Here is a 110,887-nt window from a genome sequence, read left to right on the forward strand (position 1 = left end):
CATTCCGGGCGGGAGCAAGGTGGTCGAAATTCCGGTCACGCTGGCCGAGACCGAGCGCAGCCTTACCGTCCAGCGCAACGGTCAGAACCTGCCGCTCAATCCGCTGATCCAGATGCAATTCCCCCATCAGAAAGGGCCGGTCCATCAGCAGTTTGATGCAGAATATCTCGGCCCCTGCCTGATCCGCACCGGTGGCGCTATAAGCGACGCCGCTAGTGGCACCGTGCTGGGCATTCAGAATTTTCTGCACATGATCACGCCTGCATCGCCGACCCGGCTGCACTATTTCGTCAATACCGCACGTAATTTCGGCCTCGACAATCCAGCCCTGGCCACGATGAACCTGGGAATGGGTACGCGCATACAGCCCGAAGACATCGATGCCATCGAAACAATCGAAGCCGTGCTGCAATCGGGTGCAACGCTGCCGACCGAGATCAGCGCGCGAATTGACAATGGCGCGCTGAAAGTTCGCCGTCGATTGGAAGCACAGATTTTCGCTGAGACGGGCTGCGCTTGATTGGAAAGATGTCTCGACCACGCTTGAACCGCAAGCTGCCTGAACATCTCGAATATCGGCGCTAAAAGGACTGAAATAGCGTCAATCGAATGTTTGGCGTGCTCAATCAATAGCGTTGTATCGCTACCCGCTATAACAAGACTGCTCTCTCGTTCGAGAGCGTCCACAACCTCTCTGCCGTACACCAGTGGATCAAGTGTTTCGTCAAAATGACATATTTTTTTCGTCCGTCATATATTTATATTATTATATAGAATGTTGAAAATTTAACCAAAAATATTCATAATTATTATTATTTAGATGAATTATTATTAATTCTATTCATCATAGTAGACCATCGGCGATCAAAGGCATCATACTCTTCTGCCCTTCCGCTAGAAATAAACTCAATTTCGGCGAGAACCTGATGCATTTCTCCGCGTTGCTGTTCGAGCGCATGGTTTGCCTGCTGAACATCATGTTCAAGAGCGGAACATCTTTCCAAGGCTGCCTGCATTTTAGCCGCAACGGATATGCGGCCCTGTTCGCTCTCCGCATATCGGCGTTCAAGCGCGCCATAATAGGCCCGGCTTTGCGCCAACTCTTGCTCCAGCGTTTCAATCCGCCCCATGGCCTGTGCCAATTGACCGGTCAGCGACTGATGGTGCGCCTGCTTATCAGCCTCTGCCGCATCGAGCTGGTCGCTGAGCGCCCGCGCTCTATTCGCTGCCTGCTGAACATCATGTTCGAGGGCAGCGCATTTTTCCTGGGCTGCCTGCATTTCTGCCGCGACGGATATGCGGCCCTGTTCGCTCTCCGCATATCGGCGATCAAGCTCGCCATAATACGCCCGGCTCTGCGCCAACTCTTGCTCCAGCGTTTCAATCCGCCCCATGGCCTGTGCCAATTGATCGGTCAGCGATTGATGGAGCGGACGCTCTGCCTGCAAATCCCGTTCTGCTTCTTGTAGGCGCAAGACACTATTTTCCAGATCGTCTGATGCGGTCTTTATCCGCGCCGCCAATTCCTCCGCTTGTCGGTTGGCGGCGGACTGAGTCTCATTCAGTTCATCGGTAACGGCATTAAAACGCTCCTGCAAATGCCTGTGAGCAACGTCACCCATTTCCAGTTGAAGATGCGCTGATCCCGCTATGCGACAATATTGCTCATACCCTTCCCGAAAGGCTGCAAGTTCGCTATCTACGGCAAGGCGAAGCATATCGTCATTGGTGCCATCGATACCTTGCGCAAACAGTGAGCGCACCATGCTAACGACGCGATCTATGTCCTCGATCAATCTTTGCGGTGCTGAAATGATATCGCTGTAGTCAGACAGATCGACGCTTAAAGATGTATGATCCATGATCATACGCTCAGCTATGTCTAAATCAGATTTTGATGGGGACTTGCTGAAGTCAATTTTTATATCAAAATGATCTTTATATCTAAAGTTCATGTAAATATGAATACATAAAAAACCGATAAGTAGGATATCATGATCGTCTTTTGAATAAACTTCACCGGAAATATTTTCCGCCAAAAAACTTTTGATTTTTAATATAAAATCTTTCTGATTTTTTGAATTTACTGTTTTCAAAATTGTTTTAAAAAAATATGGATTGCAATTTTGTGATTGATTTGAGTAAGAAAACCATTGGTTAAGAAGGCTTCTCTTGATAAAAATGTGTGTGCCGCCAATTTGGCTCTTTATCATATCAACGCGTGCGATGCTTCGCGTACAAGATAGAACGGGCACTCGGCGATTCTGCTGTGCCAGATTCACAAGAGAAGCAAGATAGGCGCTTGTTTTATTAACTCGGTCACGGTCGCCATTTAATTCCAGAAAAAAATCTGAAAACGCCATTTCTTGGTCAAAGCCCTCTATGCCTTTGACTTTCTTGAGAAGTGGGCTGAATTCTGAAAAATAGGGCGCACCTGCTGGGTGGTGGGAATTCCAAGTCGAAGGAGATTGAAGAATATTCTTGAAATTTATATCTTCAAGAATTTCGTTGAATATTTCATAGTAGCAATAACATTTGGGATTTTCTCTGAACTTAGACCAAAGCCAAGTGCTTCCAGTTCGGAATGATGAATGTAAGAATATCGGCTTGAAAATTTCATCATTATGTTTGCGAACTGTCATTGATTTTCCTGATAATCAATTAGCAGATAGAAATATTTATATACTAATATCAATTAAACGATTTTATCGGATGAAAAATAAAATAATGCAGAAATGCATAATTCGTAAACAGATATATTTTTAACAAACCCGTCGAGTGCGATGTGAATTATCATCTACGGCACTGCTAAAAAGCCATGTGGGAATAGGGCTGCCGCATCTGGCGCAGCAATCCATTTCTGTTACCAGTGCAAACCCCTATACAGCACTAATGAATCCTATTACGGTGGATGACCTGTCACACGGCGCAATCAATGATGACTACGATCCTGGAGAATCTGCTAGATATTTGAGTATCTGCTAGATATTTTGAAGGCGTGATTACCTTCACTAGCGACAGCCTAGTGCGACAGATCTACCGTCAGGGTCACCGTACTATATGTTTTCCTGCAAATTCTTCGCTTTCGATTATTTGCGCAATCATCTCAATACGGGATGTCCCGATATTCAATTGATGCGCGATTGCATCCTCACTCTCAGGCTCGCGACCGAGAAAAATTTTGTAGATCCAAATCACATCTTCACGGCTCATGGCCATATCACTGCCCTCATATTTATAACTATATTTGCCTTTTTGGCGGTAGATTTTATACCCGCAGAAATCTAATTTGAGGCATGGCCATCAGAGCTATCGACGTCGCCTGAATTTGCCTCTTTTATAATATTGATTGTCATTTCTATATATTTTTGGCGCATGACTTCGGCCTTATCTCTGGAGTCGATCAACTCGCTTTGCAGACGCTCATTCTCCTGCTGCATCATAGCAAGGCGCATTTCACTTTCATCCAAAGCAGCGATCAGGCGGGCACGTTCATTCTCTCGTTCCGCCAAGGCTGCACTGGTCTCGATTGACAAGGTCGCGAGCACTTCACGCAAATCACGCAATCTACCATTTTCATTCAAAGCGGCCGCCAATTTATCCTGAAACGCCGCCGCCGATGCCTTGTAACGATCCCGTTCAAACCGCATGTCCTCGGCGTTCAGCCGCATCTTGCGCTGATCTACCTGGAGGTTGCAAATTGCTTCGCCAAGCTTAAGCAACTCGAACGCTTCCCGACTGCGTGTGTCTACTCCCACCTGTTTGACTTTCGAGATAGTCGGGCTTTTATCTGACGTATCGCTGCGCACGGTCACGCCTTTACGTTCGCCTTCATCCATAATTTCATTGTTCCCATCGTTCAATCGACCTGTGCCGTTAGTCATCTGTCTTACAATCCCAGCTCTTGCAAACGACGCTCTTGGGCGCGGATCACCGCTTCAGTTCCATGGTTGGCAATGATTTTGGCTCGTGCGCGTTCCAACATCTCATCATTGTCGTTCGCGTCATCTACGGCCTTCCTCATCTGCCAGGCAGCGTGGGAGATGTCCGGGTCTGCCCATACCTGGCCTGCCGCGAACGGATAATCGCCGGCCTTTAGTTCTTTGAGCTTATATTCGACCGGATAGCCGGTGTCGGTTGTCACTAGGTCGGTCGTGGCCGAGTAGTCCGTCGCGATGACGGGCGTGCCAAGTGCCATAGCTTCGGCAATAAGCAGCCCCAACCCTTCGCTGCGGTGCAGGGACACAACGCAATCGGCAGCCTGCACCAATCCGAGCATCTCGGCGCGGGTTAGTTCCGCTTCCAGGATATGCACGTCTAGGCTATTGTCTATTGCATCGCGGATACGCTTCAATTCGTCCGGTACATGATGCGAGTTCACGCATTTTATGACCAGAGAAACATGGTCGCTATAATAAGTTCCTTTGAAGGCTGCACTGAAAGCAGCGATGACAGCTTCAGGATTTTTCCGACTTCTGAATGAAAGGAAGTCGAAGGAGAAAAGGAAAATGAAGCGTTCCTCCGGCAACCTCAAGGATTTACGATCAAAGATTTGGTCAGTCGTAAAATCAAGCGAGACAGGCATGTGGATCACCGGCTTATTTGTCTTCATGACAAGGCCCGATTGGATGAATCGGGAAGGAGCCCATATCTCGTCGACATGATCGAAAGAGCTAATCCAGGCATCGGGAAAGTCGGCAAGTTCCCAAAATGGCATTGCAACGCGATATGCGTCGTTCCCTAAGCGGTCGTTATAGCTGCTCTGCACCAACGGCAGTTGATCGGCATTGATATTAAATAGGTGCAAACGACCGCCCGGCTTATCGCTCAAGAAGGCCTCCACCTCCATGTTAGTGCGCGAAGAGGCGACATTCAGATCAATGTCCATGCCATCAACCCGACGACCGGAACCGGCAAGAGATTTAAGGGTCAGTCTTCCAACCTCACCCACCCCGGTGTTGGCCGTGAGGTAACCAATAACGGATATGTCAGTGTCTGAAGAGTGGGCTGCGGGAGGACGATTCTTCTGCTTCCACCTGCGTGCATTGCTGACCCGCTCTACGATTGCGTGCGTAAGGCGAGGATCAATGCCCGATTGGTGGCTATGCCGAACGAACCATTGAGAAAGGCCAGTTACGCCCGACGCCGTGGTGAGATCGTACGTGGCTCGCAGATAGTCTGATGTCTGCCAAAGGGCGTGCATGAGATTAGTACATACCAGCCCGTCGGGAGCCTCCGCCGTACCTAGCGAGGGCTGCTCCAAATAGCTTTGGAAATTTTCAAATGGATTTCCGTCCCATGTAAGATGCTGATTTCGAAAATAGTGGCGCACGAATGTCGGTATCTTCGCTCCACTTTTGAAACAATCGTAGACATAATTTGCCTTTGGAGTGGAATATAATCCATTTCTCTTCAGGTCATTCTTATAGTCATGCAACAGGCTTATTAACGCATCGCCATTATTTTCAGAAAACATTGTCGTATGCTTAGAAAGCTGTTGAGAATTCCGAGGATCATATCCACTAAAGTGGAAAAATATAAGTGGCTCTCCATCCATCAGCCAATCTTCGTCACCATCTTCTTCGAGATATCGTTGGAAGAGGTTCCAATAGGCAGCATTAAGCGTCGTATTACGCAAAATAGCGACATCAGGAAGGAAGCCAGGAACCAAATCCATGAACTTCTGGTCCACGAAGATGCCGTCATTTTGGGCATTGATGCACTGGTATCGCAGACGGCGCGCCCACCAGCGCAGTACCTCTTCGACGCCTTCGCTGCGGCGAAACGCGGCGAAGCCCAAATTGTAGATCCCGGCGCGCATAATGGTAATGTCATCAGGCGGCGTTGTTGTCTCGGCAGGTTCCGTCAGATGAGGCGTGAACACCGCCCGCGCTCCGGCATCGAGAGCGTCGAAAACAGGCGTGATTTCGCGATATACTTTGATATCTGGATCGAAATAGACAACCCGATCATAGTTCTGCTCAAACAGATGCAGAAACATATACGGCTTGGCCGCCGTGTTCATCTCCATAATATCGTACCGAAAAGCAAAACCGGGAAAATCCGGTATTCCTAACTCGGATGCTTCCAAAATCTGGCACTTCTCAGGGTAGAAGTCTTTTGCCCCTACCTTGGCATCGGCGAGGCAGAGAAAGTGATCAGCGTCAGGATGTGCCGCGACTGATGAATTTATCAGCGTGCGAGTATATGGCATGTAATTATTTGAGCTGATCGTGAAAATCGCTGTTCGATTATTATTTTCAACAGGCATTGTACCGCGCAACATCCCTATTCCTTAAATTGAGCGCTCGGTCGATCGCCTCGTGCTCCGCCGGGGGTAACGAAGCTCCTCGCGCAAAGCAACGGCGGAGCGCGCCTCGATCTAGATAGCGAGCGGAACCGGCCACCGCTGCGGCCTTAACGGCACCTTCTCGCTCATTATGCCCACTTCTCAAGATATTGCTATTCACTCAGGTCAGGGCTCGTTGATAAGAGCCAGAAGATCAAGATGCCTTGAGGCGTTTGTGGTGTGGTCGGGCGGTTCGGGGATCTTCGGCCAGGAATGCGTGGCTTGATGCCCTTTGACGCAAAGCATCATTGAACTCGTCGGCGTCATGGCCCCTGTCGGCAAGCAGCCATTGCGTCTGCAGATATCGATGCCGCGCTCGAAGATCAGGTCTTCTACGCACCGCAGGCTAAGCGGGTAGCGGACATACATCAGCACCTCCAGCCGGATCACTTTCTGTGACGAGTGGAAATCACCTCACTCCATCTGCAGCCTCCAGCTTCGCTTTGCTCAAGCTCCACCGATATGGCAGTGATGAGCGTAATATTCGCTACCAACTAGCCGGTCTGCTTGGTGGGGGCAGATCAGATGAGCGTTTCTTCTCGGCCACTGCGCCTTGTGGATCAGGCAGAAAATCTCTCCATGAGGTCATGTCTGATCCTGACCGGCCACCTCGCCTTGACACACATGCGCCCTTTCACATACTAACGATCGTTATCAAAAAAGAGTCGGCGATGACCGAAGGAACGAGGCGAGATGGATCCCAGGGGCAAGCTTGCGGTCATTACTGGAGGGGCGTCTGGATTAGGCGCGGCGCTGGCTGCGAAACTCCAGGCGGAGGGCGCGCGGACGGTCGTGATGGACGTTCACCCACCGGCCGATGCCGGTTCGCAATTTCTGGCCTGTGATATTACGGACGCGCAGGCTGTCGAAAAGGCGCTAGACGGCCTGGACGGCGCGATCGCCATTCTGGCTAATTGCGCCGGGATCGGCGGCCTCGGTCCGATTGCGACGCCGGATGCACCGGGCAATGCCGCCGATTTCCGTAGGGTGCTGGACGTCAACCTGATGGGGGCCATGCATGTGACGCGCGTGGTGGCGCACCGCATGATCGGCAACGCGCCTGACAGCGCGGACGGCGAGCGGGGCGTCATAGTGAACGCCTGCTCGATCGCGTCGTTCGAGGGGCAGGAGGCCATGGGCAGCTATACCGCGTCCAAGGCAGCGTTGGCGGCGCTCACGCTTGTCTGGTCGCGCGATCTTTCCCGGTACGCCATTCGGTGCGTCGGCGTTGCGCCCGGCTTTTTCGATACGCCGATGACGGCCCATTTGCCGCCCGATCTGGTGGAGGAACTGGTCGATGGTGCTGAATTCCCCAAGCGCGCCGGGCGCGCCGAAGAGTTTGCAGACGCGGCGCTGTTCCTGATCCGCAATCCTTACATCAATGCCGAGGTGCTGCGTCTCGATGGCGGGGCGCGGCCACCGGCGCGCACCCGCTGGACGGCTCCGGCCTGATTTGACCTGAAAGGCAGTTCCGACATGCAACCGCTCGACCCCGCCATAGCCGCCGCCGCACGCCAAGCCTTCGCTGCGATCGTCGGCGTGGACCATGTGTTTTTCAACGAGGAGGATCAGCTCTCCTATCAGGACAAGTTCGCGGTAGATGATGCCCTGCATCATCCCGCCGGTGCTGTCGCGCCAGCGACCGTCGAGGAAATCCAGGCGATCCTGAAGGTGGCAAGGGAGCGCAAATTGCCGCTCTGGCCGATCAGTCGCGGCAAAAATTTGGGCTATGGCGGCAGCGCGCCCTTGCTGGCGGGATCGGTCATTCTCGATCTCTCGCGCATGCGGAAGATCGACTATGACGAGGCCAATGGCACCGTTTTGCTGGAGCCGGGGGTCAGCTTCTACGATCTGTATGATTTCCTGAAATCGAAAGGCATGAAGCACTGGCTGTCGGTGCCGGGCAATAGCTGGGGGTCGGTGCTGGGCAATGCGCTGGATCGCGGCGTTGGCTACACGCCTTATGGCGAGCATACGACCAAGATTTGCGGCATCGAGGCGGTGATGGCCGATGGGATGGTTGTGCGCACCGGCATGGGCGCGCTCGATGGCGCGCCGACATGGCAGCTCTACAAATTCGGCTTTGGCCCATCATGGGACCAGATGTTCGTGCAGTCGAACTTCGGCATCGTGACCAAGATGGGCCTGTGGCTGATGCCCGCGCCGGAATCGCTGATGGGCATGGATATCGAATTTGAGCGGCCAGAGGATTTGGGTCCGCTGGTCGATGCGCTAGCGCCCTTGCGGCGTGAAGGCCTGCTCCAGCAATCGCCGACCATCGGCAACTGGCTGCGCGCGGCGGCAACCCTTACGACGCGTGGCGAGTGGACGGACAAGCCCGGTGCCCTGTCTGACGAGGTCATCGCGGCGATCCGCAAGAAGTTCAATGTCGGCTGGTGGGGCGTGAGCCTGCGCCTTTATGGCCGCGAGGATATGAACAAGGCGGCCTATGCGGTGCTGGAGCGGGAGATGGGCAAGCTCAAGCCGATGAGCCTGCGCCCCACGACCTGGAAAGCCGGAGAGCCGATCGAGGCGACCGGCTGGACCGGCACGCCGCTGACCTTTCCGATGCAGAATGCCAATTGGCATGGCGGGCGCGGCGGCCATATCGGCTTTTCGCCGATCCTGCCCCAATCAGGCAAGGCGGCACTGGCGCAGTTTCAGCGCACCTATGCCTGTTACAAGGAGTTTGGCATGGATTATCAGGCGAGCTTCGCCTTTGGCGAGCGCCACCTCATCAATGTGAACGCGGTGCTGCTGGACAAGGATGATCCGGCGATGATGAAGCGGGTCGATCCTTTCCTCAAGCGGCTGATCGCGGATGCCAAGGCGCAAGGCTATGGCGAGTATCGCACCCATCTCGATTATATGGATGCCGTCGCGGACACCTATGACTTCAATGGGGGCGCGCTCGCCAAGCTCAATCGCACGGTGAAGGATGCGCTCGATCCACAGGGCATCATCGCGCCGGGCAAGAGCGGCATCTGGCCCACGTCGATGATGGGAGCGAAGGCATGACCGGCATGGGCGTGGGCGCAATGCGGCGGGCAGGGATACTGATGCTGCTGGGGTTCAGCGCGTGCAGCAGCGGCGCGGACAACAAGGCTGTCGCGACCGAGCAGAGCAAGGGGCCACCACCCATGCCGGCGCCAGAGACGATATCATCCCGGCCCAACGCCGGGCCGGGTGAGCGGCTATATCTGGACAAATGCGCCATGTGTCATGGCCCCGCAGGCATGGGCACTGGCCTGCTGGCGCGGCGGACGGAGCAGCCACTGCTTGAAAAGCGCACGGACCTGACGTCCGAGTTCGTCATGCAAGCGGCGCGTATGGGCATCGGCAATATGCCCGCAATCTCGCGCGGTGAGGCGAGCGATGCGGAACTCAAGCAGATCGCCGATTATCTGTCGGCCGAAAAGGAGAGCGGGCAATGATGCCGGTGTCGAGGCGCGGCCTGGTTGCGGGTGCCGCCATTGCTGCGGCCGCCGCTGCGACGCTGCGTTCGCCCGTGCTGGCCCATGAAGGGCAGCCGGTGCTGCTCTATGATACGAGTCTCGCTGCAAGCGCGCGCTTTGCCGACCATGCCCGCAGGCTGGGCGGGTCGGCTCAGCCGATGGACGGTGACCGCGTGCGCCAGGTGCAGGCCTTGGTTCAAACCCGGCCAGCCGCCTTCTTCGGCGTATCCCGTCAGGCCGATGCGGTGATGGTGAGCGAGGTTGCACAGGAGGCGGGCTATCGCCGGATTTCGCTGATCCAGCATCGCGTCGCAGGCGATATGGTGCCGATCTGCGTGCCCGAAGCGACATCGCTTGCAACCTTGGCGCGGCTGGCTGGCGGGCGCTGGCCGGAGGCGTTTGCGGAATTGGCCATCGGTGGGATCGAGCGATGCGAGCCGCTATCCTATGCCAGTGCCGCCGAGCCGGCCTTCAGCTGGGTGCTGACGCTGCGATGAGCGCGGGGCAGTTCAGCTTCATCAAGCTGTACGTCGCCGATCTCGATTCCATGATCGCCTTCTACACGGCCGTTTTCGATATGGCGGTTCATATCCGCATCGATGAGGCCGATTTCGAGGAAGTCCTGCTGCGGCAGGAGGGCCATGGCTTCATGCTGGGCCTGCTGAACTGGAAGACCGGTGGAAATGGGGATGAGCGGCCAGCGGCGGGCGTCATCGGCTTCGTCACGCAGGATGCCGATGCTGCTGTCGCGCGGGCGATCAAGGCCGGGGCGAGGATCAAGCGCGCGCCTTTCAATATTCCGGGCACGCGCGTCGCGTTGATCGATGACCCGGAGGGGCATGAGATCGAATTGGTGCAGTTTCTCTAGCCCCGCCGCCTGACAGTCCCCGGCCAACAAAGAGAGCGCCCCGGCCAATGTGGACGGGGCGCTCTTCATTCGCCGAGCGGCGTGTCAGAATTTGCGCTTCACGCTGAAGATGATTTCGCGCGGACGACCCGGCTGTCCATAGGCATTGCCTGATTGGGCTAAGCGGTCATATTTGTTCACGAAGTAAAATTCGTCGGTGAGGTTGGTAGCAGCCAGCGCCGCTTCCCATGCATCGTCGGGCGTGCGGTAGGTCAGGCGCGCATTGAGCAGCCCGCGCGATTCCACGCGGCCGAATTCGAAGTTCGGGATATTGTTGGGGATCGTTGTTTCGAACTTCGATTGCCAGGTATAGTCGAGGCGCGGCGTGAGCGAGCCATGCTTGCCCAGCCCAACCTCATATTGCACGCCGGCCGCATATTTCCACTTCGAGACGAATGGTGCCTCCGTGGTTCCGGGGATGATGCCGCTGCCCAACGCCGCGCTTGTGAAGCGGAAATCGGTGTAGCTGACGGAGCCGTCGATCGAGAGGCCAGGCACGGGCCGCGCGTCGAATTCCAGTTCCAGACCGTCGATCTTGGCGTCGCCGATGTTCCGGGTGGCCGAACAGAAGGGGAAACCGGGCGGGCTGATGTCGGGGCAGCTCGACGTGAGCCCCTGATAATTTTTGTAGCTATTGTGATAATAGGCGCCGTTCAGGCGCAGTTTCCGATCAAGCCACATGCTCTTGAAGCCGGCTTCATAGCTGGTCGAGGTTTCCTGTTCGAACGGAACCAGCTGTTGCGCGAGATAGGGGCGCGGATTGACGCCGCCGCCCTTGAAGCCCGTCGCGACCTGCGCATAGAAGCGCACGTCCGGCGCGACCTCATAATCCACAGCGACGCGATAGTCCCAGCGTTTGCCGGCAAATTCACCGACAAGGCCATCCAGCGAGGCGACGCGAGGATCGGTCGGCAGGCCGGGGATGGGGCTCATGCGGCGGAATGTGTAGCTTTTGTCTTCGTCGGTATAGCGAATGCCGCCCGTGATGTTGAGCTGATCCGTGGCATGAAGGACGCCGTGCAGAAAGGCGGATTTGGACGTCTGTTCGAACGGGTCGTCATAGAAGAAATCGAGACCCGCGACGCCGACCTGGATGCGTCCGCTCTGGTTGCTGTCGCCCTTATAATAATAAACGCCGGTCGTGACTTCGAGCATATCGCCGAATTCGGCGGACAGGCGGAGTTCCTGCGTGAACTGTTCGTGCAGGAATCCGCTCGCATTGTTCGAGATATCTTCGGGCGAATTGTCCGCATCCCAGGAGCTGGCACCCTTGGCGTAGCGGTATGCCGTGATCGACTTTAACGAAAACATGTCGGACAGGGTGATATCGAGCGTGTTGGAAACGCCCCAACTGCGCAGATTGCTCTGACCCTTGTTCGTATATTGATTGGCTGTGCCGGGAAGACCGGTGTAATTGGCATAGCTTGTGTAGCTGTTTGGCGCGGTGAGATAATTGCGCCCATCGACGGGGGGCAGGAAGAGCGCCTTGCCCGGCGATGCTTCCGAACTGTCCTGCGTGAAATCGGCAATCAGGTTATTCTCGATCCGGTCGGATGCGATCCAACGCAAGGCGCCGCGCACGGCATAGATATTCTGGCCGCCCTCCGTGCCGATCACGCAATCATCGGCAGGCGAGGCGAAGGTGCCGCCGGGGGCCGCAACCCCGGTAACGCAGCCATAGTCCAGCCGCTTGAAGAAGCCGTCGACATGACGGGCCAGGCCGGAGATGCGCGCATAGAGCTTGTCTTGCGCCAGGGTGAAGTTCGTCGCGCCGCGCAGGCCCACGCGGTTGAAGGAGCCGTACAAGGCTTCGACATAGGCGTCGGAATCATCATCGGGACGGCGGGAGAAGAGTTTGATCGACCCGCCGATGGAGTTTTTGCCTGACAGCGTGCCTTGTGGCCCCCGCAAAATCTCGATGCGGTCCAGATCTACCAGATCGAACGCCGCACCCGAACTGATGCCATAATAGACGTCATCGATATAGATGCCGACGCCAGGTTCATTCGGGAACTGGAAATCGGTGGCACCGATACCCCGGATGTTGACGGCGGCGGTCTGCGCGCCGCCGCCCTGACCACCAGCGGAGAAGGTGACGCTCGGCGCGCGCTGCGCGACGGACTCGACGCTGGTCTGGCTGCGTGCTTCCATGAGCGATGCGTCCACGGCCGTAATGGCAAGCGGCGCTTCCTGCACGCTTTGATTGCGGAACTGTGCGGTGACGATGATATCGCTGATACCCTGATCATCGCGCGCGGATGCGGCCGCATTTGTTTCCTGCGCCAGGACAGGCGTGGCGATCGACCAGGCCATCGCACCAATGGCAACGCCGAACCGGACCGAGAGCAGCTGATTTTTAGACATATTTCCTCCCCAATGCCTCAAGGGAGTGCCTGCATTGCCGACTACCATCATGCCGCGAATCAGGGCTTATTGCCACCGTCAACGCTGCACGCGGGTAAGGTCGGACACCCTATAGCAGACCTCTCCTTCACTCGACTCTAGCCCGCGGAACCGCTTGCTAGTCGTGCAATAACCATAACGAACGTTATCAATATGAGCAAGAGCAAGAATGATAATAATATCGTTCGTTATTATTGATTGTATCGATTCTGTATGCGCGGTTCGCACTTCGAGACTGACGATGGTGATGGATGCGAGGGTCGGAATGCCCCACGGGGCAAAAGCTAACGCCCGATCTTATTGTCGTTGGGGTCGAGTTTCAGCATGTCCGCGCTCTTCATCGCGGGATCCCAATGTTCGACGATCCTGCCATTTTCGATGCGGAACAGATCGAACCAGCTGGTGTGATAGCTTTTGCCGTCACCGTCTTTCTCGGTGCGGACGAAGGTGAAGTTCACCATGTCCCGCTCGGCGATGATCGATACCAGCGGCAGTTCGATGTGCGGCAAAATCTCGCGCTGTGGGCGTGATCCGCGAATGAAGGCCTGCAAGGCTTCGACGCCGCTCACCACATTGGGATTATGCTGGATGTAGTGTGGGCCGATGAAATCCGGTGCGCGGTCGGCATGGCCTGCCTGCAGCACGGTGCGATACATATCGTAGCATAGCCGCTTGTTGGCGGCGAGAACGGGATCGTCGCTGTGCAGCAATTGCGCGTGATCGGCCGCGATGACGGGCGCGGTCTGGCCGTCGGCCGCATCGATGGCCGGCTTCAAACTCGTGATGCGTTCCCTCATGTCATGCTCCCCTGTTATGTTGCGATCACCAGGGCTTTGGCCATTTGCGGGTGTCGTCCCAATGTTCGACGATCATGCCATCTTCCAGCCGGAACATGTCGAAGGCATGGCCTGTATAGGTCGCGCCCGGAAGATTGGGATCGTCCTGCTCCTGCTCCCAGATCACCACCACATGATCGCCCTGTGCCACGGTGCGGACCAGTTCCTTGTGGCGGGGCGGATTGAAGTCGGCTGGCGTATCCTTGATGATGTCGACCAGCCGCAACAGATGCTCCCGGCCCGAAGGCATGTTGACATTATGCTGGATATAGCCGGGCGCGATGTAGCGCAGCACCGCTTCGCGGCTCCCTTCGCGGATCACCTTTTGCCACATGTCGATGACGATGCGGCTGTTGCGTTCTTCGAGCGTTTCCTCGGCGGTGGTCATGGCGATCTCCCGTCAGGTAAGCGCGTAGTAGCGCAACACATTGCCGTCGGCGCGGCGCTCGCCGACGCCCACGAATACATGCTTGGTCAGCCAATCATGCTTGCCGACCGAACATTCGAAACTGGGGTTGCCGCGCAGATAATAGTCCTGCTGCTGGACTGGCTCGCCCTCGCGAAAGGCCCAGTCGCGCAATTTTTCCATCGTGTCGGGCTTGCGGCCCCACAGGAAGCCCCGATTGTTGAGGAGGATCAGCGTGCCATCCTCCTCCTCCAGCATGTAGCGCGCATCGAACACCGCCACATCGTCGGGCCGGAAATAGGCATAGTCGCCGCCGGACCCCGGCACGGCCTTGCCGCGCAACCGTGGCCCCTCAAAGGTACCGCTTTCCACATAGACCGCGCTGCGCGTGCCGCCCCAGGGACTGTTCGCGATGGTCTGGACGCGCGGGAATTGCAGCCGCACTTCCATCGCAAATTCCAGCTTGGGGTTGTCGATCGTCGAAAAAATATTGTCCATTGCGCTATATCCCTCAACCCAGTTCGAGCGTGCCGCCATCGACGAACAGATTGGCGGCAGTGATGAAGCTTGCATCATCCGATGCGAAGAACAGTACGGCACGGGCAACCTCTTCGGGCCTGCCCATGCGGCGCATCGGTATGGCATCGATCATCTGTTCGCGCAGCCTGTCCACCGCGTCTCCGGTCAGGCCAGGGTTGCGATAGAGCAAGGGCGTTTCGATTGGGCCGGGGCTTACCAGATTGACGCGGATGCCCTCGCGCACCAGTTCGCCGGCGATCACCTTGAGCGCCGCCGCAAGGCCACCCTTGGCAGCGGCATAAGTGGTGTTGCCGGGCACGAAGGCATGGCCGCCGATCGACCCTGTGACCACGATGGATCCGCCAGCGCTCATCAACGGCAGCGCCTTCTGGATCGTGAAGATGCAGCCGCGTAGATTGACGGCGTGAACCGTGTCCCAATCCTGCGGCGTAATGTCGCGCACGGGCGCGAAACCGCCAACGCCCGCATTGGCGAAGAGGATATCGAGCCGCCCATGTCGCGCCTTGATGGCGGCGATCACCGGGTCCAGACTCGCCAGATCCGCAACATCCGCCCGGTAGCCCGTCGCGCCCGCGATGCTGGCGACGGCACTGTCGATCGTCGCCTGATCGCGCCCGGTGAGGTGGACGATGCCGCCCTCCGCCGCAAAGGCCTGGGCGCTGGCTAGCCCTATGCCGCTATTGCCGCCGACGACCAGTACGACCTTGTCGGTAAAGCGCATGGGTCTTCTCCTGTCCGGGGTCAGAATGGCGAGTGGGGGTTGGGGCTGTCCGCAGGCACATCCTGCATCACATCCCAATGTTCGACGATCTTGTCGCCCGCGATACGGAAGATATCCATGACGGCGAAACCGGCGTCGCCCGGCCAACGGCAGACATGATAATGGACGATCACATGATCGCCATCGGCAAAGCGCCGCTTGATGTCGTGGGTGGCGTTGGGGCTTTCGGCCCGCACCTTGCGCAGAAAGGCTTTGAGCGGTTCGATTCCGGTATCGACTAGCTGATTGTGCTGGATGTAATCGGCCGCGATGTAGCGATCGGCAGCGTCGGCATCGAAGGGGATCAGCACATGATCGAACATGTCCTGGACCAGCTTCAGGTTGCGCTCTTCCTGCAGCGTTCTGCTCATTGCACCATCCTCTCACGGCTCGTCTGTGCGGCCTCTTGCTTAAACGGTAACGATCGTTATTAAATCGCGCAAGATCAAAATGGGGTGAGGAGAGGGTGATGGAACGCGCAGAGTATGAGCGGTATGTGCAGGCATTCAATGATCGGGACTATGACAAAGTCCTGGATTTTTATGCGCCAGGCGCCCGGATCGGCTTCTTCGGCATCGATCTGAGCGACAGGGATGCTTTCAAGCGTTTCTACAGCTTCCTGCACAGCTATGTGAAGGAGAGCGTTGTCATAGAAAGGTTCGCCAGCAGCGACGAACTTGTCGCGCTGGAAGGGATCATCCGCGTCGAAGGCTTGCGCGACCTGACTGCCGATGTGCTAAAAGCGCAAGGGTTGGAGCAGTTCATGCCCATCGCCAAAGGCGAGGTTCAGAACATGCGGCAATATATTCACTATCATCTTGCGGATGGAAAATTCACCAGCGTCGGTTGTACGATGGCATGATGGCGGGTGGTTGACTCATGAACACCCAGATGTGTTAGGCGAGACATATGTCGAAGAATATTGGACGCAAAGCATCCGACGCCATGGATAAACCACCGACGCCGCAAGCGCGCGAAAGCGCTTCGGCCGACGCGCTGCATGGCGTGCTGAAGCTTGCCAACAAGTTGATGGCCCCCTTTTCGACCTATCTGGAACATCGGCACAAGATCAGCCTCAACGAGTTTCGCCTGCTGATGCTGATTGGCCGCTTCCCCCATTCTGCGAGCCATGAACTGGTCGAGTTGACGGGCGTGAACCCCATGAGCGTTTCGCGTGCGGTAGCGGCGTTGCAGAAGCATGGCCGCATCATGGTGGACAGGGACGAGACGAACCGACGCCGCAAGACGTTGAGCCTGACGGCGGAGGGCGAGCGGCTGTACAAGGCCATGCGGCCGCAAACCGATTCCGTTGCCGACTATCTTGTGTCGGCTCTGAAACCGGCGGAAATCGCGAACTTCAACGCGATGCTCGGCAAGCTGATCGACACGCTGGAAGCGCGTGACGAAAATGGGGTTTCGCTGTTCCTGGAGCGGACCAGGCCGCCTGAGGAATAGACGTGTTCATTCCTGGCAGGGGCGCAGCACGGCCATTGCCGCCAGCACCAGCAGGAAGCCCCCCGCCAATATGCTGATAAGCGGGAGAATGGTGAAGGAGGGGAAGAGCGAGACCGCGCCACTCCCGGCTGCCGTAACCCCAAGCTGGAGCGTGCCGAGCAGGCCTGCGGCGGCACCGGCGCCTTGATCGGATGCATCGAGTGCGGAAATAGCGGCAGGCGTCAGCATCAGGCCTGATGCGGCGAAGATCAGCATCGAATAGCTTTGCACCATAGCGAGCGGTACGTCCCCGCTCGTAAGTGCCGCGAGCGCGATGGCCCCCGTCGCCATGGTTGCGATCAGCACGACGATCGTGACCAGCCGCCGCACGCCGAGCCGCCGCATGAGGCCGGGCGCAAACTGTGTCGCGATGATCGAGACGATAGCGTTCAGTGCCAGCAGCAGGCTGTATTGATGCGGTGTCAGCCCATAGCCCTGCGAGAAGAGGAAGGGCGCGGCAGTCACGAAGGCGAAGGGAATCGTCGTCGCCATGCCCGCGACGAAAGCCCAGGCGACGAAGGCACGCTTTGCCAACAGGTAAGCGCAGGCTTGCACGATCGATCGGGAAGCGACGCGGCGGGCGGGCGGCAATGTCTCAGGCAGGAACAGCGCCACGCAGAGCAGCGCGACCGATCCGGCGCTCGCCAGAATGACGAACAGTCCCTGCCAGGAAGTCGCCCGGAGCAGGTAGCTGCCAGCAAGCGGCGCAAGCACGGGCGATATGCCGATGATGAGGAAGGTGAAGGCCATCAGCCGCGCGGCGTGGTGGCCACTATGCTGATCGCGGATCATCGCCCGCACGCTGGAGGTGCCTGCGCAGGCACCCATGCCTTGCAGAAAGCGCAGCGCGATCAACTGGTCGATGTCGTTTGCCAGAGCGCAGCCCAGGGAGGCCGCCGCGAAGAGGGCAAGGCCACAGATCAAAGGCCTGCGCCGACCGAAGCGATCACCGAGCCAGCCGAGCGGGATTTGGGCGATGGCCAGCCCCAGAAAGAAGGCGGAGAGGGAGCGCTGCACCGCGCCGCTATCGGCGGCCATCGCCTGCGCCATGTCGGGCATGGCGGGCAGATAGAGATCGATCGCGAACGGGCCGAGCGCGGAGAGCAATCCAAATGCCAGTCCCATGAGCAAGGAGGGTCCGGCTGCGGCGCTAGATGCGCCGCCGCTCCTGATGATCGTCATCCTATATTCCCCGCCGTCTTATGTTGTTTGTCGTCGCTCGCTCAGCGCTTGATGATGAGCGAGTCGGGGCGCTTGCGCGGCACCCATTGCCCACGACCGGGGAAATTCTTGAGGACTTCGCCATCCCACAGGCGCACGGTGCGCTGCTGGAAGCGCCACTGGCCGTCGGTGCCCCGCACAGCCAGATCATCATACCAGCCTGCAAAGCGCAGCAGATAAGGCGGCTCGCCGTTGCACTCTGTCACGAAGGCGAAGCTGCGCATTTTGCAACTGCCGTCCTCCTGCGGCCTATATTGCACCTGCGTCACATGATGCTGGCGACCGGGAAAGCCAGCGGCGTTGCGATAATGTTCGGCGATGCCGCGAATGCCATCATGGCCTTCCCACACATCGGGTTCGTCGAACACTTCCTCGCTCATGCGCGCGTCCGGCATGAAGCAGGCGACCAGCCCCTCCACATCGCCCGTATCGAGCGCCCAGCTATAGGCGGCGATCAGATCCTGCAGGGCAATGCGGTCCTCGATTGCTAGCGATGGCAATTTTCTTTCCTCTCCACTTCAGCACATGTTGACGCGATACTAACAATCGTTACTATCAAATGCAACGACATTGCAAAAGTCAGTGAGGGGATGGCCATGGGCAAGATCATCATAACCGGAGCGTCCGGCTCCTTTGGCGGCGCTGCGGCAGAGCTATTACTGGCGGCCTGTGCGCCGGAAGACCTCATATTGCTCTCCCGCACACCGGCCAAGCTCGCGCATTTTGTGCAGCGTGGTGCAGATGTGCGCCATGCGGATTTCGATGATCCTGCGACGCTTGCCGCCGCGATGCGGGGCGGCGAGCGGATGCTGCTGATCAGTACCGCGCGCGTGGGATCGCGCGTTGGCCAACATCGCAATGCGGTAGAGGCAGCCGTCGCGCAGGGCGTGCGGCATATCGTCTACACCTCGCTCATTTCGGCGGACCAGCCGCACAATCCAGCGATCGTGAAGAATGATCATCGCGCGACGGAAGAGATTATCGAGGCATCGGGCGCGCAATGGACGCATCTGCGCGATAGCCAATATGCGGAGGCGGTGGCGACGGCGATGGCCATTCCCGCGTTGCTGGCCGGGCACAAGCCGGACAATTGCGGCGACGGCAAGGTGGGCTTCGTCAGCCGGGATGATTGCGTGGCAACGGCTGCGGGCGTGCTGACGCAGGATGGGCATGGCAATTGCGCCTATGACATCACTGGGCCGGACCTGATCTCGATCCCCGAAGCGATGGCGATGGTAACCGAACTATCCGGCAAGCCCATCACCGTCGAGCAAGTCGATGACGAAGCGATGTTCACCTATTTCGATTCGCTCGGCGTGCCGCGCCATGCCTCCGACATCATGCCGGAGGGGCCGATCCCCTGGTCGAGCGATGATATGGTGACATTCGGCCGGTCGATCCGCGAGGGCTATTTCGGCCGACTGAGCGACACGGTCGAGCGCATCACGGGTCGCAAGCCCAAATCCCTGCGCGAGGTGATGATCGCGCATCAGGCAGCGTGGCCCGTCTGATGCTTGCGATCGTCAAGTCGCTGCGTGGCTTGTCCGCGCTGGTGGGGGTTGCGCTGGTGTCGGCCTGTGCGGGCGGTGCTTCGTCGGAATATGGCGCGGGCGATGACTGGGCTTTCCCCGGCGGCGATGTGCATGACAGCCATTTTTCGCGCCTGACCGACATCGAGCCTGGCAATGTCGCCAAGCTGGGCCTGGCCTGGAACTATGACCTTGGCACCAACCGCGTGCAGGAGGCGACGCCCGTCGTGATCGATGGGGTGATGTATACCAGCGGCAATCTGGGCCGGGTCTATGCGCTGGATGCTGCCACCGGCAAACCGCTCTGGACCTTCGAACCAGAGGTGGACATGCAGGTCAATCGCGCCGCTTGCTGCGATCAGGCCAATCGCGGCGTCGCTGTGGCAGGCGGCAAGGTTTTCGTCGGGTCGCTTGATGGCAAGCTGTATGCGCTCGACGCCAAAACCGGCAAGACGCTCTGGTCGGTCGATACCATTATCGATCATGACCGTGGCTACACCATCACCGGCGCGCCCGATGTGGCGGGCGATGTGGTGGTGATCGGCAATGCCGGTGCGGAATATGATGTGCGCGGCTATGTGACGGCCTATCGCGTAAGCGATGGGACGCAGGCCTGGCGCTTCTTCACCGTGCCGCGCGACCCCGAAAGCGGGCCGCAGGAAAATCCTGAACTGGAAGACGCGCTCAAGACTTGGGATCCGAAGAGCCGCTGGGACATTGGCGGCGGCGGCACGGTTTGGGATGCGATCAATTATGATCCCCAATTCGACACCGTCTATATCGGCGTGGGCAATGGCGGCCCCTATGCGATCAGCCGTCGCTCGCCCGCAGGCGGCACCAATCTCTACCTGTCATCCATCGTCGCACTGGACCGCAAGACGGGCCGGGTGAAATGGCATTATCAGGAAACGCCCGGCGATAGCTGGGACTATACCGCGACCCAGCCGATGGTGCTGACTGACATGGAGATTGACGGCAAGGTCCGTCCGGTCATCCTGCATGCGCCCAAAAATGGCTATCTGTTCGTGCTGGACCGGGAGACTGGCAAGCCGCTGCGGATCAACGCGCTGGTGCGCACCAATTGGGCGAAGGGCTTTGACCTCAAGACCGGCAAGCCCAACCTGACCCCGGACGAGTCCGAATATTGGAAGGGGCCGAAGATCATCTTCCCGGCGTCGGCAGGCGCGCGCAATTGGTATCCGCCTGCTTATGATCCGGCGCGAAAGCTCTATTTCGCGGCCGTGCTGGATATGGGCAATCTGATGTTCACGGTTCCGCCGGACAAAGCGAACGACCCCCGACGCCCGCGTGCGCTGAATGTCGGCACCAGCCTGATCTTCACGCCGCAATTGCAGGATGTGTTGCCAACGCTGCCGCCGCCACTGCGCGCGCAGGTCGAGGCGCTGCCTGCCTGGAAATGGGTGAAGGAAAAGCCCTTCTCGTCCGAGCTGCGCGCGATCGATCCGCTGACGGGCAAGTCCCGCTGGGCGGTGCAGATGGAGGGATGGCAGGATCGCTCCGGCGTGTTGTCGACAGCCTCCGGCCTGATCTTTCACGGCACGATTGGCGGCAAGTTGATGGTGCGCGATGCCGACAGCGGCAAGCTGTTGAAGGAAATCCAGACCGGCAGCTCGATCATGGCGGCGCCGATGACCTATCGGGTGAAAGGCGTGCAATATGTCGCGGTGGCGACCGGCTTTGGCGGCGGTGGCTGGTCCTATGTGCCGAATTATTCAGCCGCTTATCGCAATGGCAATGCCAATCGCATTCTGGTCTTCCGCATCGATGGCGGCCCGGTGCCGCAACCTGAGCCGCTGCCACCCACGGAGGTTGCTTCGCAGCCGCCTGCGCAGGCGGCGGGCGTCACGCCTGCGGTGTTGGCACGCGGGCAGGGGCTGTTCTTCGAGAATTGCGCGATCTGCCATTCCAACCAACTGCGCGCCAATGTGCCGGACCTGCGCCGGATGCAGCCGGGCGTGCATGATGCCTTCCAGCAGATCGTGGGGGAAGGGCTGCTGCTGCCCAATGGCATGCCACGGTGGGACGATATTCTTACCGCCCAGGACACAGCGGCCATCCATGCCTGGCTGATCGCCGAGCAGGGCAAGACGCGCGCGGCCGAGTTGAAACTCAAGGCGGCAGGCAAACCGCTCGACGCGCCCAGTGCGGCGATCATGTCCAGCTTTTAAGGGAATGAAGGCCGTATGATGCAAGAACCGGACATCATCGTCGTGGGCGGCGGATCGGGCGGTGCTGCGATGGCCGGGCGGCTTGCCGATGGCGGCCTGACGGTGACGCTGGTCGAGGCCGGGCGCACCGATCGACATTATCGCTCGCGCATTCCTGCGCTGACCAGCGCGGTGGTGCAGAACCCGGAGTTCGACTGGTGCTATCAGGTGGAGCCTGATCCGACCCTGGGCGGCCGCGCCGACATCTGGCCCGCGGGCAAGCTGCTTGGTGGCGGCAGCGCGCTCAACGGGATGATGTTCATTCGCGGCCATCGCTGGGATTATGACGAATGGGCGCGGGAGGGGGCGCTGGGCTGGGATTATGCCTCCGTCCTCCCCTATTTCCGCCGGTTGGAAGATAATGAGCGTGGCGCAGATGCCTGGCGCGGCACTGGCGGGCCGATTGCGGTGTCGGAAGGGCGGGCGCGCTATCCCATTACCGATGCGTGGATCGCGGCGGCGCAGCAGGCCGGTATCGCGCGCTCGACCGATCTGAATGGCGAGCAGGCTGAGGGCGTGGATTATGTGCAGGTGTCGCAGCGCGGCGGTACGCGCTGCTCGGCTGCGCGCGGCTATCTGCATGAGCGCAAGGGCGGCAATGCCCCGCACATTCTGCTTGAGGCGCAAGTGCTGCGCATCATCGTGGAGGATAAGCGGGCGACCGGTATCGTCTATTTGCAGGATGGACAGGAGAAGCGCTTGACGGCGCGGCATGGCGTGGTGCTGAGCGCGGGCGCGATGAACACGCCGCGCCTGCTGATGCTCTCCGGCATCGGCCCCGCCGATCATCTGCGCGCGATGGGCATCGATGTGGTTTGCGACCGGGTAGGGGTGGGGAGCAATCTGCAGGATCATGTCGGCACGCATATCGTGAATGATGTCGATGCGGTCACGCTCAACAGTGATGCAAAGGGACTGCGCGGGGCATGGCAGGTGATGAAGTTCGCGCTGGCCCGCAAGGGCGCGCTGACCACGGCGATCGGCCATGCGCAGGCGTTCGTGAAGAGCCGGGCGGATTTGCCCGCGCCCAATCTCCAGATTTCCTTTGCGGCCTTCGCATTTGATTTTGACGAACAGGGCCGGCTGATGCTGCGCCCGAACCCGTCAATCTCGACGCTGGTCGGCCTGATGCGGCCCAGGAACCGGGGGCGGATCACGCTGCGCTCTGCTGATCCGCTGGCGCCGCCGGTCATCGCGCACCAGCAGTTGAGCAGCAAGGATGATATCGATCAGATCGTCGAGGGCATCGCTATTGCGCGGGATATTTTGCGGCAGCCCGCTGTGGCGCCCTTCATCAAGGGCGAGTTGCGGCCAGGCGCGGCGATGACCGACCCGGCGCAGTTGCGCGATTATGTGCGGATGGCTTCGATCCCGCTCTATCATCCCGTCGGCACGGCAAAGATGGGGCGCCGCGACGATCCGATGGCGGTGGTCGATAGCGACCTCAAGCTGATCGGCGTGGAGGGGCTTTGGGTTGCCGACGCGTCGATCATGCCGACGCTACCGCAGGGCAACACCAATGCGACCGCGATCATGATTGGCGACAAGGGTTCGGATCATGTGATCCGCACGCTGCGCAAGAACGAACATATAGGAGGATGACAGTGGCGAACTTCCCAAAAACCATCCACTTCACGGGATTGAATACACCGGTCGGCATCGAATGGTCGGCGCGCAATCTCGATGTGATCGGGGACATTCCCGCCGAGGTGGATGGCGCGTTTTTCCGCGCGGTGCCCGATCCTGCCGTGCCGCCCATGTATGCGGATGATATCGTGTTGTCGGGCGATGGCATGGTTGCCCGCTTCGCCATAAGCGGCGGCAAGGTCGATTATGCGATCCGCTATGTCGAGACCGAGCGTTACAAGCTGGAGCGCGAGGCGCGGCGCGCGCTGTTTGGCCAATATCGCAATCCGTTCACGGATGATCCCGCCGCCCAGGACAAGGACCGCACCGTCGCCAATACCACGCCGGTCTGGCACGCGGGGCGGCTGTTCATGACCAAGGAAGATGGGCTTGGTTATGAGATTAATCCGCATACGCTGGAGACGATCGGCCGCTGGGATTATTATGGCGCGCTGCGCTCGCAAACTTTCACGGCGCATCCGCGCATCGATCCGCAGACCGGCGAAATGTTCTTCTTCGGCTATGAGGCGGGCGGCCTGTGTACCAAGGATGTGGCCTATTGCATCGCGGACAAGGACGGCAATCTGACGAGCGAGCAATGGTTTGAGCAGCCCTATTGCTCAACCATTCACGACTTCGCGATCAGTGAAAAATACGCGATCTTCCCGATCTTCCCGACAATCGCCGATCTTGAGAGGCTCAAGGCTGGCGGCGCGCATTGGGCGCATCAGCAGGAGTTGGAGAGCTGGGTCGGTATCATGCCGCGCTATGGCAAGGTGGAGGAGATGCGCTGGTTCCGCGGACGCCCCGGCATCTCCGCTTTTCATCTGGTCAACGCCTTTGACGATGGCGATCTGGTCCATCTCGACCTGTGCCTTTCGGACACCAATGCGTTCGGCTTCATGCGCGAGGCGGGTGGCATCCAGCGCGATCAGCGCGAGATTGGCGGCGGGCTTACGCGCTGGACCTTTGACATGAGCAAGGATGGCGAAAGCTATGCGGAGCGGGTGATGGGGCCGCCCGGTGACATGCCGCGCCTGCGCGATGTCGATCAGGGCCGCCCCTATCGCGCGGCCTGGTATATGAGCATGAATCCCCAGGGCGGCCCGCCGCTGCCGGGTGGTCCCGTGGGCGCGGCCTTCAACGCGATGTTGCGCATCGAGCCGGGTAATGGCCGGATCGACATGATGCCGCTGGATTTCGGCATGGCGATCAGCGAGCCGGTCCACGTCCCCTCGGCTACGCCCGATCATGATGGCTGGCTGCTCGCGGTAGTCGACCGTCAGAGTGGGGAGGATATGTTCCAGTCCGAACTGTGGATCGTCGAAGCCGAGGATATCGCCAAGGGGCCGATCGCCCGCGTGCCGATGCCATTGCCGATGCGGGCGCAGGTGCATGGCAGCTGGGTATCGCGCGCGCAGCTTGATGGCGCGCGGGTGCAACAGGCAGAGCGTGTGGCCTGAGCCATGCGGCTGGCGGGCAAGGTTGCGCTCGTCACGGGCGCGGGGCGCGGTTTAGGCCGGGCCTATGCGCGCGCGCTGGCGGCGGAAGGCGCGCAGGTCATCGTCAATGATCTGGGCGGCAACAGCCTCGGCGAGGGCGGCGATGATCGGCCTGCGCGGGCCGTCGTCGCGGAGATCATGGCGGCTGGGGGCGTGGCGTCCGCTGACATGAGCGACATATCCGACTGGTCGGCAGCGCAGGCTCTGGTGAGCGGCATCTGCGTCCAGCATGGCCGCCTCGATATCCTCGTGAACAATGCCGGGATCAGCCGTTCGGGGCTGCTGGGGGATTTGAGCGAAGCGGATTGGGACAGGCAGTTCGGCGTCAATGTGAAAGGGGCGACGGCGCTGATCGACGCCGCTGCGCGCCTGTGGCGCACGCAAACGCCCACGCCGCGCGCGATCGTCAATATTTCCTCGCCCGCCGGACCGCATCCGATCCCGCCCATCGGCCTTTATAGCGCGACCAAGGCGGCGATGGCGGCGCTGACGATGAGTGCAGCGCAGGAGTTGGCGCCGCTTGGCGTGCGGGTAAATGCCTTGTCGCCCATCGCAAGAACAAGGCTGATCGAGAAGGCACCGCAGGCCGTTCAGGAGATGATGGCGGCGCGCGAGGGCTATGATCTGTTCGCGCCTGACCATGCCGCGCGGCTGCTCTTATGCCTGTGCCTGCCTGATGCGCGCTTCACGGGGCGGTTGCTGGGATGTCGGGGCGATGAGGTCTATTTCTACCGGCCCTGGTCAGCGGATTATCGCATCGACAATGGCGGCGCACCGTGGACGATCAGTGCGCTGGAGCAGGCGCTTGGATTACTGCCGCAGCAAGACATGTGCTGGATGATGACAGCGGAGGGGCTGGTCGAACAGCCCTGGCCGCCAACCACGCTAGGCTGACGGCCAGGCTTCGCGCACCGCTGCAACCCGCGCCTCGAACTTGTCGCGATGGGTGGGATGGGTGATGATGTAGAGCCTTTTTTCGACGATGCCCTCCAGCACCATCTGGCCGACCTTGTCGGGGTCCATCCAGCTATCGGAAGCGATGCGTTCGCGATCTTCCGGCGTCGCCCTGCGCTCGGCCACGCTGCCGATGAAGCGCGTCGGTCGGTTGCCGTCGATATCGAGGATGTTGCTGCGGACGAGACCGGGGCACAACACGCTCACACCGATGCCAGCCGCAGAAAATTCCGGCGCGAGCGCCTCACTCAGCGCGACGATCGCGGTTTTGGTGGTGCCATAAATCGCCATTGCCGCGGGCACGGTTGCGAGCCCGGCAAGGGAGGCAGTGTTGACGATGTGACCGCCCGATGGATTGGCGCGCAGCAGCGGTTCGAACGTCATGATGCCGTTGATGACGCCGCCCAGATTGACCTGCAGCCCGAAATCCCAGTCGGCATAAGTCACCTGATCCCAACTACGCTGGATGCCGACGCCGGCGTTATTGACCAGAATATCGACCCGCCCGAACTGATCGACCACCCCCTGCGCTGCCTGTGCCATGGCCGCCCGGTCGCTGACGTCGGTCTGGATAAAAGCGAGGCGGCTTTCATGGTCGCAAAGCCCGGCTCGCGCCTGCGCAATATAATCGGCGCGAAGATCAAGCATGGCGACTTGCGCGCCCGCGCCGAGCAGTGCCCTCGTGATACCAAGGCCGATGCCGCTTGCCCCGCCGGTGACGACCGCGACTTTGCCATCGAACGGCGTCATTCAAAGGATCTTGTAATAGCGCACGACATTGCCATCCGTCAGCCGCGCTCCTGCGCCGATGAAGGCGTGGCGGGCGAGCCAATCATGCTTGCCCTTGGGCACGTCGAAGCTCGTCAAAGTGCGGAAATAATATTCGGATGGATCGACACGCTCATCGCTGGCGCCATTGGCGATGCGGCTGAAGCGCGGCATCACATCGGGCGTGCGACCCCAGATGAAGCCTCGGTTGTGGAGCATGATCGGCGTGCCATCGGCCTCTTGCAGCAGATAGCGCGCGTCGAGCTGCACGACGCCGTCGCTGCGGAAGGTGGCATAGTCCCCGCCACTTGCAGGCAGCACCGTGCCATTGAGGGTCGGCCCGCGAAATTCGCCCGCCGAGACGGTGACCATCCCCTTGTCGGGGCCGGTGGGCAGGTCTTTCAGGCGGGGCAGGGGATGAAAGCGCAGGCGCACTTCCAGCGCAAGTTCCATGCCCGGCATGTCGGGGACGGCCTCGATTTGATCGAAGAGGGACATGCTCTGCTCCGTCATGACAGGATATTATGCCGTGCGCGCTGCGCGGCTGGCACAAGCCAGGTTGCGGCGAGGCAGGCGGCGGGCGCTAGGGCCGCGAAGAGGAAGAAGCCGCCGACGCTGATGCCCGACGCGATCAGCCATCCGCCGACCATCGGCCCGCCGATCGCGCCAATGCGCGCCACCGCGACGCCAAAGCCGATGGCCGTCGCCATATAGCGGGCGGGGAAGAAATCGGTCGCGATCGCGATGAGGGCGAGGTGAACGCCCGCGATGGCCCCTGCGGACAGGAACAGCAATATGCCCCAGATCCAAGGGTCCGGCTTTACAAAGGAGAGGCCAAGAAATGCCAGAACGATGGTCGTATAGGCCGCGCTCAGCACGAAGGTCACCCGGCTCTTATCCACCAATTTGGCGATCAGCAGGCCAGCGACAAGGCCACCGAGATTGACGATCGACATGAAGCGGGCGGAGAGATCGACCGAGAAGCCGGCCTGGGGCAGCAGTGTTGGTATCCAACTGCTGGTCAGGTAGATGGCAAAGGCGTTGAGGCCGTAGATCAGCACGAAGATGGCGGTCGCGACGAGTAGCGGCGGGCGCAATATGTCCAGCAGCTGGCCACCCTTGCGCACGGGCCTGGCGGCTGCCGGTTCGTCCTGCCGTTCGGGTAACATGCCCTTGCGCGGGAACAGGAAGAACAGCGTTACCGCAAGCAGGACCGTGGCGATGCCGGGCAGCAAAAAGATGGCGCGCCAGCCGCCGAACGACACCAGCAGCGGCACGACAAGGCCGGATGTAATGCCGCCAATGGCGATGCCCAGCGATACGATCGTGATCGTGCTCGCTCGCTTGCCCTCCGGCGCCCAAAGCGCGACCTGTGCGGTGACGTTGGGGAGGCAGGCGCCGAGCATCAGTCCGGTCAGCAGCCGCCAGACCGAGAAGCCGGTCACGCTGGTCGCAGTGGCCGTGCCCATGGTTGCCAACCCGATCAGCGCGACGGTGACGATGATCGTCGGGCGACGACCATAGCGATCGCCAATGGGCGCGAGGAGAACCGCGCCAGTACCCAGCCCAACGAGGACGGCGGAGAGCGCGAAGCCGAAGCTGGCCGCCGGAATGCCCAGCTCGCGCACGATGTGTGGCAGCGCGAGCGGGAGAGCGGCCAGATCATAACCATCGACGAAGAGGATCATCGCGCTCAGGATGAGGCCGAGCAGCAGCCTTGCGCCAAAGACACGGGCTGGCTCGACCATGGGCAAGGCAGCGGCGCTTTTTGCGGTCATGCGCTTTGCACCTGTTCAGCGAGCATGGCGGGCAGATCCCAGTCGATATCGAGATAGCGGCCCGAAAGCGCATCGAAACGCCCTGACGCGAGATCGACAGCCAGCGATTGCAGCTTTTTGCGCGCGGCGGCGCTGTCTTGCGGCGTGATGCTCTCCAGCAGCGCGACAAGCGGCGCGGCATGCGCGCGGGCATTGGGCGAGGCGAGTGTCTGGCTCGACATCTCGGTCAGGATCGTGCCGGGCTGAATGGCAAAGGCGCGGATGGCCCGGCCTGCCTGCTCGGCATCCAGATGCTCGGTCAGGCGGATGAGGCTGGCCTTGGCGACGGCATAGGCTGAGGCGTTGGGCGCAACGAAGGTTCCGGCTTGAGAGGCAATATTGATGATGCGGCCATGATTTGCCGCCTCCATGCCCGGCAAGGCGCGCGTCGTGCAGAGCAGCGCGCCAAGAAGATGGACGCTCTGCGCGCTCCACCAGTCGGCAACATCGATATGACCGATCGGACCGATTGGACCCTGCACGCCGGCATTGTTTACAAGGATGCTGATGGGGCCAAGTTGCTGTTCTGCGCACGCGAAGGCTGCATCCACGCTGGCGCTATTGGTCACGTCGCAGGCGACTGCGATGGCGCGGCCGCCGCGCGCGTTCAGATCGGCCGCCACCTTGGCGATCTCCCGTTCCGACCGTGCGGCGACCGCCACGGCCGCGCCAGCACCAGCCAGCGCCTCGGCAATGGCTTGTCCGAGGCCGCGCCCTCCGCCGGTGATGAAGGCGACTTCACCCTGCAACCTTGGGGCCGTCATGGCCGATGGCCTGTGATGCCGTCCCACGGGGAGGGCATATGATAGGGGACGGTGATGAAATTGGCCTCGATCTGGCGGATGGCGTCTTCCTCAATGCGGAACAATTCTGACATGTAAAAACTGTGCGGACGGCGGATGTGGGATTCGATCTCGGTGCCGTCTGTCAGCTTGTAATAGGCGAGGCGGCCACAATGATCGATGAAGCCATGGGCGAAGACGAGGCCGCGCTCCTCGTCGATCAGCGGGAAGCGGCGGCCACGCAGGCGATCATCATAGCGATAATAGCCCATGCGGAACTGCTCTTCGCAGCCGAGATGGGCATTTACGAGCGGGAAATCGGGGTTGTTCGTGGTCAGCACGCCATTTTCGACACGCTCGCAATCGGGATGGAAGCGGGTGAAAAGCTGCCCGTCATTCTGTTCCAGCGTCGAAAAATAGCCGTCGGCGATCGCCCTCAGCCGCTCGCGCGTCATACGCTTGTCGATCGGGATTGCGCCGTCGAAGTCGGGCTTGGGTTCGAAGCGCGGGTTGGGGAAAACCAGCGCTTCATCGACCTGGCGGACGATCAGCATTTCCACTTCCGTAATTGCGTCTTGCCCGTTCACGCCGATGCGCAATGCCATCGCTGAATCATGCCGGGTTTCCTGCACGGTGGTGAAGAGGCCGACCTGGCCGGTCGTGCAGTCGGCAAAGCGAAGATCATAATCACCGCGCCCGGTGATCGTGCCCCACAGGCCGTCGCCGATCGCCAGTTCGACGTTATTCTCGGTGGCCCGCACCATCGGCGCCCAATCGACCTTTGCGGGATCGCGGGCCACAAGCGCGGCGAGATATTGATCCAGTACCGCGTAGAGGCGCTCGCGCGTCCAGGCCGCGATCAAGGCGTTTCGCATTATCCTCTCCCGATGGGATGTGCCGATGCCGCTCTTTGGGCGGTTAATGATAACGAATGATATTATTACGCCATGCCGTATCTCTACTGTCAAGCACCGAATGGCACGTCAATGCGGTTGAAATAATAATAACGTTCGTTATTGTTATGCGCAGAATCGAGGAGAGGACAGCAAGATGATACCCCACGACATCCGCATCGCGCACCCCGACAAGCTCTATATCGGCGGGCAATGGGTGGAGTCCGCAGGCGGAAAGTCGATCGAGATCGTCTCCCCCAATAGTGAGGATGTGATCGCCCGCGTGGCCGAGGCGGTCGAGGCGGATATGGACCGTGCGGTCGCCGCAGCGCGCAAGGCGTTCGATGAGGGGGCATGGCCAACGCTCAGCCCTGCCGAGCGCGGTGCGCTGGTGCGCCGAATGGGTGAGGAATTGCAAAAGCGGGAGCCGGAGCTGGCGCGCGCGTGGACGCTGCAGGTGGGCGGCCTGGCAAGCTTCGCGCCGATCATGACTGGCGGCGCGACCGCCAGCTTCATGCAGATTGCGGGCTATGCCGACAGCTTCACGTTCGTCGAGCGGCGCCCGTCCTTTCAGGTGGACACCGCCATCGTCGCCTATGAACCCACAGGCGTCGTGGCGGCGATCGCACCGTGGAATGCGCCCTATGGTATCATGGCGAGCAAAGTTGCTTATGCACTGGTGGCGGGCTGTACCGTGATCATGAAGCCGTCGCCGGAGACGCCGCTGGAAGCCTATATCATGGCTGAGGCGGCGCAGGCTGCTGGCATCCCGGCCGGCGTGGTGAACCTGGTTTGTGGCGGGCGCGATGCGTCCGACCATCTGGTCAATAATCCCGGCATCGACAAGGTGACCTTCACAGGCTCCACCGGTGCGGGAAAGCGCATCGGCGAGGTCTGTGCGAGCCGTATTGCGCGCTGCACGCTGGAACTGGGGGGCAAGTCTGCCGCGATCGTGCGCGACGATTTCCCAATCGAGGTCGCAGCCGCCATTTTGGGCAATACCATAACGATCATGAGCGGCCAGGTCTGTGCGATGCTGAGCCGCGCAATCGTCCCTAGGAAGCGCCATGACGAACTGGCCGATGCGATCAAGGCCGTGATGCAGGGCATCCGCATCGGCCATAGCGAGGATGTGGCAACGCAGCTTGGGCCACTCGCCATGAAGCGACAGTTGGAGCGCGTCGAAGACTATGTGGCGATCGGCAAGGGCAGTGCGGACCTCGTTACAGGGGGCGCCCGGCCTGCGCATATGAACAAGGGTTATTTCATGGAGCCGACCTTATTCGCCAATGTCGATAATCAGAGCCGCATTGCGCAGGAAGAGATTTTCGGGCCGGTGCTGTGCCTGATCCCGGCGGAAGATGAAGAAGATGCGATCCGCATCGCCAATGAAAGCAGCTATGGCCTCAATGGTTCGGTCCTGACCAATGATGTCGATGCGGCCTATCGCATTGCCCGGCGTGTTCGGGCAGGCGGCTTTGGCCAGAATGGCATGAAGCTGGAATTCGGCCTGCCTTTTGGCGGGTTCAAGCAGTCCGGCATTGGCCGAGAGGGTGGCGTCGAGGGGCTTGCAGCCTATCTGGAGAGCAAGACGATCTTGCTCGATGGTGCGCCGACGGCTCTATAAACCAGCGCTAGCGGGAAAATCTCCGGCTTGAATCGATGCAGCTGATGATCGGGCGCAACGTCCCGTCAGGCGTTCGCTAGGTCGGTTCAAGCAGGTAAACAGGAAGTTGCGTAGTGAGCCGACCCGGATTTGCCGGAGGCTTAAGCTTCTGAGTAAGTTTGGTGTGGCCCGACATTCCGCTCGACTTTGCGCTTATGCGCCAGCGCGGGCCGATGTCGGTGAGGATTTCCCACTTCGTGGGTATGTGGTGTGCGGGGGTTGCTGCCGTTCCTTGACGGCCAACTGGACCAAGGGACGCAACGGTAAATACCCTTACTACCTCTGTCGTCATCGCAGCTGCGAGATGTGGGGCAAGTCCGTTGCCCGGACGAAAATCGAAGAAGCTTATGAGGCGCTGCTTCGTGCCATCATTCCGACCGAGGAAATGTTCAACGCCCTCATGTTGCTGTTCAAGAAACGCTGGAGCGAGAGCGAATCCCGCACCAAGGAAGAACGCCCGTCTCTCAAGATACAAAGTAAGCGTGGCCTGCGGACCGCGGTTCAGGGTAAGTGCGGTTTGTAGGCCACATTCTGTCATTTTGGCAGAGAGTGTCTGAGTTTGAAAAATTTACGATGTCGCTCGATCGTTTCTATTCCTTTCGCTATTATGCGGTTGGATTAGGGAGAACATGAGTGACTAATGACGAGTTGAAGGTATTGGTCATCGAGGCCGGGGCGATTTTTGACCAGATCGATGATCTCCCGCTGAATGATGATGGAACCCGCGAATTGCCTCCTGGAATGCTGGATCGTGCCAGAGAAATTGCAGCTATAGCATTCAGTTTGCGGTCACCGACATGATCCTTGGCCGGAGTGGCGTAAGAATCTAGCTTTGGCATCTCCACTAGGCAGCTTGAGCAACGTCTTGGTCGGTCAAGCGCCAGTTCCATGGCATGAGTTCATCCCATTTGGCTGCGGGCCAGTTGCCAGCGATCCTGCCCATGACATCGGCGATATAGGCCTGCGGTTCGAGGCCATTGAGCTTTGCAGTCTCGATGATGGAGTAGATGGCGGCGGCCCGATCACCGCCTGCTTTTGAGCCTGCGAACAACCAGTTTTTGCGGCCAAGGGCCACGCAGCGCATGGCGCGCTCGGCTATGTTATTGTCAATCTCCAGTCGGCCATCGTCGAGGAAGCGCGTCAGCGCGATCCAGCGCTTGCGGCCATAAGCGATCGCCTTGGCCATCTCCGACTTGGGCGCAAGACGGCGCAGGGCATCGTCGAGCGCCTGGCGGAGATCGTCGATCAATGGCTTGGTGCGGTCCTGCCGGCTTCGTCGTCGGATATCGGGCTGATGGCCGCGAACCTCTGCTTCGATCTCATAGAGCTGACCGATACGTTCCAGCAGATCAGTGGTGAGCGGCGTCGGCTTGGTCGCATGAATGTCGAATATCTTGCGCCGGAAATGTGCCCAGCAGGCGACTTCGGTGACGCGGTTGGTGTTGTAGAGCTTGTCATAGCCAGCATAGCCATCGGCCTGCAGATAGCCGGTGAAACTGGCCAGCTGGCGTCGGGGATGCGCGCCGGTGCGGTCGGTGGTGAACTCATACCAGACCAGTGGCGGCGAGGTCGCACCAGAGGCGCGATCATCGACGGCGTAGGCCCAGAGCCTGCCAGTCGCTGTCTTGCCACGTCCTGGATCGAGCATAGGCACCGGCGTATCGTCGGTGTGGATCTTTGAGGCGGTCAGGCCGACCTCGCGGATACGATTGATGATTGGATCGAGCAGCACGGATGCTTGGCCGACCCAGCCTGCCAGCGTCGAGCGGTCGATCTCGATGCCCTGCGCGGCCATGATCTCGGCTTGGCGGTAAAGTGGCAGATGATGGTCGAACTTGGAGACGACGACATGGGCCAGGGTGCCGAAGGTCGCCTTGCCCCGCGCTATCGCCTTTACCGGCGCGGGCGCCTGCACGATCTTCTCGCAGGACCGGCAGCTATACTTGGGGCGGATGGTCCGAATGACGCGCCACTGCACGGGCACGGCATCGAGCATCTCGTCGCTATCCTGCCCCAGCGGCCGCAGCGCGCCGCCGCAGTCGGGACAGGTGCAGTTACCCTGATCGGGCTCGATCCGCTGTTCCTCGCGCGGCAGATGGGCGGGCAGCGCCCGAACCGGTGATGGCCGAATGACGGCTACCGGATCGCCTCGACGCACGGCGGCAACGATGGCCTCGCCTTCGAGTTCTTCAAGGGCCAGCTCAAGCTGGGCAATCTGGGTATCGAGCTTCTCGGACGACTTGCCGAACTGCATCCGCTTGAGGCGTGCAATCTGCACGCGCAGCGTATCAATCAGGATGTCGCGGGCGGAAATATCGGCATGGGCGGCGGCCAATGCGGCTTCGAGCTCGGCGATCCGAGCATCTTTATCAGGAGTGAAAAGGCCTGCGTCCGACACCGCGATTATATAGCAGATTGGTGGTGGCAATGCTAATAGAAGTGCCAGAAAATGGGCGTTTTACCCCGCCAATGAAGGGGTGAAAGTGCGTTCAGGTCGCCGCCAGTCGATGCCTTCCAATAGCATCGAAAGCTGGGCCGCGGTCATGATCACCGACCCCGTCTTGGTCGACGGCCACACGAAGCGCCCCCGGTCCATCCGCTTGGAAAACAGGCACATGCCCTGGCCGTCATACCAGAGCAGCTTCACCAAATCGCCGCGCTTCCCCTGGAAGGCGAACAGCGCACCGGAATGTGGGCTCTGCTCCAGGATCTGCTGCGTCATCACCGCCAGGCCGTCGAAACCCTTACGCATGTCGGTCGCACCGCAGGCCAGGAAGATCCGCGTCGATGGCGGCAGCGGGATCATCGTGTCAGCGCGCCGATCACCCGCGACAGGGCCTCGGCATCGACCGTGGCGTCCACACTCACTTTGATGCCCGACGGCAGCTCGATCCCGATCACGCCGTTGCTGCGCGCCGCAACCGTTGGGGCGGGCAAGGCCGGCTGCTCGCTGATCTGCACCTGCGCAAATACAGGCTCGATCGGCTTGCACACCCCGGTCAACTCGCCTGACATCGCCTGTTGCCGCCATGTGTAGATCGAGCCGCTGCCGACGTCGTGGCGCTCACAGGCTGTCCGCACGCAACCGTCGGGGCCGAATGCATCCCGTAATACGGCCAGCTTCTGTTCCACCGTCCAGCGCCGACGGCCCGACACCCGGCTAACGACCTCGATCCGACTACTCATACGATTACTCGTATGATTAATCGCCCGTTCGCTTGCTGAATCCTCGATCTCGTCCGACACCCGCCACCTCGCTCAAAGAGCGGCAATCATCCCGGCGAATGGGCATTACGCAAGGCGGCCCTCAGGCCCCGCTTACGATACAAATCGCTGCGACCGAGAAGAAGATCGGACATCTGCTGGAGCGGATTGTCGAGACCAGCAACGAGTCAGTGATCAGCGCCTACCAGCGCAAGGTCGAAGATCTAGAGCGGGAGAAGCTGGTTCTGATCGAAAAGACTGCGCGTTGCGGCACTGCTCTTGGCAGCTCCGACGCAACTTTTCGAACCGCGTTTGATTTTATCGCAAACCCTTGAAATATTTGAAAATTAGATGTTTGGCAGAGAAGAGAACAGTGCTGAATCTCACCTTGGCATCGCATCTGGTATGAGCCTGGAATTAAGGTGTTCGAACCGCCTAATTGTCCTTATATTTCAAGGTTTTACAGGACGAAAACGAGGCGAAAGTGATAATGGCGGAGCGGCAGGGATTCGAACCCTGGATACGCTTTTGGCGTATACTCACTTTCCAGGCGAGCGCCTTCGACCACTCGGCCACCGCTCCGCATTGCACTGGAAGTCGCGCTCCCTATCGCGGCGCGGGCGGCTAGGCAAGGGGATGCTTTACTTTCCTGTGCGGCCGCGCTCTGATTGCGGCATGATCCGTTTTTTCGCGCCCGCGCTGCTCGCTTCTCTCCTCGCCTCAACCGCCATCGCGGCTGATCCGCCGACAACGCCCGCGGCGCTCGTAGCGAGTGCGCCCGCTGATGCCTGGCGCGCGATTCCGCTCGAAGACCTGCTCGTCATGACGATCGAAGGCGGCAAGCGCGTCGTGATCCAGCTCGCCCCGGCCTTCGCGCCGCGCCATGTCGGCAATATCCGCACGCTGGCGCGCGCGCACTGGTGGGACGGGACCAGCATCAACCGGGTGCAGGACAATTATGTCACCCAATGGGGCGACGCGACCGAGAAGAAGCCGATGCCGCCCGGCCTCGCGCCCACCAGTGCGGCCGACTATGTCCGCTCGCTCGCCAATGTGCGGCTGGCGATCACGCCCTTGCCCCATCCCGATGCCTATGCGCCCGCGACCGGCTATGTCGATGGCTGGCCGATGGCGATGGATGGGGACGCGGCCTGGCTGCCCCATTGCTATGCTTCTGTCGGCGTCGGCCGCAACCTGTCGCCCGATGCGGGCACGGGGGCGGAACTCTACACCGTCATCGGCCAAGCCCCGCGCCAGCTGGATCGCAATATCGCGGTCGTCGGCCGGGTGATCGATGGCATGGCCCATCTGTCCAGCCTGCCGCGCGGCAGCGGTGAGCTTGGCTTCTACACCGCCACCGAACATAAAATCCCGATCCTCTCGGTCCGCCTCGCCAGCGACCTGGCACCCGCGGAACAGCCCCGGTTTGAGGCGATGGACGTCGCCTCGCCCAGCTTCGCCGCCTATCTGCGCCTGCGCGCCAATCGGAAGGATGATTTCTACGATCTGCCTGCGGGCGGGGTCGACATCTGCAATGCGCCGGTGCCGGTCCGTCCGGCTCCCTAAAGGGAACATTCGCGCCCGCCGCCGCGCTATGTCATCCTGTAGGAAAGCGGCCCCGCCACGCGCCGCGCCATCGGGAGGCATTGCATGATCGTCGGCACCGTCAGGGAAATCAAGAATCACGAATATCGCGTCGGGCTGACGCCTGAAAGCGTCCATGAACTCACCGCGCATGGCCATGCGGTGCTGGTCGAAAGCGGGGCAGGGGAGGGAATCGGCGCGCACGACGCCCTGTATGAAAAGGCGGGTGCGCAGATCGTCGCCACCGCCGCCGAGATCTTCGCCCGCGCCGACATGATCGTGAAGGTCAAGGAGCCGCAAGCCGCCGAGCGCGCGATGCTGCGGCCCGACCAAATCCTCTACACCTATCTCCACCTCGCCCCCGATCCCGATCAGACGCGCGACCTGATCGCCAGCGGCGCGATCGGCATCGCCTATGAAACCGTGACCGACGCGCAGGGCGGCCTGCCGCTGCTCAAGCCGATGAGCCAGGTTGCAGGCCGCATGGCGATCCAGGCCGGCGCGACCGCGCTCGAAAAGGCGCATGGCGGGCGCGGCGTCCTGCTGGGCGGTGTTCCCGGCGTCCTGCCCGCCAAGGTTGCGGTGATCGGCGGCGGTGTCGTCGGTTTCAACGCGGCGCAGATGGCGGCGGGGCTGGGCGCGGACGTTACCATCCTCGACCGCAGCCCCGAAGTGCTGGAAAAACTCGGCATGTATTTCGAGGCACGGGCCAAAACGCGCTTTTCGAACCGCGCCAACCTCGCGGACTGCGTGGCCGATGCGGACCTGGTGATCGGCGCGGTGCTGATCCCCGGCGCGGCCGCGCCCAAGCTGGTCAGTGCCGATATGCTCAAGACGATGAAGAAGGGCGCAGTGCTGGTCGATGTCGCGATCGACCAGGGCGGCTGTTTCGAAACCAGCCACGCCACCACCCATGCCGACCCCACCTATATCGTCGATGGCATCGTCCATTATTGCGTCGCCAACATGCCCGGCGCGGTCGCCCGCACCAGCACCTATGCGCTAAACAATGTGACTTTGCCCCATGCGCTGCGGATCGCAGACCTCGGCTGGAAAGGCGCGCTGCGCGCTGATCCGCATCTGCGCGCGGGCCTCAACGTGGCCCAGGGCAAACTCACCTATCGCGCCGTCGCCGACGCGCTCGACCTGCCCTATACTCCGGCCGAAGATCTGCTCGGCTGACCCGGCCCGTCCGCCAACCTTGTCCGACTTGTGTCGGACAAGGTGCGGATTTGTCGACCTTGTTCGTCTAGCCAGCCAAGGGACCTGTCCTGTCAGCCCCTTGCTCTGGTTCCGCCGAAGAGAGGCATGGTTTTACGACATGGTCGATCTAGTTTCATTCGCCGCCTTGTTTGTCCGGGGCACCGACAGCCTGGCCACCGGCCTCACGCCAGCCATGGGAGCGCGCTGATGAACGGCGATGTCATGACCTGGTTGGTGCCGCTGCTGTCGATGTTGGCCGCTGGCCTGTTCGCGGGTTTCGCGGCGGGGATTTTCGGCATTGGCGGCGGCTTCGTCGTCGTGCCTGCGCTGTTCGTCGTCCTGCCGCTATTGGGCGGCACACCCGAAGCGATCGCGCATGTTGCCATCGGCACGTCGGCCGCCACCATCATTGTCACCTCGATCCGTTCGCTCCTGTCCCATGCCAAGCGCGGCGCGGTGGAGTTTGAAATCCTCAAGACCTGGGCACCGTGGATCATCCTGGGTGATGGCGTCGGCGTGCTGCTGGCGGGCCATGTCGATGGCCATATCCTCACGATGATCTTTGCAGGCGGCGTGTTCCTGATGTCGCTCAACTTCCTGCTGCCCAAGGTCGGCGACAAGGTAATCAGCCAGGATATGCCATCGGGCATCGCCCGTGTCGGCATCGCGGGCGGGCTGGGCACTTTTTCCGCGTTGCTCGGCATTGGCGGGGGCACGATCGCGATCATGGTGATGACGCTCTGCGGCCGTTCCATCCACCGTGCCATCGCCACCGCATCGGGCGTCGGCACGCTGATCGCCATCCCCAGCGCGATCGGCTTCGCGCTCATCGGCCTCAAGGAAAGCGGGCTGCCCTGGGGATCGCTCGGCTATGTCAACGTGCCTGCCACGCTCGCCATCGCCTCCATGTCGGTGCTGACCGCGCCGCTCGGCGTGGCGGTCGCGCATGCGCTGCCCGCCAAGCCGCTCAAGAAGATATTCGGCGTCTATCTGATCGTCATCGCCTTCGTCATGTTCCGCAACGCCCTCAAAATCTGACCACCGCGCTTCATCTCGTCCCCATAACAGCCTTTGTAACTGGCGGCCTTTGCCGGTATTTGCGAGGCGGGGGACGATATGGCGCAACAGGAATCGATCAATGTGCTGGTGGTGGAGGATGACGCCGCAGCGCGCGCCAACATCGCCGCTATCCTCACCCAGGCAGGCATGGTCGTGGATCAGGCGGAGGATGGCCGCATCGGCCTGCACCGTGCGGGCAGCGGCGCGCACGACGTCATCATCCTCGACCGGATGCTCCCGCACCTGACCGGCATCGACATCGTTACCCGCCTGCGCGTCGCCGGGATCGGCGCGCCAGTGTTGATGCTCTCCGCGCTCGGCCGCAGCGAACATCGCGTCGAAGGCCTGGAAAGCGGCGTCGACGATTATCTCGCCAAACCATTCGAACCCGATGAGCTGGTCGCCCGCGTCCGCGCGCTGTGGCGCCGGGCCAGTCGCTCCACCCATGATCCGGTGCTGCTGTTCGGCGATCTCGAATGCCATGTGAAGGCGCGCACCGCCTTTCGCCAGGGTCGCCACCTCGCGCTCTCGCCCAAGGAGTTCGAGCTGTTCCGCTATCTGATGGACCATGCGGGCGAAGTGGTGACGCGCGAGATGCTGCTGCGCCATGTCTGGAAACTCAGCTTCGATCCGCAGACCAATGTGGTGGACGTCAATGTCGGACGCCTGCGCCGCAAGTTGGAGGAGGGGTTTGACGGCCCGGTCCTCGAAACCGTGTGGGGCACCGGCTATCGCCTGATCGCTGCCGGATCGCCGGGATCGCCGGGTGCCTAAACCCGACCTGTTCCGCTCGGTATTCGGCCGGGTGATGTTGTCCGCTTTGCTGGTCAGCCTCTTGTCCACGCTGGCCCTGTTCCTGGTGGTGCGCAATATCGTCGCGGCTGATGGCCGGGCGATGCTGGCGCGCGAGGTCGATACCGACCTCGCCGGACTGGCCGACATTCAGGTCAGCGGTGGCACCGCCGAACTGCGCGCGCGCATAGCCGATCGGATGGCGGTGGAGCGGGAGGATGGCGAGCGCGGATGGTATCTGCTCGTCGATGGGGCCGGGCGTCGTCTGGCGGGCAATCTCGACCGCTGGCCTGCCATCGCGCCTGAAGTGTCGGAGGCGCGCTTCGTGCCCTTGCCCGGCGGCGACACGATGTTCGCGCGCGCGACCCGGCTGGGCGGGGACACGCGGCTGCTGGTCGGGCGCAGCAATTATCGGGGGGAGGCGCTGCTGGCGCGGCTGGCCATGGCCTTTGCCGGGGCGGGCGCGGTCATCGCGCTGCTCAGCCTTGCCGCCGGGCATTTCGCGGCGCGCCGCCTGCGTCGCCGGGTCGAAACGGTCAACGCCGCCTTCGCCGCCGTACGCGCCGGGCGCATCACCGCGCGGGCGCCGGGCGCTGGCGAAAATGACGAGCTGGCCGAACTGGCCGCCAACACCAATGCGATGCTCGATCAGGTCGAACGGCTGATCGAGGCGCAGCGCGCCGTGTCGGACCAGACCGCGCATGAAATCCGCACCCCGCTCATGCATCTCGACACCCGCATCCTCAAAGCCATGCAGGGGACGCAGGACGAGGAATTGCTGCGCACGCTCGACCAGTCGCGCGGTGAAATACGCAATGTCGTGCGCCTGCTCGATTCGCTGCTCGACATTGCGGGGACGCAGGCGATGCGCGGCGACCTGCGCGGCCTGCTCGATACCAATCTCAGCGAGATTGCCGACAATCTGGCCGACCTCTACGGCGCGAGCGCGGAGGAATTGGGGATCGGCTTCCACGCCCGCATCGCGCCCGGCGTCATGCTGCGCGCTGACCCGATGCAGATGACGCGCCTGCTCTCCAACCTGCTCGACAATGCGTTCAAATATGTGCCGAGCGGCGGCAGCGTGTCGCTTACCCTGTCGGTGGGACCGCATATCGTCGTGCAGGATGACGGACCCGGCATCCCCGCCGCCGATCGCGATCGCGTGTTCGAACGCTATGTCCGGCTCGACGGCGCGCAGGGCGGGGGCCATGGCCTCGGCTTGTCGCTTGCCAGAGCGATCGCACAGCGGCATGACCTTTCCCTTCATGTGGAGGACGCCGTGCCCGGCGCGCGTTTCGTCGTCCAGCCGGAGGATGATTGATGATCAGGCTGTTGCCCGTCTTGCTGCTCGGCGCTGCACCTGCCGCGCCCGCGGCGGACATGCGACCTGCCGATCCGGTGCTGCGGACCTTGCTGGAGGGCGATGCCGCCCATGCCAGCGGCAACCACGCCGCCTTGCTTGACACCGTCCAGACCTTGAAGGCGCTTGGTGCAACCCCGGCCGAGGGGCAGGAGGATCTCGCCGACCGCTGGACGCATGAAGCGCAGGCGCATGGCGCGGCCCCCTCCACGCTCGCCTTTCGCGGCCGTGCGCTTGGCCCGGCCTATCGGCGCGGGTCGCTGGTGCCCGGTGGTAGCGTGACGATGCGCCAGCTGTTCCTCGGCGGCCAACGTGCGCAGATATCGGTCGCACCCGCAAATGGCAGCGCCGCGAACCTGTCGATCCGCGTCCATGGCGCGGATGGCGAAACGCTCTGCGCCAAGCCGGTCGGCGGGCCGCAGGCCGATTGCGCCTGGCTGCCGCTTTTTACCGATCGCTATGACATCGTGATCGAAAATGGCGGCAAGGCAGCCGTCGGCTTCTACCTCATCATGCGCTGAAAAAGCGCTCAGTCCGCGTCCGGGTTACGGAAATTGAGCCGCCGCGTGACGGTATAGTCCAACACCCCCACCAGCAGATAGCTGATCCATTGCTTGATCAGCGTCAGCGGCGTGCGGCTGGCGCGGTGGCTCTCCAGCGTGATCGTCCGGCTCAACGCCGCCTGCCGGTCGATCATCTGCCGCACCGCCGCCGCAAAGCCCGCATCCTCGATCCGCAGCATCACCTCCAGATTGACGAACAGGCTACGCATGTCGAAATTGGCCGACCCCACGAACACCGCATCGTCGATAACGAACAGCTTCATGTGCAATTTATGCGGCTGATATTCGTCAATCTCCACCCCGCGCTTAAGCAGCGGCCCGTATAAGAGCCTGGCCGCCGCGATCGTCGCACCATTGTCCGACTTGGCAGGCAGGATCAGGCGCGCGCCGTCCCGCTGCGCCGCCCGTGCGATGCGCTTGAGCATGCCCCGGCCCGGCGAAAAATAGGCCGCGACCATATCGACCCGCCGCGCCTGCTCCATGTCGTGCTTGACCACCTTCGCCCAGGGGCTCAGCCGCCGGGTGGGACCACCGACCAGCCAGCGAAAGGGATCGGCCTGTTGCGGATGCAGGCTCGGATTCCAACCCCGGACCATGCGTCGCAAGGTGCGGAACCGTTGCTTGCGCGTCGAGACCCAGCGCCACAACTGCCCGTACCAGCGGGTCATCACCTCGACCTGATCGCCCTCGATCATCAGCCCCAGGTCGCACCAGCAACCATCCGCCGGTATGCCGAAATAGCCATCCTCGATATTGAAACCGCCGATCATCAGCCGCTGGTCGTCGGCGATCGCCATCTTCTGATGATTGCGGATCAGGTAGCGGGTCGACCGCCGCGTCCCGAAACGCCCGAAATGCGCGCCCGCGTCGATGAGCGGGGCAAAGAAGCTGTCGGGCGTCTTGCCCGACCCGAAACCATCGACCATCAGCGTTACGGCGACACCGCGCCCCCGCGCCGCGACCAGCGCATCCCGCACCAGCACGCCGCTGCCATCATCGGCAAAGATATAATAATAGAGTTTTAGGCTATGGCGCGCGCCTTCGATCAGGCCGATCAGCGTGTCGCGCAACGCCACCCCTTGCGTGATGAGCCGCAGCCGGTTGCCCGCCAGCATGATGGTGATATCGTCCGCTTCGCTGTCCGCATCGGCCAGCGGCGGGGCTTGATCGTTGATCGCCATCTGCGCCTCATGCCCCTTTGCGCCATGATTTGCCAAGGCCTTATGCCCTTTTCATTGACTCCCATGGGTCATGCTGCTAGGCGACGAATTCGAAATTTCCCTTCGCTGTATTCAGGAGGCCCTGTTTGGCCCGCGTCACCGTCGAAGATTGCGTCGACAAAGTTACCAACCGTTTTGACCTCGTCCTTCTCGCCGCTCAGCGCGCGCGGGAAATTTCCGGCGGGGCCGAACTGACGGTCGATCGCGACCGCGACAAGAACCCCGTCGTCGCTCTGCGCGAAATCGCGGAAGAGACCGTTCTGCCGGACGAACTGCATCATTCGCTCGTCGCGTCGCTGCAGAAGGTGCAGATTGACGATGACGACACCCCCGATGAAATCGGCTCGATCGCCCAGTCGGCAGAGGCTCTTCGCCTCACCGCCGCCGCGCCGCCGCGCAACCAGAATATCGGCGGCGACTACGACGGCTGATCGCCTTATCCGTTTGGAGAGGGAAAGAGGCTCGGCCTGCGCAAGCAGGACCGGGCCTCAACCCTTTTTGGGCAAAAGATAGAACGCTTACCCCACCGGTCGCGCGATCCGCTTGCCCTTGGTCCGGCTGGTCAGGTGGAACAGCCCGCACCGGTCGCAGCGATAGGGCCGCAATATAATCGCGGCGCGCACCATCGCCTCCCGCGCTTCCTCTTCCGACCCATAGCGCCGCTTGCGCGCGCAGATGCTGAGCCGGGTGCGTTTCACAGCGGCGGCAGCGCCCAGTCGATGCCCCCACGTCCCTGCGCTTCCAGAAACGCATTGGCCTGTGAAAAAGGCCGTGATCCCAGAAAGCCATTATGCGCCGACAGCGGGGAAGGGTGGGCGGATTTCAGGATCAGATGGCGGCTCTGATCGACGAAGCCCGCCTTGCGCTGGGCATAGGCGCCCCATAGCAGGAACACGACCGGCTCCTCTTTCTGCGCCACCAGCCGCACGATCGCGTCGGTAAACAACTCCCAGCCCTTGCCCTGATGCGACGCCGCCCGGCCCATCTCGACCGTCAGCACGCTGTTGAGCAGCAGCACGCCTTGCCGCGCCCAATGTTCGAGAAAGCCATGCCCGGCCCGCGCAATCCCCAAGTCGCTCTCCATCTCCTTGTAGATATTGACGAGCGAAGGCGGCGTCCGCACGCCGGGCTGCGCCGAAAAGCACAGGCCATGCGCTTGCCCCTCGCCATGATAGGGGTCTTGCCCCAATATCACGACCTTGACCTGGGCGAGCGGGGTCAAGTCGAGCGCACGGAAATATTCGCTGCCCTTGGGGAAGATGCGTTTGCCTGCCGCCTTCTCCGCCTCCAGAAAGGCTTTCAGTCCCTGCATATGCGGGGCGGCGAACTGGTCGGCTAACGCCTCACGCCAGCTTTCGTGCAGCTTGATGGTTCCGCTCATGCCGCCTGATGGCCCGGCGCGTAAAGCCCTGTCAATCGCGTCCGACAGGGTAAATGCGCTTGCGCGGCATCGTCACATCCGCAAAACAGACGCCATGCGCTTCCATCGCCCGATCGCCCTTGCCGCCGCCTTCGACCTTTTCCTGGCCCCGCTGCCCAGCGCCGATGCCTTCGGTCCCGTCAAATCCGCTGTCCAGCAAACCGCCGAAACCCGCCTGATCGCCCAATTTCAGCGGTTTGCGACCCTCACCGACGGCACGGTCGGCATCACCGTGCGCGACCTTGCCAGCGGCGAAAGCCTCTCGCTCAACGGCGACACGCTCTTCCCGATGGCCAGCGCCTATAAGGTCGCGGTCGCGGGCAAGATCTTCGCCATGATCGACGCCGGACAATTGGCGCTGACCGACATCGTGCCGCGCGACGTCGCCACCATGGGGCCGGGCGCGGCGCTGCCGGTGGCGCAATTGCTCGACTTGATGCTGACGCAGAGCGATAACCATGCCACCGATATGCTGGTCGCGCGCGCCGGTGGCCCGACGGCGGTCAATGGCTGGGTTGCGGGGCTGGGGATCAAGGGGCTGCGCGTCGATAGCAACACCGCCGACCTGCTCTACCGCGCCATGGACCTCGCGCCGCGTCCGGGCAATTTCAACCGCAACGTCGCCGCCGCGCTGGCCGCCGATCCGGCGCTGCGCACCCGCGACAGTCGCGACCTCCCCAATATCGCCTTCGCCCGCGATCCGCGCGACAGCGCGACGCCGACCGCCATGACTGACCTGGTAGCCGCGATCCGCACTGGCCGGGCGCTTTCGCCCGCCAGCACCCATGCCTTCATCACCATCATGGAACGCTGCCGCACCGGCAAGACGCGCCTGCCCGGCATGTTGCCGCCCGGCACGACGATCGCGCACAAGACCGGCACGATCAACGGCACCGGCAACGATACGGGCGTCATCACCCTGCCCGATGGGCGGATGTTCGCCATCACCGTCTTCGTCATGCAGGATCATCGCGGCCGGGTGATGCGCGACCGGATCATGGCGGAGGCCGCCCGCGCCGCCTATGATTATTTCCTGTTCGCGCCCGATCGCGCCACGGCCTGACGCATAGGACTTAACAGCGATCCCGGAAGGCTTTAAAGTCTTTCATTGAGAGGATTGCCATGACCCGCCTGACCCGCTTCCGCGATTTCTGGCCCCATTATCTGCGCGAACATGCGCGCCCCGGTACGCGTGCGCTCCATTATGCGGGGACCAGCCTGGTGGTGCTGCTGGCGGCGGCCGCGCCGGTTGCTGGCCGTTGGTGGATGGCGGCGGCGCTGCCGGTCGTCGGCTATGGCTTCGCCTGGGTGGGCCATGGCCTGATCGAGCGCAACCGGCCCGCCACCTTCCGCTATCCGCTCTGGTCGCTGCGCGCCGATTTCGTGATGTGGCAGCGGTTCCTGACCGGCCATATCGGCCGCGATCTTGCCCGCGCCGGGGTGCGCCCCGATGGCACGGTCGATCCTGATCGGCGGACGACCGCATAGCCGCCGCTTGACCGCGCCGGGCGCTCTGCCACAAGGAGCGCGATGGCTCTTACCGCATCCTTTTCGCTGCCCGATCGCGCGGCGCTGGCAACCCGTTGGCAGGCGCTCGAGGCACGCGCCGACGCGTCCTTCTTCCTTGGCTGGACCTGGACCGGCGCCTGGCTCGACAGCTATGCCATCCGCCCCGAACTGCTTGCTGTCACCGATGCCGATGGCAAGGACATTGCCCTCGCGCTGGTCGGCCACGCGATGCAATCGCGCCTGCTGGGCGGCGTCGCCACGCTCAGCCTCAACCAGTCGGGTGATCCCGCCGCAGACCGCCCCTATGTCGAATATAATGGCCTGCTGGCAGAGGCAGGCCGGGAGGTAGAAGCCGCCGCCGTCGCCGTCAAAGCGCTCACCCGTCGCCGTGACTGGCGCGCTCTCCGCCTCAGCGGCATCGCGCCGGACTCGCCGCTGCTGAACCTGCCCGCCCGCCGCAAGACGCGCCGCGACGTGTCGCCCGTTTATCAGGTCGATCTCGCCGCCGTGCGCGCCGCGAATGGGGATTATCTGTCACTGCTCAGCGCCAACACCCGCAGCCAGATTCGGCGTGCGATGAAGGATCATGGCGGTCCTTTGCCAGACGTCGCCGTCGCTGGCCTCAACGACATAACCCCCTGGCTGGACGAGATGGCAGCGCTCAACAGCGGTCGCCACGCCGACAATGCGTGGGACGATGCGGGCTTCCGCGCTTTCGTCGCCACCATCGCCGCGCGCGGCTTGCCCGGCGGCTCGGTCGAACTGCTGCGCTTCACTGATTCAGGCGGGGTGGTCGGCCTGCTCGTCAACTTCGTCCATCGGGGCGTCGCGATGAACTATCAGTCCGCCTTTGCCGAACCGCGCACTGCCAAGGACAAACCCGGCCTGCTCTGCCATGCCGCCGCCGTCGCATATTATGCTGAGCGCGACCTGTCGCTCTACTCGCTGCTCGCGGGCAAAGATCGCTACAAGCAGAGCCTTTCCACCTGCGAGGAAAGCCTGGAATGGTGGATGATCGAACGGTTCAGCCCGCGCCTCGAAGCCGAAGCGCTGTTGCGCCGCCTGCTTAAACGCCCAGCTTCCGCATGATGCGATAGACGAGGCGGCGCAGCCCCTGCCGTTCCGGCCGGGCGCTGACCGTGCCGGTGGGCAGGCCGCGTTTGCGCAGCAGCGCGTTGAAACTGTGCAATTCGCCCTCCGCCACGCTGCGTTCCGACCGCCATGTCACCGACAGGCTTATCGATACGGCAGGGCCGTTCTCGACGAAATGGGGTGCTTTCACCGGCACATGGATCGCCTCGCCCGGCGCCAGCGGAAAAGCGGTGCCGCGCGCCTTGAACCCGTCCTGCCACACCAGATTGCGATGCCCGCCACCGTGGAAATCCTCGCTCTTCTGCGCCGGGACCAGCGCTTCGTCGCGCGCGGGAAAGACGGTCATCACCTTGTCGCCCATGATCTGGAGCAGGATATTATGCTCCGGGTCCATGTGGAACGGCGTTACGCTGCCCGGCGATGTCAGGAAGATGAAGGCCTCGCGATGCAGCATCGGCCCGGTCGCGGCATGGACGATCGGCTCCAGATCGGCGAGCGCCGCATCCAGCAGCGCGCCATAGGCCGGGTCGCGTTCGACATTCTTCAGCACCGCCCAACTGCCATTGGTCTCGATCGTGCGGATCGTCTCACCCAGCGTCAGCCCGTTGGACGGCGTATCCTCCGGCCGCACGCCGAGCGGCAGTTTGCCCAGATTATATTCCACCGACGATGCAGGCATCCGCTCCGCCAGCGTCGCCAACGCGTCGAGCGTCAGCAATGCGTGCCCGACCAGGTCGTGGCACAAACGGGCGGGCTGGCCGGGGTAAGCGGCGGCGAAGGTCGCGCGCGCAGTGTCGGGGAAGGTCGCGACCCTGGCGGCCGCGATCGGGCTATGGGCGGTCATCCCTGTCCTTTCAAAAGTCTGGCGGCACTCTCGACGCCATTGGCGATGGCAAAGGCCGCCGCCCGCTGAAACTGCGTCATGCCCTGGCCGTGGAGGGCGATACGATATTGGACGATTGTGCGCCGTTCGGCCCACAGGCTGTCGATCATCGGATGATCAGGCGCGGCGCAACTGTCCATCCAGCCGATCGCCGAATCATCCTGCACCGCATGCAGGTTGGCGATCTCGATCAGGACGCCGGGCGAAAAACGGCCATATTCCTCATCGATCGCTATCTTGAAGGAAAAGGCACCCGCGCCATGGCGAAAATTGACCAGCATCGCGATCGCCCGCTCGTCAAGGTCGAGCCGCAGCATATGCAGCCGCCCGGCATCGAACCCGGCAGCACAAGCCGCGCGGAAAAAGGCTGCGTCCGCAGGCTTGCAGCCCATCGCCGTTCCCTCGCGGCCCTTCCAGCCCGACGCTTCGAGCGCCAGAAATTCCCCGCACCAGCGCGCCACGTCGCTCCGATCGGTCAGCAACCGGCTTTCTACAACGCCCAGGTCCGCCAGCCGCTTTTGCAGCCGCCGCAATTCCTTGCGCTTCTTCGCCCGGACCTGGCTCTCCCAATAGGCGTCGGCGGTCAGGTCCGACCGCAGCATCGCCCGGTCATAGCGATGAATCTCGCGCCATCCGCGCCGCTGCTCGACGCACACCGCTTCGATGGCGGCGGCATTGGCCCCCGCCGCGTCGATCGCTTCGAGATGGAGGAAGCCGCGCGCCCAGGGGGCTTCGTCCAACTGCGCCAGAAAGCTGCGCCACGCCGCCGCCTCATGCCCCTGCCGGATTATCGGCGCGCCGAAAAAACAATGATCATGCACCCAATTGCCGACGCAGCCGATCGGCAGCCGCCCATGGCGCGATCGCACCGTGACGGGCAGCAGGCCGATCAGCCTGTCCCCCTCGCGCGCTTCGATCAGGCGGACGTCGCCATCCGCTGCCAGATGATCGATCGCCGCGGCCAGCATGTCGGGCGCATAAAAGGCATTGGCCTCCGCCGCATGGACGGCCAGTTCTTCCCAGCGCGCGCGCTGCGGCACACCCGCCGGATGGGAATAAGGGGGCAGGGGATGGGATGCCATGTCCATCTCTCCGCCTTTAGATCGGAAAGATTAGGGAAAGGCTAAATCCTCCGCGCTAGAGCGTTTTCCAAGCAGGTGGAATCACGTGCTGACTCGGAAAACGCGGCAAACCAAAACCCTAGAGCAGCCGAGCCGATGCAATCGGATCGGAAACTGCTCTAGGACGCGACCCGACGAGGCTTTACATATAAAGGCGGATCGTCGGACAGCAGGACCGACAGGCGTGGAGAAATGGGCATGACGATATTGGTCACGGGGGCTGCGGGTTTCATCGGCATGCATGTCGCCGATCGCCTGATGGCGCAGGGTCATGCCGTGGTCGGCATCGACAATCTCAACGATTATTACCCGGTGTCGCTCAAGCGCGCGCGACTCGACAGCCTGTCCGCCGCCCATGGCAAGCTGTTCACCTTCCACGAACTGGATTTCGCCGACATGGATGCGGTCAATGCGACGCTCCATGATCAGGTGATCGAATCGATCGTGCATCTGGGCGCGCAGGCCGGCGTGCGCTATTCGCTGATCAATCCCCATGCCTATGTCCGCTCCAACCTGGCGGGTCATGTCAACATGCTCGAACTCGCGCGCGAACGGCGGGTGCGGCATCTGGTCTATGCCTCCTCTTCCTCGGTCTATGGCGGCAATGACACGCTGCCCTTCCGCGTCGAGGATCGCGCCGACCATCCCGTTTCGCTCTATGCCGCGACCAAGCGCGCCGACGAACTGATGAGTGAGACCTACGCCCATCTTTTCCGTATCCCCATGACGGGCCTGCGCTTTTTCACTGTCTATGGTCCCTGGGGCCGCCCCGATATGGCGATGTGGATCTTCACGTCCAAGATCCTCGCGGGCCAGCCGATCCCGGTGTTCAACCATGGCCGGATGCAGCGCGACTTCACCTATATCGACGATATCGTGACCGGCATTTTGGGCTGTCTCGATCATCCCCCCGCCGACGATGGTGCGCTCAAGGCAGGCGGCAGCCGCGCGCCGCACCGGCTTTACAATATCGGCAACAACCGGCCCGAAGAATTGATGCACCTCATCGCCGTGCTGGAGGACGCGATAGGGATCAAGGCCCAGATCGACTTTCAGCCGATCCAGCCGGGCGATGTCCATGCGACCTTCGCCGACATCAGCGCGATCGCCCGCGACATCGGTTTCGCGCCATCGGTGGGCATCGAATCGGGTGTCCCCCGATTCGTCCAATGGTATCGTGATTATCACGGGGTCTCATAAGGTTGCCGGACGCCGCACGCCCGAAGCTGAAAATGGCTGCGCGGCTGGTCGCTCAAAGCCGTCGTTTCAGCGGATTTTGGGGCGCGGACAGGGCCGTCATTTTCCTGTAATGATTTTTTCGCAGTTGCAAAAAGGATTGCCATAAGTCCCTGAAACGGCGTAAACAGTCGCACCATGCCGGGCGGTATTTCCGTCCGGGGGTCGCGGAACAAGGGAGGACATCACGCCGAAATCGGCGGTTCGTCCACCGTCTCCGCCAGTGAGACAAGCTCGCGGCGGAGCGCGGAAAAAAGGGCAAACGCGTGTCAACATCAGCATCCAAAATCGTGCCTTTCGGCTCAGGTGGCCGTATCGTAGAGACGGCGTGCAGAAGCCTCTCCATCGCCGCGACCGGCCTTAACGAACTCGAATCCCGCTTTGGCCAGCGGGAATTTGCCGCCACCTTCCTGCGCCTTGTCGGCGTCTTGATGCAGGTCCGCGGTCGTGTCATCGTCACGGGCATCGGCAAGAGCGGCATCGTCGCGCGCAAGATGACCGCGACGCTCACCTCCACTGGTACGCCTGCCATCTTCCTGCATCCCGCCGATGCGGGGCATGGCGACCTTGGCATGGTGACGCCCGACGACGTCGTACTGATGCTGTCCCATTCGGGCGAATCGACCGAACTCGGCCCGATCATTCAATATTGCAAACGCTTCGCCATCCCGTTGCTGGCGATGACCGCGCAGGCGCAAAGCACCGTCGCGCAGGCCGCCGACATCTGCATCCTGATGCCAGAAGTGCAGGAAGCCTGCCCCAACGCGCTGGCCCCCACCACTTCGACCACGGTGCAGATGGCGTTCGGCGATGCCCTCGCGATTTCGCTGATGGAAATGCGCGGCTTTTCCGCCGACGATTTCCACAAATTCCATCCCAATGGCCGTCTCGGCGCGCAACTGCTCAAGGTGCGCGAACTGATGTCGAAGGGCGGCGACGTGCCGCAGGTGCGTCAGGACGCCTCGTTGCTGGACGCGACGATCGAAATGACCCGCGCGCGCCTCGGTGGTACGGCGATCACGGATAATGAAGGGCGGCTGATCGGTGCCTTCACCGATGGCGACCTGCGCCGCGCCGTCACGGCCAAGCAGAATCTGACCGAACCGGTAGGCCGTTTCATGACGGTCACGCCCCACGCCATCACCCCCGACGATCTCGCCCACGAAGCGCTGCATGTCATGCATGAGCATAATATCATGCTGCTGTTCGTCTGCGAAAAGGGCCGCCTGGTCGGGGCCGTCCATATGCACGACTTGCTGCACGCCGGGGTCGCCTGAACCACATTGTCGTCATTCCCGCGCGGGCGGGGTCTTCCCGTCTGCCGCGCAAGCCCCTGCGCCTCATCGCAGGGCGCACGCTGCTGCATCGCACGATCGCCATGGCGCGCGCGGCGATTGGCGACAGGGCAGGGGTGGCGCTGACCGTCGCCACCGATGACGCCGAAATTGCCGATCATGCCCGCGCCGTGGGCTGCGAGGCGGTGATGACCGACAGCGCCATCGCCACCGGATCAGGCCGCGCGCTCGCCGCCGCCCTGGCCCAGCCCACAGCACCCAACTTCGTCATCAACCTCCAGGGCGATTCGCCCTTCCAGCCCAAGGGCGCGCTCGGCGCCGTCATCGTTGCGCTGGAGGCGGGCGCACAGGTCGCCACCCCGGTCATCGCGCTCGACTGGCCCGCACTCGACGCCCTGCGCGATCACAAGACTCGCTCACCGTTCAGCGGCACCACCTGCGCCCGCGCGCCCGACGGCCATGCCTATTGGTTTTCCAAGGCGATCATCCCCGCCATCCGCAATGAAGACAGCCTGCGCGCCAGCCTGCCGCGCTCGCCGGTCTGGCGCCATGTCGGCCTCTATGGCTATGCGCTGAACGCGCTGCTTCGGTTCGAGGCCTGCCCGCCCACAACATTGGAAAATCTCGAAGGGCTGGAGCAACTCCGCCTCTTGCAACTCGGCATTCCGATCATGACCGTCCCCGTCGATCCGCCCTCCTTCGACAGTTCGGGCATCGATACCGAAGCCGATATCAGCCGCGTGGAAGCACTGATCGCCCAGCATGGCGACCCCACGCCTCCGCTCTGATGCGCCACATCTTCATCATCCGCCACGGCAACACTTTCGCCAGCAGCGCTGAGGCCTGCCGCATCGGATCGCGCACCGACATCCCGCTGGTCGACAGCGGTCACGCCCAGGCCGAGCGCCTCGGCACCTGGTTTGCGCAGCAATCATTCCCCATCCACCGCCTGTTCAGCAGCCCGCTCCTCCGCGCCCGTCAGACCGCCGCTGCGATCGCCGCCGCTACCGGCCATGCGCAAGATGACACGCGCGACTGGCTAGGCGAGATCGACCATGGCCCCGACGAAGGGCGCCCCGAAGCCGACGTGCTCGACCGCATCGGCGCGCAAGCGCTGGCGGACTGGGAAGAACGGGGCATCGCGCCCGATGGCTGGATCGTCGATGCCGAAACCCGCATCGCCGCCTGGCGCGCCTTCTTCGCGCAAGCCGGGGAGGGGGCCGACCTGCTCGTCACTTCCAACGGCGCGGCCCGCTTCGCGCTGCTGGCGCTCGGTCTGCCGCCGCGGAAGCTGCGCACCGGGGCGTTCGGCGAACTGGCCATCGCTCCCGATGGCGCGGTCACGCTGGTCCGCTGGGACGAGCGGCCTTAAGCGACCGCCGATTCCAGCAAGCGGATCGTCCCGGCGTCCGCATCCATCTCCGCCCGCACGCCCACCGGCAGGCTGAACTGGTTGGCGACATGGCCGAATTGTGCGCCTTGGAAGGCGGGGATGCCTAGGGAACCAAAATGCTGCTGCAACACTTCCGACAGGGTAAACCCACCATAGGACGGCCCGCTCGCCCCGCAATCGGTACATTGGCCGAACACCACGCCCGCCAGCCGCCTCAGGACGCCGCCTAGTGCCAACTGGGTCAGCATCCGGTCGATGCGATAGGGCGCTTCGCCAATATCTTCGATGAACAATATCGTGCCGCTGAAATCGGGTAGCCAGCCCGTTCCCATCAAGGCCGCCAGCACGGTCAGGTTGCCGCCCAGCAATCGCCCGCTCGCCTTGCCGGGGTGAAAGGTGCGGATGCGCCCGGCGCGCGGAACCAGCCGATCCTCATTGCTGACCGGATTGGCAAAGGTTGGCATCGCCCCGTCGAACGCGACCGCACGAAATCCATCCCAGGAAAAACGGCCCCAACTGCTCGACGCATTGGGTCCATGGATGGTGGTGAAACCCGCCCGTGCGGCAAAGGCCATGTGCAGCGCGGTGATGTCCGAGAAACCGATCAGCAGCTTGGGATTGGCCCTGATCGTCGCGAAATCGAGCAACGGCAGGATGCGCGCGCAACCCCATCCGCCGCGCACCGCGAACACGGCGCGCACCTGCGGATCGGCGAAAATAGCATTGACGTCGGCGGCGCGCTCCTTGTCGGTCCCGGCGAGATAGCCATGGCGCGCGGCCAGATGCGGCGCAGGTCGGGGCACCAGCCCCATCGCCACGATCGTTTCCTTGACCAGATCAAGGTCGAACATATCGTCGGTAAACCCCGCCGGTTCGATCAGCCCGACAACATCGCCGGGCCGCAGACGCGGCGGCTTCACCAATGTCGCAGGCAAAGGCGCAACCGGCGGTGCCTTGGCCGCCACCAACATCGCGCCCATGCCCGTCATCAGCGCGCGCCGATCCACCCACATCGTCAAAAGCCGCTCCCATCCTTGTGGCGATATTGACCGCTCGACCATCGCAGGTCGATGTCGGCATAATGGCGATCGCCGGTCGGTGGCCGCCCGAACGCCAGGAAAGTGCAATCGGCGTCGCTTTCATTGACCAGATGATGGCCATTCGGCTCGCCCTTGGGAAAGGCCGCCATGTCGCCCGCGCGCATCAGCGTGCGCCCATCCTCCTCGACCAGCATGGCTTCCCCCGCCAGCATCACGACGAACTCGTCCTCATCCTCATGCCAATGTCGGTGGGACGACGCCGCGCCGGGTTTCAGCACGACATGGCTCACGCCGAAATCGGAGAGATCGCTTGCCGGGCCAAGCCGCCTGACCCACCGCCCGGCGACGATGTCGGCATGGCGCGCGGGATAGCCGGTGGCATTGGTCTGCGCGATGGCATCCAGGTCGATCCGGGGCACGGCCTTGTCTCCTCCTGCTGGCCAAGCGGCCCGGCTTTCGCTAACGCCTGGGCATGACCAGCACCAGAGCCAATCATGATGTCGTGGCGCTTGCCGAGCAACTGCTTGCCTGCCCCTCCGTAACACCTGCAGCCGGCGCCGTCTTTACCGCGCTGCAGGCTATGTTGGAACCGCTGGGCTTTACCGTCGATCGTTTCGTCACCGGCGACGCGCCTGATGGCCCGGTCGAAAATCTCCTCGCCTGGCGCACCACGGGCGGCGGCAAGCATTTCGCCTTTGCCGGGCATCTCGACGTCGTGCCGCCGGGGCCGGGCTGGACCAGCGACCCGTTCGTTCCCGAACAGCGCGGTGATTTGCTCTACGGCCGCGGCGCGGTGGACATGAAGGGCTCTATCGCCGCCTTCGTCGCAGCGCTGCACGATCTGCCCGACGATCTGCCCGGCACGATCAGCCTGATCATCACCGGCGATGAGGAAGGCCCGGCCGTTCATGGCACGCTCGCGCTGATGGAGCGGATGGCCGCGCGCGAACTGCGCCCCGACCTCTGCCTCGTCGGCGAGCCGACCAGCTCGGCGCAACTGGGCGACGTGGTCAAGATCGGGCGCCGCGGTTCGGTCAATATGTGGATCAGCGTGGCGGGCAGTCAGGGCCATGTCGCCTATCCCCATCTCGCCGACAATCCGATCCCGAAGCTGGTGCGCATCCTGTCCGCCATCGAAGCCGAGACGCTGGACGAGGGCACCGACTGGTTCCAGCCCAGCAATATCGAAATCACCGACCTCGACGTCGGCAATCCCGCCCATAATGTCATTCCCGGCCTCGCGACCGCGCGCATCTCAATCCGCTTCAACGACCGGCATAGCGGCGCGTCGTTGATCGAGCGGATCACCGCCATCGCCGCCACCGAGGGCGGTACGGTCGAGGCGAAGATCAGCGGCGAGCCCTTCCTGACCCCGCCCGGTGCGTTCAGCGATCTGGTCAGCGGCGCGATCCGCGATGTCACCGGCCTTGCCACCGACCTGTCGACCACCGGCGGCACGTCGGACGCCCGCTTCCTCTCGCGCCTTTGCCCGGTGGTGGAATTCGGCCTCAACAATGCGACGATGCACAAGCTTGATGAAGCGGTCGCGGTGCAGGATTTGCGCGATTTGCAGCGTATCTACGCGCTGATCGTCGAGCGCGCGCTACAGGGCTGATCAGCCCCGGCGTGGCTCTGGCTGGCGCAGCAACAGGACGCGGTCCGGGCTTGCGGTCAGGGTGAAACGGTCGAGATAGGCTTGTTCCCCCGTCGGCCGGGCAAGATGATAGCCCTGAAACTGGGTGCAGCCGATGACGCGCAGCATGTCCATCTGCGCCTCGCTCTCGATCCCTTCGACCACCACTTCCAGGCCCAGTCCTTGGATAAGGCCCACAACCGCCGAACAGATGGTCCGCGCTTCGGCCGATGTCGCAATGTCGCGCACTAGGCTGCGGTCGATCTTCACGCGATCCACCGGCAATTCCTTCAACCGCGACAGGTTGGAATAGCCGGTACCGAAATCGTCGATCGCCACCCGCACCCCGTCGCGTCGCAGCGCCGCCAACTGATCCAGCACGCGCGGCTCCATCTCCATCGCCAGCGACTCGCTGATCTCCAGTTCCAGCATCGTCGTCGGCGTCTGGTGGGTGGCAATGGCGTGGCGCAGGCGCAGGAAGAAATCAGCCTGCCCCAGTTCGCGGGTGGAGATGTTGATGGCGATCCGTTGGCTTATGCCCGCCGCTGCCCAGCGCGCGGCGGTTTCGCACACCCTGTCCATCACCCAGTCGCCCAGCGCGACGATCACGCCGCTTTCCTCCGCGACAGTGACGAACGCGCCCGGCATGAGGATGTCGCGTTCGGGATGCGCCCAGCGCACCAGCGCCTCGGCGGCCACCGCGCTGCCGCTGCCAATGTCGATCTGCGCCTGAAATTCCAGAATGAACTCGTCACGCTGCAACGCCAGCATCAAATCGCGTTCCAGGTCGGCCCGGTCGGATGCCTCCAGCGCCAGTTCCGCGCTATACATTTCCGCACGGCCGCGTCCCTCATGCTTGGCATGATACATGGCGACATCGGCCGCGCGCAGCAAAGCCGTCAGCGTCTCGCCATGGTCGGGGTAGCAGGCGATGCCGATCGACGCGCCCAGGTCGACATGCTGACTGCCCAAATCAAATCGTTCGCCCAGCGCAAACTGGATGGCGCGGGCAATGCGCGCCGCCGCACTATGGCCGGGCAGGTTGGGGAAGAACATGGTGAACTCGTCACCCGCCAGCCGCCCGATCACGGCATCGCCCGACCCGGCAGCGACCTGCGCCATCACCACTTCGCGCAGCCGCCCGGCGACCCGCGCCAGCAGTTGGTCGCCCGCGGCATGGCCCAGCGTATCATTGACGCCCTTGAACCCGTCCAAATCGATGAAGAACAAAGCGGCCTTACGCTCCTCCACCCGCTCGGCGAGATGGCGTTCGACCTGACGGCAAAAGCTGGTGCGATTGGCGAGGCCAGTAATCTGGTCGAACAGCGCGAGCGTCTGGACATGGTCCAAATTGGTCCGCACCTGGCTGAACAGGCTTTCCATCGCCACGGAAAGATCGGGCATTTCGCGCGCGATATCGCCCGGCACCGGCGATTGCAGGTCGCCATGCGCGGCCGACACGAGCCGTTCGGTCGCCATGTCGATGGCGGTGGCGGTGGTCGCGACCGTTTGGCGCGCCGAAGCCCAGCTCATCGTCCCGCATAATATGGCGATGATCAGTGCGCGGCTGATCTGCCCGATGTCATCGGGCTGGCCGGGCGTATAGCCGAGGATGAGCGACAGGATGAAGACCAGCGCGCCTGCGGAGCAGGCGAACGCAGCAGCGCGGCTTTTTAACGTCACCCCCCGCATCATCTGTCCCTGTCCCGGCGCACGCTCCACGATGAAGCCTTAGGGGGCAAGGATATGAAGGACGGTGGTTAAGAAAGGGTCAGCGACTTTGCGATGACAACGCTATTTTCGGCGCCGCAATATCAAATAGAGCGCGCCGTCGCCGCCGTGGCGCGGATGGGCGACACGGACGCTGGCGATCCGGTCGGCATGGGCGCTGGTTTCCAGCCAATGGCCGATCTCGGCCCGGATGGCCCCGCGCCGCGCCGCGCTGTCCGACAGCGCGCCCTTGGGCGGCTTGCCCGTCACCACCAATATCACCCGCACCCCCTGCGCCAGCGCCACGCCGAGCGCCTGGTGCAACCGGGCGTGGGCCGCGGACAGGCTATGGCCATGCAGGTCGATGCTCATCTCCGGGCTGACCGCGCCATTGCGGATGCGCTTTTCCCAACCCGTGTCCAGTACGGCGGCAGGCGTGCGGACAGGCGCAGGCGGTGGGGTGGGGCGGGCAGGGGGCGGCACGACTCGCTTCTGGGCAGGCGGATCGATCATCGCCACGGGCAGCGCGACGGGAGCGCGATTTTGCGGGCGCAGCGGGCGCACCGTCCGGGCCAGCGCGCTCCACAGCGCCTGCTCATCGGTCGATAGATGCCGCCGCGCCATCGCCACCCGGTCAGGGTCGGGTGAGGCGGGCGACCGACCCGATCGGCAGCAGAATGAGCGCACTGCCCCGCGCCGACATGCCCCCTGCAATGCCGCGCGCCCGCGCGCCCGCACCCCAGAAGCTGTCGAAGCGATTGGCCCCCTTGATCGCGCCGCCCGTATCCTGCGCGATCCACATGCCATTGGGCTCAGCCCGGTCGAGCGAGAGCAGCACCGGCGCGCCCAGCGGCACATATTTGGGATCGGCAGCGACCGTCCCTTCGGCCGTCACCGGCACGCCCAACGCGCCGATCGGCCCCGCGCCTGTCAGTTCGCGGAAAAAGACGAAGCTCTTATTCTCGTTCATGATGGCCGCGCCTTCGACCGGATTGGCGCGCAGATATTGCATGATGTCCTGCATCGACCCGGCCTTGATCAGCCCGCGATCCTTCATCAGCTTGCCGATGCCGGTATAATCGCGGCCATTCTGCCCGTCATAGCCGATGCGCATGACGCCGCCGTCGGGCAGGTTCAGCCGCCCGCTGCCCTGCACCTGCAGAAAGAAGAATTCGACCGGATCGGCGGCATAGGCCAATTCCAGCCCGCGCCCCGCCAGTGCGCCGCTCACGATCTGCTTGCGCTCGTCATAGGGCACGAACTTGGTGCCCGCGACCTTGCCCCGGATCGTGCGGCCTTTCAGGCTCTCGCTGAACTGGCCCAGATCGACGTCAATCAGGTCGGTCGGGCGGCGATAGATGGGCACGTCATAGCCCGGCTGGCGCGTGCGCGACCCGGCGATTTCCGGCTCATAATAGCCGGTGACGAAGGCCGCGCCGTCGCCGACCTGGACTGCTTCGAAATAGCGGGAGAAAAATTCGCTGGCGCTGGTGTCCGGCCAGCTCGACGCCGCCGCGCAGGCATTGTTCCAGTCCGACCCCCTGGTCAGTCCGCTGGTATCGGTGCGCCGCATCAACGTGGGGCAGGAAATGCGAAACGCCTGCAAAGCCAGCCGCGATCGCTCGCCCGACGGGATCAGGCTGCCGACCTCTGGCCCGCGCGTCACGCCCAACGCGGCCGCGGTGCCCGGCACCAGGGCCGCATCGGTCGGCATTTCGACCGGAAGGGTGGGGCGCGGCGTGGCCGGGGTAGGGCGGATAGCGACTTCCCCAGATGACCCAGGCCGCGACGGCGCAGGGCCAGTCGCGGACGGCGGGATCATGCTGCCCGAACAAGCCGACAGCAGCAGGGCAGCGGCCAGCGCGCCCGCCCTCGAACGCAGCATCATGCGCCGATCACGCTTCGTCGGTTTCGCTGAGCTTCCAGTTGGGATCGGCACTGCGGACGTCGCGGGTAAAGGTCCAGATATCGTTGGTCCCGACCGCATCGGTCATCGACCCGGCGACCACATTGCCATCCTGATCGCGCGTAACCGCGGCGATGTCGGCCTCGAAGCACAGCGCGATCTGCGCGACGCCGCCATTGACGGAGGCTTCCATGATCTGCGCCTTTTCGATCCGCACCAGCCGGTTGTCGAGCACATGGCCCTCGGCCTCGCGCGCGGCGATCGCAGCTTCAAACGAAGCGCGCACATCCTCGTCGCACAACCAGGCCAGCTCGTCCCGGTCACCGCGCCAAAAGGCCTCCAGCACCATGCGATAGGCGCTCTTGGCCCCATCGACGAACTGCGGCACATCGAAGCTGCGATCGGCGGCGATCAAGGCGCGCACGCCATTTTCCGCCCCCGGTGCGATCAACCCGTCTGCCAGGCGCACCGAATCGCCCGCGCCCTCGGCCATCGGCCGGGGTTGCAGCACCGTCACCTTGGCACGGTCTTCGGCGGGACGGAGCGCAGGCTCCTGCTCGTGTCCGGTACGTTTGCCGAGCACGGAATAGAGCCGGAGCGCCAGAAAACCGGCTATCATGGCGAGGATGACGATCACATACACGGAAATCTATACCCTTTGCGCGGGGACAATGTTCCAACCAACATAGGCATGTTTGCACGCAACTTCAAATAGCCCCTTCGTGCCGGTGCCATTGCCCTGCTCCGCGCCCCCTGCTAAGCGCGCGGGTCACATCGCGGGGGGTTGCGGCCCGCCGGACATTATTGACCATATAAGGACGGACCATGGCCGACGAAGCCGACACCAACCCCTATATCAACAGCCAGGGCAACGGCGCCGACACCGCGCCGCAAATCGCGCTGATCAGCCAATATGTGAAGGACTTGTCCTTCGAAAATCCCAACGCGCCGGCCGTCTATCAGTGGCCCGACCAGCCGCAGATCGACGTCCAGTTCAACATCGGCGCAGACCGCGTCGGTGAAGAAGTGATGGAAATCTCGCTCAAGATTGACGTCAAGGCCACAGCGCCGCAGGGCACCGCCTTCGCCGTCGATCTGCTCTATGCCGCCATCTTCGGCATGCGCAACGTGCCCGAAGAGCAGATCCAGCCTTTCATGCTGGCTGAAGCGCCACGCCTCATTTTCCCCTTCGCCCGCCGCGTGCTGGCCGACGCAATCCGCGACGGCGGCTTCCCGCCTTTGCTGCTCGACCCCATCGATTTCGGCGCGCTCTACCTGCAACAGGCCCAGGCGCTGGAACAGACCGCAGGCGAACCGGCCGGCCACGCCTGACACGCAGGATGACCCCTGTCTCCGTTCGCCCTGAGCTTGTCGAAGGGCTGCACTTTTCTTTGAAAAGGAAGTGTGGGGCTTCGACAGGCTCAGCCCGAACGGGCACGGGGGTAATGCCATGAAACTTGTCCGCGCCCTGGGATCAGTCGGCGGGCTGACGCTCGTCAGCCGCATCCTGGCGCTGGTGCGCGATTCCCTCGCGGCCCGCTATGTCGGTGCGGGGTTCGCGTCGGACGCCTTCAACGGCGTCGCCTTCCGCCTCCCCAACATGTTCCGGGCCCTCTTTGCCGAAGGCGCCTTTTCCGCCGCCTTCATCCCGCTGTTCAACAAGAAGGCGGCGGGCGAGGGCGGGCTGCCTGCGGGCTATGACTTCGCCCAGCGCGCGCTCGCCGTGCTGCTGCCGGTCCTCATTCTCTTCACCCTGGCGCTGATTGCCGCCGCCTGGCCGATCACCTGGGCGCTGTCCGGCGGCTTTTCGCGGCAGAATCCGACTTCGGATCAGTTCGCCTTCGCGGTCACCCTGTCGCGCATCACCATTCCCTATCTGGCGCTCATCTCCATCGCCTCGCTGCTGGGCGGCATCCTCAATTCGCTCGACAAATTCTGGGTCAACGCCGCCGCCCCGATCCTGCTCAATGTCGCGATGATCAGCGGCCTGTGGTTCTTCCATGGCGCGGACGAATATGAAACCGCGCGGGTGCAGGCGATTTCGGTGACCGTGGGTGGCGCGCTGCAACTGCTCTGGCTGATCTGGGCCTGCCGCCGCGCAGGCGTTTCGCTTAAGCTCCAGCGCCCCCGCCTCGACAAGGATGTCCGCGAACTGCTCCGCCTCATCGTGCCCGCCGCGGCCGGGGCGGGGGCGCAGCAGGTCAATCTGCTCGTCTCGACCGCTTTGTCGGGCTGGCTGCTCGCCTCCGGCTCGATCACTTATATCTATTATGCCGACCGGCTGAACCAACTGCCTTTGGGCCTCATCGGCATCGGCCTTGGCACCATCCTGCTCCCCACCATCTCGCGGATGCTGTCGAAGGGCGAGGATGAGGCGGCGATGGAAACGCAGAACCGCGGCATCGAACTCGCCCTGTTCCTCACGCTGCCCGCCACCATCGCCTTTCTGACCGTCGCCGAACCGATCGTGCGCGGCCTGTTCCAATATGGCCGCTTCACCGCCGAAGACGCGATGCGCTGCGGCTGGGCGCTGTCCGCCTTCTCGATCGGCCTGCCTGCCTATGTCCTCGTCAAGGTATTGACGCCGGGCTATTATGCGCGTGGCGATACGCGGACGCCGGTGCGCTACGCCATGCTCTCGATCCTGATCAACATCGTCGGCAATGCCGCGCTCATTCCGACGCTGGGCCATATCGGCCCGCCGCTTGCCACCGCGCTCGCCTCCACCGTCAATGTGGCGATGCTCTATCGCACCCTCGTCAAGCGCGGCCATTTTGCCGCCGATGCCGGGCTGCGCCGTCGCCTGCCGCGCCTCGCGCTCGCCGCGCTCATCATGGGCGGCGCACTGATCGCGGGGGCCAGCCTGTTTGATCCCTGGCTCAGCGGAGCCATGGTCCAACGCTATATCGCGCTCGCTATACTTGTCGGCGCGGGCGTCACGCTCTACGGGCTGGCCTGCTTCGTCACCGGCGCTTACCGGCTGTCCGATATCAAGGCGCTGATGCGTCGGCGGAGCGCGACCACAACGCAATAGAACGGATCATCCCATGCGCGTCCTTTCCGGCATCCAGCCCACCGGCAATCTGCACCTTGGCAATTATCTCGGCGCGATCCGCAATTGGGTGAAGATGCAGGACGAGATGGATGCGGACTCGCAATGCTTCTTCTTCCTCGCCGACATGCATAGCATCACCGTGCATGAGGCGCGCGACCAGCGTATCCGCAATGTGCGCGACATGGCCGCTGCCCTGGTCGCCGCCGGGATCGACCCGGATCGCTCGGTGCTGTTCAACCAGGCCCGCGTCCCCGCCCATGCCGAACTCTGCTGGTTGCTGAACGGCACCGCGCGCATCGGCTGGCTCAATCGCATGACTCAGTTCAAGGACAAGGCGGGCAAGGACCGCGAAGGCGCGTCGGTTGGCCTGTTCGTCTATCCGGTGCTGCAGGCCGCCGACATCCTCGCCTATAACGCGACCCACGTCCCCGTGGGCGAGGATCAGAAACAGCATCTGGAACTGGCGCGCGACATCGCCGCCAAGTTCAACAGCGATTTCGGGGTCGACCTCTTCACCCTGCCTGACCCGATCATCCCCAAGGAATCGGCGCGCATCATGTCGCTGCGCGATGGCAGCGCAAAAATGTCCAAGTCCGACCCCTCGGACATGAGCCGCATCAACCTGACCGATGACGACGACGCGATCATGGCCAAGGTGAAGAAGGCCAAGAGCGACCAGGAAATGCTGCCCGAAACGGCGGCCGGCCTGGCGGGCCGACCAGAGGCGAGCAACCTCGTCGGCATCCTCGCCACGCTGACCGCGCGCACGCCTGATGCCGTCTGCGCCGAATTTGCGGGGAAGGGCTTCGGCGCGTTCAAGCCGGCGCTAGGCGAAGTGCTGGTCGAAACGCTGCGCCCGATTCGCCAGCGCTTCCTGGAACTGCGCACCGACGACGCCGCGCTCGACGCGATTCTCGACAAGGGCGCGGCCAAGGCGGCGGCGGCGGCCGAACCGACGTTGCGCGCGGCCTATGATGCGATGGGGCTGATGCGCTGACGGGCCTTACGGGTTATGGCCGGGCGTGGCGTCCTTGCGGTGACAGGACATGGTTTGCGCCCGTTCGGTTTTCTCGTGCGTTCAAATGATGTTCAGTTGCGGCTTGCTAGAACAGGCCCCAATGATGCAGATAGATTCATGCCTGATACAGGACGCAGAAAAATGACCCGTTTCAAAAAGTTCGGTCTGTTCGCAGCGCCTGCCCTAGCGCTGGTTGCGCTGTCGGGCTGCGCCACGCCGTTCAAGGCCGATGTCGCCCGTTTCCAGCAGCTCCCGGCCCCCGCGGGCCAGAGCTACACCATCGTCGCCGACAATCCGCAACTCGCGGGCGGCCTCGAATTTGCCCATTATGCCGACATGGTCGGGCAGCGCCTGGCGCAGACCGGCTATGTCCCGGCCAGCGACCCCGCACGCGCCGACCTCATCGTCCGCGTCGCCTATGATGTCGACAATGGCCGCGAAAAGGTCCGCTCGACCGGCTTTGGCGGCGGTTATGGCGGCTTTGGTCCGTGGGGCGGCGGCTTCGGCGGTCGTTGGGGTCGCCCCTGGGGCTATGGCTTCTATGATCCCTGGCTGTTCGGTGGCGGCGGTTTCAACGACGTGTCCAGCTACACCGTCTATACCAGCGACCTCAGCATGAAGATCGACCGCGCGGCCGACAATCGCCGCCTGTTCGAAGGCAAGGCGAGCGCCCAGTCGCTTTCGAACAAGCTGACCTATCTGGTCCCGAACCTGATCGACGCAATGTTCACCAACTTCCCTGGCCAGAATGGCGAGGATGTGAAGATCACCCTGCCGCCGGAAAAGAAGGGCTGACGCAGCACCCTATCGGGTCGGCTCCCAGCCATAGACCCTGATCCTGCCCGGTGCCTCGCAAGAGCGCCGGGCTTGTTTTTGTGCGGCCTACAGAACCTTCAGCCCCAGTTCGCCGAGCAACTGGCTCGCTTGCGCGCGCGAGATCGTCGCGCCGCGAAAGCGGCTGGCGTCGTTCAGCCGCAATCCTCCCAGATCCGCACCGCGCAAGTCCGCGCCATCGAACCGTGCATCGGCCAGATGCGCCTCGCGCAGGCTGCACTCCTCGAACCGGGCATCGCGAAAATCGCATTTGCGCAGGTCCGCCGCGCTGAAATCGACGCGCTGCAGCACCTGCTTGCGAAAGGAAAAGCCGGGCAATTTGGCGTTGATCAGCAGCGTCTCGTCAAAGCGCAGGTCGAACGCCTTGATCTCCGACAGGTCGGCCCCGGTCAGTTTGCACCGTTCGAACACAGCCGCACCCAACCGCGCCCCGCGCCACTGGCTGTTGTTGAGGTCGCAGGCGGCAAAGCGCGCCTCATTCAAATCCGCGCCCACGAAATTCGCGAACGGCCCGCGACAGGATCGCCACACCGTCCCCTCCAACCGCGCCCCGGTCCAATCCACGCGCCGCAACTGGCACGTCTCGAACGTCCAGCCGGGCAGGGCCAGCCCACTCAGGTCCGCCCCCTCCAGATCGCAATCGATAAGGTGCAGCGACGACGCCCCCGCCAGCAACGCCTCGACCTCTGCCCGACCCAGCACCCGGTCGCACACAGTCCGCTCGGCGGGCGTCAATTCTTCCGCTGCGGCACGGTGAAGGTGCCCGACACGCGCCCGCTCGGACTCGTCGTTGATCCCGCCGCGCCGCCCGAAGACCGCCCGTCCACGGTCGATCGCCCGCTATTGAGGTCCATCACCAGCCGCCCGCCGGTCAGCCGATTGCCGCCCTGCGTCAGCGCGACATTGCCCAGCATCGTGATCAGCTTGCTGTTGAGGTCGTAGATGGCGACATTGCCACGCGCCGTCTGGTCGCCCTTGGTCACCACGACATTGCCCGACGCGTCGATCCGGTCGATCTCCACGCCGCTCGTGCCGCTGCCCGGCTGGTTGCGATAGGCCACCGTCATGCGCGCGGCGTTCAGCGTCATGCCCGCCTGCGTCACTTCGACATTGCCAGACACGACGACGCGGTCGGCGCGGTCCTGCACCTCGATCCGGTCGGCGTTGAAATTGACGGGCGCATTGCTGTCGTGATTCTGCATCACCTGCGCCCCCGCGCCAGCGATCATCATCCCGGCGGCACCTACGGCACCGATCGTCAGCAAAAGGAAGGAGCGTGTCATCAGTTGCGCCCTTTGAGACCATTTTGTTCGATACGCAAGTTCGCCCGGCCATTCAACGTCACCGTCCGCGCGCCCAGGTCCGCTTCCAGATGGTCGGCGCTGAACGTGCCGATCGGGATGCGCCCGTCGACCCGGCCCGCGCTCTGCATCCGTCGCGACTTGAGGTCGATGCCGACATCGCGCGTCGTCAGCCTGTATCCGCCCGCCGCCTCGAACTGCACCGGCCCCTCGATGCCGACCCGCTCGCTGTCCATATCATAGCGGCCCTTCTGCGCGCTCAGCACGGCGGGACCATCGGACAGCAGGATGCGCGCCGACATGGCGTTCAAGTCCACGATCGGCTCGCGCGAACTTTTCTGCACGGCAGACCCCGCGCGCAACGAAAAGGGCTGCCCCTTGCTATCCTCGCCGCGATACAGCGCCTCGGTCACCCGCATCCGCTCCTTCGCCACATCGACCTTATTCTTGTCGAGAACGAAACTCACCTTGTCCCCGCCAGTGAAGGGCGCCGTCGCCAGCAGCGCGCTCAGCACGCCGACGGCCACGGGCAGCCAGTTTTTGAGCAGCTTGACCATGCGGTCATGGCTGCCCCCCGGCTGCGCCCATTGGCGGCGCACATCGCGTTGCTGATCGGCCTGGACGGACACGGGGCTTCGACTTCCTTACATATGCGCGAAAATGTCGATCTCTGGCCACCCGGCCAGGTCGAGCGCGGCGCGGTGCGGCAGGAAGTCGAAACAGGCCTGCGCCAATTCCATCCGCCCTTCGCGCACCAGCCTTTTGTCCAGTTCGGCGCGCAACGCATGCAAATAGCGCACGTCGGACGCCGCATAATCCTTCTGCGCATCGCTCAGCACGGGGTTGCCCCAGTCGCTCGATTGCTGCTGCTTGCTGATGTCCTGGCCCAGCAATTCGCGCACCAGTTCTTTCAGCCCATGACGGTCGGTATAGGTGCGGATCAGCCGCGACGCGATCTTGGTGCAATAGACGGGGGCTGCCACCACGCCCAGATAATGCTGGATCGCGGCGATATCGAACCGCCCGAAATGATAGAGTTTGAGCCGCTCCGGGTCGGCCAGCACGGCGCGCAGGCTCGGCGCGGCATAGTCGCTGCCCGGCTTGAACCGCACCAGATGCTCGTCGCCCTGGCCATCGCTTATCTGGACGACGCACAGACGGTCGCGCGGGGTGATCAACCCCATGGTTTCGGTATCGACGGCGATCGGGCCGGGGGCAAGCACGCCAGCGGGCAGATCTTCTTCATGGAAATGGACGGTCATATCCTCCCTCTATGGGTAAAGCGGGGATATCGCAATCGACGCTTTGCGGCGGCGGAAAGAAGGGGAATATTACCCGCAAAGCACAGTGGTTTGCGCAAAAGGAACGGAACGGGACCGCCCCTGTTAAAATCGTTCGCGCTCCCCTGAAAATTTGATATAGTGATTCCCAAACCCGCCTTTGCGGTGGATTTTGCATGTCATTCGCCCGACATGCGTGTCCGAATGGTCTTGGGGCGAAGCGAAAGTGACTAACAGGGCATGAGTTTTGACAGAGGTCGCCGCGGCGGGCGCGGCAAGGACAAGCGCGACGGTTTCGGCGACGACAATTTCTACGATCAGGGTGCCGGTGGCGGCGGCGGTGGTCGCGGCGGTTTTGGCGGCGGCTTCGGCGGCGGCGGTGACCGCTTCGGCGGCGGCGGCGGTTTCGGTGGTGATCGTGGCGGCTTCGGCGGTGGCGCTGGCGGTGGTGACCGCGGCGGCTTCGGCGGCGGCGCACCGCGTGGTGGCGGCTTCGGCGGCGGCGGCGGTGGTTTCGGCGGCGGTGGCGGTCGTGGCGGCATGCCCGCGCAGGTCGTTGGCGAAGGCAAGGGCGTCGTCAAATTCTTCAACGGGCAAAAGGGCTTCGGCTTCATCGTTCGTGACGATGGCGGCGAAGACGTGTTCGTCCACATCAGCGCCGTGGAACAGGCTGGCCTGACCGGCCTCGCCGAAGGGCAGCAGCTCGGCTTCACCCTGGTCGATCGTGGTGGCAAAGTGTCGGCGACCGATCTGGTCATCGACGGCGAACCGCTCCCCGTCACTGATCGCGGCCCGCCGCGCGAACCGCGCGAACCCCGCGCCGGTGGTTTCGGTGCAGCCCCCGGCGGCTTCGGCGGCGGTGCGGAACGTGGTGGCCCTCAGCGTCAGCTGACCGGCGAACGCTCCAGCGGCACTGTCAAATTCTTCAACGCGATGAAGGGCTTCGGCTTCATTCAGCGCGATGATGGCCAGCCCGACGCCTTCGTCCACATCAGCGCCGTCGAACGCGCCGGCATGGCCGCCCTCAACGAAGGCGACCGTCTCGACTTCGAACTGGAAGTAGACCGCCGCGGCAAATACGCCGCCGTCAATCTCCAGACGAAGGCCGACTAAACGGCCTCCTGACTGTCCCTGTTATGGGGAGAGGATAGAAAAAGGGTCGCCCCAAGGGGCGGCCCTTTTTTGTTGGCGTTCGCTGCCGGGGCTTCGTGATGAAACGGGCTGCCTCGCTTGCCACGACAAGATCGCCCTCTCGCCAAGCCGCTCTTTTGGAAATCGCAATTGCCACGTCTCCTTATCATTGGCATGGTAGCGATAACACTGACTAGGAGAGGCCAATGTCTGAGGCAATCAAGCCCGTAACGCGTAGAAGCTTGCTTAACAGCGTGGCTGGTATCGGTGTGATGCTGGCCAGTCCATTTGCCGCTGTGATGCCGACTGCCCTCGCAGCCACGACAGGCGATGGCCGCGCCTTTCATTTGATCGATAACACAATTCCGGCGACGATCCTCGTAGATGCGAAAGCAGATTCAGCCGTACTACGTGCTGCTGACAGCTTTGCCGGAGATCTCTATCGGGTCAGCGGCCGACAGCCTGTCCGCGCGGCCAATGTGGATAGGGTAAGCGGGCCGCTCGTTGTGATCGGGGTTCTGAACCAATGCCCCATCATTGATCAGTTAGTGGCTTCAGGCAAAATCGACGCCTCCGATCTGTCGGGGGAATGGGAAGCATTCCGCCAGATCGTCGTCGATCGGCCATTCGTTGGCGTATCGCAGGCGCTGATCATTGTCGGTGCTGACCGGCGAGGGGCAGTATTTGGCACCTATGACCTGTCCGAACGGATGGGTGTGTCGCCCTGGCATTGGTTCGCCGACGTCCCTGTTGCGCAGCGCAGGACGGTGCTGATTCCGGCAGGATCGCGACGCGACCAGCCCAAGGTTCGCTATCGGGGCTTCTTTATCAATGATGAGGACCCCAATTTCAGTGGGTGGGCCGTCAAAAAATTCGGTGGCATCAACGCTGCTATGTACGCGCATGTCTTTGAACTGTTGCTGCGGATGAAGGGTAATTATTTGTGGCCTGCCATGTGGTCGCCGAAGGCCTTTGCTGCGGACGATCCTGACAATATGATCTTGGCAGACGCAATGGGTGTGGTGATGGGCAGTTCGCATCATGAAGTGATGATGCGTGCGCAGGACGAGTGGCATCGGAACACGGAAAAAGGCGTGACCGGCGGCGCATGGAACTATGCCGACAATGCGCAGAATCTGCGGACCTTCTGGCGCGGCGGCATAGAACGTATGGTGTCAAAGGGGCGCGGCCAAAGCTATGAATCCGTTGTTACGATCGGAATGCGCGGTGATGGGGATGAAGCAATGGCGGAAGGCACCGCCACCGGCCTACTGGAACGCATCGTGACCGATCAGCGCGCCATCATCGCGCAAGTGACCGGAAAACCGGCGCAGGAAACGCCGCAAGTTTGGGCGCTCTACAAGGAGGTGCAGGATTATTACGATCACGGCATGAAAGTGCCCGACGATGTTACGCTGCTTTTTGCAGACGATAATTGGGGGCAAATTCGTCGCCTGCCTGCGCTTGGCTCACCTCAACGTAGTGGTGGAGCGGGTGTCTATTATCATTTCGACTATGTCGGGGTGCCGCGCAATTATAAGTGGCTGAACACCAACCAGATTGAAAAAATCTGGCAGCAAATGAATCTTGCCTATGAACGCGGCGCGCGGGCCATGTGGATTGCCAATGTCGGCGACATCAAACCGATGGAATATCCCTTGGGTTTTTTTCTTGCCATGGCTTGGAATCCCGATGCGATGACGCCTGCAATGCTTGCGGCTTACCCCGCGCATTGGGCGGCGGCCACGTTCGGCGATGATCACGCATCCGCAATCGGCGGGTTGGTCACCCGCTACAGCCAATATGCTGCCCGTCGGAAGCCAGAGTTGATTGATCAGGATAGCTTCTCGATCGGTGCCATTTTGCCCGAAGGACTGGACGGTGGCGAATTCGGGGCGATGGTGGCGGAATGGGATGCACTGGAATCACAGATGCTTGACGCGCGGGGCAAACTCCCGCCCAATCAATATGATGCCTATTATCAACTGGTTGAGTTCCCGATTTCGGCCGTCGCAAACCTCTATCGGCTCTATTATGCGACGGCCTGGAATCGCAAACTGGCGTCGCGCAACGACGCCCGTGCCAATATTTTTGCTGATCAGGTCGAAGCCGCCTTTGCGCGCGATGCAGCGCTGACCCGCCAATATCATGCTATCAATGGCGGCAAGTGGGACGGTATGATGACGCAGGTTCACATGAGCTATGTCATCTGGAATGACCCGACTCAGCAGACGATGCCCAGCATTACCCGTGTTGCTGGCGATACCCCCACCGACAAGCGCGGCAGCGGCGTTCACTTCATCAAGCGCGCTGCTGGACCAAAGGGCGTGATCGCAATCGAAGCGCCTGCGTTCGCTCGTTCCTATGATAGGAAAGGGCTAGGCTGGGCCACGATCCCGCATCTTGGCCGAACCGACGGCGCCGTTCTGGCGCTTCCTCAGGGTCGGCCTGCGACCGCCGCGAACGATGGTGTCCGACTGGAATATGACGTGCAGGTCACCGAGGCAGGTCCGGCATCCCTGACACTGATACTGGCCCCGACCCTCGATACCAGTGGGAGCGGCGGTGTGCGTATCGGTGTGTCGCTGGACGATGGGCCGGTACAAACGCTGGTGGCCGCCTTGGAAGCGACAGGCGGCGCGCAGGATACGCCCGGCAAGCAGCGATGGGCCAAAGCAGTCTGTGACAATGAAGTCCGGCTTTCGGCTGACATGGGACAATTGGCACCCGGCAAGCACGTCATCAAGGTCTGGCGTCTAGACGATAATGCGGTGTTGCAGAAACTCATTCTCGCCACCGTCGCTGTACCGGATTCCTATCTTGGCCCGGTTCCCGTTTAGCGGGGGAGGGGTGTTCCCGGTGGCGCGGCCTTAGGCCTCAAACCCGCCGAAACGGAAACGGCGCGACCGTTCGCTCATAACTGTGTAAATCCAGCGCCCGCGTCACCGGCGGCAAGGCCCGGTCCGCGCAGGCGCGCCGTTCGCACAGCGGGCAGGTCGGCCCCACTTCCGTCGCGCCGTCCTTGTCCAGGTCGATCCTGTCGGCATGGACGATCCGCCCCCCATGTTTCGCCTCGCACCCGATCGCGATCACCGATCGGCCGCGCGCGCCCGGTGCGCCCGCTATCCCCATCGCCAGCGTGACGAAGCGCCGCCCGTCCAGCGTCTCGATCAACTGGCACGCCACCGCGTCGCTCGACGCCGCGTCATAGGCGTCCCAGCGCGGACACGCCCCGCCATAGCGGGCAAAGGGCCAGGCCTCGCCATCGAACCGCTTGGACACCAGCCCCGCCCGGTCCATCTTGACCATGAAGAAGGGGATGCCCCGCGCCCCCGTGCGCCCCAGGCTGGTCAGCCGATGTGCCAGCTGTTCGGTCGACACCCCGAACCGGTCGCGCAGCAGGGCCAAGTCATGGCGGCTCTGCTCGCACGCCTGACGGAACCGGTCATAGGGCATGATCAGCGCCGCGGCGGCATAGTTGGTCAGCGCCATGGTGGCGATGCGGCGGCTATCCTCATCGGGCGGCGCGGCGCGCGCCACCTGCGCCGCGATCGCCTCGGCCAGTTCCTGCGCGCACAGATGATAGGCGATGGCGAACAGCCGCCCGGACGCGGGCAGCCGCTCGTTCAGCATCAAGCGCCGCCGGTGCATGTCATAATGGCGCAGCGTCCCCGCCAGCACATCGGCGCGCACCACCTGCACCGCCATGCCATGCCGGTCCTTCAACCGCGCGCGCAATTCCGCCTGCAACAGCGCTGGATCGTCGCTCATCGTCGCGGCCAGGCTCTCCGCCCCCGCATCGATCTCCGCAAAATGATTGCCCGCCCGCGCGATCATCTCGCGCAACCAGTCCACCGGCGCAACCAGCGGCGCCGGGCCGCGCGCCCCCGCGACCGCCTCGCCCGGCAAGCGCCGCAAATCGGTCAGCGCGCGATAGAATCGCGCCAAGGCTTCGGACACACCCGGATAATTTTCCGCGACCTCTAACACCTCGTCGCGCGCGATCCCAATGTCCCGCACCAGCGCATCGGACAAAATTTCACTGAGTTCGCCGGGACCACCCTCGGCCGGAGTCGCGGTAAAGTCCCGAATGTCGATGTCATAGGTATTGGCCAGCCGCAGCAGCATCTGCGCCGTCAAAGGCCGCTGGTTGCGCTCCAAATGGTTGAGATAGCTGGGAGAAACCCCCAATTCCTCGGCCATGCGCGTCTGGTTGAGGCCCAGCTCGCGGCGCAAAACGCGCAATTTGGGGCCAAGATAAAGTTTGCGATCGGTCAGTTCTGCCATATGGACATACTGTCATAGAATGACAATTATACCAAATCTAATCATGACACGCGGCCACTAACCGTCCTTCAAACGCGCAACCCTTGTCCGTATCGCTGTACGCAAGCCGATGAACGGCGCATCTGAAAGGACAAGGACATGACCACCGACACCACCGGCCATCCCCAGCCCGCCCGTCCGCGCGCGGTCTTCTCGCCCGAAGATTTCGGCCTGATCCGCACCGCCATCGCCCATTATCTGCGCGAGGTTCAGGACCAGCCCGAATCGGTCAAATATGCCAATCTCTACCACCGGCTTGGTCGGGTCGCCTGACGCCCGGCCGTCCAGGGGCGCAGGTTGACCCCACCTGTGCCCCTGGATACCCGCCTTACAGCGAAAAGCGCGCCGTCACCCGAATGTCGCGTCCGGCGAGCGGCGCGAAATCCTTGAGCACGCTGGCATGCCGCCGCGCCTCGACATCGAAGATATTGTTGGCCGACAGCATCAACGTCGTCCGGTCATTCCCCGCGAACGGCTTGAACGCCAGCGACGCATTGACCAGCGTATAGGCGTCGGTAGGCGTCTCATAATCGGCGATCCGTTCCTGCGCGAAAGCATGTTCGATCTCCGCCCGCGCCGACAGTCGGTCGCCACGCGCTTCCACCCCGCCCAGCAGCCGCAGCGGCGGAATGCGCGGCGCCGGGCCATTGCCCTTAATATGCGCGCGCACATAATCGGCCACGCCATCGACATTGATCGCATAGCCGCCGACCTGCGCCAGCTTGACCGACGCCTCTGCCTCAAACCCATAATAGCGCGCATCCGCCTGGGCATAGGCGAAACAGGGAAATTCCAGTTCCGCCCCGCCATTGGCCGCCTGGCACACGCTGTCATCGACGATCGCGTCATAGATATAGCCGTCGAACCAGTTGTGGAACGCGGCCAGGCTGATGCTGTAGCCTTCGCCCCCGCCGCGTAGCGTGCCTTCCACGCCCCAGCTGCGTTCCTTGCCGAAATCGGGATTGCCGAGTTCAAATGCCTGCGTCCCGGCATGATTGCCGCGCGCGAACAATTCCTCCGCCGACGGTGCCCGTTCGCTCCGCGACAGGTTCAGGCCTGCGCGCCAGCCGGGCATGATCGCCTGGCTGATGCCGAGCGATCCCGACAGCGCGTTGAAACTGCGCGTCCGCCCATCGACGAACAGATCGGCATCGGGATCGGCCTTCAGGTCGGTATGTTCATAGCGCGCACCCGCCTCCAGTCGCGTGTCGCCCAGATCGAGCGACTGGAGCGTGAAGACGCCGAGCTGGTTGGTCTCATTCTTGGGCAGGAACTTCTCTTCGCCATCTGCCTGGAACCGGCGGGTGAAGAATTGCGCGCCGAACGCCCCGTCCCAACCGCCGCGCTTGGCCTGGATGAATTCCAGGCGGCTTTCCATCGACTGATTCTTGAACGTCGTTCCGACTTCGCCCGTCGGCTCGATTTCCTGATGCTGATAATCCGCCCAGCCCGCGCGCAGGCGGATGCTGTCGAGGAACCCGCCCCCCGTCGCCACTTCCCCGCGCAGGTCGGCGCGGGTCTGGCGCATGGACAAGGTCACATCCTCATGGCTGTGGCCTTCTTCCTCTTCATGGCCATGCTCTTCGCCCTCATGGTCGTGATCATGCTCCTCCGTCACGTCGATACGCGACGGCACGCCATAGCGGTTCTCGGTGTGCGACACCGATACGCCCAGATTGCCGCCATCGCCGATATAGGCAAAGCCGCCCGCTACTTCCCAAGTCTCCGCCGCCGTATTGGGCAGCTTGCCCTTCCACATCCCGTCTTCGCGGATTTCGGCGTCGTCCGACTGCGCCGCCAGCGCGCGCTGCGGCTTGGACAGGATATAGCCGCCAGTGCGCAAGTCGTCGCTCTTGCTCCAGCTACCATCGAGATGGACGACGAAATTCTCGGCCAGTGGTGCTTCGATCTCGCCGCTCACCGTCCGCTCATTCGCCGCGCTGCCATAGGTCGCCAGGCCTTCGACATGCACCGGTTCGTCCGGCACGCGGCGGGGGATGCGGCTGTCGATCACATTGACCACGCCGCCGATCGCCGACGATCCGTAGAGCAGAGCGGCAGGGCCGCGCAGTATCTCGATCCGGTCGGCGGTCAGCGGGTTGATCGCCACCGCATGATCGACCGATGTATTCGACACGTCGAAACTGCCGATCCCATCGGTCAGGATGCGCACCCGCTCTCCCTGAAAGCCGCGCAGGATCGGGCGGGACGCATTGGGACCGAAGGAGGTCGCCGACACGCCCGGCTGCCGCGCCAGCGTTTCGCCGATGGTGGTGCGCAATTGCTGGGTCAGCTTGTCGCCGGTCAGGACGGTGGTGCCGGACAAGATGTCACCCTGCCGACGCGGGATCAGCGCGGTGACGACAATGTCGGCGCGATTGTCATGATAGGCCTGGTCCGGCGCTTGCGGGTCAGGCGCCTGCGCAAAAGCCGCGGGCGCGACACACAGGGCGGACAGGGCGCAACCAGCACGCAAAGAAAAGAGGCGGGACATCAACGATGGTCATCCTTGGCAACGGGAAGAATGAGACTCTGTAACCAATATGATATGGTATATCAATATCGGCTCGTCGCTTTTCCGTTGCAGCGCAGCATTCGCGCCACGATCTCCGGCAATTTACAGGAACAGAAAGTCCGCCAGCGCCTCGACCGCCGGAGTTTCCGCGGCATCGGGCCGCACCGCCTGGCGAATCTCGACTGCGGGCAGGGGCATGTCGAGCGCGATCCGCTTGATGCCCTCCATCCGGCCCAAGTCACGCGCCAGCGGACCGAAAGCCGCGAACAGGCCTACATCATCCCGCAAGGCCGTCATGATCGCTGCCATATTGTCGCTTTCCAACGCCAGCGGTCCCGACCGGACCTTGCCCTTGGCCAGCGCCGCCTCGATCACCGCGCGCATGGCGTTATCGCGCTCCATCGCCAGCATCGGCGCTGCGGCCAGATCGGCGCGCGATACGCTCTGCGACCGCGCAAATGGATGATCCGCCCCGGCATAGATATTGACCGGCTCCGACCAGCCATAGCGCGACGGAAAATCTTCCGGCGCTTCCAGAGCATAGAAATAGGCAATGTCGGCGCGCCCCCGCTTGAGCGCGGCGTCCGCCTCCGCGGCCGACTGGACATGCAGGTCGAGCGCGATCGCAATATCCTCGTTCGCCGCCTCGAACGCCGCCAAGGCATCCTGCAAATGGCCGAACACCGGCGCGGGCGCGGCCAGCATGATGGTGCGGCGCGGCGGCTCGGCGGCAATAGGGGCAGGGGGCGGCATCGGGGCAGCGGCCACGGCAGCGGGAGCCGGGCGGTCCCAATCATCCGCCTTATCCTGCGACAGCAACGTCATCGCCTTGGCCGTCTTGCGTCCGGCCGGGGTCAACCGCGCCGCGCCCTCCAGATCCTCGAACAAGCGATAGCCCAGCCGCATTTCCAACGATGCCAGGTCGCGCGCAATCTCTTCGGCCGACAGCCCCATGTCATTGGCACAACGCGTCAAATTCCCCGCCGCCACCATCTGCGCAAAAAGATCCAACTGGCGCAGGGATGGTGTGTCCATCCCCGCCTGATAGAGGAAATGCCAGGCCGGTGTAAGCGCGATCTTGACGAAGCCCGCCCAATGATGGCAGGGCGCTCTCCTGCTGGGCGGGTATAGCTCAATGGTAGAGCACTAGCCTTCCAAGCTTGTGATGCGGGTTCGATCCCCGCTACCCGCTCCAGCGTTTTCCCAGAGAAATCAGCCCGGCTTCGGCCCTGAACTTGCCCGTTCCATCAGCGTGAACAGAAATTCCGGCGCATCCTCCGGGCCGTTGGCGAGCGCGTCGATGACGGCGCGGCCCATATCCTCCAGCGGTTGGCGCACGGTCGTCAGCGGTGGCCAGGATGTCAGGCTGGCCGGGGTATCGTCGAAGCCGACCACCGAAAGATCTTCCGGCACCCGCAAACCGATCTGATGCGCCAGCGTCAGCACGCCCAGCGCCATATCGTCATTGGTGGCGAAGATCGCGCTTGGCGGCTCAGGCAGGGCCAGCAAGGCCTCGCCCGCCGCGATGCCTGATCCAAAAGTAAAGCCTCCGTCGACGAACAAACTCTCGTCGACGGGCACCGCCGCTGCGGTCAGCCCGTCGCGAAACCCTTCGACCCGGCGCAAGGCCGACCGGTGCGTGGCAGGCGGCGTGATGATGCCGATCCGGCGATGGCCATGGGCGATCAGATGGTCCGCGACCATGCGCCCGGCGGCGCGTTCGGGCGTGTGGATATTGAAGCCCGCTCCGACCACCGACCCAGCGATCCGCGCGCAGGGCAGGCGCAGCTCGGCGAGGCGGGCAAGCATCGCTGCATCATCGGACAGGGGCGGCACCAGCAAGACGCCATCGGGGCGCAAGGCCGCCACCAGTCGGTCGAGCACATCGAACCGCTCCTCGCCGCCCGGCGAAATGGGTTCCACGACCAGATGATAACCCAATTCGCGGCAACGCGCGGCGGCCCCCGACTGGATGCCGCTGATGTAACCGGGCGCGGGATTGCTGTAGAGATAGGCGATCATGAACGACCGCCCGCCCGCCAGCCGCCGCGCCGACTGGTTGGGCCGATAGCCCAGTTCGCGCACCGCCGCCTGCACCCGTTCGCGCAATTCGGCACTGACATTGGGGGCATCGTTGACGACGCGCGACACTGTCTTGATCGAAACTTGGGCGAGGGCGGCGACGTCGTGGATGCTGGTCATGGATATCTGGCTCGAAACAACGGAAACACCGCTCATGCGGGGGGAAGGCGGCGCTTGGCAAGGCGCGATCATGCGCCCTATGCTGCCCATCGCCAACATAGGGATGGGCAGTGATGGGTGACGTGATCAATCTGCGCCAGGCGCGCAAGGCCAAGGCGCGGGACGACAAAGCGCAGCAGGCCGAGGCCAACCGCGCGAAATTCGGCCGTACCAAGGCGCAGCGACAGGCGGACGACGCCCAGCGCGCGAAGCAGGAGGCGGCGGTCGACGCGGCCTATCGGGAAGATCGCACCCCCGAATAGACCAAGATGGCCTGACCCTGTTCCGGTTGCGCTTTTGCCCCTTGCCTGATACCGGCGCGCGCATCATCCGCGCCATTCCCGAACAGAAGAGTCGCCCACCATGTCTGACAAGATCAACCGCATCGTCCTCGCCTTTTCCGGTGGCCTCGACACCAGCGTGATCCTGAAATGGCTGCAACAGACCTATCAGTGCGAAGTGGTGACCTTCACCGCCGACCTGGGGCAGGGCGAGGAACTGGAGCCGGCCCGTGCCAAGGCGCGCCTGATGGGCGTCAAGGAAGAACATATCTTCATCGACGACCTGCGCGAAGAATTTGTGGCGGACTATGTCTTCCCGATGATGCGCTCCAACGCGCTCTATGAAGGCCTCTATCTGCTCGGCACGTCGATCGCGCGGCCGCTGATCGCCAAGCGCCAGATCGAAATCGCCAGACAAGTCGGCGCGGACGCGGTGTCGCATGGCGCGACGGGCAAGGGCAACGACCAGGTCCGCTTTGAACTCGGCTATTACGCCCTCTCGCCCGACATCAAGGTCATCGCGCCGTGGCGCGAATGGGATTTGACCAGCCGCACCAAACTGATCGAATTCGCCGAAAAGAACCAGATACCGATCGCCAAGGACAAACGCGGCGAAAGCCCCTTTTCGACCGACGCGAACATGCTGCACACCTCGTCCGAGGGCAAGGTGCTGGAAGACCCATGGGATGAAGTCCCCGACTATGTCTATTCGCGCACGGTGAACCCGGAGGACGCGCCCGACGCGCCCGAATATATGACCATCGATTTCGAGCGTGGCGATGGCGTCGCGATCAACGGCGTCGCCATGAGCCCCGCGACCTTGCTTGAAACGCTGAACGATTATGGCCGCAAGCATGGCATCGGCCGCCTCGATCTTGTCGAAAACCGCTTCGTCGGCATGAAATCGCGCGGCATGTATGAAACGCCAGGCGGCACCATCTATCACCTGGCGCATCGCGGCATCGAGCAGGTGACGCTGGATCGCGGCGCGGCGCATCTGAAGGACGAACTCGCCCCGCGCTATGCCGAACTGATCTACAACGGCTTCTGGTTCAGCCCGGAGCGTGAGATGCTGCAGGCCGCGATCGACCATAGCCAGGAAAAGGTCACCGGCACGGTCCGCCTCAAGCTCTACAAGGGCGGCGTCTATATCGTCGGCCGCAAGTCGCCGCACTCGCTCTACAGCGAAAAGGTCGTGACGTTCGAGGACGATGCCGGTGCCTATGACCAGCGCGACGCGGCGGGCTTCATCAAGCTGAACGCCCTGCGCCTGCGCCTGCTGGGACGACGCGACCAGTAAAGCAGGATTCATCCAACCTCGTCATTCCCGCGAAGGCGGGAATCCATCTCCGGCGCTATCCCACGATGCGAGGTAGGGAGGTGGATCTCCGCCTTCGCGGAGATGACGACCGGGGAAAATCTCTATCATCCCTGTTACACGTTGCGACAAAGTCATGCGTGCTGTGACATAGTTGCGGGACAAATTGGGCCGATAAGCATCTTCAAGGACGGCGAAACGTCGTTCCGCATAGATGCTTTGGAAGGAACAGGACATGATCCGCAAGTTTTTTGGAACCGTCGCGCTCGGCTCGCTCTTTGTCGGCGGCCTCGCCGCGTCGCACGTAGCTTTCGCCCAGCCGGGCGATGGTCCCGGTCGTGGTGGCCGTGGTGGCGGCATGATGATGATGGCCGACACCAACAAGGATGGCACGATCACGAAGGCGGAACTGACCGCCGGGCTGGAAGCGCGCTTCGCCAAGATGGACATCGACAAGGACGGCAAGCTGACCCAGGCCGATCGCGATGCGATGCGCACCCAGCGCCTCGACATGCGCTTTGCCAAGCTGGACACCGACAAGAATGGCCAGATCAGCAAGGCCGAAATGGCCGCCGCGCAGGAGGCCAAGGCTGACAAGCGAGCAGACAAACGCGCCGAAGCGGGCAAGCCCGGCGGGCCGGAGGGCCGCCATTGGGGCGGTCGCCATCATGGTGGCCCCGGCAAGGGCGGCAAGATGATGGGCGGTCGCGGCGACGCCAACAAGGATGGCACCGTGACCAAGGCCGAATTCATGGCCGGACCGATGGCCATGTTCGACAAGGCCGACGCCAATAAGGATGGCCAGGTGACCGCCGACGAAATCAAGGCCGCGCGTCAGGCGATGCGTAGCGCCTGGAAGGACCGCAAGGCCGCCGCTCCGTCCGCCAACTGATCGAACACCCCCCGTTCACGGGTCCAGGCCCGGCATTCCCCTGCCATCCCTGAACCGGACTCGTGAACGCTTCCGGAAGGGCGAAGACTGGCTCCCCCGCCACGCCTTCGCCCTTCCAACTTTTTCCCGCCCATGACAGACAGGCGCAATGAGCGAAAAACCCCACCTCCTGCTCGTCGATGACGAGCGTTCGATCCGCGAACCGCTGGCGCAATATCTGTCGCGCAACGGTTTTCGCGTCACCGCCGTCGACAGCGCGGCGGAGGCACGCATTCGCCTCAACGCCAATGCGATCGACATGGTGATCCTCGACATCATGATGCCGGGCGAGGATGGGCTGTCGCTCTGCCGCCATATTCGCGAGACCAGCGAAATCCCCGTCATCCTGCTCACCGCCCGCACCGAAGAAACCGATCGTATCGTGGGCCTCGAAATGGGCGCGGACGATTATGTCCTCAAACCCTTCTCTCCGCGCGAACTGGTCGCCCGGATCAAGGTGATCTTCCGCCGCGTCGCCACCGGTGGCCAGCGCGTGACCGCGCCGGACGGGGCCAATTACAGTTTCGCCGGATGGCTGCTCAAGACGCAGGAGCGTACGCTGGTGGATAGTGAGGGCGTGTCGCTGCCGCTCTCCACGGCGGAATATAATCTGATGCTGGCCTTTGCCACCCGCCCCAATTCGGTGCTGAGCCGCGACCAACTGCTCGACATCACCCAGGGGCGCGAGGCCAATGCCTTCGACCGGGCGATCGACAATCAGATCAGCCGCCTGCGCAAGAAGATCGAGCCGGACCCCAAAAATCCAACGCTGATCAAGACCGTATGGGGTGGGGGCTACACGCTCTCCGCAGACGTGCGCAAACTGTGAAGCGCCTCCGCCTCTGGCCGCAAAGCCTGGTCGGACAGATCATCGCGCTCGTCGCGCTGGCGCTGTTCGTGGCGCAGGCGATCAATTTCGGCCTGCTCTATCGCGAACGCATCCGGCTGCAATTGACCGCGCAGACCGCGCCCGCCGTCTATCGCGTGGTCGACGCGCTCGACACCCGGCCCGATCGCCCCGGCCGGCCTGGCCCGGCGCGGATGCGGGCGCGCTTCGTGCAGGGCGCGCCGCAACTGACAGGCGAAGCCCGCCCGGACATCGAAAAGCGGGCAGCGGCGATGTTCGAGGATATCGGCCTGCGCATCCTGACCGTGCGCGTGGTGCAGGACGACGCGGTGATGCCGATGCGCCGCTGGGAACGGATTCGCGTGCGCGCCGATGGCGAGCGGCCACATGACCATCGCGTCGAGCGGCTGACGCTGGCGGCCGAATATGAACCGGGCAAATGGGTCGTCACGCAAGCCCGTAGCGGCGATCGTCCAGCCCGCTTTGGCGGCTGGCTGATCGGCCAGACCCTCATCCTCTATGTCATCGTCCTCCTGCCACTGCTCTGGATCGGCAGCCGTCTCGCCCGCCCCCTGAAGCAACTGACCGGATCGGCGCAGCAATTCGCGCGCACCGGCGCAGCCGATGCCGTGGACGAACGCGGGCCGGGCGACGTGCGCGACCTCACCATGGCGTTCAACGCCATGCGGTCGCGGATCATCGCCATGTTGGACGAAAAGGACCGGATGCTGGGCGCGATCGGCCATGATCTGCGCACGCCGCTCGCTTCGCTGCGGGTCCGCGCCGAATCGGTCGAGGATGATGCCGAACGCGCACGTATGTCCGAAACCATCGATGAGATGAACCGGATGCTGGAGGATATTCTCTCGCTCGCCCGCGCGGGACGCAGCACCGAAGCAGTCCAGAAGGTCGATCTCGCCGCACTCGCCGATGCAGTAGTGGAAGATTTCATCGAACTGGAATCGCCCGTCGACATGACCGAAAGCGACCGTGCCGTCGCGTTCGTGCGACCGCAACAGATCCGCCGCGCCCTGCGCAACCTCATCGAAAACGCCATCGTCTACGGCGAATGCGCCCATGTGTCGGTGGTGCGCGAAGCGGGCTCCATTCGCCTGGTCGTCGCCGATGACGGCCCCGGCATTGCCGAGGACCGGATGGAGGAGATGCTCGAACCCTTCACCCGCCTCGAAGGCTCCCGCAATCGCGAGACGGGCGGGGCGGGCTTGGGCCTCGCGCTGGTCCGCGCGATCATGGCCGAACATCAAGGCGAACTGCGCCTCACCAACCGCGCAGAGGGCGGGCTGGAAGCGAGTTTGGTGCTGCCTGCTTAGGTCGGCGTCTTGCGCAGCATGACCATGAATTCATTGGTCTGTTCCAGCGGATGCTGGATATTCGTCACCTCAAGATTGACGATCCCGCTGCTGCGAAGGTCATCGATCAACTGGCAGAATGTATCCGATGTAAATACCCAACAATGGGCGTCCGTATAGGAACTGGATTTTCTTTCAGCCAGATCCAAAGCGTGCGCCAAACTGAAGCGGGGCTGAAAAAACGCCGGATTTTTACCCGCCCATATCTCGGCGACATTCACCTTCTGATGATAATAGAAATGGTCGGCCAATTGCCACATGCTGGGGATGACGAGTTTTTCCCGATAGGCTCGCACGAATTCGGTCGCCCGGCTGATCTGCCGGAAAAAATCAAATGTGTATCTCTTGTCGGGAATGGCGAGGAATATCTGGCCTCGCGGCGTCAGTAACGCGCTCAATTCTTCGAACCACCGACACATATCGGGTATATGTTCGATCACATGACTGGCACAAACCAGATCGAATTTATCGCCGATCGCTTTTGATAGTTCGTTGCTTTTTATGATGTAATCGACATCGACGATTTTTGAAATATCGCGGTTCGGACTGGTCTTGGACAGTTCGATCAGTTCCGCCTTGCTGTGCCAATCGACATATTTGACGTTATCCCCATCCTCCTTGCGGAACATGGGATTGTCGAACGCGCCTAATTCGAGAAACCTGCCATCTAGGAAAGAGGAATTTTCTGCAAATGCCCGGCGTTTTCGCGCAATCGAGCTTAATCCGCCCATAGCGTTTCCCTTCGCTCGTCATCTATCCGTGCTCAGCTACTTCACCGTCTTGGTCACACATGATCAATAGGATAACAACTAATTTCTCGGCGGTGTACCTACATGTCGGGTGCCAGTGAGCGACTTATTGACTGATCCCTAGGAGCGAGCCATCATTAGACTGCCCGTTGAGCGCTCGGCTACGTTCAATGCTGACCCGGCTTGCTCGACGTTCCCGCCGCTGACGGGTTGATCAGCGCCGCGCCGCTTGGCAGCGCCGTGCCGCCCATGTCGAGCTTCTTGGCCTGCTCCGTGGCGACGCGCACCGGATCGTCGCGTTCCTTGATCGCGGCCTTGGTCTCTGCGTCCATGTCCGCATCCTCCGCACCGTCGCCGCCACGGGTCCAGCCCAGGATGATCGACATGCGCCGGTTGCGCGGGTCATAGCTGTCGCCCTTGATGAAGGGTTCGCGGTCGGCGACGCCCTCGATCCGGGCGAAGCGGGCGTTGCCGATGCCGCTGTCGGCCAGCGCCTTGCGCGTCGATTCGGCGCGGCTGGATGATAGCAGCCAATTGTTCATCGTCCGTCCCGATGCATAAGGCAGGCCATCGGTATGGCCGCGCACGATCAGCAGGTTGGGCATGGTCTGCAGCGCGGTGGCGACTTCGCTGATCAGCGCGCGGGCCTGCGGCACCAGCCGGTCGGTGCCCATCGCGAACATCGCAAAATCGGCTTCGTCGATCAGGTCGATGCGCAACCCCTCGCGCGTCTCGGTGAACCGCACATGTTTGCGCAGCTTTTCCAATCCCTTGCGCATCATCTGCGCTTCCAGCTTTTTCTTGATCGATTCGAACTTCTGCCGGTCGGCGGCGCGCATCGCCTTACCGCCCTGATCCTTGGTGCCGCTCGCGTCCCTGGGTATGGTGATCGACAAATTACCCTGGCCGCCAGTGGTCGGGTAATTTTCCTTACCCATGATGGAGTCGCCACCCATCAGCCCGGTGGAGCCAGCCGACGCCATCTTGAGTTCGACCAGCGTGGGCGTGAAATAGTCGGCCAGCGCCTTGCGCTGCTTTTCCGTGGTCGCGCCCAGCAGCCACATCAGCAGGAAAAACGCCATCATCGCCGTTACGAAATCGGCATAAGCGACTTTCCACGCGCCGCCATGATGGCCGCCATGGCCCTCCACGATGATCTTCTTGACGATGATCGGCCGTGGTTCCGGCTCGTTCGCGCCGCGCTTCTTGTCCCCCGCCACGGCTTATTTGCCCCGCATGCCGTCGAACACTTCGGCAAAGGCCGGCTGGTTCGCATGGGGCAGGCTGGAGCGCGCGGCCTCGATCACCAGCGGTTGCGGGTGACCGTGGAGCGAGGCGACGATGATCTGCTTGACGACATGATAGATCGCCCCGTCCGCCTCGATCACGCTGCGGCACCGGTTGGCGAAGGGATTGACCATGCCATAGGCGAGCAACACGCCCAGGAAGGTGCCGACCAGTGCCGAACCGATCATCGCGCCCAAAATGGCGGGCGGCTGGTCGATCGATCCCATCGTCTTCACCACGCCCAGCACGGCGGCGACGATGCCGAGCGCGGGCAGGGCGTCGGCCAGGCCTTGCAGATTGTCGGCGGGTTTGATCGCTTCATGATGATGGGTCTTGAGGCTGTTATCCATCACATCCTCGACCGCATGCGGATCGAGCGTACCCGACGACACGACCACCAGACGCAGCGTATCGCTGATCAGATGGATCAGCGTCTTGTCCTTCATCAGGCGCGGATATTCGGTGAAGATGGTCGAACTGGCTGGATCTTCGATATGCGGTTCCAGCGCCACCGGCCCTTCGACCCGCAACGTCTTCATCAGCTTGCTGACGAGGAAGATGCAATCGAGGAAATCCTGTTTCTTATATTGCGGCCCCTTGAAGACTTTGGCGAGGCCACCGCCCAACGCCTTGAGGTCGGCACCCGAATTGCCGATGATCAGAGCGCCAACGGCCGCGCCACCGATGATCATCATTTCATGGGGCAGGGCGTGCAATACCGGGCCGATATCGCCGCCGGTGATGATGAACCCGCCAAATACCATGACCAACAGGACGACAAGGCCGATGACTGCTAACATGGTAATCCCCGAAAAATATGCCCTGGGGCATCGACCCCATAAAAGGGTCCGTCACTTGGTTAATACGGACTGGTTAGCGGCAGCTTTAGGACAGCCGTTTTTTTAGCCGATCAGGTCGAACAGCGTCTGCTTGTTGATCCGGGCAAAAGCGGACTGTGCCGCCTCCAGCTGCAGCAATTGCGCCGACACGTTGGAAATGACTTCGCTCAAATTGGTCGACTCCAGGCTCGCGCGCCGCTCGGTATAATCAAGGCCGATATCGGTCAGCCGCGTGCCGATGACATCCAGCCGGTCGCTGCGCACGCCCTGCCGCGCCTGTTCGACGACGATATGGCTCTGCCCCGTCTTCACCGCGTCGAGCGCACTCGCCAAGGCCGCATCGTCGCTGCCTTCCAGCGCGGTCATGGCCTGGCCCAGCATGTCGTCGATCGACATCGGCGTGCCATCGACATCAATGCCCTCGGACACCTCCTGCCGGGTGGCGACGACCGCCAGGTTCATGCCCCGGCTGACCGGCACTAAAACGCTCTGTCCCTCGTCGAAGACCGGCGTGCCCTGATAATCCTTCTGGTTGAACAATTCGCCGATCGTCGTGCGGATCGTTGACATTTCCTCCAATATCGCGGCGCGACTGGTGTCGTTGAGCGACCCGTTGCGCGCCGACGTCACCAACACCTGCGCGCGTTGCAGCAGGGTGTCGACTTCGGCCAGATTGGCTTCGGCATTGGTGGCGCGGGTCGTGCCATAGCTGATATTGGCCTGCCAGGCGGCCTGTTGCGACTGGGCGCGGGCGATGTCCGACACCTGGACCCAGGCAAGCGCATTGTCCGACGCCTTGTTGAGCGTGACGCCGGTGGATACGGCCGTCTGCCCCTCGACGATGCTTTTCGACAGGGATTGTTGCCGCCGGATTTCGGCGAGCATGATCTTGTGCGTAATGCCTACCATGGTTCAGCCCTTTGCCGGTCAGATGATCTGGAGGATCGCATCGATGGTCTCTTTCGCCATCTGCAATATCTTGGCGCTGCCCGAATAGGCTTGCTGGATGCGCAGCAGGTCGGCCGCTTCCATGTCGAGATCGACCCCGCTCACCGCCTCGCGCGCCGCGACGGCTTGGTCGTTGCGGCCTTGCGCCGTGGTGTTTTCCGCCTTGGTCGCGCCCAGCAGATTGGCCTGGGTCGCGATCAGCGCGGTCCAGCCCTGTTCGACGCTGCCATTGCCGCGCAGGGTCGAGGATACCGTCAGCAGATTGCCGTTGAGCGTCCCGTCGCCAGACCGCAGCGCCAGGTCGTCGGGCGCAAGCCCCAAGGCCGTGACGCTGGCGGCACTACCCCCAAAGGCCAGCAGAGGTGCGCCAGCCGCGCCGCCATCGGTAACGCCCTGCGCATGCCAGTCGTTGATGTTGGTCACGAACTGCTCGGCCAGCGTATCGAGATCGTCGGCACGGTCGGCGGCCGTGTCGGCAGCGGAAAACAGGCCGCCCAGCGTCCCGTTGGCCGGGGCGGACAGCGCCGTTCCGTCGCTCAGGCTGAGCGACAGGCGACCATCGTCATCGGCGGCGAGCGATAGGCTGGCCGCGCTATTGCCGGTCACCAGCGTCTGTCCGCCATAGCTGACCTCGGCCACGCCCCGCGCGCCGAAGCTGATATCGACGTTCAGCGTTTCGTTCAGATCCTGCAACGCCGCGTCCCGGCTGTCGAGCAACTGGGCATAGGCGGACGTGCCGGGCTGTGCGCGCAGCAGGCTGTTGTTGATGTCGGCCAGCGCGGCCAGCGACGCATTGGCGCTGCCCACCACCGATTGCCCTTCGGCCTCGATCCCCTTGGACACGGCATCAAGATCGGCGGCGGTCTGGCGGAACGCATCGGCGACGCGGCCGATACTGTCCAGCGTCGTGACGCGCAGCGACGTATCGCCCGGCGCGGCGGCCAGCTTGTCCATATTCTGGAACATGCCGGTCATCAACTGGCCGATGCCCGTGGCGCCGTCGTTCAGCGCAATCTCGGTATCGCCCTGCCAACGCAGCCGTGCGGCCGAACTGGCGAGGTTCATCGTGGTCAGGCGCACGGTCGCATCGAGATAGGGGTCGGCCCCGCGATCCACGCTCATCACCTGGACGCCGCCGAAATTGGCGCGGGCCGTGTAATAGGCCATCGTCGCCGTGGACGCGCCGGACTCGCCGGTCGTCACGCTGCGCCTAGTATAGCCTTCCGTGCTGGCATTGGCGATATTCTCCGCGATCGCGGCCATGGCGGTGCGATAGGCGCGGGTGCCGGACGCACCGATGATGAACAGGTCGCTCATTCGCCCGTGGCCGGTGCGGCGGGGGCGACCCGCTCGCCGAACTGCCGGATCAGCAACTGGGCGATGCCCATGTTGTTGCTGCCCGCCAGCGCGTCGGCGGTGCGGGAATCGGCCATCGACTGGAATTGCTCGGTTGCGCTGGAATCACTAATCCCTTCGGCCAGGCTCGCAGAGCGCATCGCGCCGATCATCTGGCGCAGGAAGATCGCCTCGAACTGCTGCGCTGCCTTTTCCAGCGCAGCCTTGTTCGCGGTGCCTGCGCCCGATGGCGCCGTGGCGGCGGGGGTCGTTGTCACCTGCATCATAGCACCACCAGTTCCGCCTTCATTGCGCCCGCCTGTTTCAAGGCTTCGAGGATGGCGACCATGTCCGCCGGGGAAGCCCCGATCGCATTGACCGCCTTCACTATATCGGCCAGCGACGCCCCACCTTTAAAATTGACCATCGGTTTCTTTTCTTCGTCGATGCTGATGGCGCTCTGCTGCTCGACCGCGGTCTCGCCTCGGCTGAACGGCGCGGGCTGGACGATGCGCGGCGCTTCGTTGACGCTGACGGTCAATTTGCCATGGGCGACGGCGGCCGGATGGATGCGGACCGCGCCATTGATGACGACGGTGCCGGTGCGCGCGTTGACGATCACCTTGGCGGCGGCATCGGCGGGGGAAATCTCGATATTCTCGATCATGCCCATCATCAGAATGCGGTCTTCTGCGCCTGGAATGGCGTCGATCGCGACCGACACGGCATCCATGGCGCGCGCGCGCCGATCACCGAAGGCCCGGTTGATGCCATCCGCCACGCGCAGCGCGGTGGTGAGGTCGGCTTCGGCCAGGTTGAAGGTCAGGGTCGGCGCGGTATCAAAACCTGTGACCACCGCGCGCTCGACCGTCGCACCGCCGGGGATACGCCCGGCCGAGGGGATGTTGACCGACACCTGGCTGCCATCCGCGCCGGATACGCCCAGGCCGCCGACCGCCAGATTGCCCTGCGACATGGCGTAGATTTCGTTATCGGCACCGCGCAGCGGGGTCATGATCAGCGTGCCCCCACGCAGCGACTTGGCCTTGCCCAACGCCGACACCGTGACGTCGAGCCGCTGGCCGGGCTTGGCAAAGGCGGGCAAATCCGCCGTCACCAGCACCGCGGCCGCATTTTTGAGCGCGGGATTGATGCCCTGCGGCAAGGTCAGGCCAAAGCGCGAAACCACACCCTTCATGCCCTCGGTCGCATATTGCAGGCTGTCGTCGCCCGTACCCGCCAGGCCCACGACGATGCCATAGCCGGTGAGCTGGTTCGGGCGGATGCCCTGAAACGTCCCCAGATCCTTGACCCGCTCAGCCTGTGCCGGGGTGGCGATCAGGAACAGGCTCGCGAACAGCGCACTGAAAAATCCTCCCCTGAAAGGGGAGGGGGACCGGCGAAGCCGGTGGAGGGGTGTCACCCCCTCGATAGGGCGACACCCCTCCGTCAGGGCTACGCCCTGCCACCTCCCCTGCAAGGGGAGGATGGAGGCGACGCGATCGAAGATGCTTTTCACGATGCTCTCCATCAGAAGGGGCTGATCATCGAGAAGAAGCTCTGCAACCAGCCTTGCTTGCTGGCGCGGGCGATCTCGCCCTTGCCGGTGTAGATGATCTTGGCATCGGCCACGCGGGTCGAGGCGATGCGGTTGTCCGGGCTGATGTCGGCCTGACGGACGAGGCCACTGATCTGGATGAACTCGTCGCCGCGATTGAGCGTCAGCGCCTTCTCGCCCTTCACCAGCATGGTGCCATTGGGATAGACCGCCGCGATCGTCACGGTGATCTCGCCAGACAGGGCGTTGGACTGGGTTGCGCCGCCTTGGCCTGCAAAATTATTCTGGCCGCCCATCGCCACATCGCTGGGCGAAAAGGCCTTGGACAGGATGCCGGTGGTCGGCGGTGTCAGGCCGATATTGCCGTTGCGGCTGGTATCGGCGCTGTTCCGCTTGGTTGCCTGCGTCCGTTCGACGAGGACGATGGTGATGATATCGCCGACCGTGGTGGCCCGTGCGCCGCTGGTCAGCGGTGTATAGCCAACCGATGTCTGGAAGATGGACCCATTGGCCTGCGCCACGGGCGGCTGCGCGATGACGGTCGGCGCATAATGGGCGCGCTCGGCATCGCGCTTCTTCCCCGCCAGCGCAGGGGAGGAGGTGAGGGTCAGGGCCATGAGGCCAGCCAGAGTGACTATAGGAAAGCGTGTCATCCCAGATCACATATTCTGATTGACGTATTGGAGCATTTCGTCGGTCGCCTTGATCATCTTGCTGTTGACCTCATAGGCGCGCTGCGTCTCGATCATCTCGACCAGTTCCTCGACGATATTTACGTTCGACGTTTCCAGGCTGCCCGACCGGATCGACCCGCGCCCTTCCAGCCCCGCGACACCAATCTGCGGCACGCCGCTGGCCGCGCTTTCGGCGAGCAGGTTGCCGCCGATTGATTGCAATCCTGCCGCGTTCATGAAGGTCGCCAGTTCGATCTGGCCAAGCTGTGTGGGTTCCGCCTCGCCCTGCAAGGTCGCAGACACCGTGCCGTCATTGCCGACCGTCACCGACGTCGCGCCTTCGGGCACGGTGATCTGCGGAATCAGCGGAAGGCCGTCGCTGGTGACGACATTACCTTCGGCGGTGACGCTGAAATTGCCCGCGCGGGTATAGGCGATGGAGCCGTCCGGGCGCTGGATCTGGAAGAAGCCGGAGCCTTCGATCGCCATGTCCAGCGCATTGCCGGTCTGGCTCAACGTGCCCTGCGTGTTGATCTTGCTCGTGCCCTGCAGCGAGACGCCCGACCCCAGGTTCAGGCCGGTCGCGAACTTGTTTTCGCTGTCCGAATTGGCGCCTGCCGCGATCATCTGCTGATAGGCGAGCGTTTCGAAATCGGCGCGGTCGCGCTTGAAGCCGGTAGTGTTGACGTTCGCCAGATTGTTGGCGATCACGCGCATCTTCGTGTTCTGCGCGTCAAGGCCGGTGCGGGCGACATGAAGGGCGGCGTTGCTCATCGTTCATTTCTCCGTGCGGCATCCCCAAGGGGGTGCTTATGCGTCAGACACAGCAAGATGCGTGCCAATGTTGACTATATTTTTCAGCTATCGAGCCGCATCAGCGACGCGCCGCCATCATCCATCTGTTTGGCGGTATCAATCAGCTTGACCTGCGTTTCGAATGCGCGGCTCGCCTCGATCATCTGCACCAGCGCCTTGGTCGCATTGACGTTCGACCCCTCGATCGACCCGGCCGTGACCGACGCCAGCGGGTCTGGCGGCAGCGCGCCGCCATTTACTTCGCGGAACAGGCCATCGGTGCCCTTGGCGATGCCGGACCCGACCGGGCTGACCAGCTTGAGCGCATCGACAAGTTGCGGATTGGCCGGGTCGCCGCCCTGCGGCACGCCCCAGATACTGCCATCCTGCGCGATCGACACGCTGTCGAGCTGGGGCAGGGTGATCGGTCCACCCGCGCCCAAAACCGGCAAACCATCGCCGGTGGTCAGCAGGCCGCTGTCGGAGATTTTGAGGTCACCCCGGCGGGTATAGGCTTCGCTGCCATCCGCGCCCTGCACGGCCAGCAGCGCGTCGCCGTTCATCGCCACGTCGAGCGGATTGCCCGTGGCGGTGACGGCGCCGCCCTCCATGCTGGCGGCAATGACCTGTTCGGATGCCTGCGCCCGTGTGTCGAAGGTATCGCCCTGGAGCCAGCGCGTCTCGGCATTGGCAATCTCTGCGCGAAAGCCGATGGTGTTGGCGTTGGCGAGGTTGTTCGCGATCGACGCCTGCCGCGCCATCGCGCCGCGCATTGCCGTAAGTGCCGTGTTGACGAGCCGGTCCATGGACGAAGCCTTCTACCGTTGGATGCTTAGGTACGCATGTTGACGATGGTGGTGGTCAGCGTGTTGGCTGTCTCGATCGCCTTGCTGTTCGCCTGGAAATTGCGCTGCGCGGAAATCAGCGCCACCAGTTCCTCGGTGATGTCGACGTTCGAGCGTTCCAGCGACCCGCTGTTGACCGCGCCGAACATGCCGGTATTGGCAGTGCCCAGGATCGGGTTGCCGCTCGCAACGGTGGAGGACCAGTGCGCGTCGCCTTCCTGCCGCAGACCTTCCTGGCTGTTGAACGACGCCATGGCGACCTGGCCCAGATAGGCGGTGCTGCCATCGGCATAAATCGCCGAAACAAGACCGTTCTTGGCCACGCCGACACTGGTGAGCTGCGCCCCGCCATCCACGCCCAGATAGGTGGTCGGGATTTGCAGATCGGTGAGATCGGCCGGGCTGCTCGACGAAGAAGGCGGCGTGGTCAGCGCGCCGGTTTCGGAGTCAACCGCGAACACCTGAATGCGCGATCCGGTGGTATCGACGGCATAGCGGTTGTCATCGACGGCAAAGGCGCCATTGCGGGTGTAGCTGACAGTGCCGTCCGGTGCCTTGACGGTGAAATAGCCTTCGCCGGTGATGGCAAGGTCCAGCGTCTTGTCGGTGGTTTCGATCGTCCCCTGCGTGAACTGCTGGGCGATGCCCTGCACGCGCACGCCTTGCCCTGCGACCTGACTGGTCGTCTGCATGGGGGCGGCTGCAAAAATGTCGCCGAACTGCACCTTGCTCTTTTTGAAGGCGGTCGAATTGACGTTGGCGACATTGTTGGAAATGGTGGCCAGATCGGTCTGGGCACCCTTGAGGCCGGACAGCGAGATATAGAAGGACATGGCGTTGCTCCCTGGGTGAAAAGGAAAGAAGAAAAAGGGGGGTGAGATTACATCAGGCTGATCGCGTCGGACGGGCTGTAGCTGCCGAGCGCGGTAATGAGTTTGGAAGAGGATCCGTCAGCGGGTGACTGGACCGCGGCAATGGTGGCCCAGGTGGCGACCCGGCTCGGCGTTGCGCCATTGACCTTCACCTGCAGCGCGGACGTGGCAATGGTCTCGCCCGCGTCATTCTTGCCGTCCCAGTAGAAGGTCACGTCGCCGGCCGGCTGCGCGCCAAGGTCGAGCGTCTTGACGACATTGCCGCTGCCATCGACCAGGCTGATGCTCGCTCCCTCCGTGGCCTGGGGCAGGGTGATCTGCCCGGCATACAGTCCGCTGGCATCGGGGGCTGCGATATTGCTCTGCACCAGCATCGACTTGCCGATCCAGCTTGCCGCATCGCCCAGCCTTGTGCCGCCCAAATCGGCGGCCAGATTCTTGAGCGTCGCGTTCATTTCGGCGATGCCGCTCGAATTGGTGATGGTCGCCATCTGCGACACCATCTCGGCGTTGTTGACTGGCTCGAACGGGTCTTGCGTCTGCATCTGCGCGGTGAGCAGGCGCAGGAAATCGGCCTGGCCCATTTCCGACTTGCCGGTGCCGACCTTCGCATTGGGATTATAGACCGATAGCCCGGCGGTATCGGTGATGGTGGAGGTGGTGCTCATTTGCCGATCCTTATGGTTTCGAGCATCAGGGATTTGGCGGTGTTCAGCACCTGCACGTTATTCTGGTACATGCGGGACGTTTCGATCATGTCGATCAGCTCCGCATTGCTATCCACCGCCGCTTCCCACACATCGCCATTGGCGTCCGCCAGCGGATGATTGGGGTCATGCCGCTTCGTCGGCTCGGCCTTGGTGGTGACGATCTCCGACACTTTGACGCTCGCCATGCCGGGGCTGTCGGTGACCGACGTGAAGACCGGCTTGATCGCCCGATAGGCCTCGGCTGCGCTACCCGTGACATTGCCCGCATTGGCCATGTTGGACGCGGTGGTATTCAGCCGCACCAGTTGCGCGCTCATGGCGCGCCCGGCGATGTCGAATATGTTCATGGGACCAGAGCCACTCATGCTCATTCTCCCCTGAGCGCACGGTTGATGGTGTTGATGCGACCCTCAAGGAAGGAGAGGGTGGTGCGATATTTGACCGCATTTTCGGCAAATAGCGTCTGTTCGGTGCTCAACTCGACGGTATTGCCGTCGAGGCTGGGCTGCAGCGGCACGCGATAGCCCATGGCGTCATCGACCGCCTTGGACACGTCGGCGGCATTGCCACTCGCCTGCGTCGTCGCTTTTTGCAGCGCCGCGTCGAAATCAATGTCGCGCGCCTTGTAGCCGGGGGTCGATGCGTTGGCGATGTTGGACGCCAACAGGGACAGCCGCTGCGAGCGAAGCGCCAGCGCCTTTCCATGAATGCCGAACAAACCGTCTTCCACTGATCCTGCCCTTTTTGCCTGCTGGCCCTAAAAGTTTCGTTTCCCCCGCCGTTCTGACCCCTGATGGCGTCCATTGCGGGTGATCCAGCCTGAAATCAGCAAGAGCCGTGCCAATTTGCGTGGGTGACGCAACGGCAAGGTGGAAATGCCCGGAAATCTGGGCTTTTGCGGGTGAAGGCGGCAAGGGCGGCAAAAAATTGCCGGGCTGCGGCAGCATCTTGCCGTCGCACTACGGGCCTATGGGGACAGGCATATATGATCACTATTATAGGCCATTTATTCGATCCCGTGACGCTGCTCGCAATAATTGCAGGCGTCCTGCTGGTCGCTCTGTTCCAGAACGGCGCGGGGCCGCTGGGGCGGGCGATGCTGGCGCTGCGTCCGCTGGTCACGGCCGATCCCGCGCGCGACCGCGACGCGGCCCGCGCTACCATGCTCAAGATCGACCAGGTGGCGCAGTTGCGTGGCCTTGCTTGCGCCGATCGCGTCAAGACCGCCTCGCCCTTCCTGACCGACGCCGCGCGTAAGCTTGCCAATTGCGACCGCACCGACCAGTTCGAACTTTGGGCGGGCCAGGCGCTCGCCGACCGGGCGCAGCGCCACGGCGCGGTGCATAAGGCATGGCTGTCGATCGCCGATGCCGCGCCGGCCCTCGGCATGGCCGGCACCATCATCGGCCTCGTCGGCATGTTCGCGGCCATGGACGATCCCGCCGCGCTGGGGCCAGCCATGGCGCTCGCGCTGCTCACCACCTTCTACGGCGTCGTGATCGCCAATGTCGTCGCTGCGCCGATTGCTGCGCGCCTCATCGACCTGTCCGAACAGGAGCTCGCCTGGCAGCGCGAAGCGGTGACGCGGATGCTGGCGATCGCGCGGCGCGAAAATGCGCCGATCCGGCGCGGCGCGATACGCGAAGTCGCATGACCGGCACGGCCACCACCACCGCTGTCGCCCGGCGCAATCGCTGGGCCGTCAGCTTTGCCGATCTGCTGCTGCTGCTGCTCGCCTTCTTCGTGCTGTTGCAGGCGAGCGGCGCGCGGCGCGATGTCGTGCTGGCGGGCGTCGCCCAGCAATTTGGCGGCCGGGCGATGCGGCCGGGCGTGGAATTGCGCGCGGCCGATCTGTTCGAGCCGGGCGAAGCCTTGCTCACGCGGCAGGGTCAGGCGCGCCTCTCCGCCATCGCCCGCCGCTTTGCAAGCGAGCCGGGCGGCGTCGAGATACGCAGTCGCGGCTCCGACCGCGCCCACCAGCGCTTCGATGATTGGGATCTGGCCGCAGCTCGCCTTGGCGCCGTCGCCCGCGCGCTGAAACTGGATGGCATCGCGCAGGATCGGCTGCTGATCCGCGGCCTCGACCAGTCCGACGGCAAAAGCGGGCAGGGGCAGGTGATCCGCATTGCGCCGGGGCAGACGGACGCACGTTAACCAACTTGGCACGGATATTGCTGAAAATCCCGACATAGAACCGCCGACCTTGTCAGGAGACATGCCGTGCCTCGCGCTTATCCGTTCCTTCTCGCCACCGCTGCGCTGCTTGGCACCGCGCCCGTGCAGGCGCAGCAGCGGTTCGAAAATCTCGATCGCATCGACAGCCTCGTCGCCATGTCGGTGGGTGCCAATCTCGGCGAACCGGGTGGGCCGATGGCCCCGGTGGATCGCCGCCTGAAACTGGCCGCCTGCCCGACGATGCCCAAGGTCGAAGGCCCGGTGTTCGGCGCGGCGATGGTCAAATGCGAATCGCTCGGCTGGCGCATCCGCGTGCCGCTCGTTGCAGGTGCATCGGCCGCCGCATCGGGACCAGTGCCGCGCACGGCCAGCCGCTTCACGCCCGCCGCCCGCGCCACGCCCCAAGAAAACGTCGTGCGCAAGGGCGATCCGGTGCAACTGATCGCCGGCAACGCGCTCTTCAACGTCTCACGCGGCATGATCGCGGATGAGGATGGCGCGGTCGGCGACACGATCCGCGTCCGCGAAGACAAGCGCGCCGCCCCCATTTTGGCCCAGGTCGTGGAAATGGGCCTAGTGCGCGTTCCGGGGTTTAAGGATTTTTGAACTTGTCCGTTATACGCCTATAGGGACGAGTGAAGGATTGAAGCCAATGATCAAATCTGTCGGCCAAAGCATCAGTGCTGCCATAGAGGCGACCCGCCTGCGCGAAGGGGGCAAGACGCGCGCGTCTTCGACCACCGGTTCAGCGACGGCGTCACTCGCGTCGACTTCTGCCAGCCCCGCTGCGCGCATGGCGGCAGAAGGCGCGCCGGTCGATATGGACCGTATCGCCGCGATCAAGGCGGCGATCGCTTCGGGCAATTATCCGGTCGATGCCGCCGCGATCGCTGATCGCATGGTCGCGCTCGACCTGTCTGCTGCGGGGTAACGATCATGCCGCTGGGGCTCGCCGCGCTGGATGACCTGTTCGAAGCGTTCGAGGATCTGCGCGATGTGCTGGACGGCACCGATGCCGTTGCCATCGAACTGGCGAGCAACCGCGTCAGCCGGGCCGCCGCCGCCGTGCGCGGTGTTGGCGCATGGCGCTCCGAACCGATCGTGATCGAACGGCTGAACGCCATGCTGCCCTTGCTCGAAAGCGCCCGCGTGCGCGTCAGCCTGCTGGCCGACCATGCGAATCAAAGGCTTGCCATGCTCGCCGCCCATGGATCGACCCACGCGCCGCTGACCTACGGCCGCTGAACTTTATTTCCTGTTTTCCCTAAAACGGCACCGAAAGGTGCCGTTTTGCGTTGCGGGCCAAATTTCCTGACGCCGCGTTAACCAAATCTTGGCACAAGCCTTGCTCTAATGATCCCCGCAATGATTGGGGAATAGGGTCAAGTGTCGGCTTTCGCAGACATCACTACCGGGGCGACATCGACGGGCAATCGCGTGACCAACGCGATCGCCATGGCGAGCCGCCGCACCGGTGTCGACTTCTCCTATCTGCTGGGTCAGGCGAAGATCGAAAGCAGCCTTAATCCCTCCGCGCGCGCCACGACATCGTCAGCGACCGGCCTTTATCAATTCATCGACCAAAGCTGGCTCGCCGTCATCGACAAGCATGGCAGCGACTATGGGCTTGGCTGGGCATCCGACGCGATCAGCCAGAGCAGCAACGGCCGCTATCATGTGGCGGACCCGCAACTGCGCCAGCAGATACTCGACCTGCGCAAACATCCCGAAACCGCCTCGGTCATGGCCGCGCAGCACGCCGCCGACAACAAGGCCTATCTGGAACAGAAGCTCGGTCGCGAAGCCGAACCGGTCGATCTTTATCTTGCCCATTTTCTGGGCGTGGGCGGTGCCAGCAAATTCCTCTCGGTCCATGATCGCGCGCCCGGTGCCACCGCCGCTTCGCTCTTTCCCGCCGCCGCGCGCGCCAACCGGTCGATCTTCTACGACCGGTCAGGCAGCGCGCGCAGCTTCGCCGACATTCGCGACCGTTTCGCCGCGAAGCTCGAAAAAAGCTCCGGCAGCCTCGGCGGTGAGGTGCAATATGCCGCCGCCGCGCTGCCATCGGGCGCCAAGACGGTCCAGCCCGCCGATTATGTGCGGATCGAAACCCAGCGCCTCAGCGAACAGGTCGATGTCGGCATCCGGCCCCAGCCGCAGACTGCGCGCCTCGCCTATCTCATGCTCGCCACCCTCGGAAGGTAACGGCTCCTCATGACTCCCACCCAAGTCAAAGCGAAGATCTGGATGAGCGCCGTCCAGGGGGCGGTGCTGCCCTTTGCGACGCTGATGGTCGTGCTGTTCATGATGGTCCCCGTTCCGGCGGTCATGCTGGATATTGGCTTCATCACCAATATCATGATCAGCCTCGCGGTCCTGATGGTGGCGCTGAACGCCGCCAAGCCGCTCGATTTTTCCAGCTTCCCGACGGTGCTGCTGTTCGCCACGCTGCTGCGCCTCGCGCTCAACGTCGCCTCCACCCGCGTCGTGCTGGTGTCGGGCCATGAAGGCTCGGATGCGGCCGGGCAAGTGATCGAAGCGTTCGGCCATTTCCTGATCGGCGGCGACTATGTCGTCGGCATCTTCGTCTTCGCCATCCTGATGATCATCAACCTGGTCGTCATCACCAAGGGCGCGGGCCGCGTGTCCGAAGTGTCGGCGCGTTTCACCCTGGACGCCTTGCCCGGCAAACAGATGGCGATCGACGCCGACCTCAATGCCGGCCTGATGACGCCGGAAGAAGCCAAGCTCCGCCGCGTCGAAGTCGCGACCGAGGCCGACTTTTACGGCTCGATGGATGGTGCCAGCAAGTTCGTGAAGGGCGATGCGGTCGCGGGCATCCTGATCCTCGTCATCAACATCATCGGCGGCATCATCCTGGGCGTCGTCAGCCATGGCCTCGCCATCGGCGAAGCGGCCCAGACCTATATCATCCTCGCGATCGGCGACGCGCTGGTGGCGCAGATTCCTGCTCTGCTGCTGTCGATCGCCGCCGCCTCCATCGTCACCCGCGTCAAGAGCGAGCAGGATCTGGGTGGCCAGATTGCGGGGCAATTCGGGTCGGGCCGCGCCTGGGTGCCGGTCGCCGCGATCCTCGGCTTTCTGGGCGTCCTGCCCGGCATGCCGCATCTCATCATCCTGTCCGCCGCCGCGGTGGCGGGGGGCATCGCCTGGCACTTGCGCAAGGCCAGCCAGGCTAAAGCCGCTGAACCTGCGCCAGTCGCCCCCGCGCCCAATCCGGCCGTGATCGAATGGGATGACGTGTCGGACGGCGCAATCCTGGGCCTCGAAATCGGCTATGGCCTCATTGCCCTGGTCGATGAGCGCAAGGGCGCGCCGTTGATGGCGCGGATCACCGGCATCCGTCGCCAATTGTCCAAGGAACTGGGCTTCGTCGTGCCGATGGTGCGGGTGAAGGACAATCTGGCGCTCGAACCCAATCAATATCGCATCACCATCGCCGGTGTCGTGGTGGGCGAGGATGAAATCTGGCCCGACGATCTGCTCGCGCTCGACAGCGGTGCGCTCGAACATGTGGTCGTCGGTCGCCCGACCAAAGACCCGACCTTCGGCCTTGATGCCGTCTGGATTTCGCAGGCCAAGCGCAGCGAAGCCGTGATCGCGGGCTATACCGTGGTCGATCCGCCGACCGTGGTGGCAACCCACCTCAACCAGCTCATCGCCATGAACGCCGCCGAAATGTTCGGCCTGGACGAAGCGCGCAAGCTGCTCGACACGCTCAAGGACGCCGCGCCGCAACTGGTCGAAGGCCTGACGCCCGCCACGCTCAGCCTCACCCAGATCAGCGCGCTCTGCCGCGCCCTCCTGTCCGAAGGCATCGCGCTCAAGGATTTCCGCCGTATCTGCGAAGCCATGGTCGACGCCGCCCGGCCGGACATGAGCCACGAACAATTGGTCGAGGCCGTGCGCCAGCGGATCGGCGCGCTCATCATCCAGGGGCTGGTCCCCGTCAAAATGCCGCTGCCGGTCATCACGCTCGATGGCGACCTCGAAGCGATGCTGGCGCAGGCGATGCGCGTGGCGGGCGACGCTCGCCACCCGATCGAACCCGCACTCGCCAACCGCATCGTCGAAGCGGTGGTGCAGGCCGCCCGCCCGCTGCTGGGTCAGGCGCGCAACTTCGCCATCGTCACCTCGCCACTGGCCAGGCGCGCGCTGGCGCGCTTGTTCAAGCCGCATCTGCCCGAAACGCCAGTGCTGTCCTTCCTCGAAATTCCCGATGGCAAGGGTGTCGAAGTGGTCGCGGTCGTGGGCGGCGAACAGCGCCCCACGCCCCGCCACGACCCGGCACCCCGCCACGAGCAAGCGCGCGAACGAGTCGCCTGAAAGGAGGCTGAGCCATGTATATGAACAAGATCGCGGCCGGCGCCCACACCTATGCCAAGCCCGGCGAAAACAGCCCGGAGCGGCTCGCCCGCCAATATATGCCGCTGGTGCGCAAGATCGCCTGGCACGTCCATGGCCGCGTTTCGAGCGCGATCGAGGTGGAGGACTTGCTCCAGATCGGCATGCTCGCGCTGGTCGAGGCCGCCAACAGTTTCGAGGATCGCGGCTTCGGCTTTGCCGCCTATGCCCAATTGCGCGTGCGCGGCGCGATGATCGACCATCTGCGGCGGCAGGCGACCATCTGCCGCTCCGCCATGGCCAAGCGCAAGCAACTTGCCGCGTGTCGCAATGGCTTGGAACAGACGCTTGGACGGCTACCGACCGAAGCGGAAATGTCCGCCGAAATGGGCCTTGACCCGTCCGACTATCGCGAACTCGCCGACAGCGTCGAAATGGTCCAGCACACCAGCATGGATGAGGTCTATTCTGACCAGTCCATGTGGTTCGCCGATGTCGAGGATCGTGCCGACGACCTGATGGAACGCGAATCGCTCAAGAAGGCGCTCGCCGCCTGCATCGGCGAACTGCCCCAGCGCGAGGCACTGGTGCTGCAACTCTATTTCGTCGAGGAACTGAATCTGGAGGAAATCGGCCACACGCTGGACATCGGCGCCGCGCGCGTCTGCCAGATCAAGAAGGCCGCGCTCGACAAGCTGCGCGAGAAACTGCGCGACTGGGACTGACCCTATTCGTCGTTCGCCGCCAACCGTCCGACCCGTCGTTCCTCGCCATTGGGCCAGCGGAACCGCAACGGCCGATAGCTTTGCGTGCGCCACCAGGGATCGGCGACCTGGAACAGCCCGCTTGCCTCGGCCCTGCGCCCCAGATCCTTGCGCGCGGTAACCGCCGCCAGCACGGGCGCAAGGAACAGCCCCGCCGTCACCGGAATAATCCAGCCGATCCCGCTACCCGCCTGGATCGCCAGCGCCAACAGCAGCGCGCCCAGCAAGATATGCCATTTGAACAGCCAGATGGCGCTGCCGATCGCCATGCCGTCGCGGTCGCGGGTCTGCCCGTTCCAACTGCTCTTGCGGCCCATCAATATGCCGAACAGGTTGATCGTCTGGGTCAGCATCGCGACCGGCGCCATCAGGATCGACAGGATGATGTCCACGATCACGCCGCGCGTCATCCGCGCTGCGCCGCCAAAGCCGATCCGCCGCGCCGGGTCGAGCAAGGCCCATAGCATCGCCAACAGCTTCGGCCCGAACAGCAGGAAGGCCGTCACCGCCAGCAATCCGCCCGATGGCAGCACATCGGTCGGCGGCCACACCCCGCTGGCCCCGCCGCCCAGCACGACCAGCATCAACGTCAGCCACATCGGCGACGTACAATAGGCCGTTGCGCCCACCAGCAACTGGAACCGGCTGACCGGATGCAGGCCCGCAATCCGCACAAGCAAGGGCACATGCTGGATATTGCCCTGACACCAGCGCCGGTCGCGGGTGAACAGGTCGGGCATGGACGGCGGAAATTCCTCGAAACTATCGTCGGCCGTGACCATATGCACGTCCCAGCCACGCCGTCGCAACAGCGCCGCCTCCAGCATGTCATGGCTCATGATATGCCCGCCGAACGGAGCACGACCGGGCAGTTCGGGCAAGCCGCAACTTTGCGCGAAGGCCTTGACCCGGACGATGGCATTATGGCCCCAGAACATCCCTTCGGACCCGGCCCACCAGATCATGCCCGCTGCCGAGATCGGCCCGAACAGGCGGCTCGCAAATTGCTGCCAGCGCGCAAATAGCGTCGCCGCACCCATCACGGTCGGCACCGTCTGGATCAACCCGACCTGCGGATGCCGCTCCATGTCAGATGCCAGCCGCGCCATCGTCTGGCCGCTGACGATACTGTCAGCGTCCAGCACGATCATATAATCATAACCGCCGCCGAACCGCTCGACCCATTCGGCGATATTGCCGGGCTTCCGCCCGATATTGCGCGCACGGCGGCGATAATGAACGGGGCGGGAGAAAGACCCGCGCATTTCCAGATAGGCCGCCCGCTCCGTCTCGCCGCTCTGCACGTTGGAATCGGACAGGATGAAGAATTCGAACCGCTCGCGCCCCATCACCTGCGCCAGCGATCGCTCCATGATCGACAACCGCCCCAGAACGCCCAGAAAATCCTCGTTACACACCGGCAGCAGGATCGCGGTCTTGCCCTGCAACGGCTGCGACGCGCGCAGCGGGCGCGGCGTCACGCTACGCCCCTTGCCCACCGTCAGCAGCAGGAAGCCGATGATCGCGGTGGCACAGCCGAACGCGATCCAGGCGAACAGCGGAATGAACAGGGCGAGATAGATGCCCTCCAGCAAGGAAATGCCGTCCAGGCCGATCGAACGGCGCATCTCATGCGCGGCCATGCCAGTCGGGATCAGGGCGAGCAGCACGACCAGCATGCGCCGTGCCCACAGGTCGATATTGAACCGGCGCGGCACGATCAGCGGCGGACGCGCGCTGAAATCCTGCTCCGGCATCGCAATCGGGCTTTCGGGCGGCAGCTGTTCGAAGGCCGGACTCACCGGCACGTCCTCAGCGGCGGCATCGGCCACCGGCACCTGTCCATTGCCCATATCATCCAGACCCATAGCGTTTCACCCAACGGCCTGAACCGTTCGTTACGCCAACGGTTCCGTTCATCCGCCAATGGGGTAATGCACATATTCGCTCACCGCGCGGCCGCTGGCCTGCAATTGCAACCGCACATCCGCCGCGCCGCCGCCGCTGCGCCGCAGGTCCAGCACCGTGCGATACAGGCCTTTGCGCCCCAGAACCGGATAGCCCGCCTGTTTGACCAGCGTGCCGTTGGCGATGTCCACCCACAGGTCGGGCTTGCTACCCTCCGCCACACCGGCGAAATCGACTACCAGCCGCGCGACGTCGGGCTGATCGCCGCGTCCGCGCCAGACATTCTCGACGATTGCCATGCTGGTCGCGGCGGGCGAACGGTCGGCTGTCCAGTCAAGCTTGTAGGAAAGGTCGATCCGCTTGCCCGGCACAGGCGCAGCGGCGGGCGTCCAATAGGCCGCCAGATTGTCGGTATATTCGCTGTCGGTCGGAAAGGCGTAGAGCCGCACCTCGCCCGCGCCCAGCGGCCGGGCGGGCGTGGCCCATAAAGTCGGGCGGCGATCATAAAAAACGCCATCGTCCTGATAATGGTCGAAATCCCGGTCGCGTTGCAGCAGCCCGAACCCCTTGGGATCGCGCTCGGCAAAGGCGCTGACCATCGGCGCTGTGGGATTGACGATCGGGCGGGCATGGGCGGTGCCATCGGCGCTGGCGATCGACAATAGGTCGGAATCATGGATTTCCGGCCGCCAGTCTGTGCCGATCGTCCGGTTCGCCTGATCATACCAGAACATGCTGGTCATCGGCATCAGCCCCAGTTCGGGGATGGCACGGCGAGGGAACAGGGCGGCGGTCACGTCCTGCCGCACGCCGTCCTTGTCCAGCCGACTAACGAAGCGGAACGCGCCGGTAATCGATGCCCCGTCGAGCAGGGCGAAGATGGTGACGCTACTTGGCCCCGTCCGCTCCAGCCAGAAATGGGTGAAGCACGGAAATTCCTCGCGCCCCTGGATGCCGGTATTGATCGTAACGGCCCGCGCCGACAGGCCGAATTGCTTTTGCGGGCTTGGCGCACGAAAATAGCTGGCCCCAAGGTACGACAACCAGTCGCCGTCACGCGCGGCATTCATGATGCGGAACCCCGCAAAGCCAGCGCCGGGCGGCAGGGCCGTCACGGGATTGCCCGCCGGCGCATCGAACATGGCCGGATCATAGCGCAGCGGCGTCGCGCGGCCTTGCTCGATGATCGCGATCTCGACCGGTTGCGGCGCGGTGGCGGACAGCGGGAAAAAGCGGATGCCGGTATCGCCCGGCAGGTCGCCCCACAAAGTCCGTTCCTCGCGAAAGCGCGCCTCGTGCAGCGCGGTATAATCGATCTTGGCGGCACCCGGATGAGCCGGCGTCTCGGCAAAGGGCGCGCGCGCCAGCCGCTGCGCCTGGCCGATCAGCCGCTCCCAGGAAAAGGGGGGGGGCTGCGTTTGCGCGTGCAGAGCGCGGGGGAGGAGGAGGGCAGCGCCCGTGGCAGCGATCATCGCGCGCCGGTCAATCTGGGTCATGGTTTCACCATGGCGAGCCTGTCACGCAAAACCAAGCCCCCCATGCTGCATATGCGATGAAGCCCCCGCCCGGGGGGACGGAGGCTTCTGATGCTGGTCGTTCGATCGAAGTTGTGGCTCCCGGCACGGTGGGGACTGTGATGTGCCGGGCGCCTATGGGCGGCTGTCAGGTGACCAGACCTCAGCCGACCAATGGGGTAGGGGTTTAGCCGATCAGCTTCAGAACGCCCTGCTGGCTCTGGTTGGCCTGTGCCAGCATCGCGGTCGACGCTTGGCTCAGGATCTGCTGCTTGGCGAGCGCGGTCGTTTCGGCCGAAAAGTCGGCGTCTTCGATACGGCTGCGCGCGTCGGTCAGGTTGGTGATGTTATTGGTCAGGTTGTTGACCGACGATTCCAGGCGGTTCTGCACGGCACCGAGCGTAGCGCGGGCGGTCGCAACCGTCTGCAGCGCGGTGTCGAAGTCTGCCAGAGTGGCGGCATCTTCCGCTTCCGTCGCGCTGGCCACGTCGGTCACGTCGATGGCTTCCAGCGTGATGGTCACGGTGTCGGTGTCGTTGGCACCGGCCTGGATCGTCACGGCGTCGGCAGTCGTCGGGAACAGCGCCTTGCCGTTGAATTCGGTCTTGGTCAGGATGTCGTTGATCTGAACGGCCAGCTGATCCTTTTCCGCGTCGATGTTCGCAACGGCTTCGGTGCTGTTGGTGTCGTTGTTCCGCTGCACGGTCAGTTCACGCATACGCTGCAGCATGTTGCTGACTTCGTTCAGCGCGCCTTCCGCGGTCTGCGCCAGGCTGATGCCGTCATTGGCGTTGCGGATGCCCTGGGTCATGCCCTTGATCTGCGACGTCATGGTCGAAGCGATTGCGAGGCCGGCGGCGTCATCCTTGGCGCTGTTGATGCGCTTGCCGGTCGACAGGCGCTCCATTGCGTTGGTCAGGCCTTTGCTGGCCATCGACGAGGCATTGGCGGAGCGGAGAGCGGCGGTGTTGGTTCCGATAACAGTCATGGTGTTCCCTTTCAGTGTCAATCAGGTCGCTGCCATGGAGCGTCTGCGGCCTCGAAAGGGGATAACGGCGGGCAGCGACCGGCCTTTAGCGCCGCTGTCGATTTTTCTGAAAAAGGGCAATTTCCCTGGCTACCACGCGCGCGCGTAGGACAAAGGACGGCGTCTTTGCCGCCTTGCCGGAATTAAATTGCCGGTCGGCGGCAACTGGATGGCAAAGTTAACCATCTGATAACCACATAAATATAGAGCTTGAACCATCGAAGGGGTCTGGGGCGTGCGGGGGCACAAGCCGACCAGTTATTGGGGTTTTGTTCATGTCATCGCTCGACGTGAGCCGTGGAGTCTGCGCGCTCGTTCCGGGTCTGCAGCACTGGCTCGAAAACGCTCTCTTTACCGTGCGCATCGTCGACGCGGCCAGCCCGCGTGAAAAGGACAGCCGCCGCGTGCTGCTGGCCACCGAAATCGGCCATGCGACCCATCGCGACATTCTCATCAACCTGATCGACGGCGCACCTTCGCTGGTCGCGGCGGCCAACGGCCTGCCCGCCCGCGTCGCCTTCGGCCTTGCCGACATGGGTTTCGCCTTTGCGCTCATCGCCGAACTGGCACGGCCGGCTGCCGTCCCGGCGGTGGGCGACAGCGGCAGCGTCCGGCTGATGACGCTCGCCGGGCGGGTCGCCCGCAGCGACGCCACCGTCCTCATTCAGGGCGACACCGGCACCGGCAAGGAAGGCATGGCGCGCTTCCTGCACGCCCAGTCGGGCCGGTCGGGCCACGACTTCATCGCCGTCAATTGCGCCGCGCTGCCCGAAACCATGATGGAAGCGATGCTGTTCGGCCATCGCAAGGGCAGCTTCACCGGCGCCGCCAATGCGTCCGAAGGCCTGTTCCTCGCCGCCGATGGCGGCACGCTCTTCCTCGACGAAATCGCCGAACTGCCGCTCGCGCTGCAGGCCAAGCTGCTGCGCGCGCTGCAGGAAGGTGAAGTGCTGCCCGTCGGCGCGACCCATGCAGTGCCGGTCAACGTCCGCATTATCGCCGCCTGCAACCGCAACCTGGCACAGGAATGTGCCGCAGGCCGCTTCCGCGAAGATCTCTACTGGCGTCTCAACGTCATGCCGCTCGAACTGCGCCCGCTCGCCGAGCGTCGCGGCGACATCAGCGCGATCACCGCCGCGATGCTGCTGCGCCACCAGGATGGGGGTAAGGCCGGGTTCGTCTGGCCGACCGCCGCCGCGCTCGACAAGCTCGCCGCCCATGGCTGGCCCGGCAATGCCCGCGAACTCGGCAATATCCTCCAGCGCGCCCTTGTCCTGCGCGATGGCGACCGGATCGAAGCCGACGACCTGCATCTGGCAGGCGCAGCGCAGATGGTGACGCCCTTCCGCGCAGCCGCACCGATCCAACTGCCCGCCGAACCCATCCGGCTGCGCGACGTCGCGCGCCATTCCAAGCTCGAAGCCATCCGCTCGGCGCTGCGCGAAACGGACGGCCACCGCGCCGCCGCCGCGCGCAAGCTCGGTATCTCGGAACGCACGCTGCGCTATCGGCTCGCCGAAATGCGCGAGCTGGCTGCGGCATAAGGGGGAGGATAGGATATGAACGGCATTTCCCCGACCGACAGCGTGATGGCGATCCGCAACGCCATCCTGCAAAAGAACGCCGCGCTGCGCGACATCGGCTCGACCAATCCGGTCGGCGGTGCAGGCGCGGCCCAGGGCACCGCGCCCGGTGGCTTTACCGACGCGCTCAACAACGCGCTGCAGCAGGTCAACGGCCTCCAGGGCAAGGCCGGTGAAGCCGCCGCCGCCTTCGAACGCGGCGAAACCACCGACATCGCCGCCGTCATGCTGGCCAAGCAGCAGGCGTCGGTCAGCTTCGAAGCGACCCTTCAGGTCCGCAACAAACTCCTGTCCGCCTACAAGGACATTATGAGCATGCCGGTCTAAATCATGAGCGAGAACGCACTCACCATCGACGGCGGCAAGCCCGCCCTCCCGGCCCCCGCTTCGGCGGCCCGCAACGGCCTCACCGGCATGGCGGCGCTCAAGGCGCGCTTCACCGGCCTCATCCAGCAACCGGCGGTGGCCAAGAGCCTGCCGCTGCTTGGCATGCTCGGCGTCGTCGCGCTGGCGGGCCTTGCTTGGCTGGCGCTGCGCGAACCGCCCCAGCGCGACCTGTTCCGGGCCTTGCCCGACGCCGACAAATCGGCCGTCGCGCAAGTGCTGGAGCAGGCCGGCATCCCCTTCGACTTCGACAAGTCGGGCAGCATGACCGTGGGCGAGGATGATTATTTCAAGGCGAAGATGATGCTCGCCGCGCAAGGCCTGCCCAAGAGCGCGCCCGACGGCAACAGCATGATCGACAGCCTGCCCATGGGCGCCAGCCGCGCGGTCGAAGGCGAAAAGCTGCGCTCCGCCCGCGAAATGGACCTCGCCCGCACGATCGAGGCGATCGACAGCGTCGAAAGCGCCAAGGTCCACCTCGCCGTCGAACCGCCCAGCGTCTTCCTGCGCGACCGGGCCAAACCGTCCGCCTCCGTCATGCTGCGGTTGGCGCAGGGCCGCACGCTCACCGACGCACAGGTCAGCGCGATCGTGCATCTGGTCGCGTCCTCCATTCCCGACCTCTCGCCCGACCAGATTTCGCTGGTCGATCAGAATGGCCGCCTGCTCAGCAATAATGACGGCGACGCCGCCGACGATCGCCAGCTCTCGATCCAGGGCCGGATCGAGGATCGCTATCGCCAGTCGGTGATCGCGCTGCTCACGCCGATCCTTGGCCAGGGCAATTTCTCCGCCGAAGTCCATGCCGAACTTAATTTCGCCGAGCGCCAGGCGACCCGCGAAACCTTCCCGCAGGACGAAGCGCGCCTGCGCGTCGAACAGGGCACTTGGGCATCCGACCCGCGTGGCCAGGGCGCTGGCGGCGAGGCGTCGGGCATCCCCGGTGCGCTCAGCAACCAGGCACCGGTCAACCCGACCGTGACCCAGACCAACCCCAATGGCCAGGCCGTGCAGCAGGGCGAAACCGCCGCGCAAACCCCCGGCACCCCGCCCAATCCGCTGATGAAGACCGAGGAAACCTTCAACCGCAGCTTTGAACTGGGCCGTGAAGTGTCCGTGACCAAGGATGCGATCGGCACCGTCAAGCGCCTGTCGGTCGCCGTGGCGCTCGACACCGGCGCGGACGGCAAGCCGCGCACCGCACAGGAAATTGCTGCGCTCGAAGCATTGGTGAAGGGCGCGGTCGGCTTCGACCAGACACGCGGCGACGTGGTGGCGCTTTCCTCGCGCAGCTTCCTCAAGACGCCCGAAACCGTCATCCCCTGGTATGAATCCGACTGGATGAACCCGCTGGTGCGCAACGGCACCGCCCTGCTGGTCGCGCTGCTGCTCGTCTTCGGCATCGGTCGCCCGCTGCTCAAGCGCCGGGCTGCCGCCCAGGCTGCCGCCGCAGAGCAGACCACGCAGGAAGGCCAGCGCATCGGCCGGGAAATCTCGTCCGAACTCACCAAGCAGGTGGTCGAAGCGCCCGACCCCGAACGGCCGGTCACGCTCGACATGATCTCCTCCACCTATGACTATGCCCAGCGCGCCGACCTCATTCGCAACTTCGTGAAGCAGGATCCCGACCGCGCCGCCCTGGTTGTCCGCGACCTCCTGAAGGAGGGGAAGAAGGAAAATGCCTGAGATCGTTCCCGGTCGTCCCGAAGCGCTCAAGGGCAGCGCCGCCGCTGCCGTCCTGCTTATGCTGTTCAATGAGGATGAAGCCGCGCAAATCCTTTCCCGGCTGGAGCCGGAGGAAGTGCGCCAGCTCGGCTACGCCATGTATGACGTCGCCGATGTCGATCCCGAAGAGGTCAACGAAGCGCTCGACCATTTCGTCGCCAAGGCCAAGAAGCGCACCACCATCGGCTATGGCGCGACCCGCCATATTCGCGGCGCGATGACCAAGGCGCTGGGCGAGGAACGGGCTGAAACCATCCTGGCGCGCATTACGCCGCCGACCCGCTCCACCCAGCTTGAAATGCTCAAATGGATGGATGCCAAGGAAATCGCCGTGTTGATCGAGGCGGAGCATCCGCAGATCATGGCGATCGTGCTGGCCCATCTGGAGGCACCCGTCGCCGCCGACGTGCTGCAATTGCTGCCGTCCGAATATCAGGAGGAGATCGTCTATCGCATCGCCACCCTGGGGCCGGTCTCGAACGAGGCGCTCGAAGATCTGGAGCAATTGCTGATGCGCGGTCCGGTCGGCAAGCAGGGTGCCGCCTCGCAGCGCGGCGGCACGGTCGAAGCGGCCGCGATCATGAACAATGTCCGCAAGGATAATGAGCAGCGGATCATGAAGGCCGTCGCCAAGCGCGACAAGATGATCGCCCAGACCATCGAGGAGGAGATGTTCGTCTTCGATAATCTGGTGGACATGGACGACAAGAATCTGGGCGCGCTGATGCGGACCATCGACAACACCGTCCTGGTCGTCGCGCTCAAGGGCGTGAACGACATGCTCAAGGGCAAGATTTTCGGCAGCATGTCCGCTCGCGCGGCACAGGCGATCGCCGACGAGATCGAGGAGCGCGGCCCCATCCGCCTCGCCGAAGTGCTGGAAGCACAGAAACTGATCATCGCCACCGCCCGCCGCATGGCGGATGCAGGCACCATCATGCTCGGTGGCAAGGGGAATGACTTTGTCTAGGATTTGGGGCGCTGAAGCAGCGCGCGATTTCGCGCCAGTCGCGGTCGCCGGTTTCGTACAAAGCAAGAGCAGCGGTTTCCGCAGCCTCTACACCGCCCATCCCGGCGCGCAGACCGCGACGATCCGCGCCGCCATGGCGGACGCCGAACCCGTGGTCGACCTGGTCGAAGAAGCGCGGATGGAAGCCTTCACGCTTGGCTTCGACGAAGGCTGCCGCATCACGGCGGAAGCCCATGGCGCAGACGCGGACATCCGCGAACGACTGGCGGAATCGCTGGCGTCGCTGGCCCCTGCGCCCAGCGGCATGCTCTCCACCATGCTCTCCGCTACGGTCGTCCGTCTGGTCGAACAGATTGTGGGCGAGGTCGAGATCGACATCGAACGCCTCGTGCAGCGCTGCGACACGGTCGCCGCCTTCATCGAGGATAATGACGAAAAGGGCGCGCTCCACCTCCACCCCGACGACATTATCATGCTGGAAGGCGAACAGATCGGCGTGAAGCTGGTGCCCGACAAGGCGATGCAGCGCGGCTGCGTCCGCTTGGAAACCGCCGAAGGCTGGGTCGAGGATGGCCCCGACGTGCGCCTGTCGCGCCTGCGCGCACTGCTCGACGATATGGAGGGCAGGCCTTGATCCGCGCCGCGCTGGCCCAGGCCGAAACGCTGTTCGACCATCTGCAGGTCCAGAACCGCGCGCCGCGCCATGTCGGTCGTCTGGTCAGCCATGATGCGGGCATGCTCGAAGTCACCGGCTTTCGCCGCCCGATCGGCGCGGGCGCGCGGGTGATCGCCAGCGACGGCACGATCGCGCGCGCCGAAGTCGCGGGCTTTCGCGGCGGTCGCACCCTGCTGGTGCCGCTCGACAGCGACGCGCCGCTCGAAAATGGCGCGCGGGTCGAACCCGATAGCCAGGCCAATATGGTGCAGGTGGGCGAGGGGCTGATCGGCCGCGTCGTCGATGCCATGGGGCAGCCGCTCGACCGGAAAGGCCCGATCATCGCAGGCGGCGTCTGGCCCCTGAACGGCGTCAAGGGCAATGTCCTTGATCGTGGCCGCGTCACCGAACCGTTCGATCTGGGCGTCCGCGCCGTCAACGCGCTGCTCACCGCCGGGCGCGGCCAGCGTATCGCCATCATTGCCGGTTCGGGCGTCGGCAAGTCGGTGCTGATGGGCCAGATGATCGCCGGGGCCGAAGCCGACATCGTCGTCGTCGGTCTGATCGGCGAGCGCGGCCGCGAAGTCAGCGACTTCCTCGAAACCAAGCTCAAACACACGATGCACAAGAGCATCGTCGTCGCGGTGCCCGCCGATCATCCCCCGGTGCTGCGCCTGCGCGCTGCCGCGCGCGCCACCGCCATCGCCGAATATTTCCGCGCCCGTGGCAAGAAGGTGCTGCTGCTGATCGATAGCCTCACCCGCTGCGCCCATGCCCAGCGCGAAATCGGCCTGGCCCTTGGCGAACCCCCCGCGATGAAGGGCTATCCGCCCTCTGCCCTCGCGCTCATCCCGCGCCTGGTCGAACGCGCTGGCGTGGACGCTCGTACCGGCGGCTCGATCACCGCGCTCTATACCGTGCTGGCCGATGGCGACGATACGGATGATCCGATCGTGGACGCCGCCCGCGCCATCGTGGACGGCCATTTCGTCCTGTCGCGGCACCTGTCCGAACAATCCATCTTCCCGGCCATCGACGTGGGCAAATCCCTGTCGCGCGTCATGGCTGACGTGGTGCCGGACGATCATCGCATGGCCGCCGCCAATTATCGCCGCCTCTGGGCCGCTTATGAAGAAAATCGCGATCTCATCCTGATGGGTGCCTATCGCCCCGGCAATGATCCGGTGATCGACGAAGCGGTGCAGCGCCGGCAGGAAATTCTCGACTTTATCCGGCAGGACCAGAAAAGCCGCATCGACCTCGACACCAGCGCCGCCGCGCTGATCGCCGGGTTCGGCGCATGAAGGGGCTGGTGTCCCGCCGCCATCGCGTCCTGCGCGTGCGCCATGTCCAACATGCCATGGCCGTCGCGGAGACGGCGCGCGCGCGCGACGAGGC

The 110,887-nt window shown here is 63.1% G+C and carries 115 protein-coding genes, 2 tRNA genes and 1 pseudogene (2 of these 118 cut by a window edge); 60 read left to right on the plus strand and 58 right to left on the minus strand.

What is annotated here, in order from left to right; translation table 11 throughout:
• On the plus strand, positions 1 to 520 hold the 3' portion of the coding sequence (locus tag ACZ2HM_RS17010; RefSeq protein ID WP_470425785.1) for a Rieske 2Fe-2S domain-containing protein. It extends 527 nt beyond the left edge of the window; the window shows 520 of its 1,047 coding nt (coding positions 528–1,047); its start codon lies beyond the left edge, outside the window; its stop codon occupies positions 518 to 520.
• A 292-nt stretch (positions 521 to 812) separates the two neighbouring features.
• On the opposite strand, the gene ACZ2HM_RS17015 is transcribed toward ACZ2HM_RS17010, so the two are convergent.
• From ACZ2HM_RS17015 to ACZ2HM_RS17035, 5 genes and pseudogenes are all read right to left on the minus strand, one after another.
• Complete coding sequence (locus ACZ2HM_RS17015; protein ID WP_470425786.1) at positions 813 to 2,642, minus strand: hypothetical protein; 1,830 nt, start codon at positions 2,640 to 2,642, stop codon at positions 813 to 815.
• 406 nt (positions 2,643 to 3,048) lie between these two features.
• Complete coding sequence (locus ACZ2HM_RS17020; RefSeq protein WP_150125764.1) at positions 3,049 to 3,219, minus strand: DUF4214 domain-containing protein; 171 nt, start codon at positions 3,217 to 3,219, stop codon at positions 3,049 to 3,051.
• Between the two features lie 65 nt (positions 3,220 to 3,284).
• Positions 3,285 to 3,884: a hypothetical protein gene (locus ACZ2HM_RS17025; protein ID WP_156106135.1), complete on the minus strand. Its 600-nt coding sequence runs from the start codon at positions 3,882 to 3,884 to the stop codon at positions 3,285 to 3,287.
• A 5-nt stretch (positions 3,885 to 3,889) separates the two neighbouring features.
• Positions 3,890 to 6,286 (minus strand): glycosyltransferase, encoded by a 2,397-nt coding sequence (locus tag ACZ2HM_RS17030; RefSeq protein WP_470425787.1) that lies wholly within the window; start codon positions 6,284 to 6,286, stop codon positions 3,890 to 3,892.
• A gap of 360 nt (positions 6,287 to 6,646) precedes the next feature.
• Positions 6,647 to 6,739: pseudogene (locus ACZ2HM_RS17035) on the minus strand (IS6 family transposase); the annotation flags it as partial.
• A gap of 303 nt (positions 6,740 to 7,042) precedes the next feature.
• Between ACZ2HM_RS17035 and ACZ2HM_RS17040 the strand changes: the two are divergent.
• From ACZ2HM_RS17040 to ACZ2HM_RS17060, 5 genes are read left to right on the plus strand one after another with little or no spacing between them, the layout of a single operon-like run.
• Complete coding sequence (locus ACZ2HM_RS17040) at positions 7,043 to 7,801, plus strand: SDR family NAD(P)-dependent oxidoreductase (RefSeq protein ID WP_470425788.1); 759 nt, start codon at positions 7,043 to 7,045, stop codon at positions 7,799 to 7,801.
• Between the two features lie 24 nt (positions 7,802 to 7,825).
• Positions 7,826 to 9,367, plus strand: a complete 1,542-nt coding sequence (locus ACZ2HM_RS17045; RefSeq protein WP_470425789.1) for an FAD-binding oxidoreductase — start codon at positions 7,826 to 7,828, stop codon at positions 9,365 to 9,367.
• Positions 9,364 to 9,783, plus strand: a complete 420-nt coding sequence (locus ACZ2HM_RS17050) for a c-type cytochrome (protein ID WP_237748796.1) — start codon at positions 9,364 to 9,366, stop codon at positions 9,781 to 9,783. The genes ACZ2HM_RS17045 and ACZ2HM_RS17050 overlap by 4 nt, the downstream gene beginning before the upstream one ends.
• Positions 9,780 to 10,301: a hypothetical protein gene (locus tag ACZ2HM_RS17055; protein ID WP_037474092.1), complete on the plus strand. Its 522-nt coding sequence runs from the start codon at positions 9,780 to 9,782 to the stop codon at positions 10,299 to 10,301. The genes ACZ2HM_RS17050 and ACZ2HM_RS17055 overlap by 4 nt, the downstream gene beginning before the upstream one ends.
• Entirely contained in the window at positions 10,298 to 10,672 is a 375-nt protein-coding gene (locus ACZ2HM_RS17060; protein WP_470425790.1) for a VOC family protein, read from the plus strand. Before ACZ2HM_RS17055 ends, ACZ2HM_RS17060 begins: the two co-directional genes overlap by 4 nt.
• 84 nt (positions 10,673 to 10,756) lie before the next feature.
• Here the strand turns inward: ACZ2HM_RS17060 and ACZ2HM_RS17065 are convergent, their stop codons facing one another.
• The 6 genes from ACZ2HM_RS17065 to ACZ2HM_RS17090 form a co-directional block, all read right to left on the minus strand.
• Entirely contained in the window at positions 10,757 to 13,075 is a 2,319-nt protein-coding gene (locus ACZ2HM_RS17065; protein WP_470425791.1) for a TonB-dependent receptor, read from the minus strand.
• Between the two features lie 323 nt (positions 13,076 to 13,398).
• Positions 13,399 to 13,911 (minus strand): nuclear transport factor 2 family protein, encoded by a 513-nt coding sequence (locus ACZ2HM_RS17070; protein WP_470425792.1) that lies wholly within the window; start codon positions 13,909 to 13,911, stop codon positions 13,399 to 13,401.
• A gap of 25 nt (positions 13,912 to 13,936) precedes the next feature.
• Positions 13,937 to 14,338 carry a nuclear transport factor 2 family protein gene (locus tag ACZ2HM_RS17075; protein WP_470425793.1) on the minus strand — a complete coding sequence of 134 codons (402 nt, stop codon included), beginning with the start codon at positions 14,336 to 14,338 and terminating at the stop codon, positions 13,937 to 13,939.
• 12 nt (positions 14,339 to 14,350) lie between these two features.
• Positions 14,351 to 14,854: a DUF3237 domain-containing protein gene (locus ACZ2HM_RS17080; RefSeq protein ID WP_470425794.1), complete on the minus strand. Its 504-nt coding sequence runs from the start codon at positions 14,852 to 14,854 to the stop codon at positions 14,351 to 14,353.
• A 13-nt stretch (positions 14,855 to 14,867) separates the two neighbouring features.
• The gene (locus tag ACZ2HM_RS17085) at positions 14,868 to 15,617 is read right to left on the minus strand and encodes an SDR family NAD(P)-dependent oxidoreductase (protein ID WP_470425795.1); all 750 of its coding nucleotides are present in this window, start codon (positions 15,615 to 15,617) and stop codon (positions 14,868 to 14,870) included.
• Between the two features lie 20 nt (positions 15,618 to 15,637).
• On the minus strand, positions 15,638 to 16,027 hold the full coding sequence (locus ACZ2HM_RS17090) for a nuclear transport factor 2 family protein (protein ID WP_096062991.1): 390 nt from the start codon (positions 16,025 to 16,027) through the stop codon (positions 15,638 to 15,640).
• A gap of 98 nt (positions 16,028 to 16,125) precedes the next feature.
• Between ACZ2HM_RS17090 and ACZ2HM_RS17095 the strand changes: the two genes are divergently transcribed.
• On the plus strand, positions 16,126 to 16,518 hold the full coding sequence (locus ACZ2HM_RS17095) for a nuclear transport factor 2 family protein (RefSeq protein WP_037474108.1): 393 nt from the start codon (positions 16,126 to 16,128) through the stop codon (positions 16,516 to 16,518).
• A 47-nt stretch (positions 16,519 to 16,565) separates the two neighbouring features.
• Entirely contained in the window at positions 16,566 to 17,111 is a 546-nt protein-coding gene (locus tag ACZ2HM_RS17100; protein WP_156106137.1) for a MarR family winged helix-turn-helix transcriptional regulator, read from the plus strand.
• Positions 17,112 to 17,117: 6 nt separating this feature from the next.
• On the opposite strand, the gene ACZ2HM_RS17105 is transcribed toward ACZ2HM_RS17100, so the two are convergent.
• Together ACZ2HM_RS17105 and ACZ2HM_RS17110 are read right to left on the minus strand one after the other, a co-directional pair.
• A complete protein-coding gene (locus ACZ2HM_RS17105; protein WP_052027575.1) occupies positions 17,118 to 18,332 on the minus strand; it encodes a multidrug effflux MFS transporter in 1,215 nt (404 codons plus the stop codon).
• 41 nt (positions 18,333 to 18,373) lie between these two features.
• Complete coding sequence (locus tag ACZ2HM_RS17110) at positions 18,374 to 18,871, minus strand: nuclear transport factor 2 family protein (protein WP_470425796.1); 498 nt, start codon at positions 18,869 to 18,871, stop codon at positions 18,374 to 18,376.
• A gap of 96 nt (positions 18,872 to 18,967) precedes the next feature.
• On the opposite strand from ACZ2HM_RS17110, the gene ACZ2HM_RS17115 reads away from it, so the two are divergent.
• The 5 genes from ACZ2HM_RS17115 to ACZ2HM_RS17135 are packed head-to-tail and all read left to right on the plus strand — an operon-like array spanning position 18,968 to position 26,150.
• A complete protein-coding gene (locus ACZ2HM_RS17115) occupies positions 18,968 to 19,882 on the plus strand; it encodes an NAD(P)H-binding protein (RefSeq protein WP_470425797.1) in 915 nt (304 codons plus the stop codon).
• Entirely contained in the window at positions 19,870 to 22,089 is a 2,220-nt protein-coding gene (locus ACZ2HM_RS17120) for a PQQ-dependent dehydrogenase, methanol/ethanol family (RefSeq protein ID WP_470425798.1), read from the plus strand. Before ACZ2HM_RS17115 ends, ACZ2HM_RS17120 begins: the two co-directional genes overlap by 13 nt.
• A gap of 18 nt (positions 22,090 to 22,107) precedes the next feature.
• Complete coding sequence (locus ACZ2HM_RS17125; protein ID WP_470426875.1) at positions 22,108 to 23,730, plus strand: GMC family oxidoreductase; 1,623 nt, start codon at positions 22,108 to 22,110, stop codon at positions 23,728 to 23,730.
• Positions 23,731 to 23,732: 2 nt separating this feature from the next.
• Complete coding sequence (locus ACZ2HM_RS17130; protein WP_037477954.1) at positions 23,733 to 25,217, plus strand: carotenoid oxygenase family protein; 1,485 nt, start codon at positions 23,733 to 23,735, stop codon at positions 25,215 to 25,217.
• Positions 25,218 to 25,220: 3 nt separating this feature from the next.
• Positions 25,221 to 26,150 (plus strand): SDR family NAD(P)-dependent oxidoreductase, encoded by a 930-nt coding sequence (locus tag ACZ2HM_RS17135; protein ID WP_052027576.1) that lies wholly within the window; start codon positions 25,221 to 25,223, stop codon positions 26,148 to 26,150.
• Here ACZ2HM_RS17135 and ACZ2HM_RS17140 read toward each other — a convergent pair.
• Genes ACZ2HM_RS17140 through ACZ2HM_RS17160 form a run of 5 tightly spaced genes read right to left on the minus strand, consistent with a single transcriptional unit; the run spans position 26,142 to position 30,452 of the window.
• Positions 26,142 to 26,960, minus strand: coding sequence for an SDR family NAD(P)-dependent oxidoreductase (locus ACZ2HM_RS17140; RefSeq protein ID WP_052027577.1), 819 nt, complete (start codon positions 26,958 to 26,960; stop codon positions 26,142 to 26,144). The two genes, ACZ2HM_RS17135 and ACZ2HM_RS17140, sit on opposite strands and share 9 nt — an antisense overlap.
• Complete coding sequence (locus ACZ2HM_RS17145) at positions 26,961 to 27,476, minus strand: DUF3237 domain-containing protein (RefSeq protein ID WP_037477963.1); 516 nt, start codon at positions 27,474 to 27,476, stop codon at positions 26,961 to 26,963.
• An 11-nt stretch (positions 27,477 to 27,487) separates the two neighbouring features.
• Positions 27,488 to 28,756: an MFS transporter gene (locus ACZ2HM_RS17150; RefSeq protein WP_470425799.1), complete on the minus strand. Its 1,269-nt coding sequence runs from the start codon at positions 28,754 to 28,756 to the stop codon at positions 27,488 to 27,490.
• Complete coding sequence (locus tag ACZ2HM_RS17155; protein ID WP_076605501.1) at positions 28,753 to 29,559, minus strand: SDR family NAD(P)-dependent oxidoreductase; 807 nt, start codon at positions 29,557 to 29,559, stop codon at positions 28,753 to 28,755. The genes ACZ2HM_RS17150 and ACZ2HM_RS17155 overlap by 4 nt, the downstream gene beginning before the upstream one ends.
• Positions 29,556 to 30,452 carry a DUF8021 domain-containing protein gene (locus ACZ2HM_RS17160; RefSeq protein ID WP_470425800.1) on the minus strand — a complete coding sequence of 299 codons (897 nt, stop codon included), beginning with the start codon at positions 30,450 to 30,452 and terminating at the stop codon, positions 29,556 to 29,558. The genes ACZ2HM_RS17155 and ACZ2HM_RS17160 overlap by 4 nt, the downstream gene beginning before the upstream one ends.
• Before the next feature lie 175 nt (positions 30,453 to 30,627).
• On the opposite strand from ACZ2HM_RS17160, the gene ACZ2HM_RS17165 reads away from it, so the two are divergent.
• The 3 genes from ACZ2HM_RS17165 to ACZ2HM_RS17175 all read left to right on the plus strand — a co-directional run bounded on the left by ACZ2HM_RS17165 (position 30,628) and on the right by ACZ2HM_RS17175 (position 32,937).
• Positions 30,628 to 32,097: an aldehyde dehydrogenase gene (locus tag ACZ2HM_RS17165; RefSeq protein WP_470425801.1), complete on the plus strand. Its 1,470-nt coding sequence runs from the start codon at positions 30,628 to 30,630 to the stop codon at positions 32,095 to 32,097.
• 271 nt (positions 32,098 to 32,368) lie between these two features.
• Complete coding sequence (locus ACZ2HM_RS17170; RefSeq protein ID WP_470425802.1) at positions 32,369 to 32,659, plus strand: hypothetical protein; 291 nt, start codon at positions 32,369 to 32,371, stop codon at positions 32,657 to 32,659.
• Positions 32,660 to 32,769: 110 nt separating this feature from the next.
• Positions 32,770 to 32,937, plus strand: coding sequence for a hypothetical protein (locus ACZ2HM_RS17175; protein WP_156106061.1), 168 nt, complete (start codon positions 32,770 to 32,772; stop codon positions 32,935 to 32,937).
• A 43-nt stretch (positions 32,938 to 32,980) separates the two neighbouring features.
• On the opposite strand, the gene tnpC is transcribed toward ACZ2HM_RS17175, so the two are convergent.
• From tnpC to tnpA, 3 genes are read right to left on the minus strand one after another with little or no spacing between them, the layout of a single operon-like run.
• Positions 32,981 to 34,534 (minus strand): IS66 family transposase, encoded by a 1,554-nt coding sequence (tnpC, locus tag ACZ2HM_RS17180; RefSeq protein ID WP_037472588.1) that lies wholly within the window; start codon positions 34,532 to 34,534, stop codon positions 32,981 to 32,983.
• A gap of 60 nt (positions 34,535 to 34,594) precedes the next feature.
• Positions 34,595 to 34,942 carry an IS66 family insertion sequence element accessory protein TnpB gene (gene tnpB / locus ACZ2HM_RS17185; protein ID WP_470425803.1) on the minus strand — a complete coding sequence of 116 codons (348 nt, stop codon included), beginning with the start codon at positions 34,940 to 34,942 and terminating at the stop codon, positions 34,595 to 34,597.
• Positions 34,939 to 35,322: an IS66-like element accessory protein TnpA gene (gene tnpA, locus ACZ2HM_RS17190; RefSeq protein ID WP_037472585.1), complete on the minus strand. Its 384-nt coding sequence runs from the start codon at positions 35,320 to 35,322 to the stop codon at positions 34,939 to 34,941. The genes tnpB and tnpA overlap by 4 nt, the downstream gene beginning before the upstream one ends.
• A gap of 98 nt (positions 35,323 to 35,420) precedes the next feature.
• Here tnpA and ACZ2HM_RS17195 point away from each other — a divergent pair, with 98 nt between their 5' ends.
• A complete protein-coding gene (locus ACZ2HM_RS17195) occupies positions 35,421 to 35,675 on the plus strand; it encodes a hypothetical protein (protein ID WP_470425804.1) in 255 nt (84 codons plus the stop codon).
• 156 nt (positions 35,676 to 35,831) lie between these two features.
• Here the strand turns inward: ACZ2HM_RS17195 and ACZ2HM_RS17200 are convergent.
• Positions 35,832 to 35,922: transfer RNA gene (locus tag ACZ2HM_RS17200), tRNA-Ser, on the minus strand.
• Positions 35,923 to 36,015: 93 nt separating this feature from the next.
• On the opposite strand from ACZ2HM_RS17200, the gene ACZ2HM_RS17205 reads away from it, so the two are divergent.
• The 6 genes from ACZ2HM_RS17205 to ACZ2HM_RS17230 all read left to right on the plus strand — a co-directional run bounded on the left by ACZ2HM_RS17205 (position 36,016) and on the right by ACZ2HM_RS17230 (position 41,859).
• Positions 36,016 to 36,906, plus strand: coding sequence for a peptidylprolyl isomerase (locus ACZ2HM_RS17205; protein ID WP_037480151.1), 891 nt, complete (start codon positions 36,016 to 36,018; stop codon positions 36,904 to 36,906).
• An 84-nt stretch (positions 36,907 to 36,990) separates the two neighbouring features.
• The gene (ald, locus tag ACZ2HM_RS17210) at positions 36,991 to 38,106 is read left to right on the plus strand and encodes an alanine dehydrogenase (protein ID WP_037480147.1); all 1,116 of its coding nucleotides are present in this window, start codon (positions 36,991 to 36,993) and stop codon (positions 38,104 to 38,106) included.
• Between the two features lie 228 nt (positions 38,107 to 38,334).
• Positions 38,335 to 39,165 carry a sulfite exporter TauE/SafE family protein gene (locus tag ACZ2HM_RS17215; protein ID WP_069065278.1) on the plus strand — a complete coding sequence of 277 codons (831 nt, stop codon included), beginning with the start codon at positions 38,335 to 38,337 and terminating at the stop codon, positions 39,163 to 39,165.
• 78 nt (positions 39,166 to 39,243) lie between these two features.
• A complete protein-coding gene (locus ACZ2HM_RS17220; protein ID WP_069065277.1) occupies positions 39,244 to 39,960 on the plus strand; it encodes a response regulator transcription factor in 717 nt (238 codons plus the stop codon).
• Positions 39,961 to 39,994: 34 nt separating this feature from the next.
• Positions 39,995 to 41,299, plus strand: coding sequence for a sensor histidine kinase (locus ACZ2HM_RS17225; RefSeq protein WP_470426876.1), 1,305 nt, complete (start codon positions 39,995 to 39,997; stop codon positions 41,297 to 41,299).
• Positions 41,299 to 41,859, plus strand: a complete 561-nt coding sequence (locus ACZ2HM_RS17230) for a hypothetical protein (RefSeq protein ID WP_037474316.1) — start codon at positions 41,299 to 41,301, stop codon at positions 41,857 to 41,859. Before ACZ2HM_RS17225 ends, ACZ2HM_RS17230 begins: the two co-directional genes overlap by 1 nt.
• 8 nt (positions 41,860 to 41,867) lie before the next feature.
• On the opposite strand, the gene ACZ2HM_RS17235 is transcribed toward ACZ2HM_RS17230, so the two are convergent.
• Positions 41,868 to 43,082: a phospholipase D-like domain-containing protein gene (locus ACZ2HM_RS17235; RefSeq protein ID WP_470426877.1), complete on the minus strand. Its 1,215-nt coding sequence runs from the start codon at positions 43,080 to 43,082 to the stop codon at positions 41,868 to 41,870.
• A 125-nt stretch (positions 43,083 to 43,207) separates the two neighbouring features.
• Between ACZ2HM_RS17235 and rpoZ the strand changes: the two genes are divergently transcribed.
• Positions 43,208 to 43,552 (plus strand): DNA-directed RNA polymerase subunit omega, encoded by a 345-nt coding sequence (gene rpoZ / locus ACZ2HM_RS17240; RefSeq protein ID WP_037476174.1) that lies wholly within the window; start codon positions 43,208 to 43,210, stop codon positions 43,550 to 43,552.
• A gap of 87 nt (positions 43,553 to 43,639) precedes the next feature.
• Here rpoZ and ACZ2HM_RS17245 read toward each other — a convergent pair whose 3' ends face one another.
• Both ACZ2HM_RS17245 and ung read right to left on the minus strand, forming a co-directional pair.
• A complete protein-coding gene (locus ACZ2HM_RS17245; RefSeq protein ID WP_037476173.1) occupies positions 43,640 to 43,819 on the minus strand; it encodes a hypothetical protein in 180 nt (59 codons plus the stop codon).
• On the minus strand, positions 43,816 to 44,502 hold the full coding sequence (gene ung / locus ACZ2HM_RS17250) for a uracil-DNA glycosylase (RefSeq protein WP_470425805.1): 687 nt from the start codon (positions 44,500 to 44,502) through the stop codon (positions 43,816 to 43,818). The genes ACZ2HM_RS17245 and ung overlap by 4 nt, the downstream gene beginning before the upstream one ends.
• A 94-nt stretch (positions 44,503 to 44,596) precedes the next feature.
• On the opposite strand from ung, the gene ACZ2HM_RS17255 reads away from it, so the two are divergent.
• Genes ACZ2HM_RS17255 through ACZ2HM_RS17265 form a run of 3 tightly spaced genes read left to right on the plus strand, consistent with a single transcriptional unit; the run spans position 44,597 to position 47,139 of the window.
• Positions 44,597 to 45,604, plus strand: coding sequence for a serine hydrolase (locus ACZ2HM_RS17255; RefSeq protein WP_470425806.1), 1,008 nt, complete (start codon positions 44,597 to 44,599; stop codon positions 45,602 to 45,604).
• Between the two features lie 59 nt (positions 45,605 to 45,663).
• Positions 45,664 to 46,029, plus strand: coding sequence for an Mpo1-like protein (locus ACZ2HM_RS17260; protein ID WP_037476167.1), 366 nt, complete (start codon positions 45,664 to 45,666; stop codon positions 46,027 to 46,029).
• 42 nt (positions 46,030 to 46,071) lie between these two features.
• A complete protein-coding gene (locus ACZ2HM_RS17265) occupies positions 46,072 to 47,139 on the plus strand; it encodes a GNAT family N-acetyltransferase (RefSeq protein ID WP_470425807.1) in 1,068 nt (355 codons plus the stop codon).
• Here the strand turns inward: ACZ2HM_RS17265 and ACZ2HM_RS17270 are convergent.
• Both ACZ2HM_RS17270 and ACZ2HM_RS17275 read right to left on the minus strand, forming a co-directional pair.
• Positions 47,117 to 47,986: a transcriptional regulator gene (locus ACZ2HM_RS17270; protein WP_470425808.1), complete on the minus strand. Its 870-nt coding sequence runs from the start codon at positions 47,984 to 47,986 to the stop codon at positions 47,117 to 47,119. The two genes, ACZ2HM_RS17265 and ACZ2HM_RS17270, sit on opposite strands and share 23 nt — an antisense overlap.
• Positions 47,983 to 49,113, minus strand: a complete 1,131-nt coding sequence (locus ACZ2HM_RS17275) for a GNAT family N-acetyltransferase (protein ID WP_470425809.1) — start codon at positions 49,111 to 49,113, stop codon at positions 47,983 to 47,985. Before ACZ2HM_RS17275 ends, ACZ2HM_RS17270 begins: the two co-directional genes overlap by 4 nt.
• A 231-nt stretch (positions 49,114 to 49,344) precedes the next feature.
• On the opposite strand from ACZ2HM_RS17275, the gene ACZ2HM_RS17280 reads away from it, so the two are divergent.
• From ACZ2HM_RS17280 to ACZ2HM_RS17295, 4 genes are all read left to right on the plus strand, one after another.
• Positions 49,345 to 50,346, plus strand: coding sequence for an NAD-dependent epimerase/dehydratase family protein (locus ACZ2HM_RS17280; protein ID WP_333974397.1), 1,002 nt, complete (start codon positions 49,345 to 49,347; stop codon positions 50,344 to 50,346).
• Between the two features lie 302 nt (positions 50,347 to 50,648).
• The gene (locus ACZ2HM_RS17285; protein WP_470425810.1) at positions 50,649 to 51,659 is read left to right on the plus strand and encodes a KpsF/GutQ family sugar-phosphate isomerase; all 1,011 of its coding nucleotides are present in this window, start codon (positions 50,649 to 50,651) and stop codon (positions 51,657 to 51,659) included.
• A gap of 5 nt (positions 51,660 to 51,664) precedes the next feature.
• On the plus strand, positions 51,665 to 52,465 hold the full coding sequence (locus tag ACZ2HM_RS17290; RefSeq protein WP_470426878.1) for a 3-deoxy-manno-octulosonate cytidylyltransferase: 801 nt from the start codon (positions 51,665 to 51,667) through the stop codon (positions 52,463 to 52,465).
• Complete coding sequence (locus tag ACZ2HM_RS17295; RefSeq protein ID WP_470425811.1) at positions 52,465 to 53,049, plus strand: histidine phosphatase family protein; 585 nt, start codon at positions 52,465 to 52,467, stop codon at positions 53,047 to 53,049. Before ACZ2HM_RS17290 ends, ACZ2HM_RS17295 begins: the two co-directional genes overlap by 1 nt.
• Here the strand turns inward: ACZ2HM_RS17295 and ACZ2HM_RS17300 are convergent.
• Positions 53,046 to 54,083 (minus strand): S66 peptidase family protein, encoded by a 1,038-nt coding sequence (locus ACZ2HM_RS17300; RefSeq protein ID WP_470426879.1) that lies wholly within the window; start codon positions 54,081 to 54,083, stop codon positions 53,046 to 53,048. The two genes, ACZ2HM_RS17295 and ACZ2HM_RS17300, sit on opposite strands and share 4 nt — an antisense overlap.
• 2 nt (positions 54,084 to 54,085) lie before the next feature.
• On the minus strand, positions 54,086 to 54,529 hold the full coding sequence (locus tag ACZ2HM_RS17305; protein WP_470425812.1) for a cupin domain-containing protein: 444 nt from the start codon (positions 54,527 to 54,529) through the stop codon (positions 54,086 to 54,088).
• A 53-nt stretch (positions 54,530 to 54,582) separates the two neighbouring features.
• Here ACZ2HM_RS17305 and dapE point away from each other — a divergent pair, with 53 nt between their 5' ends.
• On the plus strand, positions 54,583 to 55,725 hold the full coding sequence (gene dapE, locus ACZ2HM_RS17310; RefSeq protein WP_470425813.1) for a succinyl-diaminopimelate desuccinylase: 1,143 nt from the start codon (positions 54,583 to 54,585) through the stop codon (positions 55,723 to 55,725).
• Here dapE and ACZ2HM_RS17315 read toward each other — a convergent pair whose 3' ends face one another.
• The 4 genes from ACZ2HM_RS17315 to ACZ2HM_RS17330 all read right to left on the minus strand — a co-directional run bounded on the left by ACZ2HM_RS17315 (position 55,726) and on the right by ACZ2HM_RS17330 (position 60,002).
• A complete protein-coding gene (locus ACZ2HM_RS17315; protein WP_313924715.1) occupies positions 55,726 to 57,435 on the minus strand; it encodes a putative bifunctional diguanylate cyclase/phosphodiesterase in 1,710 nt (569 codons plus the stop codon).
• 102 nt (positions 57,436 to 57,537) lie between these two features.
• Positions 57,538 to 58,077, minus strand: coding sequence for a Smr/MutS family protein (locus tag ACZ2HM_RS17320; protein WP_096060766.1), 540 nt, complete (start codon positions 58,075 to 58,077; stop codon positions 57,538 to 57,540).
• 10 nt (positions 58,078 to 58,087) lie between these two features.
• Complete coding sequence (gene mltA / locus ACZ2HM_RS17325; protein WP_470425814.1) at positions 58,088 to 59,341, minus strand: murein transglycosylase A; 1,254 nt, start codon at positions 59,339 to 59,341, stop codon at positions 58,088 to 58,090.
• A gap of 7 nt (positions 59,342 to 59,348) precedes the next feature.
• On the minus strand, positions 59,349 to 60,002 hold the full coding sequence (locus ACZ2HM_RS17330; RefSeq protein WP_470425815.1) for a Tim44/TimA family putative adaptor protein: 654 nt from the start codon (positions 60,000 to 60,002) through the stop codon (positions 59,349 to 59,351).
• A 182-nt stretch (positions 60,003 to 60,184) separates the two neighbouring features.
• Between ACZ2HM_RS17330 and secB the strand changes: the two genes are divergently transcribed.
• The 4 genes from secB to ACZ2HM_RS17350 all read left to right on the plus strand — a co-directional run bounded on the left by secB (position 60,185) and on the right by ACZ2HM_RS17350 (position 64,227).
• Entirely contained in the window at positions 60,185 to 60,691 is a 507-nt protein-coding gene (gene secB / locus ACZ2HM_RS17335; RefSeq protein WP_037473556.1) for a protein-export chaperone SecB, read from the plus strand.
• 118 nt (positions 60,692 to 60,809) lie between these two features.
• The gene (murJ, locus tag ACZ2HM_RS17340) at positions 60,810 to 62,393 is read left to right on the plus strand and encodes a murein biosynthesis integral membrane protein MurJ (protein ID WP_037473557.1); all 1,584 of its coding nucleotides are present in this window, start codon (positions 60,810 to 60,812) and stop codon (positions 62,391 to 62,393) included.
• Positions 62,394 to 62,406: 13 nt separating this feature from the next.
• Positions 62,407 to 63,411, plus strand: coding sequence for a tryptophan--tRNA ligase (trpS, locus tag ACZ2HM_RS17345; RefSeq protein ID WP_037473558.1), 1,005 nt, complete (start codon positions 62,407 to 62,409; stop codon positions 63,409 to 63,411).
• Between the two features lie 162 nt (positions 63,412 to 63,573).
• Positions 63,574 to 64,227 carry a DUF4136 domain-containing protein gene (locus tag ACZ2HM_RS17350; RefSeq protein ID WP_069065257.1) on the plus strand — a complete coding sequence of 218 codons (654 nt, stop codon included), beginning with the start codon at positions 63,574 to 63,576 and terminating at the stop codon, positions 64,225 to 64,227.
• An 87-nt stretch (positions 64,228 to 64,314) separates the two neighbouring features.
• Here ACZ2HM_RS17350 and ACZ2HM_RS17355 read toward each other — a convergent pair whose 3' ends face one another.
• The 4 genes from ACZ2HM_RS17355 to ACZ2HM_RS17370 are packed head-to-tail and all read right to left on the minus strand — an operon-like array spanning position 64,315 to position 66,829.
• On the minus strand, positions 64,315 to 65,001 hold the full coding sequence (locus ACZ2HM_RS17355) for a pentapeptide repeat-containing protein (RefSeq protein WP_470425816.1): 687 nt from the start codon (positions 64,999 to 65,001) through the stop codon (positions 64,315 to 64,317).
• The gene (locus tag ACZ2HM_RS17360) at positions 64,998 to 65,549 is read right to left on the minus strand and encodes an LptA/OstA family protein (RefSeq protein WP_037473563.1); all 552 of its coding nucleotides are present in this window, start codon (positions 65,547 to 65,549) and stop codon (positions 64,998 to 65,000) included. Before ACZ2HM_RS17360 ends, ACZ2HM_RS17355 begins: the two co-directional genes overlap by 4 nt.
• A complete protein-coding gene (locus ACZ2HM_RS17365) occupies positions 65,549 to 66,196 on the minus strand; it encodes a hypothetical protein (RefSeq protein ID WP_037473564.1) in 648 nt (215 codons plus the stop codon). Before ACZ2HM_RS17365 ends, ACZ2HM_RS17360 begins: the two co-directional genes overlap by 1 nt.
• A 15-nt stretch (positions 66,197 to 66,211) precedes the next feature.
• Positions 66,212 to 66,829, minus strand: coding sequence for a ribonuclease D (locus tag ACZ2HM_RS17370; protein WP_313922435.1), 618 nt, complete (start codon positions 66,827 to 66,829; stop codon positions 66,212 to 66,214).
• Positions 66,830 to 67,087: 258 nt separating this feature from the next.
• Here ACZ2HM_RS17370 and ACZ2HM_RS17375 point away from each other — a divergent pair, with 258 nt between their 5' ends.
• The gene (locus ACZ2HM_RS17375; protein WP_037473567.1) at positions 67,088 to 67,960 is read left to right on the plus strand and encodes a cold-shock protein; all 873 of its coding nucleotides are present in this window, start codon (positions 67,088 to 67,090) and stop codon (positions 67,958 to 67,960) included.
• 224 nt (positions 67,961 to 68,184) lie between these two features.
• Positions 68,185 to 70,818: a glycosyl hydrolase 115 family protein gene (locus ACZ2HM_RS17380; RefSeq protein WP_470425817.1), complete on the plus strand. Its 2,634-nt coding sequence runs from the start codon at positions 68,185 to 68,187 to the stop codon at positions 70,816 to 70,818.
• A 37-nt stretch (positions 70,819 to 70,855) separates the two neighbouring features.
• Here ACZ2HM_RS17380 and ACZ2HM_RS17385 read toward each other — a convergent pair whose 3' ends face one another.
• A complete protein-coding gene (locus ACZ2HM_RS17385) occupies positions 70,856 to 72,265 on the minus strand; it encodes a helix-turn-helix domain-containing protein (RefSeq protein WP_037473571.1) in 1,410 nt (469 codons plus the stop codon).
• 138 nt (positions 72,266 to 72,403) lie between these two features.
• On the opposite strand from ACZ2HM_RS17385, the gene ACZ2HM_RS17390 reads away from it, so the two are divergent.
• Positions 72,404 to 72,577 carry a hypothetical protein gene (locus ACZ2HM_RS17390; RefSeq protein ID WP_193378815.1) on the plus strand — a complete coding sequence of 58 codons (174 nt, stop codon included), beginning with the start codon at positions 72,404 to 72,406 and terminating at the stop codon, positions 72,575 to 72,577.
• 55 nt (positions 72,578 to 72,632) lie between these two features.
• Here ACZ2HM_RS17390 and ACZ2HM_RS17395 read toward each other — a convergent pair whose 3' ends face one another.
• Positions 72,633 to 74,798, minus strand: coding sequence for a TonB-dependent receptor (locus ACZ2HM_RS17395; protein ID WP_470425818.1), 2,166 nt, complete (start codon positions 74,796 to 74,798; stop codon positions 72,633 to 72,635).
• 123 nt (positions 74,799 to 74,921) lie between these two features.
• Positions 74,922 to 75,854, minus strand: coding sequence for a LysR family transcriptional regulator (locus ACZ2HM_RS17400; RefSeq protein WP_470425819.1), 933 nt, complete (start codon positions 75,852 to 75,854; stop codon positions 74,922 to 74,924).
• Positions 75,855 to 75,940: 86 nt separating this feature from the next.
• On the opposite strand from ACZ2HM_RS17400, the gene ACZ2HM_RS17405 reads away from it, so the two are divergent.
• Positions 75,941 to 76,014: transfer RNA gene (locus tag ACZ2HM_RS17405), tRNA-Gly, on the plus strand.
• A gap of 17 nt (positions 76,015 to 76,031) precedes the next feature.
• On the opposite strand, the gene ACZ2HM_RS17410 is transcribed toward ACZ2HM_RS17405, so the two are convergent.
• Positions 76,032 to 77,021, minus strand: coding sequence for a LacI family DNA-binding transcriptional regulator (locus ACZ2HM_RS17410; protein ID WP_470425820.1), 990 nt, complete (start codon positions 77,019 to 77,021; stop codon positions 76,032 to 76,034).
• 113 nt (positions 77,022 to 77,134) lie between these two features.
• On the opposite strand from ACZ2HM_RS17410, the gene ACZ2HM_RS17415 reads away from it, so the two are divergent.
• From ACZ2HM_RS17415 to ACZ2HM_RS17435, 5 genes are all read left to right on the plus strand, one after another.
• The gene (locus tag ACZ2HM_RS17415; RefSeq protein ID WP_470425821.1) at positions 77,135 to 77,323 is read left to right on the plus strand and encodes a DUF4169 family protein; all 189 of its coding nucleotides are present in this window, start codon (positions 77,135 to 77,137) and stop codon (positions 77,321 to 77,323) included.
• A gap of 100 nt (positions 77,324 to 77,423) precedes the next feature.
• Positions 77,424 to 78,641 (plus strand): argininosuccinate synthase, encoded by a 1,218-nt coding sequence (locus ACZ2HM_RS17420; protein WP_470425822.1) that lies wholly within the window; start codon positions 77,424 to 77,426, stop codon positions 78,639 to 78,641.
• A 253-nt stretch (positions 78,642 to 78,894) separates the two neighbouring features.
• Complete coding sequence (locus tag ACZ2HM_RS17425) at positions 78,895 to 79,551, plus strand: EF-hand domain-containing protein (protein ID WP_037478826.1); 657 nt, start codon at positions 78,895 to 78,897, stop codon at positions 79,549 to 79,551.
• 148 nt (positions 79,552 to 79,699) lie between these two features.
• Positions 79,700 to 80,419 (plus strand): response regulator, encoded by a 720-nt coding sequence (locus tag ACZ2HM_RS17430; protein WP_006956807.1) that lies wholly within the window; start codon positions 79,700 to 79,702, stop codon positions 80,417 to 80,419.
• Positions 80,416 to 81,768 carry a sensor histidine kinase gene (locus ACZ2HM_RS17435; RefSeq protein ID WP_470425823.1) on the plus strand — a complete coding sequence of 451 codons (1,353 nt, stop codon included), beginning with the start codon at positions 80,416 to 80,418 and terminating at the stop codon, positions 81,766 to 81,768. Before ACZ2HM_RS17430 ends, ACZ2HM_RS17435 begins: the two co-directional genes overlap by 4 nt.
• Here the strand turns inward: ACZ2HM_RS17435 and ACZ2HM_RS17440 are convergent.
• The 14 genes from ACZ2HM_RS17440 to flgB form a co-directional block, all read right to left on the minus strand.
• Positions 81,765 to 82,538, minus strand: coding sequence for a methyltransferase domain-containing protein (locus ACZ2HM_RS17440; RefSeq protein WP_076605526.1), 774 nt, complete (start codon positions 82,536 to 82,538; stop codon positions 81,765 to 81,767). The two genes, ACZ2HM_RS17435 and ACZ2HM_RS17440, sit on opposite strands and share 4 nt — an antisense overlap.
• Before the next feature lie 185 nt (positions 82,539 to 82,723).
• Entirely contained in the window at positions 82,724 to 83,776 is a 1,053-nt protein-coding gene (locus ACZ2HM_RS17445) for a flagellar motor protein MotB (RefSeq protein ID WP_037477016.1), read from the minus strand.
• 3 nt (positions 83,777 to 83,779) lie between these two features.
• On the minus strand, positions 83,780 to 84,643 hold the full coding sequence (gene motA / locus ACZ2HM_RS17450) for a flagellar motor stator protein MotA (protein ID WP_037477018.1): 864 nt from the start codon (positions 84,641 to 84,643) through the stop codon (positions 83,780 to 83,782).
• Between the two features lie 102 nt (positions 84,644 to 84,745).
• Entirely contained in the window at positions 84,746 to 85,591 is an 846-nt protein-coding gene (locus ACZ2HM_RS17455) for a flagellin (RefSeq protein WP_037477020.1), read from the minus strand.
• An 18-nt stretch (positions 85,592 to 85,609) separates the two neighbouring features.
• Positions 85,610 to 86,947: a flagellar hook-associated protein FlgK gene (gene flgK, locus ACZ2HM_RS17460; RefSeq protein ID WP_470425824.1), complete on the minus strand. Its 1,338-nt coding sequence runs from the start codon at positions 86,945 to 86,947 to the stop codon at positions 85,610 to 85,612.
• Positions 86,944 to 87,249 carry a rod-binding protein gene (locus ACZ2HM_RS17465; RefSeq protein WP_470426880.1) on the minus strand — a complete coding sequence of 102 codons (306 nt, stop codon included), beginning with the start codon at positions 87,247 to 87,249 and terminating at the stop codon, positions 86,944 to 86,946. Before ACZ2HM_RS17465 ends, flgK begins: the two co-directional genes overlap by 4 nt.
• On the minus strand, positions 87,249 to 88,325 hold the full coding sequence (locus tag ACZ2HM_RS17470) for a flagellar basal body P-ring protein FlgI (RefSeq protein ID WP_470426881.1): 1,077 nt from the start codon (positions 88,323 to 88,325) through the stop codon (positions 87,249 to 87,251). The genes ACZ2HM_RS17465 and ACZ2HM_RS17470 overlap by 1 nt, the downstream gene beginning before the upstream one ends.
• A 170-nt stretch (positions 88,326 to 88,495) precedes the next feature.
• Positions 88,496 to 89,140, minus strand: a complete 645-nt coding sequence (locus ACZ2HM_RS17475) for a flagellar basal body L-ring protein FlgH (RefSeq protein WP_237748920.1) — start codon at positions 89,138 to 89,140, stop codon at positions 88,496 to 88,498.
• A gap of 42 nt (positions 89,141 to 89,182) precedes the next feature.
• Complete coding sequence (gene flgG, locus ACZ2HM_RS17480) at positions 89,183 to 89,971, minus strand: flagellar basal-body rod protein FlgG (RefSeq protein ID WP_310223187.1); 789 nt, start codon at positions 89,969 to 89,971, stop codon at positions 89,183 to 89,185.
• An 83-nt stretch (positions 89,972 to 90,054) separates the two neighbouring features.
• A complete protein-coding gene (locus tag ACZ2HM_RS17485) occupies positions 90,055 to 90,798 on the minus strand; it encodes a flagellar basal body rod protein FlgF (RefSeq protein ID WP_037477028.1) in 744 nt (247 codons plus the stop codon).
• A gap of 26 nt (positions 90,799 to 90,824) precedes the next feature.
• Complete coding sequence (locus ACZ2HM_RS17490) at positions 90,825 to 91,670, minus strand: flagellar hook-basal body complex protein (RefSeq protein WP_037477029.1); 846 nt, start codon at positions 91,668 to 91,670, stop codon at positions 90,825 to 90,827.
• A gap of 47 nt (positions 91,671 to 91,717) precedes the next feature.
• Positions 91,718 to 92,377 (minus strand): flagellar hook assembly protein FlgD, encoded by a 660-nt coding sequence (locus tag ACZ2HM_RS17495; protein WP_037477030.1) that lies wholly within the window; start codon positions 92,375 to 92,377, stop codon positions 91,718 to 91,720.
• Positions 92,374 to 92,784 carry a flagellar basal body rod protein FlgC gene (flgC, locus tag ACZ2HM_RS17500; RefSeq protein ID WP_037477031.1) on the minus strand — a complete coding sequence of 137 codons (411 nt, stop codon included), beginning with the start codon at positions 92,782 to 92,784 and terminating at the stop codon, positions 92,374 to 92,376. The genes ACZ2HM_RS17495 and flgC overlap by 4 nt, the downstream gene beginning before the upstream one ends.
• Before the next feature lie 2 nt (positions 92,785 to 92,786).
• On the minus strand, positions 92,787 to 93,149 hold the full coding sequence (gene flgB / locus ACZ2HM_RS17505; protein WP_037477033.1) for a flagellar basal body rod protein FlgB: 363 nt from the start codon (positions 93,147 to 93,149) through the stop codon (positions 92,787 to 92,789).
• A gap of 255 nt (positions 93,150 to 93,404) precedes the next feature.
• On the opposite strand from flgB, the gene ACZ2HM_RS17510 reads away from it, so the two are divergent.
• From ACZ2HM_RS17510 to ACZ2HM_RS17545, 8 genes are all read left to right on the plus strand, one after another.
• On the plus strand, positions 93,405 to 94,073 hold the full coding sequence (locus ACZ2HM_RS17510) for a motility protein A (RefSeq protein ID WP_037477035.1): 669 nt from the start codon (positions 93,405 to 93,407) through the stop codon (positions 94,071 to 94,073).
• Positions 94,070 to 94,573, plus strand: coding sequence for a flagellar motor protein MotB (locus tag ACZ2HM_RS17515; protein ID WP_037477037.1), 504 nt, complete (start codon positions 94,070 to 94,072; stop codon positions 94,571 to 94,573). Before ACZ2HM_RS17510 ends, ACZ2HM_RS17515 begins: the two co-directional genes overlap by 4 nt.
• A gap of 66 nt (positions 94,574 to 94,639) precedes the next feature.
• On the plus strand, positions 94,640 to 95,200 hold the full coding sequence (locus tag ACZ2HM_RS17520; protein ID WP_037477040.1) for a flagella basal body P-ring formation protein FlgA: 561 nt from the start codon (positions 94,640 to 94,642) through the stop codon (positions 95,198 to 95,200).
• 46 nt (positions 95,201 to 95,246) lie between these two features.
• Entirely contained in the window at positions 95,247 to 95,525 is a 279-nt protein-coding gene (gene flgM, locus ACZ2HM_RS17525; protein WP_037477042.1) for a flagellar biosynthesis anti-sigma factor FlgM, read from the plus strand.
• 5 nt (positions 95,526 to 95,530) lie between these two features.
• Entirely contained in the window at positions 95,531 to 95,839 is a 309-nt protein-coding gene (locus tag ACZ2HM_RS17530) for a hypothetical protein (protein ID WP_069065231.1), read from the plus strand.
• A 141-nt stretch (positions 95,840 to 95,980) separates the two neighbouring features.
• Positions 95,981 to 96,799, plus strand: coding sequence for a lysozyme family protein (locus ACZ2HM_RS17535; protein ID WP_037477048.1), 819 nt, complete (start codon positions 95,981 to 95,983; stop codon positions 96,797 to 96,799).
• A 9-nt stretch (positions 96,800 to 96,808) separates the two neighbouring features.
• Positions 96,809 to 98,941: a flagellar biosynthesis protein FlhA gene (flhA, locus tag ACZ2HM_RS17540; protein ID WP_037477050.1), complete on the plus strand. Its 2,133-nt coding sequence runs from the start codon at positions 96,809 to 96,811 to the stop codon at positions 98,939 to 98,941.
• A gap of 14 nt (positions 98,942 to 98,955) precedes the next feature.
• Positions 98,956 to 99,684 (plus strand): sigma-70 family RNA polymerase sigma factor, encoded by a 729-nt coding sequence (locus ACZ2HM_RS17545; protein WP_037477053.1) that lies wholly within the window; start codon positions 98,956 to 98,958, stop codon positions 99,682 to 99,684.
• A gap of 2 nt (positions 99,685 to 99,686) precedes the next feature.
• On the opposite strand, the gene mdoH is transcribed toward ACZ2HM_RS17545, so the two are convergent.
• The 3 genes from mdoH to ACZ2HM_RS17560 form a co-directional block, all read right to left on the minus strand.
• Positions 99,687 to 101,576 (minus strand): glucans biosynthesis glucosyltransferase MdoH, encoded by a 1,890-nt coding sequence (mdoH, locus tag ACZ2HM_RS17550; protein WP_470426882.1) that lies wholly within the window; start codon positions 101,574 to 101,576, stop codon positions 99,687 to 99,689.
• Positions 101,577 to 101,639: 63 nt separating this feature from the next.
• Complete coding sequence (locus ACZ2HM_RS17555; protein ID WP_470425825.1) at positions 101,640 to 103,127, minus strand: OpgD/OpgG family glucan biosynthesis protein; 1,488 nt, start codon at positions 103,125 to 103,127, stop codon at positions 101,640 to 101,642.
• Positions 103,128 to 103,332: 205 nt separating this feature from the next.
• The gene (locus tag ACZ2HM_RS17560; RefSeq protein WP_037477057.1) at positions 103,333 to 104,133 is read right to left on the minus strand and encodes a flagellin N-terminal helical domain-containing protein; all 801 of its coding nucleotides are present in this window, start codon (positions 104,131 to 104,133) and stop codon (positions 103,333 to 103,335) included.
• A 314-nt stretch (positions 104,134 to 104,447) separates the two neighbouring features.
• Between ACZ2HM_RS17560 and ACZ2HM_RS17565 the strand changes: the two genes are divergently transcribed.
• The 7 genes in view from ACZ2HM_RS17565 to ACZ2HM_RS17595 are tightly spaced (at most 15 nt apart) and all read left to right on the plus strand, a layout consistent with a single transcriptional unit that may run on beyond the window.
• Positions 104,448 to 105,716 (plus strand): sigma-54 interaction domain-containing protein, encoded by a 1,269-nt coding sequence (locus ACZ2HM_RS17565; protein WP_470425826.1) that lies wholly within the window; start codon positions 104,448 to 104,450, stop codon positions 105,714 to 105,716.
• Positions 105,717 to 105,731: 15 nt separating this feature from the next.
• A complete protein-coding gene (gene fliE / locus ACZ2HM_RS17570) occupies positions 105,732 to 106,082 on the plus strand; it encodes a flagellar hook-basal body complex protein FliE (protein ID WP_037477059.1) in 351 nt (116 codons plus the stop codon).
• Positions 106,083 to 106,085: 3 nt separating this feature from the next.
• Positions 106,086 to 107,825 (plus strand): flagellar basal-body MS-ring/collar protein FliF, encoded by a 1,740-nt coding sequence (gene fliF, locus ACZ2HM_RS17575; protein WP_470425827.1) that lies wholly within the window; start codon positions 106,086 to 106,088, stop codon positions 107,823 to 107,825.
• Entirely contained in the window at positions 107,818 to 108,834 is a 1,017-nt protein-coding gene (gene fliG / locus ACZ2HM_RS17580; RefSeq protein ID WP_037474054.1) for a flagellar motor switch protein FliG, read from the plus strand. Before fliF ends, fliG begins: the two co-directional genes overlap by 8 nt.
• Positions 108,821 to 109,468 (plus strand): FliH/SctL family protein, encoded by a 648-nt coding sequence (locus ACZ2HM_RS17585; RefSeq protein ID WP_470425828.1) that lies wholly within the window; start codon positions 108,821 to 108,823, stop codon positions 109,466 to 109,468. Before fliG ends, ACZ2HM_RS17585 begins: the two co-directional genes overlap by 14 nt.
• Entirely contained in the window at positions 109,465 to 110,793 is a 1,329-nt protein-coding gene (locus ACZ2HM_RS17590) for a FliI/YscN family ATPase (protein WP_037474050.1), read from the plus strand. The genes ACZ2HM_RS17585 and ACZ2HM_RS17590 overlap by 4 nt, the downstream gene beginning before the upstream one ends.
• Positions 110,790 to 110,887 carry the 5' end (the start) of a hypothetical protein gene (locus ACZ2HM_RS17595; protein WP_037474048.1) on the plus strand. The gene runs 328 nt beyond the window's last position, so 98 of the gene's 426 nt are visible here — the first part of the coding sequence; the start codon lies at positions 110,790 to 110,792; its stop codon lies off the right edge, out of view. Before ACZ2HM_RS17590 ends, ACZ2HM_RS17595 begins: the two co-directional genes overlap by 4 nt.

The sequence above is a fragment of the Sphingobium sp. KKT206 genome (assembly GCF_055640555.1).

Bases quoted from the DNA above. Each gene is read 5' to 3' on its own strand.
- ACZ2HM_RS17015 (WP_470425786.1), bottom strand. From the start codon at position 2,642: ATGACAGTTCGCAAACATAATGATGAAATTTTCAAGCCGATATTCTTA.
- ACZ2HM_RS17020 (WP_150125764.1), bottom strand. From the start codon at position 3,219: ATGGCCATGAGCCGTGAAGATGTGATTTGGATCTACAAAATTTTTCTC.
- ACZ2HM_RS17025 (WP_156106135.1), bottom strand. From the start codon at position 3,884: ATGACTAACGGCACAGGTCGATTGAACGATGGGAACAATGAAATTATG.
- ACZ2HM_RS17030 (WP_470425787.1), bottom strand. From the start codon at position 6,286: ATGTTGCGCGGTACAATGCCTGTTGAAAATAATAATCGAACAGCGATT.
- ACZ2HM_RS17040 (WP_470425788.1), top strand. From the start codon at position 7,043: ATGGATCCCAGGGGCAAGCTTGCGGTCATTACTGGAGGGGCGTCTGGA.
- ACZ2HM_RS17045 (WP_470425789.1), top strand. From the start codon at position 7,826: ATGCAACCGCTCGACCCCGCCATAGCCGCCGCCGCACGCCAAGCCTTC.
- ACZ2HM_RS17050 (WP_237748796.1), top strand. From the start codon at position 9,364: ATGACCGGCATGGGCGTGGGCGCAATGCGGCGGGCAGGGATACTGATG.
- ACZ2HM_RS17055 (WP_037474092.1), top strand. From the start codon at position 9,780: ATGATGCCGGTGTCGAGGCGCGGCCTGGTTGCGGGTGCCGCCATTGCT.
- ACZ2HM_RS17060 (WP_470425790.1), top strand. From the start codon at position 10,298: ATGAGCGCGGGGCAGTTCAGCTTCATCAAGCTGTACGTCGCCGATCTC.
- ACZ2HM_RS17065 (WP_470425791.1), bottom strand. From the start codon at position 13,075: ATGTCTAAAAATCAGCTGCTCTCGGTCCGGTTCGGCGTTGCCATTGGT.
- ACZ2HM_RS17070 (WP_470425792.1), bottom strand. From the start codon at position 13,911: ATGAGGGAACGCATCACGAGTTTGAAGCCGGCCATCGATGCGGCCGAC.
- ACZ2HM_RS17075 (WP_470425793.1), bottom strand. From the start codon at position 14,338: ATGACCACCGCCGAGGAAACGCTCGAAGAACGCAACAGCCGCATCGTC.
- ACZ2HM_RS17080 (WP_470425794.1), bottom strand. From the start codon at position 14,854: ATGGACAATATTTTTTCGACGATCGACAACCCCAAGCTGGAATTTGCG.
- ACZ2HM_RS17085 (WP_470425795.1), bottom strand. From the start codon at position 15,617: ATGCGCTTTACCGACAAGGTCGTACTGGTCGTCGGCGGCAATAGCGGC.
- ACZ2HM_RS17090 (WP_096062991.1), bottom strand. From the start codon at position 16,027: ATGAGCAGAACGCTGCAGGAAGAGCGCAACCTGAAGCTGGTCCAGGAC.
- ACZ2HM_RS17095 (WP_037474108.1), top strand. From the start codon at position 16,126: ATGGAACGCGCAGAGTATGAGCGGTATGTGCAGGCATTCAATGATCGG.
- ACZ2HM_RS17100 (WP_156106137.1), top strand. From the start codon at position 16,566: ATGTCGAAGAATATTGGACGCAAAGCATCCGACGCCATGGATAAACCA.
- ACZ2HM_RS17105 (WP_052027575.1), bottom strand. From the start codon at position 18,332: ATGACGATCATCAGGAGCGGCGGCGCATCTAGCGCCGCAGCCGGACCC.
- ACZ2HM_RS17115 (WP_470425797.1), top strand. From the start codon at position 18,968: ATGGGCAAGATCATCATAACCGGAGCGTCCGGCTCCTTTGGCGGCGCT.
- ACZ2HM_RS17125 (WP_470426875.1), top strand. From the start codon at position 22,108: ATGCAAGAACCGGACATCATCGTCGTGGGCGGCGGATCGGGCGGTGCT.
- ACZ2HM_RS17135 (WP_052027576.1), top strand. From the start codon at position 25,221: ATGCGGCTGGCGGGCAAGGTTGCGCTCGTCACGGGCGCGGGGCGCGGT.
- ACZ2HM_RS17140 (WP_052027577.1), bottom strand. From the start codon at position 26,960: ATGACGCCGTTCGATGGCAAAGTCGCGGTCGTCACCGGCGGGGCAAGC.
- ACZ2HM_RS17145 (WP_037477963.1), bottom strand. From the start codon at position 27,476: ATGTCCCTCTTCGATCAAATCGAGGCCGTCCCCGACATGCCGGGCATG.
- ACZ2HM_RS17150 (WP_470425799.1), bottom strand. From the start codon at position 28,756: ATGACCGCAAAAAGCGCCGCTGCCTTGCCCATGGTCGAGCCAGCCCGT.
- ACZ2HM_RS17155 (WP_076605501.1), bottom strand. From the start codon at position 29,559: ATGACGGCCCCAAGGTTGCAGGGTGAAGTCGCCTTCATCACCGGCGGA.
- ACZ2HM_RS17160 (WP_470425800.1), bottom strand. From the start codon at position 30,452: ATGCGAAACGCCTTGATCGCGGCCTGGACGCGCGAGCGCCTCTACGCG.
- ACZ2HM_RS17165 (WP_470425801.1), top strand. From the start codon at position 30,628: ATGATACCCCACGACATCCGCATCGCGCACCCCGACAAGCTCTATATC.
- tnpB (WP_470425803.1), bottom strand. From the start codon at position 34,942: ATGATCCCGCTGCCGCCATCGACGCGGATCTTCCTGGCCTGCGGTGCG.
- tnpA (WP_037472585.1), bottom strand. From the start codon at position 35,322: ATGAGTAGTCGGATCGAGGTCGTTAGCCGGGTGTCGGGCCGTCGGCGC.
- ACZ2HM_RS17195 (WP_470425804.1), top strand. From the start codon at position 35,421: ATGGGCATTACGCAAGGCGGCCCTCAGGCCCCGCTTACGATACAAATC.
- ACZ2HM_RS17205 (WP_037480151.1), top strand. From the start codon at position 36,016: ATGATCCGTTTTTTCGCGCCCGCGCTGCTCGCTTCTCTCCTCGCCTCA.
- ald (WP_037480147.1), top strand. From the start codon at position 36,991: ATGATCGTCGGCACCGTCAGGGAAATCAAGAATCACGAATATCGCGTC.
- ACZ2HM_RS17215 (WP_069065278.1), top strand. From the start codon at position 38,335: ATGAACGGCGATGTCATGACCTGGTTGGTGCCGCTGCTGTCGATGTTG.
- ACZ2HM_RS17220 (WP_069065277.1), top strand. From the start codon at position 39,244: ATGGCGCAACAGGAATCGATCAATGTGCTGGTGGTGGAGGATGACGCC.
- ACZ2HM_RS17225 (WP_470426876.1), top strand. From the start codon at position 39,995: ATGTTGTCCGCTTTGCTGGTCAGCCTCTTGTCCACGCTGGCCCTGTTC.
- ACZ2HM_RS17230 (WP_037474316.1), top strand. From the start codon at position 41,299: ATGATCAGGCTGTTGCCCGTCTTGCTGCTCGGCGCTGCACCTGCCGCG.
- ACZ2HM_RS17235 (WP_470426877.1), bottom strand. From the start codon at position 43,082: ATGGCGATCAACGATCAAGCCCCGCCGCTGGCCGATGCGGACAGCGAA.
- ung (WP_470425805.1), bottom strand. From the start codon at position 44,502: ATGAGCGGAACCATCAAGCTGCACGAAAGCTGGCGTGAGGCGTTAGCC.
- ACZ2HM_RS17255 (WP_470425806.1), top strand. From the start codon at position 44,597: ATGCGCTTCCATCGCCCGATCGCCCTTGCCGCCGCCTTCGACCTTTTC.
- ACZ2HM_RS17260 (WP_037476167.1), top strand. From the start codon at position 45,664: ATGACCCGCCTGACCCGCTTCCGCGATTTCTGGCCCCATTATCTGCGC.
- ACZ2HM_RS17265 (WP_470425807.1), top strand. From the start codon at position 46,072: ATGGCTCTTACCGCATCCTTTTCGCTGCCCGATCGCGCGGCGCTGGCA.
- ACZ2HM_RS17270 (WP_470425808.1), bottom strand. From the start codon at position 47,986: ATGACCGCCCATAGCCCGATCGCGGCCGCCAGGGTCGCGACCTTCCCC.
- ACZ2HM_RS17275 (WP_470425809.1), bottom strand. From the start codon at position 49,113: ATGGACATGGCATCCCATCCCCTGCCCCCTTATTCCCATCCGGCGGGT.
- ACZ2HM_RS17280 (WP_333974397.1), top strand. From the start codon at position 49,345: ATGACGATATTGGTCACGGGGGCTGCGGGTTTCATCGGCATGCATGTC.
- ACZ2HM_RS17295 (WP_470425811.1), top strand. From the start codon at position 52,465: ATGCGCCACATCTTCATCATCCGCCACGGCAACACTTTCGCCAGCAGC.
- ACZ2HM_RS17300 (WP_470426879.1), bottom strand. From the start codon at position 54,083: ATGTGGGTGGATCGGCGCGCGCTGATGACGGGCATGGGCGCGATGTTG.
- dapE (WP_470425813.1), top strand. From the start codon at position 54,583: ATGACCAGCACCAGAGCCAATCATGATGTCGTGGCGCTTGCCGAGCAA.
- ACZ2HM_RS17315 (WP_313924715.1), bottom strand. From the start codon at position 57,435: ATGCGGGGGGTGACGTTAAAAAGCCGCGCTGCTGCGTTCGCCTGCTCC.
- ACZ2HM_RS17320 (WP_096060766.1), bottom strand. From the start codon at position 58,077: ATGGCGCGGCGGCATCTATCGACCGATGAGCAGGCGCTGTGGAGCGCG.
- mltA (WP_470425814.1), bottom strand. From the start codon at position 59,341: ATGATGCTGCGTTCGAGGGCGGGCGCGCTGGCCGCTGCCCTGCTGCTG.
- secB (WP_037473556.1), top strand. From the start codon at position 60,185: ATGGCCGACGAAGCCGACACCAACCCCTATATCAACAGCCAGGGCAAC.
- murJ (WP_037473557.1), top strand. From the start codon at position 60,810: ATGAAACTTGTCCGCGCCCTGGGATCAGTCGGCGGGCTGACGCTCGTC.
- trpS (WP_037473558.1), top strand. From the start codon at position 62,407: ATGCGCGTCCTTTCCGGCATCCAGCCCACCGGCAATCTGCACCTTGGC.
- ACZ2HM_RS17350 (WP_069065257.1), top strand. From the start codon at position 63,574: ATGACCCGTTTCAAAAAGTTCGGTCTGTTCGCAGCGCCTGCCCTAGCG.
- ACZ2HM_RS17360 (WP_037473563.1), bottom strand. From the start codon at position 65,549: ATGACACGCTCCTTCCTTTTGCTGACGATCGGTGCCGTAGGTGCCGCC.
- ACZ2HM_RS17370 (WP_313922435.1), bottom strand. From the start codon at position 66,829: ATGACCGTCCATTTCCATGAAGAAGATCTGCCCGCTGGCGTGCTTGCC.
- ACZ2HM_RS17375 (WP_037473567.1), top strand. From the start codon at position 67,088: ATGAGTTTTGACAGAGGTCGCCGCGGCGGGCGCGGCAAGGACAAGCGC.
- ACZ2HM_RS17380 (WP_470425817.1), top strand. From the start codon at position 68,185: ATGTCTGAGGCAATCAAGCCCGTAACGCGTAGAAGCTTGCTTAACAGC.
- ACZ2HM_RS17385 (WP_037473571.1), bottom strand. From the start codon at position 72,265: ATGGCAGAACTGACCGATCGCAAACTTTATCTTGGCCCCAAATTGCGC.
- ACZ2HM_RS17390 (WP_193378815.1), top strand. From the start codon at position 72,404: ATGACCACCGACACCACCGGCCATCCCCAGCCCGCCCGTCCGCGCGCG.
- ACZ2HM_RS17395 (WP_470425818.1), bottom strand. From the start codon at position 74,798: ATGTCCCGCCTCTTTTCTTTGCGTGCTGGTTGCGCCCTGTCCGCCCTG.
- ACZ2HM_RS17400 (WP_470425819.1), bottom strand. From the start codon at position 75,854: ATGGACACACCATCCCTGCGCCAGTTGGATCTTTTTGCGCAGATGGTG.
- ACZ2HM_RS17410 (WP_470425820.1), bottom strand. From the start codon at position 77,021: ATGACCAGCATCCACGACGTCGCCGCCCTCGCCCAAGTTTCGATCAAG.
- ACZ2HM_RS17415 (WP_470425821.1), top strand. From the start codon at position 77,135: ATGGGTGACGTGATCAATCTGCGCCAGGCGCGCAAGGCCAAGGCGCGG.
- ACZ2HM_RS17420 (WP_470425822.1), top strand. From the start codon at position 77,424: ATGTCTGACAAGATCAACCGCATCGTCCTCGCCTTTTCCGGTGGCCTC.
- ACZ2HM_RS17425 (WP_037478826.1), top strand. From the start codon at position 78,895: ATGATCCGCAAGTTTTTTGGAACCGTCGCGCTCGGCTCGCTCTTTGTC.
- ACZ2HM_RS17430 (WP_006956807.1), top strand. From the start codon at position 79,700: ATGAGCGAAAAACCCCACCTCCTGCTCGTCGATGACGAGCGTTCGATC.
- ACZ2HM_RS17440 (WP_076605526.1), bottom strand. From the start codon at position 82,538: ATGGGCGGATTAAGCTCGATTGCGCGAAAACGCCGGGCATTTGCAGAA.
- motA (WP_037477018.1), bottom strand. From the start codon at position 84,643: ATGTTAGCAGTCATCGGCCTTGTCGTCCTGTTGGTCATGGTATTTGGC.
- ACZ2HM_RS17455 (WP_037477020.1), bottom strand. From the start codon at position 85,591: ATGGTAGGCATTACGCACAAGATCATGCTCGCCGAAATCCGGCGGCAA.
- flgK (WP_470425824.1), bottom strand. From the start codon at position 86,947: ATGAGCGACCTGTTCATCATCGGTGCGTCCGGCACCCGCGCCTATCGC.
- ACZ2HM_RS17465 (WP_470426880.1), bottom strand. From the start codon at position 87,249: ATGCAGGTGACAACGACCCCCGCCGCCACGGCGCCATCGGGCGCAGGC.
- ACZ2HM_RS17475 (WP_237748920.1), bottom strand. From the start codon at position 89,140: ATGGCCCTGACCCTCACCTCCTCCCCTGCGCTGGCGGGGAAGAAGCGC.
- flgG (WP_310223187.1), bottom strand. From the start codon at position 89,971: ATGAGCAACGCCGCCCTTCATGTCGCCCGCACCGGCCTTGACGCGCAG.
- ACZ2HM_RS17485 (WP_037477028.1), bottom strand. From the start codon at position 90,798: ATGGACCGGCTCGTCAACACGGCACTTACGGCAATGCGCGGCGCGATG.
- ACZ2HM_RS17490 (WP_037477029.1), bottom strand. From the start codon at position 91,670: ATGTCCTTCTATATCTCGCTGTCCGGCCTCAAGGGTGCCCAGACCGAT.
- ACZ2HM_RS17495 (WP_037477030.1), bottom strand. From the start codon at position 92,377: ATGAGCACCACCTCCACCATCACCGATACCGCCGGGCTATCGGTCTAT.
- flgC (WP_037477031.1), bottom strand. From the start codon at position 92,784: ATGAGTGGCTCTGGTCCCATGAACATATTCGACATCGCCGGGCGCGCC.
- ACZ2HM_RS17510 (WP_037477035.1), top strand. From the start codon at position 93,405: ATGATCACTATTATAGGCCATTTATTCGATCCCGTGACGCTGCTCGCA.
- ACZ2HM_RS17515 (WP_037477037.1), top strand. From the start codon at position 94,070: ATGACCGGCACGGCCACCACCACCGCTGTCGCCCGGCGCAATCGCTGG.
- flgM (WP_037477042.1), top strand. From the start codon at position 95,247: ATGATCAAATCTGTCGGCCAAAGCATCAGTGCTGCCATAGAGGCGACC.
- ACZ2HM_RS17530 (WP_069065231.1), top strand. From the start codon at position 95,531: ATGCCGCTGGGGCTCGCCGCGCTGGATGACCTGTTCGAAGCGTTCGAG.
- flhA (WP_037477050.1), top strand. From the start codon at position 96,809: ATGACTCCCACCCAAGTCAAAGCGAAGATCTGGATGAGCGCCGTCCAG.
- ACZ2HM_RS17545 (WP_037477053.1), top strand. From the start codon at position 98,956: ATGTATATGAACAAGATCGCGGCCGGCGCCCACACCTATGCCAAGCCC.
- mdoH (WP_470426882.1), bottom strand. From the start codon at position 101,576: ATGGGCAATGGACAGGTGCCGGTGGCCGATGCCGCCGCTGAGGACGTG.
- ACZ2HM_RS17555 (WP_470425825.1), bottom strand. From the start codon at position 103,127: ATGACCCAGATTGACCGGCGCGCGATGATCGCTGCCACGGGCGCTGCC.
- ACZ2HM_RS17560 (WP_037477057.1), bottom strand. From the start codon at position 104,133: ATGACTGTTATCGGAACCAACACCGCCGCTCTCCGCTCCGCCAATGCC.
- ACZ2HM_RS17565 (WP_470425826.1), top strand. From the start codon at position 104,448: ATGTCATCGCTCGACGTGAGCCGTGGAGTCTGCGCGCTCGTTCCGGGT.
- fliE (WP_037477059.1), top strand. From the start codon at position 105,732: ATGAACGGCATTTCCCCGACCGACAGCGTGATGGCGATCCGCAACGCC.
- fliF (WP_470425827.1), top strand. From the start codon at position 106,086: ATGAGCGAGAACGCACTCACCATCGACGGCGGCAAGCCCGCCCTCCCG.
- fliG (WP_037474054.1), top strand. From the start codon at position 107,818: ATGCCTGAGATCGTTCCCGGTCGTCCCGAAGCGCTCAAGGGCAGCGCC.
- ACZ2HM_RS17585 (WP_470425828.1), top strand. From the start codon at position 108,821: ATGACTTTGTCTAGGATTTGGGGCGCTGAAGCAGCGCGCGATTTCGCG.